This is a genomic window from Leptolyngbya sp. CALU 1928 (genome assembly GCF_056784215.1).
In genome coordinates, this window is record NZ_JBXBCE010000001.1 from 2668395 (window position 1) to 2781720 (window position 113326).

At 48.9% G+C, this 113326-nt stretch carries 114 protein-coding genes, 1 tRNA gene and 2 pseudogenes (1 of these 117 running past the window's edge); 66 read left to right on the forward strand and 51 right to left on the reverse strand.

Features of this window, described 5'->3' with window-relative positions; genetic code table 11:
• Nucleotides 1-125 precede the first annotated feature (125 nt).
• The 4 genes from AC1S5B_RS12385 to AC1S5B_RS12400 all read left to right on the forward strand — a co-directional run bounded on the left by AC1S5B_RS12385 (nucleotide 126) and on the right by AC1S5B_RS12400 (nucleotide 5518).
• Nucleotides 126-1109 carry an RNA polymerase sigma factor, RpoD/SigA family gene (locus AC1S5B_RS12385; protein WP_482035976.1) on the forward strand — a complete coding sequence of 328 codons (984 nt, stop codon included), beginning with the start codon at nucleotides 126-128 and terminating at the stop codon, nucleotides 1107-1109.
• 84 nt (nucleotides 1110-1193) lie between these two features.
• Nucleotides 1194-1823: a ribonuclease H-like domain-containing protein gene (locus AC1S5B_RS12390; protein WP_482035977.1), complete on the forward strand. Its 630-nt coding sequence runs from the start codon at nucleotides 1194-1196 to the stop codon at nucleotides 1821-1823.
• Nucleotides 1824-2024: 201 nt separating this feature from the next.
• Complete coding sequence (locus tag AC1S5B_RS12395) at nucleotides 2025-3230, forward strand: hypothetical protein (RefSeq protein WP_482035978.1); 1206 nt, start codon at nucleotides 2025-2027, stop codon at nucleotides 3228-3230.
• A gap of 158 nt (nucleotides 3231-3388) precedes the next feature.
• Nucleotides 3389-5518 (forward strand): prolyl oligopeptidase family serine peptidase, encoded by a 2130-nt coding sequence (locus AC1S5B_RS12400; protein WP_482035979.1) that lies wholly within the window; start codon nucleotides 3389-3391, stop codon nucleotides 5516-5518.
• A gap of 115 nt (nucleotides 5519-5633) precedes the next feature.
• On the opposite strand, the gene AC1S5B_RS12405 is transcribed toward AC1S5B_RS12400, so the two are convergent.
• The 3 genes from AC1S5B_RS12405 to AC1S5B_RS12415 form a co-directional block, all read right to left on the reverse strand.
• Nucleotides 5634-6242, reverse strand: a complete 609-nt coding sequence (locus AC1S5B_RS12405; RefSeq protein WP_482035980.1) for a hypothetical protein — start codon at nucleotides 6240-6242, stop codon at nucleotides 5634-5636.
• A gap of 176 nt (nucleotides 6243-6418) precedes the next feature.
• The gene (locus tag AC1S5B_RS12410; RefSeq protein ID WP_482035981.1) at nucleotides 6419-6793 is read right to left on the reverse strand and encodes a hypothetical protein; all 375 of its coding nucleotides are present in this window, start codon (nucleotides 6791-6793) and stop codon (nucleotides 6419-6421) included.
• A gap of 59 nt (nucleotides 6794-6852) precedes the next feature.
• Nucleotides 6853-7122 carry a hypothetical protein gene (locus AC1S5B_RS12415; RefSeq protein WP_482035982.1) on the reverse strand — a complete coding sequence of 90 codons (270 nt, stop codon included), beginning with the start codon at nucleotides 7120-7122 and terminating at the stop codon, nucleotides 6853-6855.
• Nucleotides 7123-7440: 318 nt separating this feature from the next.
• On the opposite strand from AC1S5B_RS12415, the gene AC1S5B_RS12420 reads away from it, so the two are divergent.
• Together AC1S5B_RS12420 and AC1S5B_RS12425 are read left to right on the forward strand one after the other, a co-directional pair.
• Nucleotides 7441-7932, forward strand: coding sequence for a DUF4168 domain-containing protein (locus AC1S5B_RS12420; protein ID WP_482035983.1), 492 nt, complete (start codon nucleotides 7441-7443; stop codon nucleotides 7930-7932).
• Between the two features lie 95 nt (nucleotides 7933-8027).
• Nucleotides 8028-9833 carry an alpha/beta hydrolase gene (locus AC1S5B_RS12425; RefSeq protein WP_482035984.1) on the forward strand — a complete coding sequence of 602 codons (1806 nt, stop codon included), beginning with the start codon at nucleotides 8028-8030 and terminating at the stop codon, nucleotides 9831-9833.
• Nucleotides 9834-10008: 175 nt separating this feature from the next.
• Here the strand turns inward: AC1S5B_RS12425 and AC1S5B_RS12430 are convergent, their stop codons facing one another.
• The 3 genes from AC1S5B_RS12430 to rsmH are packed head-to-tail and all read right to left on the reverse strand — an operon-like array spanning nucleotide 10009 to nucleotide 11458.
• Nucleotides 10009-10242: a photosystem II protein, Psb35-related gene (locus AC1S5B_RS12430; protein ID WP_482035985.1), complete on the reverse strand. Its 234-nt coding sequence runs from the start codon at nucleotides 10240-10242 to the stop codon at nucleotides 10009-10011.
• A gap of 24 nt (nucleotides 10243-10266) precedes the next feature.
• Nucleotides 10267-10554 carry a transposase gene (locus tag AC1S5B_RS12435; protein WP_482035986.1) on the reverse strand — a complete coding sequence of 96 codons (288 nt, stop codon included), beginning with the start codon at nucleotides 10552-10554 and terminating at the stop codon, nucleotides 10267-10269.
• A 13-nt stretch (nucleotides 10555-10567) separates the two neighbouring features.
• Nucleotides 10568-11458, reverse strand: a complete 891-nt coding sequence (gene rsmH, locus AC1S5B_RS12440; RefSeq protein WP_482035987.1) for a 16S rRNA (cytosine(1402)-N(4))-methyltransferase RsmH — start codon at nucleotides 11456-11458, stop codon at nucleotides 10568-10570.
• A gap of 364 nt (nucleotides 11459-11822) precedes the next feature.
• Here rsmH and AC1S5B_RS12445 point away from each other — a divergent pair, with 364 nt between their 5' ends.
• From AC1S5B_RS12445 to AC1S5B_RS12455, 3 genes are all read left to right on the forward strand, one after another.
• Nucleotides 11823-12608, forward strand: a complete 786-nt coding sequence (locus tag AC1S5B_RS12445; RefSeq protein ID WP_482035988.1) for a DUF928 domain-containing protein — start codon at nucleotides 11823-11825, stop codon at nucleotides 12606-12608.
• 35 nt (nucleotides 12609-12643) lie between these two features.
• On the forward strand, nucleotides 12644-14863 hold the full coding sequence (locus tag AC1S5B_RS12450) for a CHASE2 domain-containing protein (RefSeq protein ID WP_482035989.1): 2220 nt from the start codon (nucleotides 12644-12646) through the stop codon (nucleotides 14861-14863).
• A gap of 212 nt (nucleotides 14864-15075) precedes the next feature.
• A complete protein-coding gene (locus AC1S5B_RS12455) occupies nucleotides 15076-15714 on the forward strand; it encodes a hypothetical protein (protein ID WP_482035990.1) in 639 nt (212 codons plus the stop codon).
• Between the two features lie 340 nt (nucleotides 15715-16054).
• On the opposite strand, the gene AC1S5B_RS12460 is transcribed toward AC1S5B_RS12455, so the two are convergent.
• The 3 genes from AC1S5B_RS12460 to AC1S5B_RS12470 form a co-directional block, all read right to left on the reverse strand.
• Entirely contained in the window at nucleotides 16055-16258 is a 204-nt protein-coding gene (locus AC1S5B_RS12460; RefSeq protein ID WP_482035991.1) for a hypothetical protein, read from the reverse strand.
• A 335-nt stretch (nucleotides 16259-16593) separates the two neighbouring features.
• Nucleotides 16594-17010 (reverse strand): retropepsin-like aspartic protease, encoded by a 417-nt coding sequence (locus AC1S5B_RS12465; protein ID WP_482035992.1) that lies wholly within the window; start codon nucleotides 17008-17010, stop codon nucleotides 16594-16596.
• Nucleotides 17003-17218 carry a hypothetical protein gene (locus AC1S5B_RS12470; protein WP_482035993.1) on the reverse strand — a complete coding sequence of 72 codons (216 nt, stop codon included), beginning with the start codon at nucleotides 17216-17218 and terminating at the stop codon, nucleotides 17003-17005. The genes AC1S5B_RS12465 and AC1S5B_RS12470 overlap by 8 nt, the downstream gene beginning before the upstream one ends.
• Before the next feature lie 14 nt (nucleotides 17219-17232).
• On the opposite strand from AC1S5B_RS12470, the gene AC1S5B_RS12475 reads away from it, so the two are divergent.
• From AC1S5B_RS12475 to AC1S5B_RS12485, 3 genes and pseudogenes are all read left to right on the forward strand, one after another.
• A complete protein-coding gene (locus AC1S5B_RS12475; RefSeq protein WP_482035994.1) occupies nucleotides 17233-17481 on the forward strand; it encodes a hypothetical protein in 249 nt (82 codons plus the stop codon).
• A 97-nt stretch (nucleotides 17482-17578) separates the two neighbouring features.
• On the forward strand, nucleotides 17579-18991 hold the full coding sequence (locus AC1S5B_RS12480; RefSeq protein ID WP_482035995.1) for a pentapeptide repeat-containing protein: 1413 nt from the start codon (nucleotides 17579-17581) through the stop codon (nucleotides 18989-18991).
• Nucleotides 18992-19041: 50 nt separating this feature from the next.
• Nucleotides 19042-19228, forward strand: a pseudogene (locus tag AC1S5B_RS12485) (IS1 family transposase); the annotation flags it as partial.
• A gap of 28 nt (nucleotides 19229-19256) precedes the next feature.
• Here the strand turns inward: AC1S5B_RS12485 and AC1S5B_RS12490 are convergent.
• Complete coding sequence (locus AC1S5B_RS12490; RefSeq protein ID WP_482036626.1) at nucleotides 19257-19427, reverse strand: hypothetical protein; 171 nt, start codon at nucleotides 19425-19427, stop codon at nucleotides 19257-19259.
• Here AC1S5B_RS12490 and AC1S5B_RS12495 point away from each other — a divergent pair.
• Nucleotides 19397-19621 (forward strand): hypothetical protein, encoded by a 225-nt coding sequence (locus AC1S5B_RS12495; RefSeq protein WP_482035996.1) that lies wholly within the window; start codon nucleotides 19397-19399, stop codon nucleotides 19619-19621. The genes AC1S5B_RS12490 and AC1S5B_RS12495 overlap by 31 nt on opposite strands.
• Before the next feature lie 77 nt (nucleotides 19622-19698).
• Here the strand turns inward: AC1S5B_RS12495 and AC1S5B_RS12500 are convergent, their stop codons facing one another.
• Complete coding sequence (locus AC1S5B_RS12500; RefSeq protein ID WP_482035997.1) at nucleotides 19699-20334, reverse strand: PEP-CTERM sorting domain-containing protein; 636 nt, start codon at nucleotides 20332-20334, stop codon at nucleotides 19699-19701.
• Between the two features lie 612 nt (nucleotides 20335-20946).
• Between AC1S5B_RS12500 and AC1S5B_RS12505 the strand changes: the two genes are divergently transcribed.
• Both AC1S5B_RS12505 and AC1S5B_RS12510 read left to right on the forward strand, forming a co-directional pair.
• Nucleotides 20947-22308, forward strand: a complete 1362-nt coding sequence (locus AC1S5B_RS12505) for a polysaccharide deacetylase family protein (protein WP_482035998.1) — start codon at nucleotides 20947-20949, stop codon at nucleotides 22306-22308.
• A gap of 107 nt (nucleotides 22309-22415) precedes the next feature.
• Nucleotides 22416-23255, forward strand: coding sequence for a M23 family metallopeptidase (locus tag AC1S5B_RS12510; protein ID WP_482035999.1), 840 nt, complete (start codon nucleotides 22416-22418; stop codon nucleotides 23253-23255).
• 58 nt (nucleotides 23256-23313) lie between these two features.
• Here the strand turns inward: AC1S5B_RS12510 and AC1S5B_RS12515 are convergent, their stop codons facing one another.
• Nucleotides 23314-24432, reverse strand: coding sequence for an aspartate carbamoyltransferase catalytic subunit (locus tag AC1S5B_RS12515; RefSeq protein ID WP_482036000.1), 1119 nt, complete (start codon nucleotides 24430-24432; stop codon nucleotides 23314-23316).
• 149 nt (nucleotides 24433-24581) lie between these two features.
• Nucleotides 24582-25133, reverse strand: a complete 552-nt coding sequence (locus tag AC1S5B_RS12520; protein ID WP_482036001.1) for a gluconokinase — start codon at nucleotides 25131-25133, stop codon at nucleotides 24582-24584.
• Nucleotides 25134-25187: 54 nt separating this feature from the next.
• Here AC1S5B_RS12520 and AC1S5B_RS12525 point away from each other — a divergent pair, with 54 nt between their 5' ends.
• A complete protein-coding gene (locus AC1S5B_RS12525) occupies nucleotides 25188-25391 on the forward strand; it encodes a Uma2 family endonuclease (RefSeq protein ID WP_482036002.1) in 204 nt (67 codons plus the stop codon).
• Between the two features lie 64 nt (nucleotides 25392-25455).
• On the forward strand, nucleotides 25456-25770 hold the full coding sequence (locus AC1S5B_RS12530; protein WP_482036620.1) for a Uma2 family endonuclease: 315 nt from the start codon (nucleotides 25456-25458) through the stop codon (nucleotides 25768-25770).
• 11 nt (nucleotides 25771-25781) lie between these two features.
• Here the strand turns inward: AC1S5B_RS12530 and AC1S5B_RS12535 are convergent.
• Nucleotides 25782-26000: pseudogene (locus tag AC1S5B_RS12535) on the reverse strand (DUF2511 domain-containing protein); the annotation flags it as partial.
• Nucleotides 26001-26185: 185 nt separating this feature from the next.
• Nucleotides 26186-28054 carry a DUF3352 domain-containing protein gene (locus AC1S5B_RS12540; RefSeq protein WP_482036003.1) on the reverse strand — a complete coding sequence of 623 codons (1869 nt, stop codon included), beginning with the start codon at nucleotides 28052-28054 and terminating at the stop codon, nucleotides 26186-26188.
• Nucleotides 28055-28206: 152 nt separating this feature from the next.
• On the opposite strand from AC1S5B_RS12540, the gene queC reads away from it, so the two are divergent.
• The 4 genes from queC to AC1S5B_RS12560 all read left to right on the forward strand — a co-directional run bounded on the left by queC (nucleotide 28207) and on the right by AC1S5B_RS12560 (nucleotide 32602).
• A complete protein-coding gene (gene queC, locus AC1S5B_RS12545) occupies nucleotides 28207-28923 on the forward strand; it encodes a 7-cyano-7-deazaguanine synthase QueC (protein WP_482036004.1) in 717 nt (238 codons plus the stop codon).
• 303 nt (nucleotides 28924-29226) lie between these two features.
• A complete protein-coding gene (locus AC1S5B_RS12550; RefSeq protein ID WP_482036005.1) occupies nucleotides 29227-31164 on the forward strand; it encodes a TolC family protein in 1938 nt (645 codons plus the stop codon).
• 141 nt (nucleotides 31165-31305) lie between these two features.
• Nucleotides 31306-32394 carry a M23 family metallopeptidase gene (locus AC1S5B_RS12555; protein WP_482036006.1) on the forward strand — a complete coding sequence of 363 codons (1089 nt, stop codon included), beginning with the start codon at nucleotides 31306-31308 and terminating at the stop codon, nucleotides 32392-32394.
• A complete protein-coding gene (locus AC1S5B_RS12560; protein WP_482036007.1) occupies nucleotides 32378-32602 on the forward strand; it encodes a PCP reductase family protein in 225 nt (74 codons plus the stop codon). Before AC1S5B_RS12555 ends, AC1S5B_RS12560 begins: the two co-directional genes overlap by 17 nt.
• Nucleotides 32603-32711: 109 nt before the next feature.
• Here the strand turns inward: AC1S5B_RS12560 and AC1S5B_RS12565 are convergent, their stop codons facing one another.
• From AC1S5B_RS12565 to AC1S5B_RS12585, 5 genes are all read right to left on the reverse strand, one after another.
• On the reverse strand, nucleotides 32712-34637 hold the full coding sequence (locus tag AC1S5B_RS12565) for a serine/threonine-protein kinase (protein WP_482036008.1): 1926 nt from the start codon (nucleotides 34635-34637) through the stop codon (nucleotides 32712-32714).
• A 32-nt stretch (nucleotides 34638-34669) separates the two neighbouring features.
• Nucleotides 34670-35326, reverse strand: a complete 657-nt coding sequence (locus tag AC1S5B_RS12570; protein WP_482036009.1) for a V4R domain-containing protein — start codon at nucleotides 35324-35326, stop codon at nucleotides 34670-34672.
• 99 nt (nucleotides 35327-35425) lie between these two features.
• Nucleotides 35426-35911 carry a globin family protein gene (locus AC1S5B_RS12575; protein WP_482036010.1) on the reverse strand — a complete coding sequence of 162 codons (486 nt, stop codon included), beginning with the start codon at nucleotides 35909-35911 and terminating at the stop codon, nucleotides 35426-35428.
• Between the two features lie 51 nt (nucleotides 35912-35962).
• Nucleotides 35963-36286 (reverse strand): hypothetical protein, encoded by a 324-nt coding sequence (locus AC1S5B_RS12580; RefSeq protein ID WP_482036011.1) that lies wholly within the window; start codon nucleotides 36284-36286, stop codon nucleotides 35963-35965.
• Complete coding sequence (locus AC1S5B_RS12585) at nucleotides 36283-36966, reverse strand: V4R domain-containing protein (RefSeq protein ID WP_482036012.1); 684 nt, start codon at nucleotides 36964-36966, stop codon at nucleotides 36283-36285. The genes AC1S5B_RS12580 and AC1S5B_RS12585 overlap by 4 nt, the downstream gene beginning before the upstream one ends.
• 296 nt (nucleotides 36967-37262) lie before the next feature.
• Between AC1S5B_RS12585 and AC1S5B_RS12590 the strand changes: the two genes are divergently transcribed.
• Nucleotides 37263-38735 (forward strand): TldD/PmbA family protein, encoded by a 1473-nt coding sequence (locus AC1S5B_RS12590; protein WP_482036013.1) that lies wholly within the window; start codon nucleotides 37263-37265, stop codon nucleotides 38733-38735.
• 187 nt (nucleotides 38736-38922) lie between these two features.
• Nucleotides 38923-40263, forward strand: coding sequence for a TldD/PmbA family protein (locus AC1S5B_RS12595; protein WP_482036014.1), 1341 nt, complete (start codon nucleotides 38923-38925; stop codon nucleotides 40261-40263).
• Nucleotides 40264-40324: 61 nt separating this feature from the next.
• Here AC1S5B_RS12595 and AC1S5B_RS12600 read toward each other — a convergent pair whose 3' ends face one another.
• From AC1S5B_RS12600 to AC1S5B_RS12615, 4 genes are all read right to left on the reverse strand, one after another.
• Nucleotides 40325-40771, reverse strand: coding sequence for a ferritin-like domain-containing protein (locus tag AC1S5B_RS12600; RefSeq protein WP_482036015.1), 447 nt, complete (start codon nucleotides 40769-40771; stop codon nucleotides 40325-40327).
• Nucleotides 40772-40854: 83 nt separating this feature from the next.
• Nucleotides 40855-42138 carry a potassium channel family protein gene (locus tag AC1S5B_RS12605; protein ID WP_482036016.1) on the reverse strand — a complete coding sequence of 428 codons (1284 nt, stop codon included), beginning with the start codon at nucleotides 42136-42138 and terminating at the stop codon, nucleotides 40855-40857.
• The gene (locus tag AC1S5B_RS12610; RefSeq protein WP_482033858.1) at nucleotides 42104-43183 is read right to left on the reverse strand and encodes an ISAs1 family transposase; all 1080 of its coding nucleotides are present in this window, start codon (nucleotides 43181-43183) and stop codon (nucleotides 42104-42106) included. Before AC1S5B_RS12610 ends, AC1S5B_RS12605 begins: the two co-directional genes overlap by 35 nt.
• A gap of 55 nt (nucleotides 43184-43238) precedes the next feature.
• Nucleotides 43239-43739, reverse strand: a complete 501-nt coding sequence (locus AC1S5B_RS12615) for an NAD-binding protein (RefSeq protein WP_482036017.1) — start codon at nucleotides 43737-43739, stop codon at nucleotides 43239-43241.
• A 435-nt stretch (nucleotides 43740-44174) separates the two neighbouring features.
• Here AC1S5B_RS12615 and AC1S5B_RS12620 point away from each other — a divergent pair, with 435 nt between their 5' ends.
• The gene (locus AC1S5B_RS12620) at nucleotides 44175-44912 is read left to right on the forward strand and encodes a slipin family protein (protein WP_482036018.1); all 738 of its coding nucleotides are present in this window, start codon (nucleotides 44175-44177) and stop codon (nucleotides 44910-44912) included.
• A gap of 62 nt (nucleotides 44913-44974) precedes the next feature.
• On the opposite strand, the gene dxs is transcribed toward AC1S5B_RS12620, so the two are convergent.
• From dxs to petJ, 3 genes are all read right to left on the reverse strand, one after another.
• Entirely contained in the window at nucleotides 44975-46882 is a 1908-nt protein-coding gene (gene dxs / locus AC1S5B_RS12625) for a 1-deoxy-D-xylulose-5-phosphate synthase (protein WP_482036019.1), read from the reverse strand.
• Nucleotides 46883-47084: 202 nt separating this feature from the next.
• Nucleotides 47085-47915, reverse strand: a complete 831-nt coding sequence (locus tag AC1S5B_RS12630; RefSeq protein ID WP_482036020.1) for a tetratricopeptide repeat protein — start codon at nucleotides 47913-47915, stop codon at nucleotides 47085-47087.
• A gap of 247 nt (nucleotides 47916-48162) precedes the next feature.
• Nucleotides 48163-48513 carry a cytochrome c6 PetJ gene (gene petJ / locus AC1S5B_RS12635; protein WP_482036021.1) on the reverse strand — a complete coding sequence of 117 codons (351 nt, stop codon included), beginning with the start codon at nucleotides 48511-48513 and terminating at the stop codon, nucleotides 48163-48165.
• A 308-nt stretch (nucleotides 48514-48821) separates the two neighbouring features.
• On the opposite strand from petJ, the gene AC1S5B_RS12640 reads away from it, so the two are divergent.
• From AC1S5B_RS12640 to AC1S5B_RS12650, 3 genes are read left to right on the forward strand one after another with little or no spacing between them, the layout of a single operon-like run.
• Nucleotides 48822-49256: a BlaI/MecI/CopY family transcriptional regulator gene (locus AC1S5B_RS12640; protein WP_482036022.1), complete on the forward strand. Its 435-nt coding sequence runs from the start codon at nucleotides 48822-48824 to the stop codon at nucleotides 49254-49256.
• The gene (locus AC1S5B_RS12645) at nucleotides 49241-50092 is read left to right on the forward strand and encodes a M56 family metallopeptidase (protein WP_482036023.1); all 852 of its coding nucleotides are present in this window, start codon (nucleotides 49241-49243) and stop codon (nucleotides 50090-50092) included. Before AC1S5B_RS12640 ends, AC1S5B_RS12645 begins: the two co-directional genes overlap by 16 nt.
• Nucleotides 50093-50099: 7 nt before the next feature.
• Nucleotides 50100-50777, forward strand: coding sequence for a class I SAM-dependent methyltransferase (locus AC1S5B_RS12650; RefSeq protein ID WP_482036024.1), 678 nt, complete (start codon nucleotides 50100-50102; stop codon nucleotides 50775-50777).
• 56 nt (nucleotides 50778-50833) lie between these two features.
• Here AC1S5B_RS12650 and AC1S5B_RS12655 read toward each other — a convergent pair whose 3' ends face one another.
• The 5 genes from AC1S5B_RS12655 to AC1S5B_RS12675 form a co-directional block, all read right to left on the reverse strand.
• Nucleotides 50834-51130 (reverse strand): hypothetical protein, encoded by a 297-nt coding sequence (locus AC1S5B_RS12655; RefSeq protein WP_482036025.1) that lies wholly within the window; start codon nucleotides 51128-51130, stop codon nucleotides 50834-50836.
• A 40-nt stretch (nucleotides 51131-51170) separates the two neighbouring features.
• The gene (locus tag AC1S5B_RS12660) at nucleotides 51171-51443 is read right to left on the reverse strand and encodes a hypothetical protein (protein ID WP_482036026.1); all 273 of its coding nucleotides are present in this window, start codon (nucleotides 51441-51443) and stop codon (nucleotides 51171-51173) included.
• A gap of 107 nt (nucleotides 51444-51550) precedes the next feature.
• Entirely contained in the window at nucleotides 51551-52363 is an 813-nt protein-coding gene (locus tag AC1S5B_RS12665) for a creatininase family protein (RefSeq protein ID WP_482036027.1), read from the reverse strand.
• A 76-nt stretch (nucleotides 52364-52439) separates the two neighbouring features.
• Nucleotides 52440-52997, reverse strand: a complete 558-nt coding sequence (locus AC1S5B_RS12670) for a peroxiredoxin family protein (RefSeq protein WP_482036028.1) — start codon at nucleotides 52995-52997, stop codon at nucleotides 52440-52442.
• 148 nt (nucleotides 52998-53145) lie between these two features.
• Nucleotides 53146-53742, reverse strand: a complete 597-nt coding sequence (locus AC1S5B_RS12675) for a peroxiredoxin (RefSeq protein WP_482036029.1) — start codon at nucleotides 53740-53742, stop codon at nucleotides 53146-53148.
• Between the two features lie 495 nt (nucleotides 53743-54237).
• Between AC1S5B_RS12675 and AC1S5B_RS12680 the strand changes: the two genes are divergently transcribed.
• Both AC1S5B_RS12680 and prmC read left to right on the forward strand, forming a co-directional pair.
• Nucleotides 54238-55029: a Tic22 family protein gene (locus tag AC1S5B_RS12680; RefSeq protein WP_482036030.1), complete on the forward strand. Its 792-nt coding sequence runs from the start codon at nucleotides 54238-54240 to the stop codon at nucleotides 55027-55029.
• A gap of 59 nt (nucleotides 55030-55088) precedes the next feature.
• Nucleotides 55089-56030 carry a peptide chain release factor N(5)-glutamine methyltransferase gene (gene prmC / locus AC1S5B_RS12685; RefSeq protein ID WP_482036031.1) on the forward strand — a complete coding sequence of 314 codons (942 nt, stop codon included), beginning with the start codon at nucleotides 55089-55091 and terminating at the stop codon, nucleotides 56028-56030.
• 21 nt (nucleotides 56031-56051) lie between these two features.
• Here prmC and AC1S5B_RS12690 read toward each other — a convergent pair whose 3' ends face one another.
• Nucleotides 56052-56831, reverse strand: coding sequence for a class I SAM-dependent methyltransferase (locus tag AC1S5B_RS12690; RefSeq protein WP_482036032.1), 780 nt, complete (start codon nucleotides 56829-56831; stop codon nucleotides 56052-56054).
• Between the two features lie 41 nt (nucleotides 56832-56872).
• Here AC1S5B_RS12690 and AC1S5B_RS12695 point away from each other — a divergent pair, with 41 nt between their 5' ends.
• Entirely contained in the window at nucleotides 56873-57415 is a 543-nt protein-coding gene (locus AC1S5B_RS12695; RefSeq protein ID WP_482036033.1) for a zinc ribbon domain-containing protein, read from the forward strand.
• Nucleotides 57416-57726: 311 nt separating this feature from the next.
• On the forward strand, nucleotides 57727-58356 hold the full coding sequence (locus AC1S5B_RS12700; RefSeq protein WP_482036034.1) for a TMEM165/GDT1 family protein: 630 nt from the start codon (nucleotides 57727-57729) through the stop codon (nucleotides 58354-58356).
• Here AC1S5B_RS12700 and AC1S5B_RS12705 read toward each other — a convergent pair.
• Entirely contained in the window at nucleotides 58349-59245 is an 897-nt protein-coding gene (locus AC1S5B_RS12705) for a tetratricopeptide repeat protein (RefSeq protein WP_482036035.1), read from the reverse strand. The genes AC1S5B_RS12700 and AC1S5B_RS12705 overlap by 8 nt on opposite strands.
• A 419-nt stretch (nucleotides 59246-59664) precedes the next feature.
• Between AC1S5B_RS12705 and AC1S5B_RS12710 the strand changes: the two genes are divergently transcribed.
• The 3 genes from AC1S5B_RS12710 (at nucleotide 59665) to AC1S5B_RS12720 (ending at nucleotide 61852) form a co-directional block, all read left to right on the forward strand.
• A complete protein-coding gene (locus tag AC1S5B_RS12710) occupies nucleotides 59665-60927 on the forward strand; it encodes an HhoA/HhoB/HtrA family serine endopeptidase (RefSeq protein ID WP_482036036.1) in 1263 nt (420 codons plus the stop codon).
• A gap of 229 nt (nucleotides 60928-61156) precedes the next feature.
• Nucleotides 61157-61228: transfer RNA gene (locus AC1S5B_RS12715), tRNA-Gln, on the forward strand.
• 153 nt (nucleotides 61229-61381) lie between these two features.
• Nucleotides 61382-61852 (forward strand): Spy/CpxP family protein refolding chaperone, encoded by a 471-nt coding sequence (locus tag AC1S5B_RS12720; RefSeq protein ID WP_482036037.1) that lies wholly within the window; start codon nucleotides 61382-61384, stop codon nucleotides 61850-61852.
• Nucleotides 61853-61855: 3 nt separating this feature from the next.
• Here the strand turns inward: AC1S5B_RS12720 and AC1S5B_RS12725 are convergent, their stop codons facing one another.
• Complete coding sequence (locus AC1S5B_RS12725; protein WP_482036038.1) at nucleotides 61856-62836, reverse strand: ABC transporter ATP-binding protein; 981 nt, start codon at nucleotides 62834-62836, stop codon at nucleotides 61856-61858.
• A 140-nt stretch (nucleotides 62837-62976) separates the two neighbouring features.
• Between AC1S5B_RS12725 and AC1S5B_RS12730 the strand changes: the two genes are divergently transcribed.
• A complete protein-coding gene (locus AC1S5B_RS12730; protein WP_482036039.1) occupies nucleotides 62977-63114 on the forward strand; it encodes a hypothetical protein in 138 nt (45 codons plus the stop codon).
• On the opposite strand, the gene AC1S5B_RS12735 is transcribed toward AC1S5B_RS12730, so the two are convergent.
• Entirely contained in the window at nucleotides 63115-64875 is a 1761-nt protein-coding gene (locus AC1S5B_RS12735) for a DUF697 domain-containing protein (RefSeq protein ID WP_482036040.1), read from the reverse strand.
• A gap of 325 nt (nucleotides 64876-65200) precedes the next feature.
• Here AC1S5B_RS12735 and ggt point away from each other — a divergent pair, with 325 nt between their 5' ends.
• Nucleotides 65201-66889, forward strand: a complete 1689-nt coding sequence (gene ggt, locus AC1S5B_RS12740) for a gamma-glutamyltransferase (RefSeq protein WP_482036041.1) — start codon at nucleotides 65201-65203, stop codon at nucleotides 66887-66889.
• Between the two features lies 1 nt (nucleotide 66890).
• Here ggt and AC1S5B_RS12745 read toward each other — a convergent pair whose 3' ends face one another.
• Nucleotides 66891-67079 (reverse strand): hypothetical protein, encoded by a 189-nt coding sequence (locus tag AC1S5B_RS12745; RefSeq protein WP_482036042.1) that lies wholly within the window; start codon nucleotides 67077-67079, stop codon nucleotides 66891-66893.
• A 163-nt stretch (nucleotides 67080-67242) separates the two neighbouring features.
• On the opposite strand from AC1S5B_RS12745, the gene AC1S5B_RS12750 reads away from it, so the two are divergent.
• Complete coding sequence (locus AC1S5B_RS12750; RefSeq protein WP_482036043.1) at nucleotides 67243-71052, forward strand: hydantoinase B/oxoprolinase family protein; 3810 nt, start codon at nucleotides 67243-67245, stop codon at nucleotides 71050-71052.
• A gap of 31 nt (nucleotides 71053-71083) precedes the next feature.
• Here the strand turns inward: AC1S5B_RS12750 and cphA are convergent, their stop codons facing one another.
• On the reverse strand, nucleotides 71084-73819 hold the full coding sequence (cphA, locus tag AC1S5B_RS12755; RefSeq protein ID WP_482036044.1) for a cyanophycin synthetase: 2736 nt from the start codon (nucleotides 73817-73819) through the stop codon (nucleotides 71084-71086).
• A 327-nt stretch (nucleotides 73820-74146) separates the two neighbouring features.
• Entirely contained in the window at nucleotides 74147-75088 is a 942-nt protein-coding gene (locus AC1S5B_RS12760) for a cyanophycinase (RefSeq protein ID WP_482036045.1), read from the reverse strand.
• Between the two features lie 365 nt (nucleotides 75089-75453).
• Here AC1S5B_RS12760 and trmD point away from each other — a divergent pair, with 365 nt between their 5' ends.
• The 13 genes from trmD (at nucleotide 75454) to AC1S5B_RS12825 (ending at nucleotide 85396) form a co-directional block, all read left to right on the forward strand.
• A complete protein-coding gene (gene trmD, locus AC1S5B_RS12765) occupies nucleotides 75454-76176 on the forward strand; it encodes a tRNA (guanosine(37)-N1)-methyltransferase TrmD (protein WP_482036046.1) in 723 nt (240 codons plus the stop codon).
• Between the two features lie 141 nt (nucleotides 76177-76317).
• Nucleotides 76318-77358: a DUF1517 domain-containing protein gene (locus AC1S5B_RS12770; protein WP_482036047.1), complete on the forward strand. Its 1041-nt coding sequence runs from the start codon at nucleotides 76318-76320 to the stop codon at nucleotides 77356-77358.
• 88 nt (nucleotides 77359-77446) lie between these two features.
• Complete coding sequence (locus AC1S5B_RS12775) at nucleotides 77447-78049, forward strand: DUF1517 domain-containing protein (protein WP_482036048.1); 603 nt, start codon at nucleotides 77447-77449, stop codon at nucleotides 78047-78049.
• A gap of 69 nt (nucleotides 78050-78118) precedes the next feature.
• Nucleotides 78119-78586 (forward strand): SsrA-binding protein SmpB, encoded by a 468-nt coding sequence (smpB, locus tag AC1S5B_RS12780; protein WP_482036049.1) that lies wholly within the window; start codon nucleotides 78119-78121, stop codon nucleotides 78584-78586.
• 82 nt (nucleotides 78587-78668) lie between these two features.
• Nucleotides 78669-79274 carry an adenylate/guanylate cyclase domain-containing protein gene (locus tag AC1S5B_RS12785; protein WP_482036050.1) on the forward strand — a complete coding sequence of 202 codons (606 nt, stop codon included), beginning with the start codon at nucleotides 78669-78671 and terminating at the stop codon, nucleotides 79272-79274.
• A 108-nt stretch (nucleotides 79275-79382) separates the two neighbouring features.
• Nucleotides 79383-79718 (forward strand): DUF760 domain-containing protein, encoded by a 336-nt coding sequence (locus AC1S5B_RS12790; RefSeq protein ID WP_482036051.1) that lies wholly within the window; start codon nucleotides 79383-79385, stop codon nucleotides 79716-79718.
• A complete protein-coding gene (gene mutY / locus AC1S5B_RS12795) occupies nucleotides 79636-80871 on the forward strand; it encodes an A/G-specific adenine glycosylase (protein ID WP_482036052.1) in 1236 nt (411 codons plus the stop codon). Before AC1S5B_RS12790 ends, mutY begins: the two co-directional genes overlap by 83 nt.
• 193 nt (nucleotides 80872-81064) lie before the next feature.
• Nucleotides 81065-81286, forward strand: coding sequence for a hypothetical protein (locus tag AC1S5B_RS12800; RefSeq protein ID WP_482036053.1), 222 nt, complete (start codon nucleotides 81065-81067; stop codon nucleotides 81284-81286).
• Nucleotides 81283-81756 carry a type II toxin-antitoxin system VapC family toxin gene (locus AC1S5B_RS12805; RefSeq protein ID WP_482036054.1) on the forward strand — a complete coding sequence of 158 codons (474 nt, stop codon included), beginning with the start codon at nucleotides 81283-81285 and terminating at the stop codon, nucleotides 81754-81756. Before AC1S5B_RS12800 ends, AC1S5B_RS12805 begins: the two co-directional genes overlap by 4 nt.
• Nucleotides 81757-81867: 111 nt before the next feature.
• Nucleotides 81868-84654, forward strand: a complete 2787-nt coding sequence (locus AC1S5B_RS12810; RefSeq protein WP_482036055.1) for a DNA methyltransferase — start codon at nucleotides 81868-81870, stop codon at nucleotides 84652-84654.
• Between the two features lie 25 nt (nucleotides 84655-84679).
• Nucleotides 84680-84889 (forward strand): hypothetical protein, encoded by a 210-nt coding sequence (locus AC1S5B_RS12815; protein ID WP_482036056.1) that lies wholly within the window; start codon nucleotides 84680-84682, stop codon nucleotides 84887-84889.
• A complete protein-coding gene (locus AC1S5B_RS12820; RefSeq protein WP_482036057.1) occupies nucleotides 84886-85152 on the forward strand; it encodes a type II toxin-antitoxin system RelE family toxin in 267 nt (88 codons plus the stop codon). The genes AC1S5B_RS12815 and AC1S5B_RS12820 overlap by 4 nt, the downstream gene beginning before the upstream one ends.
• A 37-nt stretch (nucleotides 85153-85189) precedes the next feature.
• On the forward strand, nucleotides 85190-85396 hold the full coding sequence (locus AC1S5B_RS12825) for a DUF2283 domain-containing protein (protein ID WP_482036058.1): 207 nt from the start codon (nucleotides 85190-85192) through the stop codon (nucleotides 85394-85396).
• A 139-nt stretch (nucleotides 85397-85535) separates the two neighbouring features.
• Here AC1S5B_RS12825 and AC1S5B_RS12830 read toward each other — a convergent pair whose 3' ends face one another.
• Nucleotides 85536-87848: a CHASE2 domain-containing protein gene (locus AC1S5B_RS12830; protein WP_482036059.1), complete on the reverse strand. Its 2313-nt coding sequence runs from the start codon at nucleotides 87846-87848 to the stop codon at nucleotides 85536-85538.
• 24 nt (nucleotides 87849-87872) lie between these two features.
• On the reverse strand, nucleotides 87873-88679 hold the full coding sequence (locus AC1S5B_RS12835) for a FecR family protein (RefSeq protein WP_482036060.1): 807 nt from the start codon (nucleotides 88677-88679) through the stop codon (nucleotides 87873-87875).
• A 605-nt stretch (nucleotides 88680-89284) separates the two neighbouring features.
• On the opposite strand from AC1S5B_RS12835, the gene AC1S5B_RS12840 reads away from it, so the two are divergent.
• From AC1S5B_RS12840 to AC1S5B_RS12860, 5 genes are read left to right on the forward strand one after another with little or no spacing between them, the layout of a single operon-like run.
• A complete protein-coding gene (locus AC1S5B_RS12840; protein ID WP_482036061.1) occupies nucleotides 89285-90559 on the forward strand; it encodes a GTP cyclohydrolase II in 1275 nt (424 codons plus the stop codon).
• Nucleotides 90559-91845, forward strand: a complete 1287-nt coding sequence (locus AC1S5B_RS12845) for a URC4/urg3 family protein (RefSeq protein WP_482036062.1) — start codon at nucleotides 90559-90561, stop codon at nucleotides 91843-91845. Before AC1S5B_RS12840 ends, AC1S5B_RS12845 begins: the two co-directional genes overlap by 1 nt.
• A gap of 17 nt (nucleotides 91846-91862) precedes the next feature.
• Nucleotides 91863-92555, forward strand: a complete 693-nt coding sequence (gene upp / locus AC1S5B_RS12850; RefSeq protein ID WP_482036063.1) for a uracil phosphoribosyltransferase — start codon at nucleotides 91863-91865, stop codon at nucleotides 92553-92555.
• Nucleotides 92491-93135 carry an ureidoglycolate lyase gene (locus tag AC1S5B_RS12855; protein WP_482036064.1) on the forward strand — a complete coding sequence of 215 codons (645 nt, stop codon included), beginning with the start codon at nucleotides 92491-92493 and terminating at the stop codon, nucleotides 93133-93135. Before upp ends, AC1S5B_RS12855 begins: the two co-directional genes overlap by 65 nt.
• A 47-nt stretch (nucleotides 93136-93182) precedes the next feature.
• Entirely contained in the window at nucleotides 93183-93428 is a 246-nt protein-coding gene (locus tag AC1S5B_RS12860) for a hypothetical protein (protein WP_482036065.1), read from the forward strand.
• Nucleotides 93429-93440: 12 nt separating this feature from the next.
• On the opposite strand, the gene AC1S5B_RS12865 is transcribed toward AC1S5B_RS12860, so the two are convergent.
• The 7 genes from AC1S5B_RS12865 to aspS all read right to left on the reverse strand — a co-directional run bounded on the left by AC1S5B_RS12865 (nucleotide 93441) and on the right by aspS (nucleotide 99085).
• Complete coding sequence (locus AC1S5B_RS12865; protein ID WP_482036066.1) at nucleotides 93441-94061, reverse strand: Uma2 family endonuclease; 621 nt, start codon at nucleotides 94059-94061, stop codon at nucleotides 93441-93443.
• Nucleotides 94062-94125: 64 nt separating this feature from the next.
• Nucleotides 94126-95049 carry a thylakoid membrane protein ThyD gene (gene thyD / locus AC1S5B_RS12870; RefSeq protein WP_482036067.1) on the reverse strand — a complete coding sequence of 308 codons (924 nt, stop codon included), beginning with the start codon at nucleotides 95047-95049 and terminating at the stop codon, nucleotides 94126-94128.
• A 21-nt stretch (nucleotides 95050-95070) separates the two neighbouring features.
• Nucleotides 95071-95220, reverse strand: coding sequence for a hypothetical protein (locus tag AC1S5B_RS12875; RefSeq protein ID WP_482036068.1), 150 nt, complete (start codon nucleotides 95218-95220; stop codon nucleotides 95071-95073).
• A 210-nt stretch (nucleotides 95221-95430) separates the two neighbouring features.
• Nucleotides 95431-96168, reverse strand: a complete 738-nt coding sequence (locus AC1S5B_RS12880) for a hypothetical protein (protein WP_482036069.1) — start codon at nucleotides 96166-96168, stop codon at nucleotides 95431-95433.
• A 231-nt stretch (nucleotides 96169-96399) separates the two neighbouring features.
• Nucleotides 96400-96792, reverse strand: coding sequence for an Imm30 family immunity protein (locus tag AC1S5B_RS12885; RefSeq protein ID WP_482036070.1), 393 nt, complete (start codon nucleotides 96790-96792; stop codon nucleotides 96400-96402).
• A gap of 11 nt (nucleotides 96793-96803) precedes the next feature.
• A complete protein-coding gene (locus AC1S5B_RS12890) occupies nucleotides 96804-97223 on the reverse strand; it encodes a hypothetical protein (RefSeq protein WP_482036071.1) in 420 nt (139 codons plus the stop codon).
• 71 nt (nucleotides 97224-97294) lie between these two features.
• Complete coding sequence (aspS, locus tag AC1S5B_RS12895) at nucleotides 97295-99085, reverse strand: aspartate--tRNA ligase (RefSeq protein WP_482036072.1); 1791 nt, start codon at nucleotides 99083-99085, stop codon at nucleotides 97295-97297.
• Nucleotides 99086-99362: 277 nt separating this feature from the next.
• On the opposite strand from aspS, the gene AC1S5B_RS12900 reads away from it, so the two are divergent.
• The 6 genes from AC1S5B_RS12900 to gor all read left to right on the forward strand — a co-directional run bounded on the left by AC1S5B_RS12900 (nucleotide 99363) and on the right by gor (nucleotide 106610).
• The gene (locus AC1S5B_RS12900; RefSeq protein ID WP_482036073.1) at nucleotides 99363-99989 is read left to right on the forward strand and encodes a sigma-70 RNA polymerase sigma factor region 4 domain-containing protein; all 627 of its coding nucleotides are present in this window, start codon (nucleotides 99363-99365) and stop codon (nucleotides 99987-99989) included.
• Between the two features lie 24 nt (nucleotides 99990-100013).
• Nucleotides 100014-100925, forward strand: a complete 912-nt coding sequence (locus AC1S5B_RS12905; protein WP_482036074.1) for a DUF1822 family protein — start codon at nucleotides 100014-100016, stop codon at nucleotides 100923-100925.
• Between the two features lie 94 nt (nucleotides 100926-101019).
• A complete protein-coding gene (locus AC1S5B_RS12910; protein WP_482036075.1) occupies nucleotides 101020-103500 on the forward strand; it encodes a CHASE2 domain-containing protein in 2481 nt (826 codons plus the stop codon).
• 50 nt (nucleotides 103501-103550) lie between these two features.
• Nucleotides 103551-104462 carry a DUF928 domain-containing protein gene (locus AC1S5B_RS12915; RefSeq protein WP_482036076.1) on the forward strand — a complete coding sequence of 304 codons (912 nt, stop codon included), beginning with the start codon at nucleotides 103551-103553 and terminating at the stop codon, nucleotides 104460-104462.
• A 138-nt stretch (nucleotides 104463-104600) separates the two neighbouring features.
• Nucleotides 104601-105146 carry a redoxin family protein gene (locus tag AC1S5B_RS12920; protein WP_482036077.1) on the forward strand — a complete coding sequence of 182 codons (546 nt, stop codon included), beginning with the start codon at nucleotides 104601-104603 and terminating at the stop codon, nucleotides 105144-105146.
• A gap of 114 nt (nucleotides 105147-105260) precedes the next feature.
• Nucleotides 105261-106610: a glutathione-disulfide reductase gene (gene gor / locus AC1S5B_RS12925; RefSeq protein ID WP_482036078.1), complete on the forward strand. Its 1350-nt coding sequence runs from the start codon at nucleotides 105261-105263 to the stop codon at nucleotides 106608-106610.
• 39 nt (nucleotides 106611-106649) lie between these two features.
• Here the strand turns inward: gor and AC1S5B_RS12930 are convergent, their stop codons facing one another.
• Both AC1S5B_RS12930 and AC1S5B_RS12935 read right to left on the reverse strand, forming a co-directional pair.
• Nucleotides 106650-107405 carry an Rpn family recombination-promoting nuclease/putative transposase gene (locus AC1S5B_RS12930; protein ID WP_482036079.1) on the reverse strand — a complete coding sequence of 252 codons (756 nt, stop codon included), beginning with the start codon at nucleotides 107403-107405 and terminating at the stop codon, nucleotides 106650-106652.
• 476 nt (nucleotides 107406-107881) lie between these two features.
• Complete coding sequence (locus tag AC1S5B_RS12935) at nucleotides 107882-108007, reverse strand: hypothetical protein (RefSeq protein WP_482036080.1); 126 nt, start codon at nucleotides 108005-108007, stop codon at nucleotides 107882-107884.
• Nucleotides 108008-108268: 261 nt separating this feature from the next.
• On the opposite strand from AC1S5B_RS12935, the gene gmd reads away from it, so the two are divergent.
• A complete protein-coding gene (gmd, locus tag AC1S5B_RS12940; protein ID WP_482036081.1) occupies nucleotides 108269-109339 on the forward strand; it encodes a GDP-mannose 4,6-dehydratase in 1071 nt (356 codons plus the stop codon).
• 51 nt (nucleotides 109340-109390) lie between these two features.
• Nucleotides 109391-110347 (forward strand): GDP-L-fucose synthase family protein, encoded by a 957-nt coding sequence (locus AC1S5B_RS12945; RefSeq protein ID WP_482036082.1) that lies wholly within the window; start codon nucleotides 109391-109393, stop codon nucleotides 110345-110347.
• 43 nt (nucleotides 110348-110390) lie between these two features.
• Here the strand turns inward: AC1S5B_RS12945 and AC1S5B_RS12950 are convergent, their stop codons facing one another.
• Entirely contained in the window at nucleotides 110391-110870 is a 480-nt protein-coding gene (locus AC1S5B_RS12950; protein WP_482036083.1) for a CRR6 family NdhI maturation factor, read from the reverse strand.
• Between the two features lie 64 nt (nucleotides 110871-110934).
• On the opposite strand from AC1S5B_RS12950, the gene nadA reads away from it, so the two are divergent.
• The 3 genes from nadA to AC1S5B_RS12965 form a co-directional block, all read left to right on the forward strand.
• Nucleotides 110935-112071 carry a quinolinate synthase NadA gene (gene nadA, locus AC1S5B_RS12955; protein ID WP_482036084.1) on the forward strand — a complete coding sequence of 379 codons (1137 nt, stop codon included), beginning with the start codon at nucleotides 110935-110937 and terminating at the stop codon, nucleotides 112069-112071.
• A 160-nt stretch (nucleotides 112072-112231) separates the two neighbouring features.
• Nucleotides 112232-113239: a glycosyltransferase family 2 protein gene (locus tag AC1S5B_RS12960; protein ID WP_482036085.1), complete on the forward strand. Its 1008-nt coding sequence runs from the start codon at nucleotides 112232-112234 to the stop codon at nucleotides 113237-113239.
• Between the two features lie 82 nt (nucleotides 113240-113321).
• Nucleotides 113322-113326, forward strand: the 5' portion of a protein-coding gene (locus AC1S5B_RS12965) for a WecB/TagA/CpsF family glycosyltransferase (protein WP_482036086.1). Its footprint extends 787 nt past the window's final position; the window shows 5 of its 792 coding nt (coding positions 1-5); it begins with the start codon at nucleotides 113322-113324; the stop codon falls past the right edge of the window.

Sequence of the window (113326 nt, forward strand, 5' to 3'; positions counted from 1 at the left end):
AAGAATAGTTTTTCACTTTTTCCGAAAAGGCTTGTATTAACGATGTTACTTATCTTCTCTTAAGAGGGTCTTCTCATTCTTCTAAGTGTTTTTCCCGTTTGTTGTTTACGGAGTGTTTGTCACCAATGACCACTGCCACTGCAAAATCTAAGGCTGCAAAGCCCACTTTCACCGCCGATATGGTGCGTACTTATCTACATGAAATCGGTCGGGTTCCTATGTTAACCCACGAGCAAGAAATTATTTTTGGTAAGCAAGTGCAGCAAATGATGGCACTGCAAGACAAAAAAGAGATACTTGCTAAGTCGTTAGACCATGAGCCAACGGATCAAGAGCTAGCGGATCATGCGCTTATGAGCGAAGACGATCTCAAAGATGCGATGCATCGGGGTCGTCGGGCTAAGCAAAAGATGATTGAGGCGAATCTACGGCTAGTAGTGTCGATCGCCAAGAAGTACCAAAAGCGAAATCTAGAGTTTTTGGATCTAATCCAAGAAGGCACGATGGGCTTAGAGCGTGGTGTCGAAAAATTTGATCCCATGCGGGGCTATAAGTTTTCAACTTATGCTTACTGGTGGATTCGTCAAGCAATCACCCGTGCGATCGCTCAACAAGCGCGTACCATTCGATTGCCAATTCACATCACCGAAAAGCTGAACAAAATCAAAAAAACTCAGCGGGAACTTTCCCAACAGCTAGGGCGGGCAGCGACTGCTTCTGAAGTGGCTGAAGCGTTGGAGCTAGAGCCGAGTCAAATCCGTGAGTTTTTGACTTTGGCACGGCAACCCGTTTCCCTAGATTTACGGGTGGGCGACAACCAAGACACCGAACTGCAAGACCTGCTAGAAGATGACGGTCCTTCGCCGGAAACTTACATGGCACAAGAATCCTTACGGCAAGATCTGGCAACCTTAATGGCAGACCTCACCCCGCAACAGCGAGAAGTGATTGCCCTGCGGTTTGGGCTAGAAGATGGTCATGAATTATCGTTGGCGAAAGTCGGCGAACGCATGGGCATTAGTCGTGAAAGAGTCCGTCAGCTAGAGCGACAAGCGTTGGATCACCTGCGTCGTCGTAAAGCGCGGGTGCGTGAGTACTTGGCAAGCTAGGAAGAGGGCAAGCTAGGAAGAGGGGAAGAGGGAGGAGACACACAAACCTGTACCCTAGAACCTATCCCCTATTCCCTTTTTGTTATGGCGCTACAGGATTTTCAGATTTGCGATCTCGATCTTAATGATGAACAACTAACTGAATATTTGCTGGCACAGGCGATCGCGGTGGATACTGAAACCATGGGGTTAAACCCTCAACGCGATCGCCTGTGTTTGGTGCAATTGTGCGATCCGAGCGATCGGGTGACGGTGGTGCGAATTCAGCGCGGGCAAACCTCAGCGCCTAACTTGAAGCGCCTTCTAGAATCTGAAAACGGAGTAAAGATCTTTCACTTTGCCCGCTTTGACATCACTACTTTGCGTCACCATCTTGATATCTATGTTCAGCCGATTTTTTGCACCAAAATTGCTAGTAAGTTAGCCCGTACCTATTCACCTAAGCATGGGCTGAAAGATTTGGTGATGGAGCTAGAAAAAGTAGAACTAGACAAAAGCGCCCAAAGTTCGGATTGGGGCAATGCGGTCAATCTATCAGACGCGCAACTCCGCTACGCAGCAAATGATGTCCGTTATTTGATCAGCGCTCGTGAAAAACTAATCGCCATGCTAGAGCGCGAGGAACGCTGGCAATTGGCGCAAGATTGCTTTCAGTGCTTACCCGCGATCGCGTCTCTCGACTTATTGCAATATCAAAATATTTTTGAACATTAAGCATAAATAGGCATCACCAGCGCTTGAAAACGAGGCTGATTGTGCCGGGTGTCAAAGGCTGAATCGGTTTTGGCAGCTTTCTTGCTACGTTCAGGATTGAGTTAAATTGCTTGATCGAGCCTATCTAGTAAAGAAGAATCTAAATTTCTAAAATCGCTGCAAAGCTGATAACGACTTATTTAGAAGCGATCGCGGTCGTGATTGCGCGTTTCAAATGGTGTACATTTTGTCTTCAGTGCCGCTGTTGCGATTCAACTGCCAGCCTTGTGCGATCGCCTGCCATTTCTTCCCCTCGTTATGACTTCTATCCCTCCAACCCAATCTCAACATCTTATTCCTCCTTTTGAGCGAACTCAATTTACAGGATTATTTGTGCTCGCTACCGGGGTTGGCTGGTTTCTGATTGGATTAATTCTGCGATCAGTGCAAGATCCAACCTTGGTCACCTATTTAGAAGGGAAAGGCTTACTGTCTGCGCTAATCACTGGTTTTGTTTCTGGCATGGTGGTCAGTGCTGCTCAGTGGCTTGTGCTAAGGCGATATCTGCCCGATTGGCTGTGGATTTTGGCAGGTACAACCGGCTATGTCTTACTCACAACCACTTTAGAAGCTTGGTGGGGTTGGCTCGGTTATGGGATGACTCTGCCAGAAGTGGCTGCCCTTGCTGTAAAAGTGCCTCCCCAAACCATGGTCATGCTCACGGGAATGATTCGCACAGTGTTAGCGGCTATTTGCTCACTTTGGTTGGGGTTGGCACAGTGGCTTTTGCTCCGGCAATATACTAACTCAAGCCGCTGGTGGATTGGGGTTCCCTCGATCGCAGTGATTGTTTCAGCGTTATTTACTGCTTTTAGTGCAGGATTAGTGTGGCTGAACATCAATTTTCCATTAGATGCAAATGTTTTAGGGGCAGGCATTTTAGGAATTACGCAGGCGATCGCGCTATGTACATTGCAGCGGCGAACCTATAATAATTTTTTGACCTCACTTACAGCAGCACCAGACGTAGACTATAGCCAAGCAACTCGTCTAGGAAAACGACTGCACCAACATTTAAGCGACGCTTGGACGAGTGAGCATTTAAATCAAGAGTCCCTTCACTATTGGGTAGCCGTCACCGAAACTGGCGCGATCGCAGCCTACAAACCCATTAATCAGGCTGCCATTGACCAAGCGCAACAAACTCCCCTCCCTAAATTAGTCATTCCCGAAGTGTTGCACCCAGAAAATGGCATAGCTCCACCCTTAGCCCAGTTTGATGTCACCTTCCTACCGTCTGGCAAGCTGCAAATCTATCCTTATTCTGGGGTGCCGCTACTGTGGATTACCGTGGGCATGTTAACGGTTATTATTGCCGCTAGTGCGATCGTGGCTCATATCAATCCCGCTTTGATTGATATGAATTAGGATGCTCTGACCCGCTTTTTACCCTCTAACTTTTTTCACCTGAAACCCGAACCCTGAAACCCGAACCCTGATCCCTGCCCTGAATGAAAAACCGAATTATTCTGATGAGTCTCGCGATGCTGCTGGTATTCATCTGGCATAGTGGGAAATATTCTCCTATGACACACGCTATGACGATCGCACAGCCGTTTGTATACCCTACCAGTGCCCAAGTGAATCAGGTCGATGATTACCATGGCACTCAAGTTGCTGATCCCTATCGCTGGTTAGAAAACCCCGATTCTCCTGACAGCCGAGCTTGGATTGAGGCGCAAAATAAACTGACGATGGGCTTTTTGGCAGAGATTCCAGCACGCGATCGCCTGAAAGCTCGCCTAACAAAACTATGGAACTACGAAAAATACGGCATTCCCTTCAAACAAGGCTGCCAGGAACAAAACGACTCGACCCAACGCTATTTTTATTTTAAAAACAACGGCTTGCAGAACCAAAGCGTCCTTTATACCCTCAACGCTTTGACCGATGAGCCAAGGCTACTGCTCGATCCCAATACCCTTTCTGCCGATGGCACCGTGGCGCTGGGGGGATTATCCGTCAGCGAAAATGGGAGCTTGCTTGCCTATGGCTTATCTACCTCTGGTTCGGACTGGCAAACCTGGAAAGTTCGCAATGTGGAAACCGGAAAAGACTTGCCCGATGAAATCAACTGGGTCAAATTTTCCGGCGCATCTTGGAGCCACGATCACACGGGCTTTTTCTATTCCCGCTATGACGAACCCAACAGCAAAACCCAACTGGAAGATGTTAACTACTTCCAAAAGCTGTACTACCACCGTTTAGGCACATCCCAGTCGGATGATGTGCTGATCTACGATCGCCCGGATCATAAAGAATGGGGCTTTAGCGGCAGCGTCACTGAAGATGGGCGCTATTTGCTGATTTCCGTCTGGCTAGGCACTGACCCGCGCAATTTGGTGTTTTATAAAGATCTGACCGCCCCAAATGCGCCCGTAGTCGAACTGATCAATACCTTTGAAGCGGAATATTCGTTGGTCGATAACGACGGCAACACGTTTTGGTTTCGCACCGATTTAGAGGCTCCTCGCGGTCGGGTAATTGCGATCGACGTGGAGAAATCCGCCAAAGAGCATTGGCAAGAAATCATTCCCGAATCGGCGGAAACCCTTAAAGGCGTGGGGTTGTTAAACAATCAATTCGTCGCATCCTACCTAAAAGATGCCCGCAGCCAAATCCGGCTCTATGATTTGCAGGGTCAGCGAGTCCGAGAAGTAGAACTACCTGGAATTGGCTCTGCTGGTGGTTTTGGCGGCAAACGTTACGACACCGAAACCTTTTATAGCTTTACGAGCTTTACCACGCCACCCACCATCTATCGCTACAACCTGATCACCGGTAAAAGCACGATTTTTCGCCAGCCCACGGTAGATTTTAACCCACAAGATTACGAAACCCGCCAAGTGTTCTATCCCAGCAAAGATGGCACCTCAGTGCCCATGTTTATCGTTCACAAAAAAGGACTAAAGCTGGATGGCACCAATCCCACTTATTTATATGGTTATGGTGGCTTTGGCGTGTCTCTTACCCCAAGCTTTTCTGTGAGTTTGCTAACCTGGATGGAAATGGGCGGCGTGTATGCAGTGCCGAATTTGCGCGGCGGCGGTGAATATGGCGAAGAGTGGCACCAAGCGGGTATGAAGCTGAAAAAGCAAACGGTGTTTGATGATTTTATTGCAGCGGCGGAATGGTTGATTGCCAATCAGTATACGAGTTCATCCAAACTGGCGATCGCGGGGGGCAGTAATGGCGGGTTGCTTGTGGGTGCTTGCATGACCCAGCGCCCGGAGCTATTTGGAGCAGCGCTCCCGGCAGTGGGCGTAATGGATATGCTGCGTTTTCATAAATTCACCATTGGCTGGGCGTGGATTTCGGAATATGGCTCTCCCGATGATCCCAAAAAGCCGGAGGAATTCAAAGCTCTGTATGCCTACTCTCCGCTACATAATCTCAAACCGGGTACTGCCTATCCGGCAACACTCATTACCACTGCCGACCACGACGATCGCGTAGTGCCTGCCCACAGTTTCAAGTTTGCTGCTGCTCTACAAGCTGCCCATAAAGGAACTGCCCCCGTGCTGATTCGGATTGAAACCAAAGCCGGACATGGAGCCGGAAAACCTACTACTAAAATTATTGAAGAAGCCAGCGATCGCTGGGCTTTTTTAGTGAAAATTTTGAATATGGCGATCGACGATCTGCCGCTACCTTAGTCCGGTTTGAGTCCGGCTTGTAGCCTATCTCTTTTTAGTAGCTGGAATAAAAAAGGGCAGTTTTCCAAAACTGCCCCTACTACTGTTCATTTAGAGTGATATGAAGTGGAAGAGACTACATGTTTTTGTTGGGCAAATCCTTGGAACCACCCATAATCAAGTCTTTACCTGCGCCCTTAGCATTTTGTTGTGCTTGGTCAACCACTTGAGAAGCCGCATCGCTTGCCCGTTCTAGATTTTGCTTAATGTTATTCACACCCTGCTCGGTTCCTTTGGCAAAGTCTTTTTGTACTTTTTCAGCACCTTGTTGGACATTCTTAGCTGATTCTTGTAGCTTGTCACCCAGAGGGTTTTCCCGACGCAGATTGTCTACAGCTTCTTGAGGAGAATCTACCCGATTTTTTAAGTTCCCTTGGGCACGCTCAACATACTTTTTAGTCTGCATCTGAGTTTTATTAGAATCATACTTTGCATCATCGTTGTAGTTATTCATCCCACCCGCAGGACGCTGCACCGCATCATACATTTCCTTCTGCATTTTGCCCTGACCAGCGTAAGGATTTGGGTCGCTAACGGCTTTGGTGGCATCAGCAACGTTGGAACTACAAGCAGTATTAAACATTAACAAAAAGCCAGCAAGCATCACGATCGCAGCTTGCTTTAATTGAAGTTTCTTTAAGCTAGAAACAATATTCGCTGTTAGGTTAGAAATTAAACCTCTCATACTTTTCTCCATTTAAATTGTTTAGTATGACTGCATAGTAGCGGCTTACCAAATTAATTTTCATCTAACCAAAGAGATAATCTTGCCATCAGAAAGAAGTTAGGACTCTTTCTTTAGAAGGAGCGTTTGTCAACCATAGTCTGCATATTTAACTGCCTCTCTAAGCAACCATATTGCTATAGCCCTACTAATTCTCTTGCTTCTAACCCAATCAACTTTTGCGCGATCTCAAGTCTAGTTTCCAACTTTGCGACGCTAAACTCATTTCGCAGATGTTCCAAGCGGGCTACAGCGTGAGCTTTCTCCGTATTAAGTCGATTAATTGCATCACAGGCATGACGATATTCATGATTTGCCTGCAAGATTTCAAATCGTCTTGCTCTGCGCTGATTATCGTTTTTCAAGTTAGCTTCAAATGCAGAAATTTTGTCGGCGCCTCCTTCGAGTCGGGCAAGATGTAATCGCATTTCTGCAAGCTGATGTTCAACCTCATTCACCGTTTGGGAAGCTTGCGCGATCGCGCTAGGATATTGGCTCAAATTAAGTTTCATTGCAACCTCCATAGAACTACCGTTCAACACTCAAAACTAGTCATTTGCCATCCATAAAGCTAGGCAACCAGTTCTACTAATTGCGGCATTGGAACCCGGTTGGGAACTTCCGCCATGGGAGCTAGCGATTTTGGTGCGATCGCTGCCTCTTCTAGTACATTGACTTCAATATTGATCGCCACCAAATAAGAGCCAGCCCGTTCGCCTACTGCTCGTGCCACTAGGTCTGCCAAAGCAGGATGTTCAGCAGTAATTGGATCTCGAAGGGTGCATCGATCCCACTCATACTTTGCCGCCGGGTCTAAGTTAAGAATGTAGTGCTTAGTCATAGTAAAGCTTGTTTTGGTTCTTATGTACTATTCTAATAGAACAAAAAGAGACCTGCAATAAACTTGATGACGAACTGCAAATGAGAAGAGATCAGAATATTTGAAACATTAGGGATTGATCAGAAGTCTAAAATTAAGGTAGCTAATGATTCCAAGCAGCAAGTCTAGGCATAATTCTCTTGGGACTATAGAAGCACACCGCTCTATGTTTGTTTTTGCTAGCGCGTCTTGGAGTATCAAACGACTAAGTTTCACCTGAAAATTGGAGTCTTCTACCTCGACTGTTTGTTTTCTCTTTCCATTCAAGGAATTTTAACGATGAAGTATTTACTGGCAACATGTTCGCTGATGGTAATGTTAGGCACGGGTCACAGTTTGCCAGCCTTAGCCCAAAACCCAACCTCTGCGCCTGCGCCTTCTAACCCTGTGATCTCGGATGCAGACCTGAAGAAATTTGTGATTGTGGCAAAAAAACTAGAAACTATTTCTAGAGATAGAAACACTCAAGTAACCCAAGCCTTGGCAGAAGAAAAGTTACCAGTTGAGCGGTTCAAAGAGATTTTTCTAGCCCAAAAAGATCCGCAATCTCAAACCAATAATCAGATCTCCAGCGACGAAAAACAAAAGTATGATCGCGCGATCGTTAAACTCAACCAAATTCAGAAAGATACCCAAACCAAAATGGGAGTCGCTGTACAGGAAGAAAACGGCTTTGAAGTTCCTCGCTTTTTGCAAATTTTAGATGCCATTCAAAAAAATCCTGACTTGCAAAAGAAAGTAGAGCAAATGCTGAAAGCCGCTGGCACATAGGCAAAGGGTTTGTCAGAAGATAACTATCCAGTTTGATTAGCGGTCAGCTATCAGCCTTTTGCTCACGGCTGACCGCCATAGGGTGTTTCTCCTCCATGTATTTATCTACCAATTTAGTCATCACTTCTCGTTTGCTTTCTAGATGGATCAGGATTGCAGCGATAGGCATTGGCAGCGCGATCGCCCTAGGAATCGCGAGTCCAGGTTATACCGCTGAGCGTATTTTTGTTACCTACAACATTTTAGAGCGGTCTATTTCTGTTAAAGCCCTGGAAGATTACGCCAACACGGGCGTGATGGATGAGGACTTGGCTGTTTATGCTCAATATGCCGCCCCAAAAGTTCTGCAAGATCTTCGCAGCGCCTTAGTTGCCAAAGCCGATTTGAGTTCGGTAACCCTTGCACAATTTCTTTATTCGCCCCAAGGGGATGCTGCCGTGAAGCGTCTGGGACAGGTGATTCAGCCAGAGTCGCGTTTGTCAGGATCTAAAGCAATTCGGGCAGCATTGATCCTAGCGGCAGCGGAGCCAGATGGCTTGACCCTGCTCAATTTTCTGCGGCAATTTCCAACTCGCGGTATTCGGATTGATGTAGAACGCAGTTTGCAGGTAGTGGGTGAACTGAACCGATTGATTAGCCAATCTCAAAAAGCGACTGAAGCGGTGACTCAGCAAGCTTTAGCAGAAAATGCTTCTGATTCAGCGATCGCCTCAGAGTTATCGCTCGATTTGCGTCAGCCCGGAACTTACAAGTTTGAGAAACAAACAATCACACTGAATGACCCAAGTCGAACGACCGTGTTTGCGTTGCCTGAGGTTTCCGGTATTCAACCTGCGATTCGTGAAGCTATCCCTTCAGAAACTGCCCCAATTGCGCGATCGGGAGCCGATTTATTGAAAGGGCGAATTTATCCGGTTGATCTTTACCTGCCTGCCCCTAGTCGCGCGACAGCACCCAATTCTGTACCTGTGATTGTTATTTCTCATGGATTGGGTTCCGATCTCACCAGTTTTGCTTATCTTGCCCAGCACCTGGCTTCCCACGGGTTTGCGGTGTTGGTGCCAGAACATCCGGGAAGCAATCGTAGTCAAATAGAAGCACTACTGGCTGGGATAGCTAGTGAAATCGCCGAACCAACGGAGTTTGTTAATCGCCCGCTCGATGTGACCTATTTGCTGAACTATTTGGAACAGCAATCCCCCACCAATCCGACCTACCAAGCCCTTAATCTTAAGCAGGTTGGGATTGTTGGGCAATCTTTTGGAGGCTATACTGCCCTGGCGCTGGCGGGTGCGCCGATTAATTTTAGGGAACTCGATCGCACCTGTCGTAATCTAGAAAATACATTTAATGTTTCTTTGCTGTTGCAATGTCGGGCGCAGCAGCTTGAAGTAGGCACACCCTTGAAAACCGAATTTCGTGATCCTCGAATTGCCGCAGCGATCGCCCTTAACCCAATCGCCAGCGCTGTCTTGGGGCAAGATAGCATCAGCAAAATTACGGTTCCAACCCTGATTCTTGCAGGCAGCGCAGATACGGTTGCCCCAGCTTTATTTGAGCAAATACAACCCTTTACCTGGTTAACCACAACTGATAAATATTTAGTGCAGCTAATCTCTGGCACTCACTTTTCTGTGATTGGTGAAGGAGCAAATGGCAGTGATGCGGTTGCTTTTCCACCCGAAGTGATTGGTTCCAATCCCGAAATTGCACAGCGATACACTAGAGCAGTTTCCCTCGCCTTTTTTCAGACTTATATCGCGAATCAATCTGCCTATCGCATTTATCTTAGCGATGTCTATATGCGATCGCTAACAGAAGCGCCGATTCCGATTGATTTAATCCGCTCCTTACCAGCCAGCAGTCTCAACCTCAGAGAGCAGACCGAGAGCAGCCAGTGAACCACGCGATCGCCTTAAGTAAATCATTACAGCGAAAACTGGCTAAGACTATCTAAATCAGGCAGGTCAGGATAAAAGATACAACGCAAATCTGAGGTATCCCAACCTTTTTAGCCCTAAAATCTGATACCCGACCTCTAACACCTGATACATCAAAGCTTTTGCTGTAATTTGATTATGCGTCGGGTAAAAGGCTGCTGGAATAAGCATCTAAGTTGCTATAAGCCGGTACACGAGTGGTGAAATCAATCTTCGTGCCTGTTACCGCTTCAGATAGCTGCTCAAAAGACTCAGAACGCCAGTTACGCTCATGGATAGGCTTAGACTGCTCGCCGCGAAAGTAGGTCATAGTTCCTAAAACTGCTACCGCCACCCAGCCGACTACAAACAAGCCAATTAAGATAGTCATTTTGAATCCTTGTAAAATTATGTTTCAATCTGTAAATAAATGTAACAGGTTGAAGCGGAAATGGCAAGTTGACCCGGTTGGCTGGAGAAATGGAAATTGAGGACTTGTCGAAATGCCACAGGACTTAATCAACCCGACAATAATTGACGAGGATGTGTAGACTGTTTGCCGTGCTGGGAAATCGGTAGATAAAGACTGCCAGTGAGTGCCTTCAAGCAAACCATAGAAAACGCCATTGAGAAGCTCCCGCATAGCTACTGTTTGCCGACGATCGCCCGACTTCGCCCCATCGTCAATCACTGAGCAATTCATCGCGATCGCAGTTTTAAAAAATACGCTCTGCAATTCTTAGCTTGGCTGATCGTGCCCTGACGTTTGCCTGAATTTCCTCATCCTTGGCAATCATTGGCTTTTTGGTCAACACTTTAAGCAGAGGCGATTCTTTTAGCCGATGTTTGACAATGCGATCTTCCAAACTGTGAAAACTGATCACCACTAATCTGCCACCCTCGTTTAGCCAAGTAGGCGCAGTTTGCACTAATGTTTCCAACACGTCTAGTTCTCGGTTAACAGCAATCCGCAGCGCTTGAAAGGTGCGTGTGGCGGGATGAATGCGTCCATGGCGATAGGAAGGGGGAACGGAGTAAAAAATCGCATCTGTCAGTTCTTTCGTGGTTGTAAATGGGCGCTTTTCGACAATCCGATGGGCAATTTTACGCGACAGGCGTTCTTCGCCGTAGGTATAAATCAGATTTGCCAGGTCGGTTTCAGTCCAATAGTTGACAATCTCAGCAGCGGTGAGTTCTTGGGTTTGATCCATCCGCATATCGAGTGGTGCTTCTTGCCGAAAGCTGAAGCCGCGATCGCTCACATCTAACTGGGCAGAACTTACGCCTAAATCTGCCAAAATCCCGTCAAATTTAGTATCCCCAGGGGTGAAACTAGCGAAGTTAATATGGTGAAACTGAACGAGATCGCCATACTCAGCCAGATTTAGTTTTGCCGCTGCGATCGCCCGTTCATCCTGATCCAATGCCGTTACTTTCACCTCTGCGGCAGCGCTCAAAACTAGGCGACTGTGCCCTCCCCCTCCCACCGTGGCATCGAGGTAATGTCCTCCCGATTGCACATTTAACCCTTCCACCACTTCCTGTTGCAATACTGGAATGTGAACAAAATCCGGGAATTGTTTGGTACTTGGAAATTCAGCGCTCACATCATCACCCAACGTTCATCCACACAGCCATCTACTTAGTGTATCTGGGATACTGTGAAGCATCTCGAACTTGTGCAACTCGTTCTAAAATAATATTCCTTGGCAAGGTTAATAAAGCATAGATAAAGCTACCCGTGATATGCGCTCAAACATACAAATATTTGCGTCAAATCATACAGTCTTGCCAAATTCAAGGGAATACTGGAGATAAGAAAATCAGAAGAACAGTACCGGAATAATAATTTTAGTGCCGGAATAATTGTTCTGATTCTTGTAGTAACCTCGGTGCATCGACAGGCTAAACGGCGAACCACTTTGTTATCTATGCAACTCCACCGAGCGATATAGCAGTATGACTAGAAATATGACACAACACTGGGTAATGCGTTTTGGCACCGCGATCGCCCTAGGGCTAGCTTTAGCCCCCCTTTCGGTTGATACTGTTTCTGCCTCCCAACCAAAGCCAAACTCAACATTCCAAAATCGCGGCACCTTTCGGATTGGTCAAAGCTTTAAGCCACCCAATCGAGGCACTCCACCCCCAACGGCTGGCGGCGCAACTCGTGGCAATTCTTGTGTTCCCAACAAGAAGAAACCAATTTCCCTGATTCCCAAAGATCGATTAGGGCTGACCTTCAGCGCCAATCCTACTTTCTATTGGCATGTCCCTACCTCTCCTGCAAAATCCGCTAGGTTCTTGATCCTAACTGGCGATGATGTAGATGTTTTGTATGAAGCCACTATTCCACTGCCTGGGAAATCGGGAATCATTAGCTATGCTTTGCCTAAAAATGCGCCACCGCTAGAAATTGGCAAACGCTATCACTGGTTTTTGACCTTGGACTGCAACCCTAACGATCCAGGCACTAACCCGATCACCGAAGGCTGGACAGAACGCATTTCTCCGGATGCTGCGCTGCTGAAGCAGGTAGAAAAAGCAGACTTGAAAACTCGCGCGTCTCTTTATGCTGGCAGTGGAATTTGGCATGAAGCCGTAACCACGATTGCTGCCCTGCGGCGTACTAATCCCAACGATGCCGGCGCGGTCGAGGGTTGGAACGAATTGCTGAAATCAGTGGGTTTAAGCGCGATCGCTACAGAACCTCTGTTGGATGTAACCGTAAGTCAAAATCCAGTGAAAAATAATTAGGATCAGCGCACGATAGCCAAAAATTGATCCCACCCATGTTAGCCGCACTCAAACAACATCTCTGGCGATGGCGAGGAGTCTTGATTGCAGTACCCACTGTTGCAGGTGCAGTAGTGCTGCTGCGTCTTGCTGGATTATTGCAGATGCTAGAGTTAGCATCGTTGGATCAGTTGTTTCTTTTGCGCCCCCAAGAAGCAGTAGACTCTCGGATTCTGATTGTCACCATTGATGAAGCCGACATCCAAAAATTGAAGCAGTATCCGATAACGGATGCAGTGCTGGCGCGGCTACTCAACAATTTGAAGCGGCATAATCCCACGGCGATCGGTCTAGATATTTACCGCGATCTGCCTCAGCCACCGGGGCATGAAGGGCTGCTCAAAATTTTTAACACTACGCCTAACCTGATTGGGGTGCAAAAAATTGGCTCCACTGCGGATAGTTCACCTGTTGCACCGCCACTCGCATTACAGAAACGCGATCAAGCAGGAGCAAACGATCTGCCGTTGGATATTGATGGCAAGGTGAGACGGGGACTTTTATCTGCTAATACTCAGACAGGCGATTCTGTCTTCAGCTTTGGCTTCAAACTAGCCTATCTGTACTTGCAGCGCCAAGGTGTGGATAGTAACTTGACTGCCGACGGTCATATCTATGCCGGATCGGTCATATTCCAACCGTTTGAAGAAAATGACGGAGGCTATGTGCGGGCAGGAGCGGGGGGGTATCAAGTTTTGATTAACTATCGGGGTGGCATTAATCGCTTTCAACGAGTTGGCGTTATGGATGTGCTGGAAAACCGGGTTGCACCAGAGTTAGTGCGCGATCGCGTTGTGCTAATTGGCAATATAGCTGAAAGCTATAAAGACTTGTTTTATACCCCTTTTAGCGGGCGGCTGGGCACTCCTGAACGCACCCCCGGAGTCGCAATTCATGCCAATTTGATTAGCCATATTTTAGGTGCAGCGTTGGATCAGCGGCGTTTGATTCAACCGTTGCCAGATGAAGCAGAATACTTGTGGATTTTTGGCTGGACGGCGATCGGGGGCGTGCTTTGTTGGCAGCAACGCCTAACGAGTAGCAGCACCCACTTCTTGCTTTTGAAACGATTTCGGCTATTGGTAGCTGGGGGAGTGCTGCTGCTCAGTGGGTATGGTGCGTTTCTGCTGGGCTGGTGGATTCCACTGGTGCCGGCTTTGATGGGGTTTGCCGGGGCAGCGGTTTCTGTGATCGGCTACCTTGCTCATAGTGCTGGAGAAATGCGAAAAACCTTTGGGCGCTATCTCACTGATGAAGTCGTATCTAACCTGCTTGAAACCCCATCTGGCTTACAGTTGGGCGGTGAGCGGCGCAAGGTCACGATATTGATGTCTGACCTGCGAGGATTTTCTGCCGTCTCGGAATGGCTGCCGCCTGAAAAGGTCGTGACCCTGCTAAACCTTTATTTGGGAGCGATGGCAGAAGTCGTAGACGGATACAAGGGCACAATCAATGAGTTTATTGGGGATGGCATTTTTATTATGTTTGGTGCGCCGATAAGTCGTGTGGATGATGCTCAACGGGCGATCGCCTGTGCCGTGGCAATGCAGTGTGCAATGAATATGGTGAATGAGCAAAATCAGCAGATTGGGCTACCCGCGATCGAAATGGGAATTGGCATTAACACCGGAGAAATGGTTGTCGGCAATGTTGGCTCTCAAAAACGTGCTAAGTATACCGTCATTGGCAGCCATGTCAATCTAGCTGCTCGGATTGAGTCTTATACAGTAGGTGGACAAGTTTTGATTTCTGAGGACACGCTCAACGATGCCAACTGCGATGTATTGATCAACGGACAACTTCAAGTAGAACCTAAAGGGATTCGCGCTCCAATCACGTTGTATGAAGTGGGCGGCATTGGCGAGCCCTATAATCTTGAGCTTCCTGTAGAAGCAGGTATTCTGTTGCCGCTTGAGCCAAAAGTCTTTCTAGACTATACGATCCTAGAAGGAAAGCACGCCGTCGGCAATCTATTTCAAGGCGTTCTGACGCACCTGTCTATTTCTAGTGCTGAGTTGCAAACAGACCATGCGCTAGATTTACTGAGTAATCTAAAACTACATTTACCCGTTGGAGGCGATCGCGTCCCTGTTGCGGGAGATTTATATGCCAAAGTTCTGAAAAAAGTGACGAATAAAGAGGATCATTTTCTAATTCGCTTTACGTCTGTCCCTCCAGAAATCGCCATCGTTTTAGCATCGCTTCTTGCCAGATAGCAAGCACCCGATGCTGAATCTCAAGGCTATATATTGATTTGAACTCTACGCTCTAGACCTATCAAAAGACATAGATAGTGTGGTCTAGAAAACATAGATATAGAGAGATCTGAAACTTAAATCTTCACTCTTTTAGAAGAGGCGTTTAAGAACGAACTCAACCTAGAGTGGAGGAATATTGATGTTGAATTAATTGCAAAGGGGATACCTCCATGAGTAGTGATAAAAAGAATTTTGATGATAATCGTGATGCAAATCTCGACCCAATTACAGGCGAACCGGGTGCCCATCCTGTAGGGACTGGTGTAGGTGCGGCGGGTGCGGGTGCCATTGGTACGGCAGTTGGCGCGGCGGTAGGTGGACCTATTGGCGCAGCGGTCGGTGCTGTGGTCGGTTCTGTTGTAGGTGGATTGGCTGGCAAAAATGCGGCTGAACACATCAATCCAACGGTTGAAGATGAATATTGGCGCAACAATCATACATCTCAGCCCTACTTTGATGAAGCCCACGACTACAACGACTATCAGCCTGCCTATCGGACTGGATATGAAGGATACAATCGCTATGGAAGTACTGGTAGAACCTACGATGATGCAGAGCCAGATCTGAGAAGCGACTATGAAAAGGATAGAGGTGGCGCAGGCTTACCTTGGGATAAAGCTAAACTTGCAGCGAAGGATGCTTGGCATCGAGTTGAGAATGCGATTCCCGATGGCGATCGCAATAATGCCACAGCCGATACTCAAACTCAGAGAATGCAAGGCGATCGCCTCGACAATATAGTCATCGATCCATCGAGTCCTGTAACCGATACCCAAACTCAAAGAATGCAACGCGATCGCACTGATTAAGTTCAGCATCTTATCGTAGTTGATCAAAAGTTGATCAAAAGGGGAAGACCGCTATACTTTTGTCTTTCCCCTTTTGATGTTTATGTCTAATCCATAAGAATCATCCCGATGATAGGTTTTTAACTTCCTTTGTAATCAGTATTTTGAGAGCGTAGACATTACTCAAAATGTATGGTTGAGGGCGGCGCTTTGTACCTGGGTAATAGTCGATGTGAGGACTAAACCTATAGATAATTCAAGTTGCTAGTTAGAAGCGGCAGCAGGCAGAAAACAAATAAAATCTCTCCAAGATCTTGTAACACTTAGAGAGAATAAAAATGATTACCGAAATTATAGCGATTTACGCCATCACCGATGACCTGCTTAAGGCGATCGCTCCTTCCTGACCGCTAGCATTCGCGCAGGGCGACAGCACCACTGAGATTCTTACTTGGGTGCGATCGTCCCCCAGTTGTCGGCGTAGTTCCTTAACTACGGGATGTACCCACGTTGCCAATTCTCCAGGACCATTCGACAAAATCAAAATATCAACAGGCTGACTCACAAAAAACTCCTGATATGTTTGGAAGCTCCTCACTTCAGCGCTGAGAGGCAAACCGGGTGTTGCTGAATAGCGCGATGAATTGCAAAATCTGCCCACTCTCCGAGAAGTAAGCTACACTCTAGCCCTCTTCATGATTGTCTAAGTATGCCGGAATAGAACGCTTTTTAGCGGAAAAGAACAGGCAAAACTAAACGCGATCGCAGCCGAAACAGCGGCTAAAGCCAAAGCGAAACGCAAAAAGCTAAACAAACCGCGAAAACCTGATGGTAGAGTGCAAGGTATGGAGATCGCCTCATCGGATGCAGGGTGCGATCGTACGGTGTGCAAGTGAATTGTTATGAGTTAGGACGAACTTCAAACACAAGTTGTGAACGATAGAGACAGACATCAAATTCCAAGAAAAAGTTCATCCGACCCAATAGCAAAGGCACATCATTAGACAAGCTCCACGCAAAAACTAACCGCACTGGGTCAAAATCACCAATCTGGGCAGAAACCAGTAAGCCCCGTGCCTCGACCGAAGCCAAATTTCCAGCCAGAATCACAGAGGTTGTCTGCTCCTCCCAAGTCGCACCAAGCTGAATTCCAACACGATAGGGGAGGACATTGACACTTGCGCCTGTATCCAGCAACGCTAAAACTTCTACCGATGAACCTCGATAGGTCAGGGATAACGGCAATTGAGGCAATGCATCAGGAACACCGAAGGTATCAAGACCCTCTGTAAAGTTAAATCGCTGGGCGTTACGCATTTTGCGCTGTCTGATCCGATTCCAAGAGTTGGCTGAGCTTGTGAGCCGCTTCGTGTGAATTGAGAGGTGACCAGAGTGAGTAAGTTGCTCCAGCTTGTAAGGTTAGCTCTTCTTCTTTCGCTAATTCGGCAATCAGAAATTGCATGACTCTCAACTTATCTGCGCGAGGCAAGCTCTTTAAAATTGGAAATAGCTCTACGGTTGGCATAAGACTAAGAAAATATGCGGCTTCTCTATTCTCTCATAGCCAACCATAATCGCTATTTCATCTCTCAAGTCGCCAACAAAATCGTGGACATTCACGAAGGACAACTACGCCTATTCCGTGGCGATTATCATTACTACCTGGATAAAGTGGCAGCGGAAAAAGAGCAGGCAAAATTAGAAGCGATCGAAGCTGAAAAAGTTGCAAAGGCTGAAGCGAAACGCAATAAGCAAAAGGAAAAATCTAAAAAAGCGGCGAAAACCTAACCCGTTCAAACAACCCGCATTCTGCTTAGTCCTGATGGTTTTCAGAAATGCTGTCTTGGGATGCTGTAATTGGTGGTGGTAAATAACTCTAGGGACTATGCACCAGCTTGCAAGCAAAGTAAAAGTTTCACAGAAGGTATTTACACCAATCGCGATCGCAGCAGTAGGAGTTCTAATTTTAGGTGGCTTGGGCTACCGTTTATATGGGCAGCAGCAAACCCTTGGAAACCTTCAGCAACAAATTCAATCGCTACCATCCACCGTTCCGCCAGAAAAAAGGGTTGAACTAGAAAAAGACCGAATCACTCTAGAAAATACGCTTTTTGGCACCTTGGTTCAAACGGTGGGAGGTCTGCTCTTATTCATTACCGCCTATGTGTCATACCAAAACTTAAAAGCAACTCAGAAAAATGTTGTTGTTGCGGAAGAAAAGCAGGTCACTGAGCGATTCACCCAAGCAATTAACCAACTCGGAAGTGAGAAAATCGAAGTTCGATTGGGCGGAATCTATGCACTGGAGCGAATCGCTAAAGATTCCTCTAAAGACCACTGGACGATCATGGAAGTTTTAACCGCGTTTGTGCGAGAGCGATCGCCTGTTTCAATCCTGCAAAATAGCAATCCAAAACAAACTCTTCTGACTGATTTTCTGCCTCAGTCTCAGCCCAGTGAAGACAGCACACACCCTCAAATCGCTACTGATGTTCAAGCGGCGTTAACTGTGATTAAACGGCGCGATCGGAAAAAGGAAGAACTTTATCAGCGTATTAATTTAAGTCAGACATACCTTAGCGGTATTGACCTCAGCGTTACTTATCTCAGCTATGCCAACTTCACAGGTACCAACCTTAGCGGTGCCAAACTCAAACTTGTCGACCTCAGCAGTGCCTTCCTTGAGAATACTAATCTCAATGGTGCTAAACTTATCGGTGCCAACCTCAGCAGTGCCTATCTTAACGATGCTGATATTAGGAGTGCCAACTTCAGAGGTGCGGATCTCAGCGGTGCTCACCTCGGCGATGCCAACCTCAGCAATGCCTCCCTTCACCGTGCCAATCTCAGCAGTGCCGACCTCAGCGGTGCTATTCTCACCAGCGCTGATTTCAGTGGTGCCAATCTTAGTAGTGCTGTTCTTGCCATTGCCAACCTCAGTAACGCCAAGTTTAGCGGTGCCAACCTCACCGATGCGAAACTCATCTTTGCCCATATCAGTGGTGCCTATTTCAGCAGAACCAACCTCACCAGTGCTGACTTTAACAATGCTGATCTTAGCAATGCCTATTTTAGCGATGCCAATTTTAGTGATGCTAACCTCACAGAGGCTAATCTCACAGAAGCTAATCTCACAGAAGCTAAGAACTGGACTGAAAAACAACTTGCCGCAGCCAAACTTTGTAGGACTACATTACCAGAAGGGTGCAACTTGAATCCAGATCGAGACTGTGAAGCTTTGAGCACCTCGATTAATCCAAATTTAAATTTCTTTACTATAAGGCTGGTAGTGAATTAGACGTTTGGAAATGAGAGAAACTCAAAGATTTGTTGACATGGCATTTTGAGATGGTGCTTGAACCTGTTCTTCGCCCAACCTTTAGTAATAATGATGTCGTTAAGCATGGTCAATTAAGGGAAGGCAAACAACGCTACAAATGTCGCACTGATGGGTGTTCCCGCTGCACCTTCATTTGGGGAATATGCATACCGAGGGTATCAGCCCGAAGTGAAGCAACAAATTGCAGATATGGCGAAGCACGTTTGGCAGAGCTTAAACCGACTCAAGCGATCGCTTCTTCTGCCAAAGCTTCTAACTTGCCGTTCGCTACATCTTGCTCTAGCTGCTCATCCCACTGTTGATAATCCAAATCAAAAAACCACTGCCTGAGTCGCTGAAATTCATCTGATGGCAGTGTAAGAATTGCTGCTTCAATTTGCTCAAGGGTTGACATGGTTTGACCTCATTGCGCCTCCACTCCGCATTTTAGCTTGGTGGAGCGATCGCTATTTCATTTCTCAAGTCGCCAACAAAATCGTGGACATTCACAAAGGACAACTACGCCTATTTCGTGGCGATTATCATTACTACCTGGATAAAGTGGCAGCGGAAAAAGAACAGGCAAAACTAGAAGCGATCGCTGTTTGAGTTTCCTCTTGCAGCGATCGCTTTCACTATTTTGAATCTGATGAATTATGGAGCCGGAGACAGTAGCGTACTTCAGTCTAAACTTTGACCGCAGCACGACGACGGCGATAAGCTGCTAAGCCTGCGCCAGCTAGCGCCAAGCCTGCCATTGTGCTAGGTTCAGGAGCCGCCTCAGAACTTCCGCCCGTGGAACCCGTAGAACCGCCTTCTGTGAAGTAAACACTGATGTGAGAGACATCTTTGGTATTGCGGACATCAAAGAGGAGCTTTTCAAACGGTGAAGTCCAAGTGCCAGAGGTTACTCCTTTATCTAGTTGATAGCCAACTAACGAAGTGCCTGCTCCACTCTTGAAGACTAGCATCGCGTTTTGCCAAGTTGGCTGAAAAACTTGAGCGATATTCCAGATGCCCTGTTGCCCGGAACCTCCACCACCATAACCAGCAGTTTCACCAATCTTGCCGCCAAAATTCCAATTGGTGAGTCCGAAAAATCCTTCTTCGTTGACGGTAAGCGGCTTGTTTGGGGAAACAGAGTCCTGATTTGCCGTGTTGCTATATTGGCAACCAGACGATCCAGATACATTATCAGCAGTGCCAGCGGGACAACTAAAGGTTGCCGCGTGAACGGGAGCGGTGGCAACCATGCTAGCAGCGATCGCAGAGCCAACAGCAGCGAAAGCAGTTGCAGAGGAAGTAGACAAAGTGCGTTTCATAGTTAGCCTTGAGGATGTGATGAGGGTAAAAACTTTAGTAGATATAATCTTGCTTATGGGTAGATCTAACCTTTCTTGTGACCTACACTACCAAATCCCTTTTTAAGATGCCTATAGAAACTTCACGGATTCGAGGACTCTTTATCAATTCTGCTTGTTTTTGAAGGGATGGAAAACTACTGCCTGCAAAGAGAGTTTCATTACTTCTAGAGATATTCCTACGTAGAAGGCTCAATGTAATTACTGAATACCTCTGCATGATGAGGACTCTATGAGGTCACAAATATCTAAAAGCCTAAAGAATTTGCCTGCCTAAAGAATTTACTTAAAGGTTTGACCTTGGTTGATTGAAGATGAGAAAGAAATGCGCTCTTAAGATTCGTTGCGAATTTAATGGGCGTTCCTAGAAAAATGCGCCGTTTTAGAAAGCATCGGCTACGCTAGTCTGCGTGAATCCATGCAACATTTGAGTCGCGAAAGCAATGCAGTATTCTGTAAATAATCTCTTCGATGTACTGGGCGATCGCCGCTCAAAGCTCAGTTCTGCCTAAGTTAAGGCTGGTTTCAATTTTTTCATTAGTTTGCGGTTGCACATCGGGTTGTTGAGGCGAAATGGCATATTCAACGTATTCATCTGCGGATTCACCAGGCAAGTCTTTACCAGATACCTATCAGCCGAGTCAGTATCAGCCTTCGGTTTTGGAGTTGGCTCAGGGGGGAAACGTTCGGGCGATCGCCCACTGGCTCAACAGCATTCTCGTATCCCAAGGCATTCATATTCAGGCAGAAGCGCCCCGTGCCGGACACCTCAAAATCATGGTCAATCTTCAGCAAAGCAGCCGCTCGGCGCGATCGCCCAAAGCCCGCAAGCGGTTAGTCCGACATATTTGCTATCGATTGTGGACGTTGAACTCCCCTGAAATCCGAGAAGTTCGCATTCTGGGACGCATGGCGGGACAGCGAGATATTTTGTGGCGGCAATCCGTGCGACTGAGCGCAATTACAACTCCCGGAATCAATCGGCTACGAAAACCTAGGCAAGCAAAAACTGCTGCCCAGAAACGATTTCAGCTTTTGCGATCGTTTTTTGTGAATCGCTTTGCGCTAGCAGGATTCATCTTTTGCTACTGGCTGATGTATTTGGATGCGACTGGGCATCAGACGGAGCAACCGACGATCGCCGCCACCCCAACCACAACAGATATGCCATCGGCTCAACCCGCGATCGCGGTGGCACCTGCAAAGCCCCAAACTCTCGATTTTGCAGTGCCGCGCCAATTTAGTGGACAAATTATTCACGAAGCCACTCCACCCGCAGGCGCAGAAAAAGTGATTGCGTTGACCTTTGATGATGGTCCCTGGGAAAATACCACCGAACAAGTTTTGAGTATCCTCAAGCAGAACGATATCAAAGCCACCTTTTATATGGTCGGTCAAGCAGTGCAAGCTCATCCAGAGATTGCCAAAAAAGTTGTCGAAGCTGGACACGCGATCGGCAACCACACTTGGCGACACCCGATGGACGACATGGATGAGTTGACCGCTGCGGAGGAAATGGGCAATGCAGCCCGCTTAATTTACCAAACAACTGGAGTGCGAACAGCGCTGATGCGTCCACCGGGCGGCAACCTCACCGGATCGCTCGTGCCCTATTCTCAGAAAAAAGGCTACTCGATTAATTTGTGGTCTGCGGATTCTAGCGACTATTACGTCTCCACCCCGCTGATTATTGATAATGTGCTGTCGAACGCGAAACCGGGCGGGATTGTGCTGATGCATGATGGCGGCGGCGATCGCAGCCAAACCGTCGCTGCGCTACCCCAAATTATTTCTAGTCTGCAAAAACAGGGCTATAAATTTGTCACTGTACCAGAACTGATGCAGCTTCAGGCAAAATGGCAGGCAATGCCAACCCCAACGCCGATCAAAGAAGTGCCTGTAACACCTGTGCCGATCTCAACTCCCTCGCCTTAAGCCATTCGCTTCGCTTTTTGGTTCGTTTGTACTATACTTGCAGAGCGTCTAGTCGCTGCTTTTTAAGGGCGAGATCGGCGTGATGTCATGCTTACCAAGCTGAACCTATGAAGTTCAAGTATCTACTGTTGGGGATCGGTGCCCTGTTGATGATCCTGATCGGCTCACACTGGAGCGTCAGCAGCCAACCTCAAAATTGGATGTGGCAACTAGCGCCCAAAATTGCCAATTACAAGCCAGATCCCAACGACACCCACTTTTACTATCCCTTGCCAGAAGTGGTGGAAGTGACCAGTCCATTTGGTTGGCGCACCCATCCTATCTACGGAGATCGCCGCCTTCATGCTGGCGAAGACTTGGGCGCACCCGAAGGAATGCCCGTTTTGTCCGCCCACTCTGGCTATGTCCGCTATGCCGATTGGGGCTACGGCTACGGCAACATGGTCATTGTTGAATATGCAGACGGCAAATACCAAACCCTGTATGCCCACCTATCCGAAATTTTGGTTCAAGATGGTGAAGCAGTTCGGGCGCGCCAAGTGATCGGCAAAGTAGGCGCAACGGGCGGGGTCACCGGTGCCCATCTCCATTTTGAGCTACTCAAGAAAGCCAGTGGTGACTTTGAAGCGATCGATCCAGGCGCACAAATTAAAGCAGTAGAAGCCTACGTTGCCGTTAAACCTAACGAGCTTGGGCAAAATCCTAATGATGCGGCTCAAACTCAAGCAGCCCTGCCATCGCCTCCATCAGAAAATGCTGAACCCCCGATCGCCCCTTCTAACGACACTATAGATCCCACTCAAACAACCACTCCATCCAACCCACCTGTCTATGAAGCACCCGGTCTGCAAGCAAACACCACTGCATCTAGCCTGCCTGAAGACAGCAACCCCGTTGCGAATACTACTGATGTCATCAGCTTTGATCCCCCTGTGTTTAAGCAGTAAAAAGGCAGTCAGGGAATTCAAGGAATCCCAACTCAAAACTCTGAAACCTGAAACCTAATTAGGTTCGGCTCATGCCCATGAGATACAGTAGCGCCATTCTTACAGAAACCCCACTGGTGACCTGTTGAGAAATCAGGCTGAATTGAGGATCATCCATCAGGTCAGAGCTAATTTCTACGCCGCGATTCACAGGACCAGGATGCAGTACTTTTACATCAGGATGGCAGAGCTTCAGGCGCTCGCGCGTGATGCCAAATTGATGATGATATTCTCGCAGGCTTGGCAAAAGATGATTCGTCATTCGTTCTTTTTGTAGTCGTAGCGTCATCACAAAATCGGCATCTTGTAGGGCAGGCTCTAACGACCAGTGCAAAAACAGTTTGCGAGACAAAGGGATGGCTGATGAGCAGTGAGGATCGAGGGGCAAGGAGCGATCGCTTCCATCGGTTGTCACAAAGTCGGCAAATATCTTGGGTAGCAGGGTTGGCGGTCCTGCCAAGTGGACTTCGGCTCCACTAGCGGTGAGGCTCCAAATGTTAGACCGGGCAACGCGAGAATGTAGAATATCCCCCACGATCGCGATCTTCTTACCTTCAAGCAACGATAAGCGCGGTTTTTCAGGGTCGAGCAGCGTGCAGATCGTAAACAGATCCAGCAGCCCTTGAGATGGATGTTCATGTAGCCCATCACCCGCATTCAGAACGCTGACTTTCACATCCAATCGATCCATTTCAGCCGCGATCGCTTGGGGCACTCCTGCCTCTTTATGGCGAATCACCATCATATCGGTGCCCATTGCCAGATAGGTCTTTGCCGTATCCAAAATGGTTTCGCCCTTCGTCAGAGAAGAACTACCCGACGCAAAGTTCAAAATATCCGCCGACAGGCGCTTTGCTGCCAGTTCAAAACTGCTGCGGGTGCGGGTAGACGGTTCAAAAAAAAGATTTGTGACAACCTGCCCTTGCAGAGTCGGCACTTTTTTGGTGCGCCGCGATAATACTTCCTGAAAACTGACCGCCGTTTGCAGCACCGTATCGTATTCTAACGGTGTGAAATCAGCCAGGGAAAGGATATGACGACGATCCCAGGTACTACTAACCATGCCAAAGGATGAAAAGGGAACGCCTTCAGCGTACATGAATTGGTTCGTCGCAGACGGATTTTCATCGAGCAGCATACACACCTGTTCACGGAAATAGGAAGAATATCCTTCATCCTTCGCGCCGATCCGTCAATTTCAGGAATATGTTGAAAGCCGCAAATTAATTTAGCTTGCGGTAAATTTTGAGCCTTCAAGGAAATCAGGGCAAAGATTGGGCTAAGCGCTTATTCATAGCAGCGCTGCCACCAAGATTTTTTTAGGCTAGGAAACAGTCGAGTCGCCGTGTTCAGCAAGTCAGTTACAACCTCAACAGGTGGCAGCAGACCATCGACGATAATGGCATTTTCTTCTGGCTGGATCGGTTCAAATACTGCAATTTGGCTGCGAAGCATTTCAAGCTTCATGTAGTGGTTGGCTCGTTGGCTGAGTCGGCGCTCCAATTCTGCCTGGGGCACATTCAGCCAGATGAGTTGAACTCGTTCGGGTGCGGCGAGTTGTTGTCGGTAAGCCAGTTTGAGCGCAGAGCAGGTGAGAACAGTTTCTCGGTTAAGCGAGATCGCCCGTTGAATGTCAGCCTGCATTTCTAAAAGCCACGATTGGCGATCGCGATCTTCTAGGGGGATATGTGCCGCCATTTTGAGGATATTTGGCAGCGGATGACGGCGATCGCCCTCCAAAAAATCGCACTCTAGCTGCTGAGCCAGCAACCGACCGATCACCGTCTTACCTGACCCGGCGACCCCAATCACAATCCACACGAACGGACATGGGTTCATTCATCTTTTCCTTTGCTGTGGAGTACCATAGCATTACCGATTGGTAGAAATCCCATGACGATCGCTGCTGGCTCGCAAATCACCTTTGAGCAATATCTTACCTATGACGATGGCCCGGACAACCAATATGAATGGATCGATGGAACGTTAATTGAAATGCCTCCAGAATCTGGCTTCAATTCCCACATTGCTTTTATGCTACGGCTCTATCTGAATCAATGCAGGGTTAGTTCAGCCTTCACTCACTCAGCAATATAACTGCGAAATTGAAGTTCCGGTTTTACAGCCCAAACAGCCTCGCAATCGATTTCCCGATTTAGTCATTCTGCGCCCAGAACACATCGAACTGACCCAAAAGCGTTTAACCATTCGCTTGGAGATGCCGCCGCCAGATTTAGTTGTGGAAGTCGTCAGCCCTGGTTTAATCAGTCACAAGCGTGATTATGAAGACAAGCGCATTCAATATCAAGCAACGGGCATTCCAGAATATTGGCTGATCGATCCAGAGCGCCAGACGATAATGGTGCTAACGCTAAGGCAGGAATATCAAGCAGCCATTTTTAGGGGGACAGAGGCGATCGCGTCCTGCTTTTTGCCTGAGCTATCGATTACCGCAGAACAAATATTAAATCCTTAAGCGTGAAGAGTTCACTGGCAAAGTTTAAGCCCTTCGTCAATCACGCCGCTTAAATTCATTTTGGCTCCCAGCGTTTTGAGGCTGTCTTTCCAAATTTCTGATATCGGCGCGGCGATTGCTTTATACTTATTTTTGGCTGCCCCATTTACGGCATAGAGTTTACCGTTTGCCTTAAATATTACAGCGCTTGGAGACTCGCACTCTAGTGAACCGCTGACGGTGAATGGATACCCTTCACCCCATTTTTCCTATGAGAGGTTTTGAGATTTAGAGCAACTAATTAAAGTGAGCGCTATTGCTGCTGTCCATGCAATTCTTCTGACTTTGTTTATCATATTGTCACCTTGAGTTGTTTCTTCTTGAGTTTCCAGAATCAAAAGCATTTTTGACCAGATGGATAAACGGGCGATCGCGCCTACTCTAGCCTTAGAAAAATGCCGCTGTGCTTAACTCCCGATTCCATGCCGTAACTGCTGAGGCTAAGGGATTGGAGATGGTTGAATAAGGGTTTTCCAGCCAGTTCAATGATCCTCAAAATCGGAAATTGACGTTTTAAAATTGCTTCCCCTTCGATCCAATCGAGATAAACAGAGCCATTGTTCGGTTTCAGCAGGGGCGCGATCGCCTGGTTAAAGCGATCGCTGGTTTTCAAAGAACTCCCGACCGTTTGAAGTGCCCGATCCATTGCCTCAATTGACGTGGTGAACAGTTCATAGTTGCCGACGGTTGCATGAACGCCCTGCACATCTGCCTGCAAAGTTTTTGCCTGATTTTTGCCGCTAGTGGGGCTAAGCCGAGTCCAGGCAGAAACGGTTTGATCCCCCAAAGGCAATGAACCGACGCTCAAGCCTTGGGTTTTGGCAAGGTCGTCTAAATGGGCGATCGCCTGATTTGCAGCTTCAGTTGAGCGCTGAGCAACAAAAATCCAATCATTCTGAAGCGCTTTTGGAGTTAGGCGTAACTCCCTCGGAGACGCTACGCGAACGGCGGATGGTTTTCCCCTTTTTGGTTTGGGAGTGCCAACGGTGGAATCGGGCAGTAATCCTAGGGCATACTCACCTTTAACCCAGCTAAACACGTCTTTTTCGAGGTCAAGCTGCCAACGCGATCTCACTGTATCTAAAGGTTGATTGAGCAGTTTAGAGAGTACCGGGTAGCCTGCCACATCGCTGCTTAGACGGCTCCAAGTGCGATCTAGATGGGTGCCTGATAAAGCAAATGGACTCATGGCAGGCAAATATTGCAGCGCTGCTATGGGTTGGGTCAAAGAAGGCGTACTAGAGGTGACTTTGCCATCCGCTGTTAACAGGGCGGTATCTGCCATCAAGCCGAGGGGGTGAAGTCCTAGGGCGATCGCCATCGTTTGATACTTTTGCTCAATGGCTTCCTGTTTAACAGTCAAAGCTTGGGATTTTCCTGTTCCGTCAACCGCTGATTCAGCAGACGCTCCTTCTAGCCAAGCGGTTAGTTGGGGCAAGTTGACCACCGTTAAACCAATTCGAGGCTGCGCTAAGGTATCCAGAGCTTGAGCATAGGGTTTGGCATTGCTCAAATTTAGATCCACAGCCTGCACGTTGGTAATCGCATCGCGCAGCACTTTAGGATGGTTGGCAAACAGAACAAACTGATCGCCGACGACCGCGCTAGCAAGAGCAGGGATCGGAAATAGAGAATCAGGAATCGCGTTAGAGTCCTTTCGTTTCGCTTTGGATAGCGCTTCTGGATCTTTTTCTCCCGTTGGCACCACAGCATAGATCAGCTTCACGCCTTGGTATTGTTCAAAGCTGAGGTCACTCCCCGCGATCGCTCGTTTCTGCCAAAACAACTGCAAAAATTCCCGCGATCTCTCTGGGTCTTTGGTGGCGATCGCTATCAGATAGCCCGGTTGTTTGCCGTTCAACGGGTCGCGATCGAAATCTAAGGTGGTCAGGGCGATCGTGATTTCATCACCAAGCCACGGCTGCACATCCCGCTCATACTCCAGCCCGGTGTTTGCCAGTAGGCTTTGCTTAAACTGGGTGATCTCTTGCCGCGATCGCCGTCGATCTTGAGGACAAGTTGCCACCTGCCGAAACTGCTCCAGATTATCTGGGTTGACCAACAGCGACACCATGGCAGGCGCTTGCTTGGGCACAAAGATAGCAGCACTGGGAGTCGTCTCCGCGCCCTGACTCAGCAATCCCAGCGGACTTTGCGCCGCAATCCAATAAAATCCACCTGCGCCCAGCAGCAACAGTGCCACCACGGCAATAATCAGACCCGAAAAAAAAGAACGAAGCTTCATAGCAATGGTGCCGCCCGACACTCCGCAACAACAGTCCAGCCTCAATTATTCCAGCACAGGGCACGTTGAATCCATTAATGATGATGAAGTGCGTTGTGCGGGAAGATGATACACACAGTGTTTGAGTCCTTCAATTTCAGGTATTTCGCACTATGAAACCAAAAGCGGTTGTATTGCTATCAGGCGGGTTAGATTCAGCGACTTCGGCAGCCCAAGCGATCGCCGATGGCTACGAGATCATTGCCCTGTCCTTGCGGTACGGACAGCAACACGAGCGCGAGATTTTGGCAGCGCAACAAGTAGCGGCACACCTGCACATTCAAGACCATTTCATCTTGAGCGTAGATCTGTCGCAGTGGGGCGGTTCGGCGCTGACAGACTCCGCGATCGCGGTTCCCCAAGCCGGGATTGAATTAGGGGCAATTCCCATTACCTATGTGCCGGGGCGCAATACGGTGTTTATTGCGATCGCCCTTTCCTTAGCAGAAGCCAAAGGTGCCACTGCAATTTATTTAGGCATTAACGCGGTGGATTATTCTGGCTATCCCGACTGTCGCCCCGCCTATCTGAATGCCTTTCAGCAACTGGCTACGCTATCATCGAAGGCAGGCTTAGAAGGCACCGCGCCCACTTTAGTTGCACCTTTGGTAATGGACTCCAAAGTTAACATTGTGCGTAGAGCCTTAACGTTTGGCATTCCCATTGAACTCACCTGGTCTTGCTATCAAGGGGATGCAGAACCGTGTGGACTGTGTGATTCCTGCCGAATTCGAGACAAAGCTTTAATCGAAGCCGGACGCGCTGATTTGGCAACGCCTATGGGAGTCGAATTTTGGTCTGCACTCATTTCAGAAAAAGCAAAATCCTAAAAAGCCTGCTTTCAACTTTGGCTAGAGCGCTCATAGATAAACAATAAATAGACATTAGGGTGAAGTCGATTGGTGAGCGCCTATGCTTTCATCTATAAAAATGCGTTCTGAGGACACTTTTTAATGATGTGCTCTAGGAAATATGATGTACATTTACTGTGACCTGGATTTCATTCCCTGAGATGGCAAGGAAAATTCAAAAAATTTTGCTAGTTATCCAACAACCCGGTATCCTGCTATAGGTTGTTCTCTAGCAGTCGATATTTGTTTCGAGAAGTCTTTTTGATTAGGTAGTAGGTACGCATGGGATCATCTCATCCATTAGTTGCTGTAGGTGTGGGAGTTCTAGTCGCTTTATCCCACACAACTGCGGGATATTCCCAAGAAGATAATTTAACTGCGATCGCGGCTGCGAATCCACAATTTTTATCAGAAGCAGACTCCGAAAAAGTGGATCAGTTGTTATTGAATAAGAGCGCGATACCATTGAACCTTGAGATCGCGCCTGCATCCCAATCCAATCCATTGGCGCGATCGCAGCCATCGGCTAAGATGGTCAAAAATTCTAAGCCCAGTAATTTGAGCGTTCAGAAAAAGGCTAGACAATCTACAGACTCCAAGCCATCCACTAAAACGCGATCAAATCAAATAGCTCAAGTAGATCCAGCCGTCCCTCTTCAGACTACCGATCCCACTCCAGCGTCAGGCACCACTCCAGCGTCAGTGATTCCAACCCTGCCAATTACTCCAAGCATTCCAGCCTTGCCGTTTCAAAATCTACCCATTGGTTCAGCAAAGTCGGGGATGCCGCCGGAATATCTTAACCCCAACCCCAATCCGCTTAGTTTTCCTACTCGTCCTGAAGAAGTAAGGTTGAGAGGAATTCAGCCAATTACTTTACAGCAGGCGCTAGAGTTGGCGAAACGCAACAATCGTGATTTGCAGCTAGCCACCGAAGTATTGCAGCGAGAGCGGGCATCTTTACGCCAAGCACAGGCAGCCCGTTATCCAACCATTGGCGCAAATGGACAAATTACCCAAAGTCGATCCGCCTCTGGGCAATTGTCTCAATCAGCGCAAACACAGGCACAGCAATCTTTACCCCCTGCTCTACGGCAAGAGGCTAACGGCGATCAGCAATCCACGGCGTTGAATGGCACGGTGCAGGTGGGATATGCCATTTATACGTCGGGTCGTCGTCCTGCCCAAATTCGCGCGGCAGAACAGCAAGTGCGATCGCAAGAACTTCAGGTTGAAGTGACCCTACAACAGTTGCAGTTAGACACTTCCAATGCTTATTACGAACTTCAACGTGCCGATGAATCGGTTCGCATTCAACAATCTGCCGTCCGAAATGCAGAGGCAATTTTGCGGGATGTCGTCGCCCAAGAAAGAGCCGGAATCGGTACTCGCCTAGATGTACTTCAACAGCAAGTTCAGCTAGCACGTAGTCAGCAAACCTTAGTAACAGCGTTAGGGACTCAGCAAATTCGTCGCCGTGAGCTTGCCCAAATCTTGGCAGTGCCGCCTTATATTAATCTTGCTGCTGCTGACCCGGTGCAGGTTGCAGGAGTATGGGATATGTCTTTGGAGCAGTCTATTGTCACCGCGTTCAAGAATCGGGCTGAATTGGAACGCTTCCTTGCCCAACGATCATCCGCCGAGCAACAGAAAAAAGCAGCTTTGGCATCCTTGGGTCCAACCGTTGCGTTTAATTTTCAATACAACATTTTGAATAATTTGAGAGATCAACTGGGGTTTGCTGATGGCTTCAGCACCTCGCTTGGGTTTCAGTGGAATTTCTTTGATGGTGGGGCGGCACGGGCGCAGGCAAGCCAACAAGATGCCAATATTGCTCAAGCGGAAACAAGCTTTGCCAATACTCGCGAGACTATTCAGCTTCAAGTTGAAACCGCTTATACCAATTTGGGCACTAACTTTTTGAACATTGGCACGAACAGGCAGGCGATCGAGCAGGCAAGAGAAGCATTGCGATTGGCTCGGCTGCGTTTTCAAGCAGGCGTAGGCACTCAAACTGAGGTAATCAATACCCAGAATGCGCTGACCCAAGCGGAAGGTGATTTTATCACTGCAATTATTGACTATAACCGTGCATTGGCTTCGCTGACTCGCTTTGTGACCAATCTACCGATTCCTGCGGGATCAACCACTCCAACCCTGCCTAGAACCGTGACGAATTCTACGATTCCTGGAGGCGATCCCGCTCCGTCGCCCCGATAATTGCCCAAATAGTTAGTATGAGATGGCTAGACGCAATCAATTTGGTTTCTTAAAACATTTGGTTTCTTAAAACATGAGGATGGGATGATGAATCGACGGACTCAACCTCTGAGGGGGGTATTGCCAAGCTGGTCACGAGTCGTGAAACGATCCCTACGGGAGTCGCTAATCGTATCAGGGCTTAGTCTCGCAGGTGTTTTAGGCATCTTAAGCAGTACTTTACAAGCTCAAACCTCGGCTGAATCAGGCGATGCGATCGCGCCCCTAGATGCACCGATTTTGCCAGAACCCCAGATGGCTCCAGTGGAACCCGCGCCCTTGGTTCCGGCTCCTGCTGCGATCGAATCGGCGGCTCCTGCGAACGAATCCTACATCGACTCGACAGGCTATGACATTGGCGCAACAGAGCGCACTAGCCCCGTGGTAGCCTCGCCTGGAATCCCCCAGATTCGCCTACCCAACGCCCTAGGCTCCGTGCAAGCGTCACCACTCAGCATCGGCAGCGATGGAATTGGGGTTGGAGTGGGTACGACGGCTTCGCTTAAAGATTTCTATCAGCGCACTTTCCGTCCGCCGGGTCGTTTAGGCAATGGTAATAACATCCGGCTAGTGTTTCCCCTGTCCCTTCCGGCTCCAATCACTTCAGCCTTTGGCTGGCGGATTCATCCCCTATTCGGGTCATCGCGATTTCACTCTGGCACCGATTTAGGCGCGCCCATGGGAACGCCTGTCTTGGCCGCCTATGCCGGACAGGTTGCCCTAGCAGACTTCTTAGGTGGCTATGGGTTGGCTGTGGCGTTAAACCATAACAAAGGCACTCAGCAGTCGCTCTATGGACACCTTTCAGAAATTTTTGTCAAACAGGGAGAAGTGGTTAAGCAAGGTGAAGTGATTGGGCGCGTGGGAAGTACGGGGAATTCTACCGGACCGCATTTGCATTTTGAGTTTCGTCAGTTGACCCCAGAAGGCTGGGTTGCCTTGGATGCAGGTGACCAATTGGAATATGCTTTAGCCTCATTGGTCAAAGCGCTAGATATTGCTCAGAAGGGAATTGCTGCCGCTAGCGACCTAAAACTCTCCTATCGGGGGTTGGCGGGCGTTTCAGGTGAAATTGATTGGCAGGCAAAAACCAAAACTGCATCAAGTCAGGTGACCTCAGCGATTGTTTTACCGCCATCCCTGAAACAACCCAGCGATTCCCGTGGGGATTCTGATGGGAAGCTTCGCTAATGTTTTACGAATCGCGCCGAGTAACGTGAATATTATGAGCGATGCCATTCAGTGGACACCAGCGGCAGAAGCACGATTAAAGGAGATTCCTTTTTTCGTTCGTCCGGCTGCCCGTAAGAAAATTGAAAAATTTGCCAGTGAGCGGGAAATCACTGAGATTACGGTTGAGGTTTATGAGCAGGCGAAGCAAAAGTTTGGCGAAAAGTAGGAGGCGATCGCGACCATAGGTTTTGACGATTGGCGCAGGGTTTGGCGATCACTTAGCTAATTGGCGATCGTTATTGCTAAAGCTGAATCAGCATGGAGAAAGAGAAACTTCAAAACACGATGTCTAGATCTAAGTGACGCAAATCCACGATCGCCAGGGTGCCTTCAGTCCCATTCCAGGTGGCGATCGCGACTTGGTAAGCATTTAGAAATACCATTGCTGTGGGGTTTCTTAGTCCCTCAATCTGCCCAATCTCTTGCCCCATTCGGTTGATCAACACGATTTGTCCGGTTGCATCCATTACTAAGTAGCCCCAATTGGTAGAAGCCAAAAATTTGGGAGATAAGCTTAAGCCAATCCGCTCAATTCTTAAGGGCTTCAAATCCAGCAACACTAGTGAGTTTGGATAGCCTGGTTCTAATGCCAGCAAGCGGTAGGGGGTTTGGGTGAGGGAGAGATGCCGCAGCGGGATCGGTAAACTGATGCAGCCAACCCTAGTGCCGCGCCGAGTAAACAGTTCAATTTGGGTGCCGATAATACACGCATTCGCGCTGGAGTCGGTGATAGGTGAAAGCGCTGCTCCATGGCGAGAATCAAGCGCCAAGAGTTGGAAGCATGGATCGATCGCTAGAGCGATCGCGGGTTTAAAGGGCTGAACATTTTGGAGATTCCAAATATTTAATTGGCTCTGGGTTTTATTCAATGATGGCGTTGCTGTCGCCATCCAGTGTCCGCTTGCATCCACGGTTAACACGGTATCTTGTTTGAGTGTGGCAATTAATTGAGGAGCGGACTGCTGAGAGATGGAAGCATTTAAGTTTTGCTGCTGCACAATATCCGATTGCGGGATTGCCACCGCCACTCGATACACTGCCTGCTGGGTTGCCACAAAACACACTTGAGCGCAGAGTTGCATCTGTAAGATAGGCTCCGGCAACCGAATTGTTGTAATGGGGCTTGAGGATTCAGAATAACTTTTGGGTTCAAAGCCTTGACTAACAGCCGTTTTGCTAAAAATTTTAGCCTCGCTAAACCATTGACAACCAATCTGATTGCCAAATACTTGATAAAGCGATTGACTATCGATAGTTGCATTACTTTGTAAGGCGGCTAATTGTTTCACCGGAGCCTGCAATCTTTCTTGATAATCATGCCTTAACGGGACGATCGCCCGTTTTACTGATGAACGCTGCAACCGATTGGGCTGCCATTCCGGCATCGAATTTTCAGACTGGGCGATCGCGTTCTGTAAAGCATTTCCCATCTCTGCCGCTGACCGAAATCGCCGAGCCGGTAATTTTTGCAGTGCGGTGCGAATAATCGGACGAATGGACTCTGGAATGCTATCGGGTATCATTAACACCTGATTTAAGTGTGCCGCCATTAAATCTCCTGGAAGTCCAGAAAAAGGACGATATCCCGTTAGCACTTCAAACAGCAAAATTCCCACAGCATAGAGATCAGATGCGGGAGAATGCTGTCCATAAAAGCGTTCGGGTGCCATGTAAGCCGGTGACCCAGTATTGCCAAATCCGTCCGTTGAAAGCTCTTGGCTGAGGCGGGCAATCCCAAAATCAGTGATTCTCGCCGTCCAGCCTGTAGCCGTGGCTACTAGCAAAATGTTTTCTGGCTTAATGTCGCAATGCACAATTTCTCGCTGATGGGCATGATCAAGCCCTGCCAAAATTTGGGCAATCAAATTTAGCCCCTGTAACGGATGAAGCTGCATCTCATCGCTTAACAGATCTCGCAGTGTGCCGCCTTCGCAGTAATCCATCACTAAGCAACGCCCGGTCGCGGTATGCTCTAACGCCTGACAGGTGACGATATTAGGATGCTGCAAACTCAGCAAAAATCGCAGTTCACGCAGAAAATTACGAGTAGAAAAGCGATCGCGGTTTAGTTCTTTAAGCGCCACCAATTGCCCTGTCTTACGGTGACTGGCACAATAGACACGCCCAAATTGCCCTTGTCCAACTAGCCCCAGCAGACGATAGTTGGAATGGTAAAGCAGATTGGTCAGCAGGTTAGACACAATAGATTAGACATAGCAGATTAGATACAGCCCTAAGCACAGAGTGTTTTCATAATTGCAGTATGAGGCATTTGCTGCTCAATCAGCGATTCGGCAGGCTGGAGCCGTTTTTCTAGCCCTACCACAAAGTAGTTGCACTCAGCCCCCAACGACTCGCAAGCGGTTTGAATGCAGTGAAGTTCTTTGCCAGTGAGTTGACTAAAAAAGGAACTGAGAATTCCTGCTTCAAAAAAGCAAATGGGGCGATCGCTTTTGGGTGCTTGGCTCGCAAAGGGAGAATTGGCGGTTTCAATCACCAAGAATCCTCGATTGTGGTGAGTTGAATCCAATTTCAACCTGCCCCAACCGTGAGTAATCCAGCACTGTTCAAAACACTGCAAAAATTCCGCCATTGTCATATCTGCGAGGGCTTGCCCATAATAATCTGTTAGCTCTTCGCGAAAGCGGGTGTAGAAATTTTTGCCCCACCAACGACCGCAGTTAAACAATACTAATCGAGTCGCCTGCCCAGTTTCTCGATCAAGCCCGGAGTAGATGGCTTGAATTAATGTTTCGGGTAACGCCAGTAAGCGATCGCCCCGACGGTTTTCTAGCAGTCCCAATTCTAAATCGCTCCGCACGTAAGCATCGGTAGTGAAGTAGTTGCCAGGAATCCGATTATTGGTTAATAAATCAGCAACGGAAATCATAATTTTTTAGGGAATGGGAAGTAGGGAGTAGAGAAGGACTTTCTAACATTTCCGGTTCCCTCTCCTATTGGGGGAGGGATCTAGGGTAAGAGCGGTCTATTACTGCGGACTAGTCGTTTCAAGCGATTGTTCACGGATTAACGTTTCTGCTGAGGTTAGATAAGGAGTCAACAAATTCATTTCTGGAGGGCTTAATACCTGCGAAAGGTGCTGTTGCATCAAGCGGTAAAGGATGAGGTTGATGGATTGAATGTTGTGCAAGCGCATAGTGCCGCCTAGCCAACTAATTAACCGATCTTGAGCAAAAGATTGATCGTTGAGCAACAGCCCCATAGCGCAGTAGCGTAAGGTCAGCATGGCGGTTTTGAGGGCGCGCTCCAACTTCTCAATTTTTTCGTTTGGCAACTGAGCTTGAAGTTGGTCGGCAACCGGTTGCATTATTTCTAGTTCGCGATCGCGTAAGTTGCGGTAAGCACTCAGCCGCATCGGTAGTGAATCTACATATTGACTGAGCAACTGAAGCTCATCTGGCTTTAGGTAGCGACTTTCCGCATCGTCAAAAATTGCTTCAAGGTGTGGATGCATGGGAATAAGGGAGTAGAGAATAGGGAATGAACGGCGAGGGCGTAATTCGGGTTAGCCAAACAAGTCTGAAAAATCATCTAGGGTGAAACTGGCGGCTGAAGTGGATGGAGTTGGGGCTGAAACTGAAGCCGCGATCGCGGCTCCTTCCCAATTGATGGCATCAAAAAATCTGCTAACGCTCAGTTTTAGGCTGAGGGGCGCATCGGAATATTGGGGCGTGACCTCGCCTATCTGCTGAATAATGGGTGGCAGGTCTTCCCAATTTAGGGCGCTAAAAAACTCTTGAACTGAGGATTGCAGCCAACTGTTTGAATTGAGCCAATTGTTTGAATGTTTGAGAGCAGACCCATTTGCGATCGCGATTGGGGTGTTCATCGTAATATTGCCCCCTCTTTCAAGCGTTTTTCAATATCTTTTGCGGTGGCTCCTTCATTCATCCAAAAAGAGGCGGCATCAATCCGATCTTGGCTACCCAGCAAAAATTTACAGTAGGTTTCGCCCATGGAATAGCATTGGATCTCGATGCAGCTTAGTTGCTTTCGCACCATTTCAGTAAAAAAGCCTGCAAATAATCCGGCATAGAGGTAGCAAACAGGCTTACCAACATCGCCTAAGGTTCGAGCTACAGCAGAATCAAACACGTTGATGAACATGAAGCCCTGCTTGCGATCGCCCATGTCTACTTCCCATCTGCCCCAGCCTTGAGAGGTGAATGGCCACCACCAGGTTTCTAGCAAAAAGAGTAGATTGGTTTGGCGAATATTGCGATCGAATTCTTTTTCAAACCATTTTTCAAAAAAGAAGGCATCTTTCTGACCCCATTCACAGCCAATGGTATACATGATGGCGGCTGAAGCGTCTCCCACTTCTTCCTCCAACCCTTGCACCAAGCCAATAATAAAATCTTCAGTGGTCAGAACATTCAAACTGCCATTCCAGTCGGTAATGGTGCCCTTATCGGTGTCGAATTGGAAAAAGTCGCGAAAGCCATAATGATTATGCTTTTTAGGATTCTTGGAATGAGCAGAATGGGGGTAGGAAGTTGCAGTCACCATAATGTCTTTAATAGCTTAGGAAACGGCTAGTTACGGGTTAGATCAAATTTGGCGATAGAATCACAGCACCGTCTCTATCAAAGGTTTTGGATGAGTTTGAATGCAGCGATCGCGGTAAAGCAAAATGGCTTGATCAAAGCCTTACTTAATATTCCCTCTGTCTGATAGATCTAACTCAGAAAAAGACTGCTAGAGTGCAGAGTTTTGTTAAGGCAGAATATAGTAAAGGAATTAGATGAGCGAAAAGTTAACCCTTTTGCTTATTGCTCATCCACGCTCCGCCGCCGAGGATTCTTATGCTTGCCACTTCCCTACTTCGCTCCAGAGAAATTCCTACACTCAAATATGCTTCTGCCCTTGATCGCTTTGACGAAAGCTGGGCATCTCCCCTATCCACCCTCTTAGGACTAGGACGAGCCTCTGGCGCAGACTTCATCGAATTTTTTCTAGAGCGAGTCAACTACATTAGCTGCACTGCTGAAAACGATGCCATTACCAACATTGCCCCCGCTCTCACCACCGGAGCCGGAGTGCGCGTCTTTCGGGGACTGACCGATTGCTACGTCAGCACCAATGATGTTACTTTTACGGGTTTGAAATCTGCCTTAGAAAAAGCGATCGACATTTTAGGCTTAAAGCTACCTGCTCCCGGTGCCTTCATTCCCGAAACAAACCTGGAACCCCTGCGGGACTATGGCACCTTACGCGAGAAAGATAAATGGATGGGCGAATCTAGCTCCATGCGGGAAATGGGCGATGTCTTGTTAGCCGCCAACTCTCGCTTAAAACAAAAAGCAACCCATGTGCAATCGCGTCGCGCCGATTATTTTCGCAACTGGCAAGAAGTGCTAGTTGCGGGCAGTGACGGCACCTTTGCGCGAGATGTGCGCTTAACTCAATCCGTGGGTTTTAGCCTGCTTTGTGCCGATGGTGAAAACCGTTCGTCAATTAGCGAGCGAATGGGCGATACCAGCAACCCCGGTTTCCTTCGCGCTTGGGATTATGAAACCACAGCGGAAAACGTGGCAGAATCGGCTGGCAAAATGCTCTATGCCGACTATGTAGAATCGGGTTCCTATCCCATTGTGATGGCGAACAAGTTTGGCGGCGTAATTTTCCATGAAGCCTGCGGTCATTTGTTGGAAACAACTCAGATCGAAAAACGCACCACGCCGTTTCTGGATAAAAAAGGCGAAAAAATCGCTCATGAAAATGTCACGGCTTGGGATGAAGGACTTAGTTCAAATGCCTTTGGCACGATCGCCATGGACGATGAAGGCATGCCCGCTCAACGCACTCTGCTGATTGAAAATGGTATTTTGAAGAATTTCATCAGCGATCGCGCTGGCTTCATGCGAACTGGGCATCCCCGGACTGGCAGCGGTCGTCGCCAAAACTATGCCTTCTCTGCCGCCTCTCGGATGCGGAACACTTACATTGCTCCCGGTGAATATTCCGTGGATGATCTACTTTCCTCGGTCGATCGCGGGATTTACTGCAAAAAAATGGGCGGCGGCAGTGTTGGAGCTGTCGGTCAATTCAACTTTGCCGTGGATGAAGCCTACCTGATTGAAAACGGCAAACTGACCAAACCGTTAAAAGGGGCAACCCTGATTGGCGATGCTACCGAAATTATGACCAAAATTTCCATGTGCGCCAACGATATTGACCTAGCAGCCGGATTCTGCGGTTCCGTCAGCGGCACCGTTTACACCACCGTTGGGCAACCTCATATTAAGGTGGATTCCATTACGGTAGGTGGACGATAGAAGAAGGTATCAGGTGTCAGGGGTCGGGTGTCAGGGAATTGGGAACAGGGAATAGAAATTACCAAGCTCCTAGAACTCAAAACTCAAAACTTTGATCTCTGCACCCCACACTCTTATTTCCAACTCAAAATTCAAAATATTTCCTACGGAAACGCTACGCGAACAAAACTCAAAACTCAAAGAACTTATGCCAACCATTCAGGAACTTGCAACAGACGCGAAGGCGGCGGCTAGCCGTTTAGGAATTCATAAATTTGACATGGCAGGCTCGATTATTGATGAGTCGAGCGTCAAAGTGGATCAAGGGAAACCGGATCAGGTCAAAGCTTCTAATCGCTGCACCGTGGCGGTGCGGGTGTGGAATGACCAGGGTTCGGTAGGAATCACGTCCACTACAAATGTTGATCCGGTGGGGCTGGAACTGGCGCTAAAAACGGCTTCGGAAGCCAGCTTTTTTGGCGCAACGGAAAATGTGCCGGATTTTAGTCCAGAATTTGCCGCTCCTTTAGCCAAAGAATTTCACGAAAAGGCTGCGACGGCTGGAGTCTCAGAGTTATTAGAAAAGCTGCTAGGGGCGGAAAAAAACTTAAAGGAAGCTCATGCCGCGATCGCGTCGGTGCCTTACAACAGTATTGGTCAACGGGAAAGCGATCGCTTCTACCTCAACAGCGAGGGAGCAATGCGAACAGAATCCGCCTCCACTGCGTCGATGTATCTCTATACCAAAACGGAAGAGGAGGGGAAAAAACCCCGCAGCGCTGGAGCCTTTCGAGTTAGCCGAGGGGTAGAGAATCTAGATGTGGAAGGGTGTGTCAAGGAAGCGGCAGAAAAAACCATTAGCCATTTGAACTACGAAAAAATTACCACGGGCAAGTACACCGTCGTCTTTTCACCAGAAGCGTTTTTGGATTTGCTCAGAGCTTTTTCTAACCTGTTCAATGCCCAAAACATTTTGGATAAGCAAAGTTTGTCTATGCCGGAGTCGTTGGGAAGCGCGATCGCCTCCCCGTTAATGTCTCTGGCTGACGATGCCCTCCATCCTGCCAACATTGGAGTCACCACATTTGATGGTGAAGGCACCCCAACCCGCCGCACGTCTTTAATCACCGATGGTGTGTTAACCGGGTTTCTTCACAGTTCCGGCACGGCTAAACGTCTGAACGCCAATCCCACTGGAAACGCCAATATGGGTGCAAAAGTCACCGTTAGCCCCCACTTTTATCATGTGTTTTCCAGCACACCAGGGAAGCCAGATTTGGATCTCAATATCGCCGAAAACGTGGTGCTAGTGGATGACCTGCAAGCTCTGCACGCTGGCGTAAAAGCGCTCCAAGGTTCTTTTTCGTTGCCGTTTGATGGCTGGCTGCTTAAAGACGGCAAGCGGACTAGCATAGAATCTGCAACGGTTGCCGGAAACTTCCTCTCCCTGCTGAAATCCATCACTTACCTCGGCAAAGAGGAACACCTTACTCCTTCTGGGGTATGTCCTTATGTCTGGGTTGAGGAACTGTCGATTACGGGTGAATAAGAAGAGAAAGAATCGAACTATCGTTGCAGGTTTTCAGATTCGGATAAACCTGCAACTTTTTTTAGGCTCCTACAGGGCTAAAATCACGCAGCATTTTTCTCACCTCCATTCCGTGGAGTTCTTCCTGCCCAATCATAGTACGGGCGTATTCTTCAAGATAGACGCTGGCATCTTCAACTGTTTCTAGAAGGGTTTTATATAAATTGAGCGCTGTCTTTTCATGGTTTAGAGTTTCTTGCAGAATGTCGAAAACAGAATGCTTAAAAGTTTCTTCCATGGGTGCAACCCGCAGGGTGGGGTGCCCTTCTAGCCCCGTTAAGATTTCTCCCGCTTGCTGAGCATGGAGTAACGATTCGGTGGCTTGCGCTTTAAAGAAACCCACAATTGGAATTCGGTTGGGTCCTGTCACCATTAGGGAGTAGTGGGTATAGCGAACCACTCCTGCTAGTTCAAACTCCATGATGGAATTGAGTATGCCAATTGTTCCTTGAAGGTCTAACTCTTTCATTTGAAAAATTTTCTCAATTAGTCGGAACTCATTGTATCGTGTGTCGAGGTTTGCGAAAAGGATCTCTTTCGTTAATAACAGTTCTACGCTGCGCTCGATCGCATGAACTGAGAAGGCGTTGATTGCCACAGTTGCTCTAAGCGATTGGCTGGCATGGTCAGATACAGCACATCTCCTGCACTGAGGCAAACTTTCAGTAAATCCCAGCCGTGAACCGTTTGAGACTGGGTTTCCATGTAGAGCGGCACAAAATCTGCGGTCACTGCCATCTCCTGTACAGACTTGCCACAAAAGGGATGCGCGGGCGTAATCAAGGTCGCCAATGCCACCCACAGGCTGTCGGCGGTCATGCCATTGCCCAAGACTCGCCCCCCCAAAGCCGCCGCCGCAAACGCGGGAGCTACCAGTTCCGCTGGACTCAGCACCGCGTCAAACTCGAACACAAGCTGCGCCATCCAAGCAAACTCTGGATCGTGATAGCGGACGATGACGGGCACTTTGGGGCTGAGGCTTTTAGCGTTGAGGGCAGTTTCTAGATTGACAGTATCGTTGCTGGTGACGGTGATCAGCGCCTGAGCCGTGGCAAAGTTAGCAGCTTTAAGCGTGGTGGGCAGGGTGGTATCGCCTTGGATAACGGGAATTTTCAGCGATCGCACCGTGCTAAGAAAGCGACAGTTGGGATCTTTTTCTACCACGACAACTTCATGACCACACTTGTGCAAATGGGTGACAATTTGTACCCCCACACTGCCCAACCCACAGACAATAAAATGCTGTTTTTGCGGAATCCGTGCCGCTTCCCAAAAGCGACTGAACCGAGTGCCCAAAACAAAATCGTTCAGCAGTGCATAAGACAACCCAATAATGGCAGCACCAATCAACATCGTAAAAATGGTAAACAGCTTCAGGCTGTCAGGTGGATTGCCCACGGTAACCAAACTATCTCCTGCGCCCGTAATCATGCTGACAGAGAAATAAAGCGCATCCACAGGCGATGTTTTGAGAATGGAAGAGACGTACACCAGTGTGGAGATAAAAATCATCACCAACAGCAGCAAAAAGCTCGCTAAAAGCCCTTGGCTATGTTGTCGTAGGTATTTTAAGCCCGTAAATAACTTGTTGAGCCGTTGAGATAACGATCTCTGCTGAGCCGCGTGGACTGTCGGTTTTGTGCCCATGATCAGGCGATCGCCCACTTGCAGCGAATGTCCTTCTACCACTGCCGACACAAGATCCAGCCGTGTCTGGGCGGGGATGTAATAAATTAACATGCGATCGCGATCGTCCCAAAGCTCACTCAGCTTGCGTCCCCGCCAAGGATGCAGGGCTGATTCATTGGCAGAAGGAAAATAGGCGAGGGATATCATGAGCAACCTGTCGAATCGCCTGAGTCAAAGAGTCAAACCCATGCTGCCGGAAGAGATTAAGGGCAAAGGTTCGCACAATTGCCATATTAATCAAAGCGTGACCCTCACACAGTGGAGTCGTATCTTCTTGAAAGACCACATCTTTACACCAGTGGAGGCGATTCTCAATGTGCCAATGCTGCCGGATACGACGGGCAAACTCGGCGGCATCGGTTGCCAGCGAACTGATATAAAACACCGTCTGTGAAACGGGTATGCCTGCTCTTAGTCCGGTGCGTTCGACCCGAATCACTCGTTTAAGAGCGACCCAACTTGGGTCAATGGTGGCACTTGGCTCCAATACACACACACGGCGTTGGGTTGAGCGATTGCGCGTCCGCTCTGAGTCCACGTGACAACTGAGGGGAGACGAGTGTTCAAACTGCTGCTGGATTTGGGCTAATAATTTGGGTTGATTCCCTTTGATGGCAATTAAGTAGTGGTTCTGACTGGCTATAATTTGCTGAACTGTTTTTTTTTTGGCGTGCAGGGCATCAAAACTAAAACACACCCCTTGCAACTGAAGGTGCTCCAACAAGGTTTGTACCGTTACAATTTCACTACTCGTTTTGTTGTGCATGGATTGCACCCCAACGACCAGTCCCAGTCGAGTGCTGACCACCGACACCACACTGACAAAATCTTGATACGCCTGGTCGTAATCTCTCAGACTGACTCGGATGCTCTTGCCGTCAACGGCACAAGCGGCTTGCTCTTCCAGCTCAACCGTTTCCTGTGCCCATTGATTGAAAACCTCGGTTAACGCCTCAAAGTCCACTCGCACCAAAGCGCGGCGAATCGTCGAGTAGCAGGGTAACCGCTCATAGGGCACTTCGAGTACCCCTAACAATTGGGTTTGATGGCGCTCCACAAAGCACGCGATCGCTCGATACCCCACACACCCGCTCATCGTTGCCATCAGTACCAGCAACAAAATCACCCACAATGGATACTGGGGTTGGGTTCGATAGTCTCGTACTTGTTTGAGAGCATCAATCAGGCTCATGGCTAGCTAGGGGTGAAAGAGCATCACCCATTATCATTTTTCTACCACTGATGAACTAGCCCTGCCGCCAAGGATGGGACTCATCAACATACACTTGATGAATGGGCCAGGTTTGGTTAAACAGCCTCAACTGACCAATTGCCGCACTGCCCAACGCCGAAAATGCAAAAATCGGCGCACAAAGCGAGGCAACGCTCATGGTGATGTGGTCAGGCAGAGTGCTATCCAATCGCTCTCCTAAACTGGTGTTAAACAAGCGATTCACAATCCGAATCCGGGGGTTAAGCACCCGTGCCTGCATTAAAACACCCAGATTCGTGCCATCTTCACTGTCTGTCAAAACCAAGGTTTGAGCATCACGAATTCCTGCTTCCAGAAGCGTTTGTGCCGCTTGCAAATCGCCAATGATTACGTCATCTCCTTCACCAGGCAATGGGCGATCGTGGATGCCAACAACGGCAATCCCTTGGTGCTTCAGCAATCGGAAGATTTTGTATCCGGTGGCATCCAATCCACACACAATAATCCTGGGTTTAGTATCTGCAAAAGAGATCATTGCTTTGCCACTCGTTACGCTACTAGAGCCGCCGTCCACCGTCAATTCAAACAGAGACTCTTAAGTGAATCAGATGGCTTTAACCCATAATTTTCTAATAGAGAGAGTTTATGAACTGTAGCAAGGGGCACCTGCTGATTTCTGATTGATAATGAGTGTTCACAAATAATGCTTGCTATATTGGACACAACCGCCACCTGTAGCATTTTGGGAATTGCCACTTTACAGGGTATTGCGGAGGCAATCTCCCACCATTGGTTTCATAACCAAACCCGCTTTTGTAGCGCTTAGACTCTCGGAAGAACTGTGCTTTGCACGACTGAGTAGTGATTTGCAAGCGTTGAGGATGCCGTCAAGGTGAGTTCATTTTGACTGAATCAACGCTCCTCACTGCTCAGTGTTCTTCCTTAAGAAATTGCATTTAGTTTCATCAAAATGGTATTCAAAAGAATTTCAGTTAAGCCAAATCACCAGGGATATTTATATCGAAAAAATCGACTTGATAAAGTGCTTGAGCCTGGAATTTATCGGTTTTTTGACCTGAATTCGGAAGTCGATGTGGTGATGCTGCCGACTACTACCAAGCTGCTTAGCATTTTGAACCAAGAGGTGTTAACGAGTGACAATATTGCCCTCCGGTTCTCTTACATTGTTGAGTACAAAATTAATGACGGGCAGAAGTTTTTATCCAGTTTTGATGTGTTTCAAAGTAGCTACTTTTTGTATGAAGCAGAACAAGTCATCCATAATGTGACGCAAGTTCACTTGAGGCAGGCGATCGCCACCATCAACAGCGAAGACCTCAACAATCAGCGTCATGAAATTCTTTCCACTGTGCCGATTGAACTGCGCGATCGCCTAAACAATTCTGGCATTGAAATTCAGCAGTTGGTTCTGCGAGATATTACCTTTCCTAAAATGATTCAAGACCTGTTTGCAAAACAGCTTGAAGCCAAAATTAGGGCAAAATCCGATTTGGAAAATGCCCGTACTGCCGTTGCCACTGCACGAACTTTAAAGAATGCGGCGGATTTAGTCAAAGACAACGACAACATCAAATTCTTTCAATACCTAGAAACTCTGGCAAAAATTGCTTCCACTGGAAAGCATACTTTTGTGATTGGAGATCTCAACACCCAAGGATCGGCTCAACCAAACGGGTTGAAAAATTAGCGCATCAAAAAGGGTGGACAATTTACCCACCCCCCTGATAACACTCTTGCCCGCCCAGACTTTTAAACGCTGACGGGTGAGGGCTGCTTGCTAAACAGCTTTAAGATCCGGTCTGCCATTTGAGGAGGCGTTAACCCCAACTCTGCCTTGGATTGATCGGGTGAGGCGTGATCCACCAGCTTATCGGGAATGCCAATCCGAGTCAGCGGCACGGCAATCTCGGCATCCACCAACGCTTCTGCGATCGCCGAGCCAAAACCACCGGGGAGACAGCCTTCTTCCAGCGTCACCACCCGCCCAATTTGCTGGGCTAACGGTAAGATGAGTTCCGTATCCAGCGGCTTGGCAAATCGGGCATTGATCACCGTGGCTTCGATGCTGTGCTCACTCAGTATCTCCGCCACCTGCATCGATGGATAAACCATGGAACCATAGGCAACCAGCAACACATCATCCCCTTGGCGCAAAATTTCGCCTTTCCCAATGGGCAGTGGTTCCCAGCCTTCTTCCATCAAGGGCACTCCGTAGCCATTGCCTCTGGGATACCGCATGGCGATCGGTCCATCCAAATGGTTAATGCCTGTCACAATCATCCGCTGTAGCTCAGCCTCATCCTTAGGAGCCATCATCACCATGTTAGGAATGCAGCGCATATAGGCAATGTCATACATCCCTTGGTGCGTGGGTCCATCTGCACCCACGATTCCGGCTCTGTCTAAACAGAAGAAGACTGGCAGATTCTGAATGCAGACATCATGCACTATTTGGTCAAAGGCGCGTTGTAAAAACGTGGAGTAAATCACCGGAACCGGGCGCATTCCTTCGCAGGCAAGCCCCGCCGCCAAGGTGATTGCGTGCTGCTCGGCAATTCCCACATCGATAAATTGCTCAGGCAGATGCTTTTGCAAAATATCCAGCCTAGTTCCGGTAGACATTGCCGCCGTGATGCCCACCACTTTGGGATTCGTCTCAGCAATTTTGGTCAGCGTTTCGCCAAAGACCTTAGAGTAGCTAGGCGGCTTGGGTTTGCTAGAGGGAATCCCCTTACCCGTCGCCAAATTAAATGGGCTTTGAGCGTGATAGCCCACTTGATCCTTTTCGGCAACTTCATAGCCTTTGCCCTTAGTTGTGGCAACATGCACCAGAACGGGACCGGTGTGCTTGTGTGCTTGCTGGAAGGTGGCGATTAGCTCTTCCAAGTTGTGCCCGTCGATCGGACCCATGTAGGTAAAGCCTAGTTCTTCAAAGACGGCTCCAACCTTGGGCACCGCTAGCCGCTTCATACCTTCTTTAATCCGCGCCAGATCAGGGGAAATGGTGTCTCCCACAAACGGCAGATGCTTGATTTGTTCTTCCAGATTCTCGGAGATGAACTGCACGGGTGGACTCAACCGCATTTTGTTGAGATAGCGGGGAATGGCTCCCACGTTGGGCGAAATGGACATTTCGTTATCGTTAAGCACCACGAGCAGGTTCGTTTTGGGTAAATGTCCAGCGTGGTTGATGGCTTCAAGTGCCATACCACCCGTCAAAGCGCCATCACCAATGACTGCTACCACCTTATAGTTGTCACCCTGTAAATCACGGGCGATCGCCATTCCTAGGGCGGCGGAAATGCTGGTGGACGCATGACCCGCGCCAAAATGGTCAAATTTGCTTTCGCAGCGCTTCAAATATCCAGCAATGCCGTCTTTTTGGCGCAGGGTGTTGAAACGGGCATAGCGTCCGGTCAACATTTTGTGGGGATAGGCTTGATGCCCCACATCCCAAATCACTTTGTCGCGATCGAGATCCAAAGTTTGATACAGAGCAACCGTCAGTTCTACCACCCCTAAACCAGGACCCAGGTGTCCACCAATTGCAGCAACGGTTTCCAGATGCTTCTCGCGAATCTGGCGGGCAATTTGCTGAAGTTGATAAACAGACAAACCGTGTAACTGGTTAGGGTGGCTAAGCTCACTCAAATGCATACGGGCTATCCTCTCGGCAGATCAGTGAATTCATCATCCACCTTTCTTACTGTAGTAGATCAATCGGCATGAAATTAGGCTGCGTAGAGGCTTTTTAGTATCAGTTATGCAGCAAAAGTTAGAATTTCTTCATGTACTCAGAGAAAAGAAACGCGATCGCTGTAAACAGTGAGGCTGTCTAGAGGCTTTTGGAAATAATGCGTCAAACAACAGACGATAACGCCGATCGCCGAATCTGCTCTATTAGGCTTAAGACGCGCTGATAGGAAGGGTCGTTGCCTTGTTGCTGAAAGTCCTCGGCAGCTTGGTGTAAATCCGTGAGTGCCCGGTCAGAATCGCCCAAATTGTAATAGGCGATCGCCCGATCCAAGTAGGCTTCGGGCAAATGAGAATTGAGTTTCAAAGCGCGATCAAAATCCTGAATGGCTGCTAGGTAATTGTCTTGCTGTCCATGAAAGCAGCCCCGGCTAAAGTATGCGCGATCGCTGTTGGCATTGATCTGAATTGCTTTTGTAAACTGGGCGATCGCCCGGTCAAAGTCCTTTAGGGCACCATAAGAGAGTCCCTGATCAATGTAAATATCTGACAGTGCTGTTGGATCAAGCACAGATGATTGGTTCAACGCGGCGGCGTAATCGGCGATCGCTGCTTCATGCTGGCTCAGTGCTGCGTTCGCTAACCCCCGATTAGCATAGGCTCTCGCATCGTCAGGCTGAAGCTGAATCAGGCGAGTGTTATCTGCGATGGCGGCAGCATATTGTCCTAAGCGATAGTGCGCCAAGCCCCGATTCAGGTAAGCCTCTAGGTTTTTAGGGGATTGGTTTAAAGCAACGGTGCAATCGCTCACGGCGGCTTCATACTGCTGAAGTTGAATCTCGACCAGGCAGCGATTGGCATAGGCGGCAGTGGGACGATCATTCACCGCGATCGCCTGTGTAAATGCTTGCAGCGCCGCTGGAAAGTTTCCTGTTTGAGTTGCAGCGATGCCTTGGTCGAAAAAGCTAACCATTGCTATGGGCGAAGAGAACACCATGGGTGAAGCAATGACGGTTTTTGGGAACTCCCCTAGGGAAACTATCAGGGTGAAAGCTAACAGTACTAGGCTCCAGACGTTGATCATTTGCCTTTCTCAAAAGATCTATTTCAAAAAACTCAATAAACAATAGGGATGCAATTTGGCGATCGCAGAATCAAAGACCCACGCTCAACAAACTCCATCCCCATCACGCTGACTTAACTAACTGGCTTGACTACAGTGGCTTGATTAATCGAGTCAGCCCCTAAGCCTTCCAGTCTCTTGCAGATTTGTCTAGCACATAAGCAGCCACAGCCTGGATTTGCTCATCATTCAGCTTTGCTTTGAAGGAAGGCATGGCGTTCTTGCCGTTGATCACCTGGGTAATGATCGCTTCAGCAGAATCCATTCCATACTCTTTTAATGCCGCAGATTTCAGATTCTTATTCGCTGAAATCACATTGTTGCCGTTCATATGGCAAGCGGCACAATTGGCACTAAATATTTTGGCACCTTGGGCGAGGGTTTCGGTGGACGCATCTGCCAACGCAGGAGGGGCGATCGCCAACGTGAATACACTAATTGCTACAAACAGGATCGATAAAAGTTTTCTCATCACTCTTCTCAAAGTTCGGCTCGTCAATGGATCTCACACAACAGGCTACCTCACCCACCCAAACAAAGATCCTGACAGAGAGGGTAAAAACTTCTCTCCATCAGGGTCAAATGGTACGTATGTAGACAGCAATGCTGTAGATTTCTTGTTTTTATTGTGCGGAAGCAGGCGATCGCTGTCAAAAGACAGCCTGTCAAACATGACAATTGATTCAGTAGGGAGCTATCAAAAGACCTGTAATTATTCAGAAAATAGCCGTAAAATTTGACTTATCCTGAAGACAGTTGCGCAACCTTTATTTTCAGTGCATGGCTGCATTACCAAATCACCGACCCAAACAATTGTCTCTTGGTCCTTTAGAGGCTGAGATTCTGAACATCATTTGGGACTTAGAAACCGCCACTGTGAAGGAGGTTCACGATCGCATTCTCACCGATCCCAGTCGAGAGTTGGCGTACACCTCCGTGACGACGGTTCTCAATCGGCTGGTTAAAAAAGGATGGTTAGCCTGCGATAAGCAAGAACGCAGCTTTACCTGGAGGGCACTGGTGTCTCGGCAACAGGCAAAAGCGCTGCACTCTTACGAGCAGTTGAATCAGTTTTTAGCCGTGAGCAATCCCGATGTCGTGGCAGCCTTTGCCGATAGTTTGGATCAAACCAGCGTCGAGCAGCTAGAGGCGATCGCTGAAAAACTTCGTGCCGTCCGCAAAGCTAGAGGGTCAGACGAATGCATTTCCTCATGATGATGACGGGGTTAAGTGTGGCGTGGCTGCTGCGATTATGCTGGACGGATTTGCCTGGTCGCTGGACAGAGCGCTGGCAGCGATCGCTGATTGCCTTCCTATTTCCGCCCCTGCTATTGGTGATGACGGCGATCGCGATTTTGTGGATGGGACCCACTGGGCAAATGGTGCTGCGCTGGGAAGGCTGGCTCAGTTATGGACTGGCGATCGCCTTTCTGATCATTAGTAATGTTCTAGGCTTGAAACTAGTGTGGGAAGGGTTTTGTACCCTGCAAACAATTCGCCAAAATCCTGTAATTGACGTGCATGGGAACCCTGCCCGACTGCTCAACCTCTCCACGCCTTACAGCGCGCGAGTTGGCTTTTGGCATCCTGAATTGGTGGTCAGCCAAGGTTTACTCGACACGCTAGATGCCGACCACTTAGAAGCAGTCCTTGTTCACGAACAAGCTCATGCGACCTATCACGATACCTTTTGGTTCTTTTGGCTGGGCTGGATTCGGCGCGCCACGCTCTGGCTGCCCCAAACCGAAGCCCTCTGGCAAGAATTGCTAATGCTGCGAGAACTCCGAGCCGATCGCATCGCTGCCCAACAGGTCGATCCATTAGTGCTAGCGGAGTCGTTGCTGATAGTGGTGAGTGCCCCGCTGATGCAGGCTGAGCTACAGTCCGATATTTGCGCTGCATTTAGCTGGGCCGTCTCCCGCGATCGATTTATGGAGCGCATCGATTTGCTGTTGGCTCCAGAGCAAAGCCCTGCTGTGAACGTCTGGTCATTTAGCTGGCTGCTGCTGGCCTGCCTGCCCTTGGCGACCATTCCATTCCATGCGGGGTAACACTAAGATGTCCAACAAATCTTTGGCAATGGGCGATCGCCTCTATGCCTACTTGCAATCAGTTTCGGTACGTGAGCCGGAGATTTTAACTGAACTGCGCCACGAAACGGCAAAGCACCCGATGGCGGGAATGCAGATTTCGCCAGAGCAGGGGCAATTGATGGCGCTATTGGTGCAGTTGATGGGCGCAACCAAAACCTTGGAAGTAGGCGTATTTACGGGATACAGTTCGCTCGTTGTGGCGCTTGCACTGCCGCCCGATGGCAAGATCATCGCCTGCGACGTGAGAGAAGACTATACCGCGATCGCCCGTCGCTATTGGCAAAAAGCTGGAGTTGCCGACAAAATTGATTTGCGAATTGCACCCGCCCTAGAAACCCTTGATCGCCTCTTGTCAGACGGACAGGCAAACACCTTCGATTTCGCCTTTATTGATGCCGATAAAAGTAGCTACGATGATTACTACGAACGCGCCCTGCAACTAGTTCGAGCGGGGGGATTAATCGCGATCGATAATGTCCTTTGGTCAGGTGCAGTCGCCGATCCATCGATTACAAACAACAGCACCGAAAAAATTCGCGCCCTTAACCAAAAACTTCACCAAGACGATCGCATCACCCTCAGCCTAATCCCGATCGCAGATGGGTTAACACTGGCACTAAAGCGCCCTAGCACAAACCCATAAAAGCAGACCAGTATCGCTCATACTCTAATGCTACTAACTCTTAAACAAGTTGTAAATTAGTGATGCAAAACATGAGCTATCCCTTGAAGAGTGTTGCTTGCCACGGTAAAGCTCGATTCACACATAACAGATGAAGCTTCTCCAGTCACCTCTGTACTGTCACAAGTCTGTTCAAAGATGCCATTACTACCATCGCCCAACGCTTCTAAAACGCCACTGTAATCTAGCGAATTATCTTTATTATTTGATAATTGCGCAGGCTGAGAAGTGAACCAGCGACTCAAATCTCGCAGACAGATTGCGAGTCCGCCGAAAGAAACCAACGAGATCGCGCCGCCAAGCAATCCATGCATGATTAATCCACACTAACAACTACGGTGATCTACGCCAATTCTAGCAAATCAAACAACAGTTCAAGAATAGTACGCGCGGCGGGATAACCGATCCGATTCGGTTGCCGCTTGCCAAAAGAAAAGGGAAGCGATTTGCCTCCCCATTTTTGTTCTTCTGATTGTTGTTGTCTTGCCTGTCCGTTTGTTCCTTCAGCTTTTTTCGCAGCGCTTGAAACTGCTTTTTTCGCTGACGTTGGCGGGCAGATCCACCTCGTCCTTTGTCGTTTCGTCCTTCTTTTCGAGGCGACTCCCACCGTTTAAGCTGTCGTGCCATTGAACTTTCTATGTAAAAGTAGACTTCTGAGTAAAGCTACAGAGCGCTTGGAGCCTGTTACGGAAAAATAGAGAGCGGCTCAAAGGCTTTTGTTAGAATTTAAATTCTTACTCCTTCCAGATTTGCGGTTGCTGAAACCGATGGACATCAGTAATCACTTGTGCCCAGCCCTCTGCAAGAGATTCGAGAATGCGATCGCCTTTTTCAGCGGTGGCAGGGGTTGGATCACCAATGACACCACTGCGGCTAATGTCGCGCGTCATCCAGGGAATGGGCAGATTGTGTTCTAGGGTAAGTAAGCTATCTGGCGGTAGACCGTGGGGATATTCCGCTTTGGCGCAATCCATCTTGACCTGATCGGGCAAAATCGACAGCAGCAGGCTAGTTTCGGCATCTCCTGCATGAATGCCCAATTCTGCCTCCTTTTCGGTCAATAGCTGCTTGGTAATATTGGGCGCTCTCCAGACAAAAAATGGGAACACCTCAAAATCGTCATGAATTTGGTGCAAATCTCGCGCCACAATCTCCATAATTTGCGGCTGCCCTCCATGAGCATTGAGCAAAACGAACTTCCGAAATCCAGCCCGATAAATACTTTCGCCTACTTCCATCAGGAGCGCAATTAGGGTTTGCGCGGTCAATGTGACGGTGCCCGGAAAATGCCAGTGTTCGTTCGATTTACCGTAATACAACGAAGGCAAGGCATAGGCTGGAATCGCTGGATCGAGTTGCTCCAAGGCTCTGCCTAAAACAGCTTGGGCGATCGCGCTATCGACTATCAGCGGCAAATGAGGTCCATGCTGCTCGATCGCCCCAATCGGCTGAATAATCACGACGCGATCTTTGTGGGGCATTGCCTGGATATCAGTCCAGGATAAATAGGCAAAGAACCGCTCAGGGGAAATGAAGCCGTGCATCATGGGAAGACTGTAGGATTAGGGGATTTCAGTCAGGCTTAGTCTGCTATTGCTGCTTGAGTCCTGAATCCCACCTCTTTTAAGGGTGGGAATGGATCACTGCTTTTTCTGCCACCTGCAAAAGTGTATCTACACTGGCATTGTGGTTCAAAAATGAGAATAGGTGCTTATGGCGGAGCCGCCCTTGCTGATCAAGCACAAATTGGGCTGGCAGGGGGGCACCCAGTGCTTGCCCAGTTTGGTACGCTCGAAAAACTTCACAGTCGGGGTTGCTCAGCAAAGGCATTTTTAAGCCTAGATCTTGCACCACAATTTTGCTTTGACGGAGGTCGGTGCTGGTGATCATCAGAAGTTCGATGTTGCGATCGCTAAACTCCTGATAGCGATCATTCAGTGCCTTAATGTGAGGAAAACAAAACGGGCAATATTGATTTTCTGTAAAGATTCGCGTAAAGGCTAAAATCACCGACTTTTGCAGGCGAAAACTGGATAGCTGGATCTCTTGATCATGAGTCACCTCCGGCAACACAAAATCGGGCGTGAGCATTCCATAATTCAAGTCATTGCTGGCAGGAATGGGCAAAAAGTTTTTGAAAAAGCGATCGCTCAGCAATCCGCTAAAGTCAGTACTCAACATGAGAATAAAAGGAGTCAGAGGTCAGGAATTAGGCTTCTATTTTTTGTGGGCAGCGATCGCGTTGCAATAAACGAAAAGAGGGTAGACAGTGCCTATCCTCTTTTTTATTAGTTTACTGCGGTTGAGCTAATGGTATAGCTCTGCGTTCTTAGACAGCGGCAAAAAATTCTTTGGACTTCACCGGATCAGGATTCATGGTGGCATCACCAGGCTTCCAACCAGCAGGGCACACTTCATCGGGGTGAGACTGCACATGCTGAAGTGCTTGCAGGGTGCGGAGAGTTTCATCCACACTGCGACCAAACGCAAGATTGTTGATAGTGGAGTGTTGAACTACACCGTCTTTATCGATGATAAATAGACCGCGCAGGGCAATTCCTTCATCAGTCAACACATTGTAAGCCGCACTGATTTCTTTTTTGATGTCAGCAACGAGGGGATAGTTCAAATCGCCAACGCCACCAGACTTGCGATCGCTCTGAATCCAAGCGAGGTGAGAAAATTCGCTATCGACCGATGTGCCCAGCACTTCAGTGTTGATGGCTTTAAATTCGTCGTAGCGATCGCTAAAGGCTGTAATTTCAGTTGGGCACACAAAGGTGAAATCCAACGGGTAAAAGAACAAGACTACATACTTACCGCGATAGTCAGACAATTTAATTGTCTTGAACTCTTGGTCAACGACCGCTGTTGCGGTGAAATCAGGAGCAGATTGCCCAACTCGCAAGCATCCTTCTTGAGTCATGAGAGGTAGTCTCCTTGAGAGTGCGTTATTAATTTTGACTAGTCCATAAAACAAACAGTCAAGCGTAGATGCAGTATCCACAAGCTTTATGATCGTTTATTACGAACTGCTACGAGTATATCATAGTCATAACGATTTTGAGTAAGAGCGATTTGGTTAATGTTGAGGAGGATGGAAGCCCAGGGAACTTCAATAGAAATACTCAAGTCCTTAACCAAAAGCCTTGATCTAGCTTAATAAGCAGTCTTTAGATATGTTGCTGGCTAACAGCAGGATATTATGAAGGGAGAGTATTAATACTTGCTCATGGCTCTATAATGTTGCGATGAATTTAGAAGTACCATTGACTATCGAGGAGTCAGCTATTAAGATTCTTGATTTGGAAAAGTTCACCTGTGCCATTGCTGTGCCTGATAGCGCTAAGCCCTATTCGACAAGCCTTTAGATAGATCTCGCTTTGTTTACAACCCTTTAATTTTGATGCTAGGAGCAGTCATGAAGTCATTAATTCGCTGGAGCGCGACTGTGGGTCTCGTGGGTAGCACTCTAGCTGGGTCGCTGCTAATGGGCACCTTGCAAGTGCTGGCATTGACGCAGGAACAAATAGTCCAAAAACTGCGCCCAGTCCCTGTTTTTACCATTGCTAATGCGGATGGCGCTCCCTTAGTGGCAGCTCCACCTTCTGGGCAGAAAGGCAACCCTGTCGCAGGCGTTTTCATCAATCAGCAGGATGCTCAAGCCTTTTTAGATGGGCTAAAAACCCGTAGCCCTGAAGTTGCCAAGAATGTCCGCGTTGTGCCCGTGTCCTTGGCAGAAGTCTACCAACTGAATCAAGTTAATAAAGAAAAGAAAGAAAAGCTTGATTTTGCCTTTGTGCCATCACGTCAACAGGTGACTACGGCTCAAACATTAGTGAAGCAAAGTGATAAGAAAGATCAGCAATTTACAGGCACTCCACTGTTTGTGGCGCGGGGTGGTGCTGAGAAAGGTTACCTGACGATTCAACAGGGGAATAAGGCGGTGATTCCGATGTTTTTCAAAAAAGAAGAGCTTCAAGCCTTAATGGATCGCTTTAAGCAGCAAGATCCTAAAGTTGCCTCCACTTTAGAAGTTCAAGTGTTGAATTTGGAAGGAGTGATTGAGGTATTACGAACCAAAAATGATCCTCAATTGGAGCAAATTGTGCTGATTCCACCCCGTGAGTCGATGGAATATGTGCAAACCTTGCTGAACAACAAGAATCCTGGGGCAACTCCTGCTGCTAAGCCTGTAGCCCCCAAAAAGTAGCGCTAAAAATAGAAAGAAGCAGTGTAGTATGATTCAGCTTGCTGCGCTTTGGCTTTTTTATGTCTGATGTTGATCGAAATAATCAATCCTCGCTTTTTACTCAGAAGCGAGGATTTTTTGCGTCTGGGCAAGCGGTTTGGCAGTGGTGGCAGGAGGCAAAACAAGCCACGATCGCCGCCAATATTTCCCCCGATGAAGCCACTTGGCTCTTACAACAATCATCGGCGTTATCGCACCTGGATATGCAGCTGGAACGCTTCAAAGATCAGCCCCAAATTGAATTAGTGATGCCTTTAGAGGATCTGGGTCATTGCTGGCAACAACGCATTCAGCAACACACGCCTGTGCAATATTTAGCAGGCACTACTCCCTGGCGAAACTTCCAGCTTAAAGTGTCTAGCGCCGTCTTAATTCCACGCCCCGAAACAGAGTTACTGGTTGATCTCGCCCTTCGTCTCTTACCCCTTGCCTCTTGCCCCTCGCCCTGCCATTTGACCGATCTTGGTACGGGCAGTGGCGCGATCGCCCTTGGATTGGCAACCGCCTTTCCCCATGCCACGATTCATGCCGTGGATTGCAGCAGTGAGGCATTGGCGATCGCCCAGTTCAATGCAGCAGCGTATAACCTGACAGAGCACATTCAGTTTTATCGTGGGGTTTGGTTTGAGCCATTAGCTCACCTAAAAGGCTGTCTTGACGGCATGGTTTCAAATCCGCCTTATATTCCCAGCCAAATGGTATTGGAACTAGAGCCAGAAGTGACTCAGCATGAACCCCATCTGGCTTTAGATGGGGGCAACGATGGATTAGACTGCATTCGTCATTTAGTGACAGCCGCACCGGACTATTTGCGATCGGGTGGCATCTGGCTAACTGAGCTAATGATGGGGCAAGCAGCTAGCGTAGTTGACTTACTTCGGGAAAATGGAAGTTACCACGATGTTCAAATCCACCAAGATTTAGCAGGCATTGAACGCTTTGTATCCGCACTCCGCACTTAGCACGCTGCACTTCCCACTCCATCAAGCTTTTTTGCCAAAAATCATCACATGCTGCTGGGGCAAGAAGTCTTTGGTTTCTAGCCAAGTTAAGCCCACGGATGCCAATTCCTTGCGGGCTTGACGCTGGGTCATTTTGTGTAGCGGCTTGATTAGCACTAAAGGATTTTCGCCGCGATACTCCACCAGCACCACGCGCCCATTAGGTTTAAGAGCCTGGGCGATCGCGGTCATCATTTCGCGGGGATGGTCAAATTCATGATAGGCATCGACCATAATTGCCAAATCAACGCTAGCAGGAGGCAGATTTGGATTCGTAATGCTGCCTAACACAGGCTGCACGTTCTCAATGTGCTTCTCTTGTTTCAACCCATTCAAAATCTCTATCATTTCCGGTTGCACATCCACCGCCAGCACCTTACCTTTTGGCACTAAGGTCGCCATCCGAAAGCTAAAATAGCCCGTGCCTGCGCCGATATCTGCGACCACATCCGTGGGTTGCAAAGTCAGGGCATTAATCAACTGCTGGGGGCGTTCTTCTCGTTCGCGACTAGGACGTTCTAGCCAACCTGCACCTAAATGTCCCATCACCTGAGCAATTTCTCGTCCCATGTAAAATTTGCCAATGCCGTCGGGGCTGTGGTTTGCTCGCTGCTCGTAGGACGTGTTGGTCGGGTTAGCCGTGGTGAAGGCGATCGCGTCTAAAATTTTGCTGCCAATGGGCGAGAAAGTCAGTCCGAGAGCTACAACTAAGGCAATCAACAACAGTCTTCTTAAGGTTTTATTTACAGTCATCTCAGTCATAGGGTTTGTACACTGGAACGATCAGGCATAGGAAAAAGCTCATGGCATACGTTTGTGACTTAGGCGGTGGACAGCAACTTTCTCTGGACGGTCAAGGAGCGCAAACCATTGTCGCAATCTCCAGTCATAGCGCCGGACAACAGCAGCAAGCAACGAGCAGTCTGCAAATAGGCACATGGACTTCTCTTCCTGAAGTCTATCGAACTTCCGAGGGGGTTGTGGTCAAGCTGGAAACTGTCAATGGAAACCAGTTCATCCAAATTCAGGGTAGTCATATGAGTCTATCCACGATTGCTCCGTCTCTTCTAAATGCGGTGCAACTGGCGACACAGCAAACCCATGTTCCTGCTTCCACCATGCAGCCGATGCAGCCGATGAAACCGATGAAACCGATGAAAATGGGCACCATGCAGATGAATCCAAAGCCGATGGAAATGAAAATGGGCGACATGGAAATGCGGATGGGGTCAGGTTCTGTAAATGCTGCAACGCCTGCTCCTACGCGGCAATTTTGTACTCAGTGTGGAACCTCGGTTAAACCGAGCGATCGCTTTTGTGCTAGTTGCGGTCATCCAATCACATAAATGCTGATATAATTAGAGGGTTTTGAAGGGGAGTAGCTGCTGGTTCTGCCAGCCCATCTGAATCAACATACTGGTGTAAAAGCCTGGTTCAGATGACAAATTAGGATAGTTTGCAACGAATTTTTAGCGATCGCTGATTGCGGTTCAAATTTTTTGCAGTTAACGGTTCGTTAACCTTAAAGGTGTTGACTCCGTAAAGCCTTTTTGCAAGCGAGACCTTCACTAAGTTCACTGTTGAGTGAGCTTGGTGGAGTCTCATGTCTCTAATCAAGCTCACGCTGCACTTGCACGTTTGATTAGGATCTTGAGACATGTTTGCTGCTTTCACATCTGGATTTTTGTTAGTTGGAATATCTGAATTAGGCGACAAGACCTTTTTTATCGCGATGTTGCTGGCAATGCGGCATTCCCGTCGTTTAGTTTTTCTAGGCGCGGTGGCGGCACTGGCACTCATGACCATTCTGTCAGTTTTGCTGGGACAAGCCATTTCCCTATTGCCCAAGTATCCGATTTTTCTGGCGGAAGTCAGTTTATTTATTGGTTTTGGGCTGAAACTGCTCTATGATGCGTGGCGAATGTCTCCTAAGGTAGACTGCGACGAGGTTGCCGAAGCTGAAGCCGCGATCGCAGACTCCAAACTTAAAGCAAAAGCTAGCACCGCTTGGGGAGTTGTCTTAGAGGCATTCATTCTCACATTTGTGGCAGAGTGGGGCGATCGCACCCAGTTTGCCACGATCGCCTTAGCTGCGTCCTACAATCCTTGGGGAGTGGCGATAGGTGCCATTGCCGGACATACCGTTTGTGCCGCGATCGCGGTGGTGGGAGGGCGACTCGTTGCCGGACGCATCTCCGAACGAACCATCACGGCATTAGGGGGCGGTCTATTTATTATTTTTGGTATCGTTGCTGCGTTGGAAGGAGTACCAAAAGGAATTACTTAGGGGCAGGAATGGGCGCGATCGTTGGCTTCATCGTCGGGGCGGCGGGAACTCCAGGAGCTGCGCCATTGGGTGCGACGGGTGTACCTGCTGCCTGCTGATTAATTTGATCTTTGTATTTTGCCGGAGCCAGTTCAGCCGCTTTGCTAAACAGCGGTTTTGCTTCAGCAACTTTGCCCTGCTCTTTCAAGACCGCAGCTTTGCCATAGACTGGGCGAAAGTCTTGCTTACTGGTTTTAGCGGCTTCGTCGTAGATGGCGATCGCTTCGTCATACCGCTTACCGCTGGCATATACGCCACCCAACAGCACCTGAACGGAGGTCACATCCACCGCACCGGGCTGCACTTGATTTGCTTGTGTTGCAGTCTTCAGAGTGTCTTGCAATAAACTGACGGCGGCTTCAGGGCGCTTTTGCTCTACTAGCAAGCCCACTAGCCCTTGCAATGCCATGATTTCCCCAGGCTTAGCGGTCAAAATAGTGCGGTAGGTTTGGGCGGCTCCTTCAGCATCGCCCGTTTGTTGTTTCGCCTGTGCCAGCAACACCGCATAATACGTCTCATTCGGGTTGAGCTTCGCTAATTTTTCTAACGGCGAGATCGCCCCCTTTACATCGCCTAAGGTTAACTGTGTTTCGAGCAATCCTCTCAAAGCGGTGGGGTTTTCTGGCTCTCGCTGCAACACCGCCTCGTAGCCCTTCGCCTGTAACTCCAATTCTTCCTTTTTCGCCGCTGGGCTTGCCGTCGCACCCGGAGTGGGCGAACTCGCAGCCGGGGCAGCTTGATTACTCGGAAACAATCCACTTAACAGCGGCGCGACCGAAATCCCCAAAAAAGCCAGCAGCGCCAGCCCCATCACAATACTAACGAGCCAACGATTGCTTCGTCCAGTCACAGCATTAACCCTCGAACTCCAACGCCAATCATTATGAACGAGAAATAGAATTTAGTGGGAAAATACCGCTTTTCTTTGCATCTGACACCGGGATAAAAAACACCCGTAAAGATGGGAGACTTGGACGGATGCAAATTCAGATTGACTTAAATTCGGGTTGAGGAGGCAAGGCTTCAGAGGTTTATCCCTCATTGGTCACTTTAAGCAGAGGAAAAGATAAGGGGAAGGTTGAACAACTGTCGTCTCAATTATTGCCGGATTAATAAGCCCGTGTGAGGAGCAAAAAGGGCGTTTCTCCGTCTAGCAATAAATGCTATGAATCATCACCTCTCTGTGACGAGAACGTTACCCAAACGTCATCTTCCTTCGCTACAGTTTGAATTAACTCAGTATTCAATTCAATCCAAAATAGGACTCCGATGAACACTTCACCTAGTCAACCTGAATCTCAAAAATTTTCGTGGAAAAAGTCTGCTATTTATTTAACTCTGCCGCTGTTTGGTCTTGGGGTGAGCGTGCTGGGCGATCGCGTGATTTCCTCCAGCGCATCCGCCCAGCAACCCATAGCACCTTCTAAGATCGCGATCGCCCCAGCAAAACCGATGGAAATTGCTCAAGCGCCTAGTCGTAGCAGTGGCATTCTTTCCGGCGGTGACACCAACTTTGTGGTCAATGCAGTGGATCGGGTCGGTGCGGCAGTCGTGCGGATCGATTCATCCCGAACGGTGAGAAGTCGTACCCCTGCAATCTTTAACGACCCCGCTTTCCGCCAATTTTTTGGTTCGCAAGTGCCATCCCCTTCAAATCGGGTAGAGCGGGGGCAAGGATCGGGGTTCATTATTCGCTCGAATGGGTTGATTGTGACCAACGCCCATGTGGTAAGTGGAGCCGATACGGTGACGGTGACGATGAAAGATGGACGGGAGTTGAAAGGGAGAGTGCTAGGCGCAGATTCTCTGACAGATGTGGCGGTGATCAAAGTGGAGGCGACCAACTTGCCCACGGTGACTTTAGGAAATTCGGAGCGGTTGAGACCGGGTGAGTGGGCGATCGCGATTGGCAATCCCCTAGGCTTGGATAATACCGTCACCGTGGGCATCATTAGTGCCACTGGACGCAGTAGTTCTGAGGTGCGGGTTCCTGATAAGCGCGTTAACTTCATTCAAACCGATGCGGCGATTAACCCAGGTAATTCTGGTGGACCATTGCTCAACCAGCGCGGCGAAGTGATTGGAGTGAACACGGCAATTATTGGTGGTGCCCAAGGTTTAGGCTTTGCCATTCCAATTAACACGGCTCAAAACATTGCCGAACAGTTGATTGCCAAAGGCAAGGTTGATCATGCCTACTTAGGAATTCGCATGGCAACCCTGACCCCTGCCCTGCGTCAACAAATTAACAGTGACCCCGAAACAAACCTGAAGATCTCGGACGATCGCGGTGTCGTTGTCGTCGGCATTATGCGAAATTCTCCGGCTGCTAGAAGTGGGCTACAGCTAGGCGACATCATCCAGAAAATTAATGGTGCCGCGATTGCAACGTCTGATCAAGTGCAGCAAGCAGTGGAAAAAAACGCAGTCGGCGGCACCCTTCAGATGGAAGTGAAACGCAGTGGGCGATCGCTCAACCTAGCAGTTCGTTTAGGCACCTTCCCCACTCAAACTGCCCAACTGAGAGAATAGAAGAAACGGTTCAATAGACTCTACTAGCAGTGTTTTGCCTTGACAGAATCTCTATGCCTGCTCAGCGCATGGAGTAATCCACTGGCTGCTAATCATCCTCATGCCCAGCACCCTAGCAGGATAGTTAGCAGTCACTGTGCCAAACATTGCTCTAAATTTTGACTAGACTTGACACTCTTCTGCCACAAACTGTTATAGTAACCATTGTGCGCTGTTTCAGTATGCATGTTGGGGCGTCGCCAAGTGGTAAGGCAGCGGGTTTTGGTCTCGCCATTCCTAGGTTCGAATCCTAGCGCCCCAGTTTTTTCATCAGTCTCTATCAAAGTAGCGATGCTCAAATATTAATTGTCTTGCCCAAACGTTAAAACCTTTCTATGGCTTACGTAACGCATAGGTTAAGTTTTGAGCTACAAAGTAGTGGCATGACTAAACCGAACCCAAGGAGCTTGATTCCATGACGATTCACATTCCCCGACCTGCATCACTCATTGCTGGGATGGTGCTGTTAGGGATGCCAATGGCAATACAAGCGACCCAGATGGATTTTGCGATTCTCCAATGGAGAGGCTACGCCAACGCCCAAGCACCCGCCGCCACAAAGCAAGCCACCAAAGCCGGGTCTTTGATTGAGCAGTTGAAGTTAACCCCTGCTCAAAAACAGAAAATTGCTACCTTTCGGAAAAATCGAATGATTGAGATGAATAAGGTGTTGACTTCCGACCAAAAAGCCAAGTTTGAAGCGGCTCGGAAGGCTGGCAAGAATACTTCGGAAACCATGGCTGCTTTAGGGCTAAAGCCTGATCAAAAAAAGAAAATGGTGGAAATTGCTAAAAATTCTGCGGGGGACATCATGAGTGTGCTAAACCCACAGCAAAAGAAACAGGTCATCACTTATTTGAAACAACAGCGGGGAGGTTTGGAATAGCGTCTAACTGCTATACCGAATTCCTTGCTCGTGGAGTTGGCGAACAAAAAATTCTTCCAGCGAAGGGCGAGCCAGATGCATATCAATCAACTGAGCGCCCATGAGAGTAAGACTGGCAAGAAAATCTTGAGAACTGCCAAGCACTTGTCCTTGCCAGCAGCCATCCTTAAACTCCAAGTTGGCAAGGCGGTTTTTTAGCACATCGGGATTGCCGCCTTTGACTTTGGCATGATAAGCCTCAGGAGTGCCCAGAAGCTCGTCTAAAGACCCCATACAGATCAAGTTCCCTTCAGCAAGAATTGCTACGCGATCGCAAATTAGCTCCACATCCGACAGAATATGGCTGTTAAAAAAGATGGTTTTTCCTTGCGACTTCAACGATAGGATAATCTCACGGATTTGAAAGCGCCCCATGGGATCAAGCCCAGACATGGGTTCATCCAAAAACACTAAGTCTGGCTCATTGATCAACGCTTGCGCCATGCCAATCCGTTGCAGCATCCCTTTTGAATAGTGACGCAACTGTTTACGTTTTGCCGCAGACTGTGCCAATCCCACTAAATCTAACAGTTCGGGAATCCTCTGCCGTTGGATGGAAGCCGGAATGCCAAACAATCCTGCGGTAAATTGCAGCATTTCCCAGCCAGTTAGGTAGTCATAAAAGTAAGCGTTTTCGGGCAAGTAACCGACTCGTTGTTTGGTGGCGCGATCGCCAATCGGGTTTCCCAGCAATAAGCCTTTTCCACCAGTCGGACGCACAATTCCCAGCAGAGTTTTCAGCAAAGTCGTTTTTCCGGCTCCATTGGGTCCGAGCAGCCCAAACGTCTCCCCTTGAACCACTCTCAGCGTGCAGCTTTTAAGGGATTCAACCTTTTGATTCAGCCAAAACCCCGTCCGATAGGCTTTGCGTAACTCATAGGTTTCTACAACGGCTGGACGCTCAATGATGGCTAATTCAGCCCGCGAGTCAACGACAGACACCATAACGCCTTACTTCCTCAAACTCCCAATTCCAGAGTGTACCTTGTTTTGTATTTTTTACCGATTACGAGAAAATTTTGTCAATGGTGCCGCATTGATCAGGGTGTAAACTTTAGAAATACGGGCATTGAGGAAGTTAAGCGATGGATCGATCAAAGTTTGTGGCGATTACGACTGGAGCGATCGCGATCGCGTTGAGCGTTGGCTACTTGCTGCTGGTGCAACTCCTCGATTCTCGCGGCATGACGGCACCTGCCCCCATGGGTTGGCTAGGATTTTAGTTATTCATAATCTTCTTCATAATCCTCCCAACTGTCTGATTTACGCGATCGCGGCTCCCAATCATCATCCAGTTCGGCATAGAGTTTCAAAGGTTTTAGATCGGTTGTGGAGGGGGCAAGTTCAACCAGATCAAATTCACGATTATTAGCGCGATCGCGTCCCTCACGTTGAATCAGAGGCGCAAGTCTTACTTGCTTCACTTCCTTCGGATAGCTAGGTTCTTCCATCTCGGCTTCTGTCGAATCTGACCATAGTTCATCTAGATGCAAGGGTTTGACAACGCGAGTAATGGCTTCTTGGACAAAGGATTTGATGAATTCATCTTTGCGGTTGAGTTGAAATTGACGCTGGACCACTTCTGTAATGCCGCCGTCGCCCCAATCTTGATCATGGCGGAAGTATTCAATAAAGCTTTTGCCAGCGATGCGAGTCAAGTATGCAGCGGTAACCGCTTGAATGGCGCGTCCGACAATAATGCCCCCAATGCTAAGTTGTAAGGCTGTGGTTACCAGGGTGATCGCACCTTTGACAATGCCCAAACCTGTCAAGGTTTTTGCGAGGGACAGCGCCAATTCCCGTCCCCGCTCCATGTTGATATCGCAGCCATAAACGCGCCCGATTTCGACCACCATCTGAGCATTGACGGCAGCAGTTGCCAGCATATCCACCACTGGTAGAGGGGTAGCGGCGACGACTCCAGCGCCAATCCACTGAAAGCGATCGACGATTTTGTCGGCTTGGCGGCGGCGTTGAGCATCAATCAACTGACGGGCTTTGTCGGCGAGTCGTTGAGATTGCAGCAGGATGTTATCGGCTAACAGATCTTCGCCTTCAGCACGCAGCACGGCAACCATCCGTCTAATCAGCGGCATAATGTCGGGATCTGGGGTGAGCATGTTCCCATCTTCTAGCCGCACTGATTGAGGATTGGCAGAAACCGCGATCACATCGGTCGGGGAAATAATGCCCCGGACTCGTTCTCGCAGACGCGCCAAAATCAGTTCGCGATCGCTGTCTAAATACAAGTCGGATTTATTCAAAATCACCAGCGATCGCTTGCCAATTTCCGCCAGCATTTTCAAAGGATCATATTCCGACTTTCGTAGGTCATTATCTAGAACAAACAGCAGCAAATCCGCTTCCGTCGCCAGTTGCCGCGCCAGTTTTTCCCGTTCTGTGCCAGCTACGCCTGCCTCCAAAATTCCGGGCGTGTCCGTAATCACAATCTCCCGATTCATCCCTTTCAGTTCCAGCACATAGGTTTCGCCCACTTCTGTGGTGCCCATGGGTGCGCCCACTTGCCCCACCATTCGCCCGATCAGCGCATTGACCAGAGAAGTTTTGCCCGCCGACCCAGTGCCAAACACCACAACCTGTAAATTGCCTTGGGAAAGGGTATGCTCAATTTCCCGCGATCGCGTCAAAAGTTCTTGTCGCGCCACTTCATCTTGAATCTGCGATACCTGTTTTCGCACCGCCTTCAAGTTTTCTTCTGCCGCTTCCGCTTTCGCTGCCGGCACTTTAGGATCAACTCGCCGCCGTTTTTTCTGCTGGGTATTAGGCAGATAAAATAAGTAGTAGATCAACGCCGCAACAAGTGTGCCAATTAGGGCAACCACCACAAAAATCAACAACTGTCCCAGCAAAGGATAGTAGCCCACTTGCCAAAATAGGCGTTGCAGCGATTCAATCAACCAGATCATCATGCCAAAGATGATGAGCAGACCAATAATTAAGGTGACCAGACGGGGCAAACGCATAAGCGTGAGAAATACTTCGGTGCCAGCTATTTGCTCCATTCTAGAGCGATGAGCAGTTTTACAAACTCAAGTTGCTAGTGAGAAGCGGCATCAGGCGAAAAACAAATAAGATCTCTCCAAAGTCCTGTAGCCCTCTGAACGGCTTTTGCCTCAGCAGTGATAGGTTTCTCACTACTTCAGGTTGAAGCATTCAGCATATTTATAGTCATCACCAGTAGCGCAATGGCGTAAGTTGGATAGAGGATTTGTTGAGCAACGCAGTGTAGTGGTGGTTATGCGGCTTATTCCAGTTTTTTCAGTGGTTTCAGCAGTTTTAATTGGCTCCATGCCCTCCGTTGGGCCGGCGCAAACGCCTTTGGCGCTCAACCGAGCCAAGCAAGGAATGATCGTGTCGGCTAATCCTTTGGCAAGTCAAGCTGGATTAGCGATGTTGCAGCAAGGCGGCAATGCAGTGGATGCGGCGGTGGCGACGACTTTTGCCATTTCGGTAATAGAGCCATACTCCGCCGGAATTGGTGGCGGCGGTTTTTTGCTGCTGCGGGTGGGCAAAACGGGTGAGGTTAAAGCGCTTGATTTTCGGGAACGGGCACCCTTGGCGGCGACTGCAAAAATGTATTTAGATGCCTCTGGAAAGGTACGCCCCCAAGCCAGTACGGAAGGCTACCTCGCAGTGGGGGTTCCGGGAACGGTGGCAGGATTGGCGGAAGTGCATCGTCAGTATGGGAAGCTGCCCTGGAAAACGGTGGTGCAACCCGCGATCGCCCTAGCAAAAAAGGGCTTTGTGGTCACGCCCAAACTATCAGCCGCAATTGCTCGTAGTCCTACCTTACAAACCAATCCAGCAATTCGGCAAATCTTTCTGCCCCAAGGAAAACCGCCTGAGATTGGCGAGACGCTGATTCAAACCGATTTGGCAAAGACCTTAAGCGCGATCGCCCAAGATCCACGCAGTTTCTATATCGGTAGCATTGCCAGCGCGATCGCCCAGGATATGGCAACCAATGGCGGCATCATCACCCAACAAGATTTACAGCAATATCGCCCAATTTGGCGTGATCCTGTTTGCGGCAATTTTCAAGTTGCAACTCGTACCGCGCGGGTCTGTTCTATGCCGCCGCCGTCGTCTGGTGGAGTGCATCTGTTGCAAATGCTGAATCTGCTTAGTGGCAGTATTGGGGGTGCTACTCTCAAAACTCTGGGCTGGCATCATCCCGATGGGCTGCACTGGATGGTCGAAAGTATGCGGATCGCCTATGCTGATCGCGCTCAGTATCTAGGTGATCCAGATTTTGTTAAAGTGCCTGTTGCGGCTCTGATCAGTCCTGCTTATGCCGAGAAACGCCGCGTAGAAATCGACCTAGGCAAAGCGCGACCATCGAGCGAAGTGAAACCTGCCGATCCCGCGTTACTCAAACAACTGGCTGGCAAGGAATCGGCCGACACCAGCCATTTGAGCGTTGTCGATCAAGCAGGTAACGCCGTCAGTCTGACTTTTACAGTGAACCTCGGCTTTGGCGCACAGGTGGTTGCAGCAGGCACCGGCATTGTCTTGAACAACGAAATGGATGATTTTGCGATCGCGCCCAACACCCCCAACGCCTTCGGATTAGTCGGCGGCACGGCAAACGCGATCGCCCCCCGCAAAACGCCCCTTTCCAGCATGACTCCCACAATCGTTACGGAAAATGGACAGATTCGACTGGTGGCAGGGGCACCAGGCGGCAGCACGATTATCACCACTGTTTTGCAAATTGCGCTGAATGTGTTGGTATACGATATGGATGCTCGTGGTGCAGTGACGGCTCCTCGGCTGCATCATCAATGGCTACCGGACAAAATGATGGTGGAAAAAAATGGGTTTGATCCGTTGACGTTGGCAGAATTACGCCGTCGTGGACACACTATTGAAGAGCGATCGGGCTGGGGCAATGCCACTGTTATTCTTCGCACGAGTGACGGTTGGCTAGAGGGAGCCGCCGATCCACGGGGGGAAGGCGCAGCGGCTGGCTTTTAGATTAATCGACAACCTTGAGTAAGCCCATCCGCAGGCGATCGAACACTCGATTAATCAATAGTTTTTCTTGAGCGTTCAAATGACTCAATGCCAATAGCGAGTACTGATCCACACGGGTGATTTGACGCGTCGCTAAAATCCGTTCGACAATCTTTTCAAGGGGCATTGCGTTGAAAGTGGGGGCGTTCATGACAATTACTCAACGAGGAACTTCAACACCTCCGAGTATCCCCTGATCTCACTCTCTGGCAGGTGATAAACACCCTTGCGGAGGTGTGATTATTTTTGCTTTTCCAAGTGATTACAATCACGCGACTTAGTTCTTGACTCTGAAGCATTACTCCAATCAGACTATGACTGCTGAAACCTTGAAGCGCTGGCAATTTTGGATCGATCGCGGCGGCACTTTTACCGACATTGTGGCGCAGCATCCCGACGGGTCGCTCTCGGTTCACAAACTGCTGTCCGATAATCCACGCTACCCGGATGCCGCGATTCAGGGCATTCGCGAGATTTTGGGCATCTCTGCGAATGCATCGATTCCGGCAGAGCAGATTGAAGCGATTAAAATGGGCACAACCGTGGCGACGAATGCGCTGCTGGAACGCAAGGGCGATCGCGTCCTATTCATCACCACAAAAGGCTTTCGGGATGTGCTGCGGATTGGCTACCAACATCGCCCTAATATTTTCGCCTTGCAGATTATTTTGCCTGAAATGCTCTATGAACAGGTGCTTGAGGTGGAGGAACGTCACAGCGCTCAGGGTGAAGAATTAGTTTCAATTACGTCTGAAACGGAGACGCAGTTGATCACATCCCTGCAAGTTGCCTATGACAGTGGGATTCATTCCTGCGCGATCGCGTTTTTGCATGGCTACCGCTATCCTGCTCATGAGCAACAAGTCGCAGAACTTGCCCGTGCGATCGGCTTTACCCAAATTTCTGTGTCTCATCAAGTCAGCCCCCTAATGAAACTTGTGAGTCGCGGCGATACTACCGTTGTGGATGCTTACCTATCGCCCATTTTGCGACGCTACGTTGAGCAAGTGGCGGCAGAGTTAGGCGAAGGGCAATCAGAACCTCTCTCGCCTCTTGCCTCTCACCTCTCACCTTGTCTTTTTTTCATGCAATCCAACGGTGGCTTGACCGATGCCCAATCTTTTCAGGGCAAGGACAGCATTTTGTCGGGTCCGGCAGGCGGAATGGTGGGCGCGGTACAAACCTGCAAACAGGCAGGGCTGGAAAAAATTATCACCTTTGACATGGGCGGCACTTCAACGGATGTGGCGCACTATGCCGGGGACTATGAACGCACCTTTGAGACGGAAGTGGCGGGGGTGCGGCTGAGGGCACCGATGATGTCAATCCATACGGTGGCAGCGGGGGGCGGTTCTATCCTGAAATTTGATGGGGCGCGGTATCGGGTGGGTCCAGAATCAGCCGGGGCAAATCCGGGTCCGGCTTGCTATCGCCAAAATGGATCGCTGACGGTGACGGATTGCAATGTGATGTTGGGGCGAGTACAGCCAGACTTTTTCCCAGCAGTATTTGGAGCGGAGGGCAATTTGCCGCTGGATGGGGGAGTGGTGCAGCGCCAGTTTGCAGAATTGACGGTGGAGATTCACCAGGCAACCGGCGACCCACGATCGCCCGAACAGGTGGCGGAAGGTTTTTTGGCGATCGCTGTGGAAAAAATGGCAAATGCCATCAAAAAAATCTCGGTGCAGCGTGGCTATGACATTACTGAATACACACTGTGCTGTTTCGGCGGTGCCGGGGGACAACATGCCTGCGCGATCGCCCAAACCTTGGGCATTCAGCAAATTTTCATTCATCCCTATGCTGGAGTTTTGTCTGCCTATGGCATGGGTTTGGCAAACCAAAGCGTCATCCGCGAACAATCCCTGGAACTCCTGTTAACCGACGCGGCGCTGCCTGATTTGGAATCCGCGATCGCCCAACTCACCGCTGCCGCTACCACCGAACTGATCCGCCAAAACTCCACCCTTGAAACCTCCCTGACCGCTTCAGCTAAAGCCCATCTGCGCTATGAAGGGACTGATTCTGCCTTAATTGTGGAATCTGGCAGTGTGGCTGAAATGACTGCCCGGTTTGAAAAGGTGCATCGTCAGCGCTACGGCTTCATTGCCCCAGGCAAACCCTTGATCGTCGAAGCCCTTTCCGTCGAAGTGGTGGGCAGTATGGCAAAGTTAAACGAAGCAACGCCTAAACCATCTCGCGTGGAGCCTTTGCAGTCAATCGCTACCCGTCCCATGTACGTCTCCGGCAAGTGGCAACCCGTGCCCCTGTATCAGCGCGATCGCTTGAGTCCCGGCGACACCATTCCCGCCCCCGCTCTCATCCTAGAAGCTACAGGCACCGATGTCATCGAACCGGGCTGGCAAGCAGAAGTGATGGATCAAGGTGAATTAATCTTGACCCGCAACTCGTCACTCGTCACTCGCCATAACTCCTTCGGAGACACTACGCGATCGCCATTCGCCCTATCTCCCACGGAGACGCTACGAGATCGCCATTCAAAGCCCGATCCCATTTTGCTGGAGATTTTCAATCATTTGTTTATGGCGATCGCCGAGCAGATGGGCGTGACCCTGCAAAACACCAGTTATTCCGTCAACATTAAAGAGCGGCTTGATTTCTCCTGCGCTGTGTTTGATCAGCAGGGACACTTGATCGCCAACGCGCCTCACATTCCGGTTCATCTCGGTTCCATGGGCGAAAGTGTGCAAAGCCTGATGCGCTGCATTGATGCTTTCTATCCCGGCGATGTCTACATATTGAACAATCCCTACAACGGCGGCACTCACCTCCCTGACATCACGGTCATTACTCCCGTCTTTTTAGAGGGATCGCCACAAGCCAATAATCTTGCCTCTCACCTCTCACCTCTCGCCCCAACTCCTGCGGAGACGCTACGCGAACGCCCCCTCTTCTTCGTCGCCTCCCGTGGACACCATGCTGACATTGGCGGCATCACGCCGGGTTCCATGCCGCCCAATAGCGTTTCAATTGACCAGGAAGGGGTGCTGATTGATCATTTCAAGCTAATCGATCAGGGGGATTTTCGAGAAGCAGAACTGCTAGAACTGCTGACGGCTGGCGAGTATCCAGTTCGCAATCCCGCCCAAAATCTGGCAGATCTGAAAGCGCAGGTCGCTGCCAATGCCAAAGGCGTACAGGAATTGCAGGCAATGGTGCAGCATTTTGGCTTAGAAACAGTGCAGGCATACATGCAGCATGTGCAAGACAACGCTGAATCTGCGGTGCGGCAGGTAATTGATGCTTTAGGGAAAGATGGGAAGAACCACGCGTTTACCCAAGCGATGGATAACGGGTGTGAGGTTCGAGTGGCGATCGCGATCGACCCAAATTCTTGCAGTGCCACAATCGATTTCACAGGCACCTCGCCCCAACAGCCGAATAACTTCAATGCACCGCTAGCAGTCTGCAAAGCCGCTGTCCTTTACGTTTTCCGCACCCTGGTTGAAGATGATATTCCTCTAAATGCTGGATGCCTGAAGCCCTTAGAAATCATTGTCCCCGAAGGCTGTCTGCTCAATCCGCGCTACCCGGCGGCGGTCGTTGCAGGTAATGTGGAAACCTCCCAAATAGTGACCAATGCACTGTATGGAGCGCTGGGTGTAATGGCAGCAGCCCAAGGCACAATGAACAATTTCACCTTTGGCAATCAGCGCTATCAATACTACGAGACCATTTGCGGCGGATCGGGTGCCGGCGCGTCCTTTGATGGCGCTGATGCCGTGCAAACTCACATGACAAACTCCCGCCTCACTGATCCCGAAGTGCTGGAGTGGCGGTTTCCGGTGCTGCTAGAAGAATTTTCCATTCGTCTCCACAGTGGCGGCGACGGAAACTATCACGGCGGTGATGGCGTAGTGCGACGGCTCAAATTTCGAGAACCGATGACGGCAGCGATTCTATCGGGACATCGCGTCGTGCCACCCTTTGGGCTAAGCGGCGGTGAACCAGGGAGTGCTGGACGCAATTGGATTCAGCACCACGACGGCAGGATTGAACCCTTGGGTAGCACAGCATCAACCCAAATGCAGGCAGGTGATGTATTTGTGATTGAAACTCCTGGTGGCGGTGGCTATGGATCTAAAGAAGATCGGATTTCCTGATGCTCAAGTGATTTCTGCCAAACTGTCAGCCCTACTCGGTTCGTTGGGTACTGAAGGATGCTTGAGCTTGAACTTCGGTACTTTTCACGTCAGCTTGCTCAGAATCCACTGGGGAAGCCGAGGTTTCAATCGTGCTGGTTGCCAACTCTGGTTCAATAATGGGTTTGCGGGCTTCAATCATTTGAATGACCCGATTGACACTTTCCGGCAGGATGACCACCAAGCTGTTCAAAGGAGCGTTATCTAGAGCAGTTTCAATAGCAGTGATCTCGTCCAGAACCGTTTCATAGCGGCAATCGGGCTTTGCTTGCTGTAATCCTCGTGCGATCCAACGGGCAGCATCGCCACGGGGTCGCCCACGGGTATCATCATCTTCTTTAATGATGATGCGATCGAACATTTCAGCCGACAGAGTACCCAAGGTGACAAAATCTTCATCCCGGCGATCGCCCGGACCTCCGACTACGCCAATCCGCTCACCAGGCCAATTCCGAACGAAGCCTCCCAGCGCCTCATAACTGTGAGCATTGTGAGCGTAATCCACTAGGGCATGATAAGTACCCAAATTGAATAAATTCATGCGACCCGGTGTCTGTGCCGCAGAAGCCCGGAAAGTCAGCAGCGCTGCTCGAATGTCTTTAATGTCTACACCTTGGGCAAATGCTGCCAAACTGGCTGCCAGGGCATTGGCAATCATGAATGGTGCCCGTCCAGCTAGGGTTAAGGGCACATTTTCAGCGGGTTCAATCCGCAGCGTCCAGTCGCCCTTTAGAATCGATAAATAGCCATTTTCATACACGGCTGCCAAGCCGCCTTTTTGAGTGTGGGCTTTAATTAGCTCATTATCAGGATTCATCGAGAAATAGGCGACCTGAGCGTTAACCCGGCGTGCCATCTCGGATACGAGGGGATCATCGGCATTGAGGACTGCGTAGCCATTAGGCATCACAGTTTCAGCCACAACGCTTTTCACCCGCGCCATTTGATCAATGGTGTTAATATCGCCCAAACCCAAATGATCTGCTGCAACGTTTAAGACTACGCCCACATCACAGGCGCTAAACCCTAGACCAGAGCGCAGTATGCCCCCGCGCGCACTTTCCAAAACTGCCACTTCTACCGTGGGATCTTGTAAGATCAATTGAGCGCTTTGCGGCCCAGTGTTATCGCCCGGTTCTGCCATGTAGTCGCCGATGTAAGTGCCGTCTGTCGTTGTATAACCGACCACTTGCCCTGTTTGCCGGAAAATATGGGCAACCAAGCGTGTGGTGGTGGTTTTACCGTTAGTTCCGGTGAGGGCGATAATGGGGACACGGCTGGGGGTACCCGGTGGAAAGAGCATTTCTAGAACAGGGGCTGCCACATTGCGGGGAATGCCTTCGCTGGGGCAAACATGCATCCGAAAACCAGGAGCCGCATTAATTTCGACGATCACCCCATCGACTTCGCGCAAGGGTTGGGTAATGTCTTGTGTAACTATATCAATCCCTGCGATATCTAAACCGATGGTTTTGGCAGCCCGTTTGGCAATCCACAGGTTTTCGGGATGAATATCGTCAGTGCGATCTACGGAGGTGCCGCCCGTGCTGAGATTCGCGGTCGCCCGCAGGTAAAATATCTCGCCTTTTTGCAAGATCGTTTCAACGGTATAGCCTTGTTTCTCTAACAACTGCCAACTGGTGCGATCGAGTTCGATTTTGGTCAGCACATTATCGTGACCTTCGCCCCGGCGGGGATCGCTGTTGGTTTCCTCAATCAATTCTTCAATGGTATGAATGCCATCTCCCACAACATGAGCCGGAATCCGCTCCGCTACGGCGACCACATTGCCATCTACGACCAAAACACGATGATCCCGCCCAGCATAAAAACGTTCGACAATCACCGATCGCGAGACTTCTTTGGCGACATCATAGGCTTCGATCGCCGCTTCCCAAACATTAATATCAATCGTAATGCCGCGCCCGTGATTACCATCTAGGGGTTTAATCACAATCGGATAGCCGCCCACATACTCAATCGCTTCCTCTAGCTCATCAAAAAAGTTGATGACGGTTCCGCGCGGTACCGGAATCCCGGCGTTTCGTAGGACACTTTTCGTGCCCTCTTTATCACTGGCAAGCTCTACACCCAAAATACTGGTGTAGTTACTCAACGTTGCCTGCATCCGTTTTTGATGAACCCCATACCCTAGCTGGATTAGGTGGCGGGCACCCAACTCAAACCAAGGAATGCCCCGCGCTTCGGCTTCCTTAACGATCGCCTCAGTGCTAGGTCCCAAAGAAACATCCGCCGCTAACTGACGCAGATCATTCAAATCTTTCTCTAATTCTTCTGAGGAGTAGACCCCTTGATCAATAATGCCCTGGCAAAGGCGCACCGCCGCTCGCGCTGCATATCGCCCTGCCTGCTCATGGACATATTCGATCACCACCTGATAGGTGCCCAGATTTGCCGTTTCGCGGGTGCGCCCAAAGCCCACGATCATACCAGCCAGTTCTTGTAACTCCAGCGCTACATGCTCCACAATGTGCCCCATCATGGTGCCTTCTTGGACGCGCTTCAAGAAGCCACCACGGCAGCCTGGAGAACAATAGTGCTCAATTAAGCTAGGAAGCGTCTGAGTTAGCCCTTCATAGAAACCCGGAATTACGTTAGAAGGCTGATCAGCTAGTTCTTCTAGATCCAGACGCATCACCACCAGTTTTTGGCGGCGAATGCTCCAGTAGTTAGGACCGCGTAATGTCTGGATTTTGAGTATTTTCATAGCACTATCCGGGAAAATTAAGCTGTGGTGCTGTAAACGTTGGCATGGTTCATCAAGTGATGGGACATCTAATGATGGGACATCTAGTGATGAAGTGTGCGGTTGCTGACTCATGCAAGCATTTGTTCAGTTTCTTTTGCGGCAGGGGGTCTAAACTGTTCATCCTGAACGATTTAATCCCTAAAACCTCAAGTTTGATCAGTCATTTACAAATCAATCGTGAATTGCTTCATTTAATTCGTGACCGTTCCTTTGTTCCACATCGTACTACTTGTTCCCGCCAATAAGCTCCACTGCCAGTAGCGCTCTCACTTTAAGTGAGATCAATTAGGTGGGATCAAAGTGAGCATGAATTGGAATACGTTTATGCAGGCTAAAGCGATCGCCATGAACCAAAATGTGAATTCGTAAGTTACCAATGCTGAGGGGGTCAGTTGCTCCAATATGAGACCAATTCGTGTGAGACAGTTCTTTTGGGTCAATGATTGTTACCGTCCCTTTTCCCATCACTTGTAGCAGCCCATCTCCTTCAAACAAGGAGCAGGTGTCTTCATCAATGCCAATCGCAAAGCGATCAGGATGCCCTGCGATCGCGCTCATCAGCCGCGCCATCCGGTTGCGATTATGAAAATGCTGATCGACCAATAGTTCGGGAATAATGCCCAGCCCCGTGGTAATGTCTACCAGCGATCGATTGGGCGATTCGCCGCTGCCCCCACCAGCAATCATGTAATGCCCCATAACCGCTGCCCCCGCACTCGTGCCAGCCAGGGTGATTTCCCCCCGCTGCGCCCGCTGACGAACCACCTCCATTAAAGGCGTATCTGCCAGCAATCCACACAATCGAAGCTGATCGCCTCCCGTCATAAACACGCCCGTGCAGCTTTCAGCATAGCTCTGCAAAATGGGGTCTTCACACTGAGCGCGGTCTTGAATATCTAAAATTTCGATACCCTTTGCGCCCATCTCCGTAAAAATTTCGCGGTATCGTTCACCAATGACCGCAGGTTCACGAGAAGCAGACGGGATAATCGCGATTTGGGCATCCGTTGCGCCAGAACGAACAAAAAAGCTGTGCAAAATTTCCCGCCCATGAACTTTATCCTCGGCTCCGCCGATGATCATAATTGCGGTTTTTGTAGATTGGGGCATTTCCTCTCCAAGGGACTGATACTGTAGCCGAGGTGAAGCATTGATCCCCGGCACCGGATAAAACAAGCGCTCCAACAGCTTTGTAACTGCCGTAAAGACACTACTCTTACTCATCATGCGTTCCCTGATCCTATTAAGGGAGTACCATAATTGAGGTAATGCTGATGCTCTCATCTACACAATATTGCTAAGTGAGCGGGTAAATCTGACTTAACGGTTCGATGCATTCACAACTGCACTGGCTTTTTGACCAAAGGCTTTATTGCCCAGGGCTTTACTGCCCAGATTTATTTATAAATGATCAGCATCATGACAGATCATTAAGAGTTTAGTTTAAATCAATTCAAAACATTTCTTTGCCTCAGTTTCTTTGCCTCAGTTTCTTTGCCTCGATCAAAGCTTTGCCTCAATCAAAGCTTTATTTGAAGTTACAGCGCTTCATCAACCGCCCCTCATCATAAGCTAAGTGTGGATTCGCAGCTATGCGCTTTGATATTGTGACTTTGTTTCCTGATTTTTTTGATTCTCCTTTAAGTTCAGGGCTGTTAGGAAAAGCTCTTGCTAGGCACATTGCTGAAGTTCATCTCACGAATCCGCGTGACTTTACAACCGACAAACATCATCGGGTCGATGACGAGCCTTATGGCGGCGGTGTGGGGATGCTGATGAAGCCAGAACCGATTTTTGCGGCGGTTGAATCGCTGCCCATATTGCCTCAGCGGCAGGTGTTGATGATGACTCCCCAAGGGGAAACGATGCATCAAGGCATGTTCCGAGATTTTGCAGCAAATTGGGATCAGTTAGTCATTATTTGTGGACATTATGAGGGAGTTGATGAGCGGGTGTTGAATTTGGCGACGCGGGAGGTTTCTTTAGGCGACTTTGTGCTGACCTGCGGAGAAATTCCAGCATTAACTTTGCTGAATGGTGTGATTCGGCTGTTGCCCGGAACCGTGGGCAAGGAAGAGTCGCTGAAGCTAGAAAGTTTTGAGGATGGGTTGTTGGATTATCCGCAGTATACGCGTCCGCCTGTGTTTCGAGAGTGGGCGGTGCCGGAAGTGCTGCGATCGGGAAATCATCAGGCGATCGCTCAGTGGCGCAAAGAGCAACAGCAGCAACGAACCCGCGATCGCCGCCCGGATTTGTATGAAAAATGGGAAGCGGCGATCGGGAACAGGGAAGTGGGAAGAAAAATTGACAATTAGCGATTGTCGTGGGGTATTGGGGAATCATCAATAATCGTTAGGTTTAGAGCGCCGTCAAATTTCGGTGTCTAAAATTAAGGTAGAGGTCTTTAAGTCAAAGTGTTTTTAAGTTAGAGCCAGGATCGCCCTCTCAGGTGTTTTATGAAGTATTTAGCTGTTCAACGGGTTTGTTTAACTGTAGTGGGATGTTTTTTAGCCAATGCGATCGCGATCGACCTGTCTGGCGCTTCTCCTGAAATACTTGTGAGCGTTGATATGGAGGCTCAAGCACGAAGCAGTGGCGGTCGTAGTGGCGGCGGTTCCTTTCGGTCTAGCCCATCTCGCCCATCTAGTCCCAGTCGTCCTTCTAGCCCGTCCTATTCCAACCCTAGTTCTGGCGGCTACCAGTCTGCCCCTTATGGCAATCGTGGCGGCGGTACAGTGATTGTTCCGGTGCCTGGAAACTCTAGTTATGGAGGCACTACAGCATATGGCTCCTCCTCCAATAGTGGCGTGTTCATATTGGGATTACTATTGATGGGCGGTGCGGGATTTGCCCTGTTACTTGCCTATCTAGCAATAAACGCGAAGAGTGGCGGCTCAGGGTTTGGGGCAGCGGGCATTGGCGGCGAACTTGACAACAACACCGTGACCGTCAGCAAAATTCAAGTAGCACTATTGGCACAGGCACGAGAAATTCAGACTGATTTGACGAAGTTCAGCTTGGAAGTAGACACCGAAACGGAGGAAGGGCTGTATCAACTGATGCAAGAGTCTGTCTTAGCGCTCTTGCGTAGCCCAGAAAATTGGAGCCATGTTTTAGCCAGTTCAGAGACGGTAAAAAGTCGGGGAGCGGCAGAAGCGCTATTTAATCAAATTTCTGTGGCAGAGCGCAGCAAATTTAGCGTAGAAACTTTAAGTAACGTGGGCGGCAAGGTTCACCGAAGAGATTTCAAGCCCGATCTTGAAGAAGATCCCGCTGCTTATATTGTGGTTACGCTGGTTGCGGGAACGGCTCACGATCGCCCCCTGTTTGACAAAATCCAAACAGAAACCGCCCTGAAGGAATCCCTGCATAAACTAGCCGCAATTCCACCTGATTACTTAATGGTGTTTGAGCTATTGTGGAGTCCCCAAGATGCCCAAGACAGCCTCACCTATGAGGAATTGCTAACTGAATATACAGAGATGGCGCAAATTTAGCTTTCATGTAAACACGCATGAAAATAGGGTGTATTTGAACTAAGTATCCAGATCAACGGGCGCATACAAAAGAAGGTAGAAAGGGGTTATGGTGCAATTAGAAGGAGCAAATGAGGCAGAGTTAACTAACGATATTGTGACCGTTAGCTTATTGCAAATCGCATTACGAGCAGACGCACGTAGACTACAAACCCTGCTAAACGAATGGGGCGAAACCGCAGACACCGGAACCCCAGAAGGACGATTTTCACTGCTACAACAGGTCGCACAAGGGCTATTAGATTATTCTCGATATTGGACTCATGTATTAGCAAGCTCACACACCGTTAACGCTTATGAAGAAGCGGAAGAGCTATTTAACGCTTGGTCATTACGAGAACGCAGCAAATTTAGCGAAACTTTGACGAATGTGGATGGAGTGATCACCCACCGATCGCCGGTTCCTCCCAGCATTGATGACACTCCCGCTTATATTGTGGTAACGCTAATTTTAGGTACAGAAGGCGATCGCCCCTTATTTGGCGAAATTTACTCAGCTTCAGCCCTGCGCGATGTGTTAGATGATATTCGACTGATGCAGCCTCGCTATCTGGTCGTCTTTGAAATGCTATGGAGTCCTCAAGCGCTTGACGATAGCCTCACCGAAGCGGAGCTTGCGACGGAATATGCAGAGATGGCAGCGATCGCCTAGCAATCTCTAAATATCAAAGAAATCAATAGAAAAACTCATTAATCAAACGTGTCAGCCTAGAATAAAACCATGAGTGAAAAGGACGACAGCTACAAACTTATTAGCGATAACCGCTACGCACGCTTTCAATTCGAGATTTTGGAAACCTACGAAGCTGGAATTCAGCTAGTGGGAACCGAAGTGAAATCGATTCGGGCAGGCAAGGTCAATCTCAAGGATGGATTTGCCCTAATTCGAGATGGAGAGGCGTTTTTAATGAACGTCCACATTTCGCCCCACGACACAACCCGTCAAACCTATAACCACGATCCTCGCCGTAACCGTAAATTGTTGCTTCATCGAGATCAGCTTCGCAGTCTGACTGGAAAGGTTGAGCAGCAGGGTTTAACCTTGGTTCCTCTCAAAATGTATATGAAGCGCGGCTGGGTCAAAATTGTAATCGGGCTGGCGCGGGGTAAAAAACTGCACGACAAGCGAGAAGACATTAAACGGCGGGATGATCAGCGCGATATGCAACGGGCAATGAAAAACCAGTAACAAAGGCTGGCTGAGGAGAGGGGTGCATGAGTGAATGGATGAATGGTTTTCTGATGTCTCATGTCTCACCTCCTGCAATCTTATGACTGATAACACGCGATCGCGACTGCACCAACTCCTGCAAGAACGGATTGAACATCCAGAGCGGGAAAGTGAAATAGACACGCTCATCCATCAAACTTTTGATCATGACTGTGCCATTTTGGTACTGGATTTATCTGGTTTTTCGCGCCTGACAATTCGTCACGGCATTATTCACTTTTTGACAATGGTGCATCGGATGAGCGCGATCGCGGAGCCGATTGTTGCCTATCACCAAGGACGGGTGATTAAACAAGAAGCCGATAATTTATTTGCGGTGTTTTCAGAAGTCACTGCAGCAGTCAATGCAGCCGTGGATATTTTGAAAGGATTTGCCGCCGTGAACACAGGATTGCCGGATGATAAAGATCTTTATGCCAGCATTGGAATTGGATATGGCACCACTTTACTGATTGGCGACAGTGACCTTTATGGCAGCGAAATGAATCTGGCAAGCAAACTGGGCGAAGATATGGCGCGTCAAAATGAAATTATGTTGACCGATAATGCATTTCAGCAACTATCTAATGCATCGGATCGATTCTGGGAACCGCTAAACTTTTCTATTTCTGGCTTATCATTGGTGGCTCACACTTTGAGAAATTAAGCAGGATTTCCCTGCTCTTTTGGTTCGGTTCTACTCACTGTGGTACAACTAACGCAGTTGTTAGAGTGTTTTGTAGAAAGATAACGCAGCTTGATTGAGGGTTTGATTGTGAATAACCAAGAACGTTTGCCAGAATTTATCACCGACGACATTGAGAAAGGCAATTCACTGCTGCAATATGTGCAGTCGATGCCTGCTGAAACGATCGCTCAGTTGTCCAGACCTGCTTCTGCGGAAGTGTTTCAAGTTGTGGAACGCAATATTATTGGGTTGCTTGGGGCACTTCCAAGCGATGGTTTTGATGTCCAGGTTTCTACGACACGCGAAGATTTGGGTCGGTTGTTGGCTTCGGCAGTGATGAGTGGATATTTCCTCCGTAACGCTGAACAACGGATGGCGTTTGAAAAATCCTTTGCGATCGCATCCGATGCGGCAGCAGAATAAGCAGGCTGATCTGCGCGAACTTGCAGGCAGGGAATTGATAGCCAAAGACTCGGTGAGCGATCGCTTGCCGAGTTCTGTCATTTTAAATCTGCGGTCTACTTTATTAAATTGGTATAGCCAACAGGGTCGTGATTTACCCTGGCGACGCAGCCGTGATCCCTATGCCATTTGGGTATCAGAGATTATGCTGCAACAAACCCAAGTAAAAACAGTGATTCCCTATTACGATCGCTGGCTTACCCAATTTCCCACGATTCAAACCCTGGCATCTGCGGATCAGCAGCAGGTGTTAAAAGTCTGGCAAGGCTTGGGATATTACGCCCGTGCCCGTAACTTGCATCGCGCTGCCCAAGACATTGTGAGTCAGCACAACGGCACGTTTCCAACCGATTTGCAAACGGTGCTGACCTTACCCGGAATTGGACGCACCACAGCAGGCGGAATTTTGAGTGCCGCATTTGACCAGCCAACCCCCATTTTGGATGGTAATGTGAAACGGGTACTGGCACGACTGGTTGCCCTACCCGTGCCGACCTCTAAGGCGATCGCCCAACTTTGGCAGCTATCGGCAGCATTGCTCGATCCAGCCCATCCCCGCGACTTTAACCAAGCTTGGATGGATTTGGGCGCGACAGTTTGTTTACCCCATAATCCCCTCTGCGATCGCTGTCCCTGGCAACCCCACTGTTGTGCTTACACTCAAGGCATTCAAACTAAACTTCCCATGACTGAAACTCGTCCCCCGATTCCTCGCAAAATCATTGGTGTTGCCGTCATCTGGAACGATGCTGGACAAATCCTCATCGATCGCCGCAAACCCGACGGACTACTGGGCGGCATGTGGGAGTTTCCTGGCGGCAAAGTGGAACCGGGCGAAACGATTCCAGACTGCATTCAGCGCGAAATTCGAGAAGAACTGGGGATTGAGATTGAAGTGGGCGATCGCCTGATCGTGGTAGACCATACCTACAGCCATTTTCATGTCACCCTTAACGTGCATCACTGTAAACACCTGAGCGGCGAACCCCAAGCGATCGAATGCGATGAAATCCGCTGGGTCGAACTTGCGGATTTAGACAACTATCCATTTCCCAAAGCTAACCTGCAAATTATTGAAGCGTTGAAGAAAAAAGCACGAGGAAATAGGGAATAGGGAAGTACGAATCAAAAATGCCATCTTCTCCTGTCCTAATTCTTAGAAAAGCATGGGTTTTATGAGGTTAGAGCGATCGCCCCCTCAGATCGTGTCTTCCGACCCCTCATCCCAAGTTCCCGATTACTATAGACTCAAGCAAAGCTCCTTTTAGAAATGCGTAGAAAAATATAAAACACTCAGTTGTATCGATATGGGACGGCTGATAATGGATGCGACACCCGTAATAACACTTGACCAGCTTGCAGGAATCTCAATTGAGGAATTTCTGGGTAGGGCACTGCAAGAAGGCACCCTCACTGTGCAGTTTCCAGATGGGGAAGCGGTGACCATACAGCCCAAGCTGAAATTGCAACCCCTGCCTGTACTAGAAGGTTATGTGCCAAAAGGGTGGAAAGATGAGATTTACCCATGAGTACAACAGATTGGGTATTTCTAGATGCAGGACTTTTCATAGGTGCGTTGCTGAGTGGCGATTCACGTCATACTGAAGTCCGACCCATTGTGGAGGCGGCTCGGCGAGGAGAGTTTGCTGCCTGCACATCGGTAGGCGTGTTGGCTGAAGTTTATGCCGCATTGACCTGGATTGGCGCTCAACCCACTCAAACACCAGAAGTGGCAAGCCATGCCGTAAACTTGTTGGTGACAAACCCGTCCAAGATTCGAGTATTGGAGACAGGCGTGGATGCTGGCAAGAAAATGTTGGAGCTTGCTGCAAATTATCGATTAACGGCTCGGCGGATACATGACGCAAGACATGCTGCAACTGCATTAGTTGCCGGGGTTCGACAAGTTTATACCTATGACATTGACGATTGGCAAGTCTTCCAATCTGATGGAATTGTTGTCATAGATCCAAAGTCTAGGACTTCCAGCAGTGTATGATTGCCGTCAAAAAACTGCCGCGATCGCTCCCCAGCGCTTAAACTGGCGGAATCGTGAAGTGTCTCTGTAGCTTCTGACCGCAGGGTAAGAGAACTGCTCCCTACTGCTTGAATGCGGTTAATGAGAGCGATCGCCCTTTACATTAGCCTCCAAATTAAAAGCCCCATGACATCCACTCCTGCAAGCCTACAAAAATTTGTCCAGTATTGCCAGCAGCATCTCAAAGGGGATGAGAAAGGGGAATCGCAGAATTTTCTGGATCGCTTTTTTCAGGCGTTTGGGCATGAAGGGGCGATCGAAGCGGGGGCAACCCTGGAAGCACGGGTAAAAAAGGGCAGCAAAAAAGGGAATATGGGCTTTGCGGATCTGGCATGGAAGCCCCATTTGCTGATTGAGATGAAGAAGCGGGGCGAAGACCTCAACAAACATTACGCCCAAGCGGTGACGTACTGGATGCAGTTGCAGTGTCCTAGCTATGTGATGCTGTGCAACTTTGATGAGTTTTGGATCTACGACTTTCGCAAGCAGTCCGAGGAGCCGATCGAGAAAATTCCCCTAGAGCGCTTGCCCGATCGCGCGGGGGCATTCACCTTCATGAATCCAGAGTTGGATCGTGCGCCTGTTTTCAACAACAATCTGGTGTCGGTGACGGAGAAAGCAGCGGGACGCATGGGCGAATTGCTAACGATGCTGACTCAGCGATCGCGGGATGCGGTTGATCCAAAGATTGCTCAGCGGTTTGTGCTGCAATGTGTGTTGGCAATGTTTGCGGAAGATCGAGATCTACTGCCAAAAGATCTGTTTATTGGCATTGTGCGCGATTGTTTGGAGCGATCGCGCCAGGGCAAACCCTCCAACACCTACGATCTTTTGGGCAACCTGTTTCAGGAGATGAATCGACCGGGGATTACGCCCGCCGGACGCTATCAAGGGGTGGACTATTTCAACGGTGGCTTGTTTCGGGAGGTGCAACCGCTGGAATTGACCGAGAAAGAACTGGAGCTGTTGGAAGCCGCCGCATCACAGGACTGGAAAGCCGTGCGCCCATCGATTTTTGGCAACATTTTTGAGTCAGCGATCGGCAAAAGCGACAGCAAAGAACGCCACGCCCACGGCATCCACTTCACCTCGGAGGAAGACATTCTCAAGATTGTGCGCCCCACCATTACGCGCTATTGGGAAGAGAAGATCGCCAATGCCAACGTTTTAGCGGAACTCTACATCTTGCAAGCAGAGTTGCGCGACTACAAGGTGCTTGATCCGGCGTGTGGGTCGGGGAATTTTCTTTACATGGCGTATCTGGAGCTAAAACGGCTGGAGCGAGTGCTGCAAGACAAGATTGATGCTCGTCGCAAGTCGGAAAGTGGGCAGGGGCAGATGAGCATTGGCTTTGTCACCGCCCAGCAGTTTTATGGCATGGATACGAATGCCTTTGCGGTGGAGTTGGCGCGAGTGACGCTGATGATTGCTCGTAAGGTGGCGATCGACCTGTGCGATATCCACGATCAACCTGCCCTACCGTTGGATACGCTGGATGAAAATATTGTCTGCAAAGATGCGCTGTTTACGGAGTGGGTGAAAGCAGACGCGATTATCGGCAATCCGCCGTTTTTGGGTGGAAAACATATGCGGATGAATCTCAGTGATGAGTATATTGATCGTGTGTTTGCCCGTTTCCCCGATGTCAAAGATTCGGTTGATTTTTGTGCCTATTGGTTTCGGCTAGCACATGACCAAATTGGCGAAAAAGGTCGAGCGGGATTGGTTGGCACAAATTCAATTAGTCAAGGCAAAAGCCGAACGGCTGCACTAGATTACATCACACAAAACGATGGGTATATCCATGAAGCAATTTCGTCTCAAGTCTGGTCAGGGGAAGCAAACGTCCATGTAAGTATTGCGAATTGGAGCCGAGTAAAACCTGAAAAATACTTTTTAGACAATGTAGAAGTCTCTCAAATCAATTCATCCTTAAAATCGAACACCGACGTTTCCCAAGCCACCCGGTTAAAGGCAAATCTCAATTGGTGTTTTCAAGGTGTGATTCCCGTTGGCAAAGGGTTCATTATTGATGAACAGCAAGTCAATCAGTGGATCAAAGCTGATTCAAGAAACAGGGATGTACTCAAACTATTCTCAATGGGCGCAAATCTTGCGGGTAATCCTAATGGCTTGCCCGATCGCTGGATTATTGATTTCAACGATAGGTCTGTTGAAGATGCTAGCGACTATACCCAACCTTTCGATCACGTTAAATCGACAGTCAAGCCAGAACGTGATCAAAATCGTAGAGAAGTAACTAAGCTCAACTGGTGGAAATATGGGGAGAAAAGACCCGCAATGAGAAAAGCATTAACCCCGCTTGACTATTGCTTCGCAATACCCAGAGTTTCTAAATGGGCAATCTTTATCCCTTTTCCGTCTAATTGGATGGCTGGTGATAAATCAGTGGTTGTCGCTTCAGACGATTTCTACGTTTTCGGCATCCTTACATCCAACGTTCATCGCACCTGGATGCACGCCCAAAAATCTACACTCAAAGCTGATATTGCCTACACTCACAACACCTGTTTTGAAACCTTCCCCTTTCCTCAAACCCCAGCCCCCAACCTGATCACCAACCTCCGCGCCACCGCCCAAGAACTCCACGACTATCGATCGCAGCAAATGGAGCGCAAACAGTGGGGCATCACTAAACTCTACAACGAATACTTCCACGAACCCACCAGCCAACTCTACAAGCTCCATGCCAAACTCGATGCGATCGTCCTGCAAGCCTATGGCTTCAACCCAGACGATGATCTACTCGAAAAACTGCTGGCGTTAAACTTAGAATTGGCAGACAAAGAAAAGCGGGGAGAAGCGATCGTCGGTCCCTGGGCACCAATAAAACCATAATGTAGAACTATCTCATGGAGGCAACATGTCTGAAATGACGCTTAACCCAGAGCAACTCAAAGAACTCTTGAAAAGCGCGATCGTTGAACTACTGCGAGACAACCGCGAAGAATTTTCTGAGCTACTGACAGAAGTTATTGAAGATATGGCAATGGAACGCGCGATCGCTGAAGGCAACACCACTGAGTTTGTTAGCCGCGACACCATCTTTCAACTTTTGGAGCCAAAAGCGTGATCGTCACGTTTAGAAAGAGCTTTGAAAAAGACCTTTCTAAACTCCGTGATGCCGACTTGCTACGAAAAGTCCAAGCAGTCATTGAAGAGGTAGAAGCAGCAGTCAATTTAGCCGATCTAAACAACCTCAAAAAACTTAAAGCTGATGGAAACTACTATCGCATTCGCGTAGGCAACTACCGTATAGGTTTAGTCTTAGACGAAACTGAAATCGTTTTTTTGAGAATCCTGCATCGCAAGGAAATGTACCGTTACTTTCCCTAAATGACAAAAAGCGACAGCAGCGAGGTGACGAACCCCAATGAAAATCCAGTATTTTCCTGAAACAGATACTCTAGCGATCGAGCTAACCACAAAACCAGTTGCGTTAACCGATACCATCACTGATGATTTAATTCTGGACTATGACAGTGATGGCAAGGTGGTTGCTATTACCTTAGATAACTATTCTCGCAACGTAGAGACGATTGATCTACAAGCATTAGGAGTGCCTCTTTTAGCTGCGTAATCTCCTTAATTCAGACAAAAAGGAAAAGCGGGGAAAGGCGATCGTCGTCCCTGGGCACCCCAATAGAGTATCCACAGCTTACTTCGTGACGTTGTTAGATGGGAGTGAAGAGTGCGATCGCGCTCATCGAACTCACTCTTCACGGGTCAGCATTCAAGGGAAACCGAACGGTAAAGGTGGTTTGACCAGAGCCACTGGTGACCTGGATACTGCCGCCTAAACTCTCAACCAATTTTTTCACCAAAGCCAGCCCTAATCCGGTGCCACCTCGTTTCCAAGGATCGGCGTGGGGAACCCGATAAAATTTTTCAAAGATTCGGGGTAATTCCGCTTCTGGAATTTCCACTCCTGAATTGCAAATGGCGAATTGGAGATGGGAAGCTGTGGAGTCTGCGGTGACTTGGATACGCCCATCCGCTGGGGTATATTTGCAGGCATTATTCACCAGTTCTGCCAGTACACGCTCCAAGCTGGGCTGATCGGAAACGAGCGGGGGTAACTGGGGTGCTATTTCAAGTTGGAGGGTTTGGTTGTGGGTCTCCGCCCGTTGATAAAATGGCTCCATCACTGGGGGAAGCCACTGTTCCAAAACGATCGCTTCTAGCGAAAAGTTTTGAGAACCCGCTTCTAGCCGTTGCAGATCCAGCAGGTCGTTAATCAAATCCACTTCCCGCTTACATTCGGTTTGCAAGATGGTGAGATAGTGGGCAGAAGATTGGGGAGATTTGGAAATTTTTAAGAGTTCGATCGCCATCTTAATATTGGTCATGGGCGATCGCAATTCATGGGAAACGGTACTCAGAAAATCGTCTTTCAGTTGACTGAGCCGATGGAGTTCTTGCACTTGTTGCGCCAGGGCTTCCTCTGCCTGCTTTTGAGTGGTGATATCTAACAAAATCACTAAAAAGCCTTCCAAATCGGGGTCAGAAGATTGATCCGATTTCCTGGTTAAGTAAGGGGTCAAGGGTTCTAGCTTCAACTCAAACCAGCGATCGTCTCGCTGTAAAACTTTAGAAGACGACTCGCTTTTTGGGTGTTGTAGGCGTTGAAACTCCGCATCCAACTCTGCTTGGCTCAACCAATCGGGCACCAACGTTGCGCTTAAATTATCCCCAATCCCAATCTTCAGCCATTCCGATGCCACTGGATTGCAAAACCAAACCTGTCCCTTCATATTGGATGCCAACAGCCCAACTGGCAGGCTCTTGGCGATCGCTGCCTGAGTCGATTGAGAGCGTCCAAACTGCTCTGCCAAGACTGCCAACTGTGCCACGCTAGGGGGATAGTTCCCCCGCTCATCTTTTGGTAAAAGAGATTGGATCGTCTGCGAACTATGAACAATATCTTGTTGATGGATGTTCCAAAGGTGCTGCACTTTTCTCCGTAACAGCGCATCGCTTCGGAGTCGTTCGGTGAGCGAGGTTGCCAGAGCGGTGAGAGTCATTAGCGTTACTGGCATGACCACAGGCACCCAGATCGCGGCTTGAAACATCCGCAGGCTAAAACCTCCCCAGCCCATAGTCACCACCAGCCAAAGCAGAATCCATTTTTTTTGGCTTTGGGCGCTAAACAGCCACCCCAGACCGGGTCCCACCACAAAAAGTAGGACGGGGAACCAATAGGGATGCAGGGGCTTCAGTTCATTTTGCTGAAGTAGATTATCGATAACAGCGGCATGGAGATGAATGCCGCTAGCAGGTGGATTGCGATCGTAGGGTGTGATCAGGGGATCGAATCCACTTGCCGTCACCCCCACTAAGACAATCTTGTTGCGAAATTTTTGGGCTGAAATCCGTCCTTGAACCACGTCACTAAAAGAATATTGTGGAATTTCCCGAACCGAACCTGCCCAATTAATCCAAAGCGGTTGGTTGAGATTAGGCGGAGGGGTGGTTTCTCGGATTAAGGTGTAGGACTGGACAACGGCAAGCCCGAACGCGGGAGAATCCTGAATAATCAGTGGGATGGATCGGGTGACTCCATCCATATCGGTTGAATGCAAAATATGCCCAATGGCGATCGCGGCATCACGCAGTTGGGGCACTGGCTGCAAAAGTTCTGCCTTGGCAGAAGCTTGAGGCAACACCACACGACCATCCTCCATCATGGCTTGTGCCAATGCAGCATCGTCTGGGCTTGGCTCTGAAAACAATAAATCCATGGCAACGATGCTAGCCTCTGCTTGCTTTAAACTATTCAACAGTTGGGTGTAGTAGCGTCGGCTCCAAGGAAACCGTCCAATCTGCTGAAGGCTGGTGTCGTCGATCGTAACCATGACCAGGCGATTGTCCCAGGACTGCTTGCCACGCAGGGCAAATAGAGTGTTGTAGGCAATTTGCTCTAGTGGGGCAAAAAAACCAATTTGCAACAGAATAGCGCCACCCAAAGCGATCGCACTGCCTGGAAGCAGCCGCCAGCTATAGTCTTGGATACGCCGAATCGGAAATTTCATTGCTTTGGGGCATATCGCTGAAGATTATCGGAACGCTAACGAGTAGCTTTGCTGTTTTCCCAAGGGAGTCGTGACCACAACTTGAAAGGATAGAGACGTAGGTAAGGCTTGTGCATTTGTAGTGAACTTGCCAGAGCGATCGGTCATTTGAGGGCTGCCATTGACCAGGACATTATTGACGGGATCGACCTGACCTCGGAGCTTTATCTTGCGAATTCCCCCTTCAATGATTCGCTCAAAGTCATAGCTCAAGCGAGTATCGTTTCTTAAGGGTACGGGAGCGGATGGCGGTTCTCCAGGCAGGGTGACATTCTGAAATCCACCCGTTACCGAAGTTCCTTGCCCCTGGGCAGCACTCACAACGGCCCCCTGAAGCACCGCCAATCCGGTTTTACCATTAGGCTGCACTGCTAAGCCAAATTCAGTGCCCCGTACCCCGCTCAGGCTAGCAGGAGTCTTAATTTCTAACTGAGAACCCCGATGAGTAAAACGGCGCACTCGCAAGCGAGCCTGTCCTTTGGTTAAGCTTAACCGAGTAATTCGCCCATTGTCTGGAGCCAAGGATAATCCTGTAATGCGAAGATCAGCGCTCTCTGAAACATCTACAACACCAATGCCAGTATCTACAAATAGGATCGCTTTAGAACGGGGGCCGGTCGCAACCCCATCCCCCACTTTCCGCAAGGTATCCCCTACCTGGGCTTGACGAGAAGAGGTATGACTTAAATAAGAGACTCGTCCAACGATGCTTCGGATTTCTAAAACGCGATCAACTCGCACTCGCACGGATTGCTGGGTATTCCCATAACTATGAAAAAAACACCCAATCATGCCTAGAGTGAGTGCGCTTATAAGGATTGTCCTTTGTTTCATAACCCTGATGTGAGTGTATTGGGAATGACGCAACCAGTGTAGATATTATCCCTTAGTATAATAAGTAAATACATACTGAGATTTAATGAAACAAAAAATACTTAAATACTCTTAACTCACGTAGGCATTTCAGTGGGACATCCCAACAGTCCACTTTTGCCCCAACCTCTAGGACGACATTCTCATAATCCCAGATACTCGTGTTTCTACGTAGAGAGTCGTAAAGTTAGCGTTGTTTCATGAAGGTATGAATTTGAACTTGTCATGCTAGATCGAGTAGGGCGAAGTGGAGTATTTATCGACATTCGACGAGTTATGTTGAAAATACCTCAGTGTCTAGCAGCACCCTTTATTGTGCCTCAAACCGATTCATTTGATCCTGATGCTGCCGTGTTAGAGCGCAGGACTCTGCGGAAACCTTGCCATTCGTCATTCGCCATTTCTTCACTTCTGCCGTCTGCATCACTCTCCTAGCAAACGTTTGCTGCTAGGATGAGAGGCTTAATTCATCTACGTCGATCGCATACTCCATTCAGTTCGCTTTTCCGCAACAGGGGGCATCTATGGCGCTTGAAAAAAATGGCAATGGCACTACAAAATCGAAGCATATTGTTCTGACCTCTCATCCAACCCGGTTTGGACCCAAGCCCATTCCAATTCACTGGGGAGCCGCTGATCCTTTGAAGCGAGGGGCGATCATTGGCACGTTGACCAATTCTGCTCAGCGAAATGTGATTGGTTCTCATTCGGGAGCCTATGGCATCTATCGGGCGCTAGCGGTTGCCAGTGGGCAATTACAGGCAGATCATCGCGCTGATTTAACCAATACGGCTCCCGCTGATTTGGTTGGACCTCATGCCGCCTGGTTTGACCCCCAAAAAATTGTCTCGCTTGATCCCTTTGGCGCATTAGTTGGAGAACTCTATGCCTCGCTGTATGAAGCTGGATACGATATTCGCCCGACGATCGCAGTCACTCAAGCTCACATCAATATGCCCGAACTGGTGGAGGCGATCGCCAAAGGACGTTTGCAGGTAGACGGCAAGATTATGAAGGCGGGCGGCGATCTGGTGGTGACGAAGGCGGCGATCGAACCCGTCTGGTATCTACCCGGAATTGCTCAGCGGCTTGGGGTGACGGAATCCGATTTGCGACGGGCACTGTTTGAACAAACGGGCGGCATGTTTCCAGAATTGGTTACCCGTCCTGATTTGCATGTGTTTTTACCGCCGATTGGGGGTGCAACGGTCTATGTGGTGGGCGATCCGGCTGCCATTACCGACCCCACTAAACCCTTAGCCGTGCGGGTTCATGATGAATGCAATGGCTCGGATGTGTTCGGCTCGGATATTTGCACCTGTCGCCCCTACTTGGTTCACGGCATCGAAGCCTGTGTGCAAACTGCACAAGAAGGTGGAGCCGGGGTCATTGTCTACTGGCGAAAGGAAGGACGGGCGCTGGGAGAAGTGACCAAGTTTTTGGTATACAACGCTCGCAAGCGGCAAGAGGGGGGCGATCGCGCCGATGCCTACTTTGCCCGTACCGAATGCGTGGCGGGTGTCCAGGATATGCGCTTCCAAGAACTGATGCCCGATGTGTTGCACTGGCTAGGCATTACCCGCATCGATCGCTTCATTTCAATGAGCAACATGAAATACGATGCTGTGGTTCAATCAGGCATCGAAATTGTGGAGCGTGTCCCCATTCCCCAGGATCTGATTCCCTTAGATGCTCAGGTGGAGATTGAAGCGAAGAAAGCCGCTGGCTACTACACCGATGGAGCGGTGCTATCAGCCTTGGGACTGGCAGATATAAAAGGACGGGATCTGGCTGAATAATGCTGAGTGAATCCGATATTTTAACCGAGCCGCTAGATCAGGTTGCCTATCTGCGATCGCCTCATGCCATTCGAGAACGCTGCACTCAGCTATTTGAACTGGCATTGAGCGATCGCCTAGCTCATTTTTGCTGTGATCTAACCCAGTTAGAACCTACTGCCGACTATGTTCTGCGCGTCATGCGACAGGAATATCCTAGTCTAGATATCCCCTTTCATAGCCGCTGGCGACATTTTGAAGTAGGTAATCTCAGCCGCTTAATCTACTTAGAGCAATTACTAAGCGGGTTAACGCCGATTGAAAAAGCTCGTGCCAAGTTTGATTTGGCGATCGTCAGCGTCTTGCTGGATGCCGGAGCCGGAGCCGCATGGCACTACACCGAAGCCAGTACCAGTCAAACATTCAGCCGCTCGGAAGGATTAGCGATCGCCAGCTTTTGGATGGTCTGTCAAGGGATTTTCTCTAGCGATCGCGCTCACCCACTCCAAGTGGATGCCCAAGCGCTGCAAGCACTCACCGAAGAGTCCCTAGCGACGGGCTTTCAAGTATCGGCTGTAAATCCGCTTGTGGGTTTATCCGGTCGCACCCAATTGTTGCAGCAACTTGGACATACCTTGCCCCGCCATCCACACCTATTTGGCACCCAATCTCCCCGCCCTGGAATGCTAGTCGATTACTTACTAGCGCGATCTCACAACGGCACCCTTGCCGCTGCCCAAGTCTTCAGCGCTGTTTTAGAAGGCTTCAGCGACATTTGGTCAGGGCGACTCACCCTCGCCAGAATGAACCTCGGTGACGTGTGGACTCACTCCGCTCTGTTCCCTACTCCCGTTCGGCTGAGCGCTCACGTCGAAGCCTATTCCCTATTCCCTTCCCTCATCCCTTTCCATAAACTCTCCCAATGGCTCACCTATTCCCTGCTCGAACCCCTACAAGAACTTGGCTTAGAAATTACTGGACTGGACGAGTTAACTGGCTTGCCCGAATACCGTAACGGCGGTTTATGCATTGACCTAGGGCTGCTACAAGTGAAAGATTTAACTATTCTGGAACAACCGCAGCTTGTTAGCTCTGAAGCGATCGTCGAATGGCGTGCCCTCACCGTGATTTTGCTTGATCGCATCGCCGCTACCATCCGCCAAAAACTCGGCATGACCGCGATCGACCTACCCCTCGTCAAAATTCTCCAAGGCGGCACCTGGACAGCCGGACGACAAATTGCCGCACACCTTCGATCCAACGGCACCCCCCCCATTCAAATCACCAGTGACGGCACAGTCTTTTAAAAAATGCCGAATGCTGAATGCCAAGTTCTAACATCCCTCCACCTGAAACCCTACCCCTGATACCTACTCCTCCCATGCCTGCCAAAGTAACCGTCATCGACCATCCCTTAATTCAGCACAAGTTAACCCTCATGCGGCGGCAGGAGACAAGTACGGCGAAGTTCCGATCGCTACTCACCGAGATTAGTATGCTGCTGGCGTATGAGGTGACCCGTGATTTGCCGCTGAAATATGAGGTGATTCAAACTCCGTTGGCAGAGATGAAAGCGCCCGTGCTGGCTCCTGAAAAAAAGCTAGTGATTGTCTCGATTATGCGGGCAGGGCAGGGCATTTTGGATGGCATGTTGCAGTTGATGCCATCGGCGCGGGTGGGGCATATTGGGCTATACCGTGACCCCCATACGCTGACCCCGGTGGAATATTATTTCAAAGTGCCCCACGATATTGAAGAGCGCGACATGATTGTGGTAGACCCGATGGTTGCAACGGGAAATTCGGCGATCGCGGCGGTGGATCGGCTCAAAGAAACCAATCCTAAATCGCTGAAGCTAGTTTGCCTGTTAGCAGCACCAGAGGGGATCACCAATTTTCATGATCACCATCCTGATGTGCCGATCTACACGGCGGCGATTGATGATTGCTTGGATGAACACGGCTACATTATTCCGGGCTTGGGTGATGCCGGCGATCGCCTATTTGGTACAAAATGAATCTGCGGAACGAGGGTATTTAAGCCTGAATCTACTCTCCTTGAACCATCTTCACCGAACCGTTATGGAAACTTATCTGCTGGTGAAACTGCATCCTCAAGTGATTACCCCAGAGGCATTTCTACCCTTTGGACAAGTAATTTTTGCCTGCCCAGATGATCAGCCCTATAGCGATCGCGATGCCCAACTTCAGCTTCAAAACGGCATCCCGCGCCTTTACATCATGCGTCAACACAATCGCGGACTTAAATTCAACCACATTACTCGACACCAACGCTGCACTCAATGCTTAGGCGCATTAGAAGGGAAAGAATGGTTGATGGCAGTAGCAGCATCCACTGAAGCGGCTATTCCAGAGTGGGAAAGTATCACCGCCTTTCGGATTCCAGGCAACTGTTTTATTAAGCTGCATGGGGGAACTTGGCACGCAGGACCCTATTTTGAGCAAGCAACCATCGACTTTTATAGTTTGGAACTAAGCGATACCAATGAAGTAGATCATCACACTTGCAACTTGCTCGAAACCTATGGAGTAGATTTTGAAATTGTGCCGGATTCTAGCCGGGGTAGTGTTTGCTGAGTAAATCGCTGTAAGCTAAACCTCAGAGAGTTTTGGAAAGTAAACCCATGAAAGACAAACTGCTGGACTGGCTGAATCTGGCGTTGATGGCAAATTTGTTTTTTGTGTTGTTCTGTTTTGGCTGGTTAGCGATCGCGGTTGTTGGACGTTCCACGGGCGTTTCGCTCGGCTTGGATACTTGGTACAAGCTCTGGCAACCTGTGGTGCAGCCTGCCCTGGGGATTTTGATGACCGGCGCGATCGTCAGCGGCGTTTCAGGTTGGATAGCAAACAAGTTTGATCGGGCTAGCTAAAGTCGAAAAAGTCTAAATACGCTCTTCTGTCGGAGGTTGACGCAATCCTTCGCGAAATTCCATGACGGCATCAAATTGATCGAGGGGGCGAATGTGCCGAGACAACACCGCAATATCCAGATTGGGTAACAGGTTGCTGCTTGGGATCAACTCATAGCCCTGCGATCGCAAGTAATAAATTGCAAACTGATTGTTCTCCCAAAACCAGACTTCCGCCACGCCTAAGCCGCGATAAATTTCCAGCTTATCAACAGTGCCACTGCTGAGAATCACCTCAATCGCTATATCGGGTATGTCCTTTTTCTGTCCCAAACAATAGCACTCATCAGGTTCCAAACCCCGTTGTTGCGCTGCCTTGCGAAAAGTAGCAGACCCAATGCCATGAAACCGCGTCCGAGTTTCTTGGAAGTAAGCCTCCATCAGCATTGCAATCATTTTTTTCAACTCTTCATGCTCTGGCGATGTCGTCATAATTTCCAGTGTGCCTTCCAGGTAGCTCAACCGTAGAGTAGGGAAGTCGTCTCCCAAGGTTGCCAGCAATCCCTCATACTGTTGCCAACGGATGCCTTCTAGTACGACCCGCTGCTCAGCGATCGCGGGTGATTGTGATGGCTCTATCAGTTGAGAAGTCATGGATCACGCCTACCAGAACAAGTCCAAAAATTCTAACAAATCGCACATCCCCATGGGCAGGGGATCACTCGTGGGCTAACACTTCTTCCAATGCTGGCTTCAAATTAGCGTATTGATATTGAAATCCGGTAGTCTGGGTGCGTTGGGGTAACACTTGCTGACCTTGCAAAACCACGATCGCGCCATCCCCCAGCAATGCCTCGATCGCAAATGCAGGCACAGGCAACCAAGAAGGGCGATTCATTACCTGTCCCAACGTGTTACAAAATTCCGCCATGCGAACCGGGTTTGGAGCGGTTGCATTAAAAACTCCTTCCATGCTGGGCTGGGTTAAAGCCTGTAAAATTAAGTTGACTACATCCTCACGATGAATCCAGGAAAACCACTGTTTGCCCGTGCCAATCGGTCCGCCAGCAAATAGTTTAAATGGGGTCAACATTTTGGCGATCGCACCGCCCATGCCCAAGACAACGCCAAGCCGCAAAATCACCAGCCGTACACCCGCATCCTTCACCTTTTGGGCTTCTGCCTCCCAAAGCTTGCAGACTTCCGCTAAAAAGTCATTCCCTGCCGTGCTGGTTTCATCAAAGGTTGCCGTTTCGCTGGTGCCATAAAACCCGATCGCCGAGGCGCTGACCAATACTTGGGGCTTCGGATTTGCTTGGGCGATCGCCTCCACCAGTTTTTGCGTTCCCCCTTGCCGACTTTCCACAATACTTTGCTTATGATCTGCTGTCCACCGCTCCGAAATCGGTTCTCCTGCCAAATTCACCACGCCATCGCAGTTCGATAAACTCTGCTGCCATTCACCCGACTGTAATGGAGTGTATGCCATCACCTCCACCGCCGGAAAAGCTGCCGTGGGAAACATCCGCGTTGCCCGTTCTGGGTTTCTTGCCAGCACTAATACTTGATGCCCCTCTGCTTGCAGGCGCTCCACTAAACGGCTACCCACAAACCCTGTTGCCCCTGTCACTGCCACTCTCATGAAAACCTCTAAATCAATAGTTTAATCGTTGTTGGCTTCTATCTGGTTGCCTTCAACTCCTCGCTTTCTCCCGCCCTTCAGTTTAAGCCATTGAGGTTTTTTGCTTGACTTCAAAGAGAGTTGCTTGCGATCGCCCTTGCATTTCAGCGATCGCTCACCCATTTGATTCATTTACTGAAACAAAACTCAGTTAGAAGTTGTTTGCACCAACTTACACTTACCCATTCTGAAAAATGGCAATACTCGCATACATATTTCAACTGGGACTGACTGACAACCAAGCGATCTAACGGTTCAAATCACCGGACACAGATAGCTTTTTAAACTCGCCAACCGCTTGAGTTTGTTTCGGGGTATTGGGATTGTTAGCTCTGTCATCAGTCACGCATCTAGTGAGTTGGCAAGAAACAAAGTTCCAAAAAGAATAGGATGCATATACGTTGTTTTCTCAACAGGAATAACAACTTTGTCATACGCAGGCTGGATGGCAACGCCAGGTTGAATTTTCCATTTTTTAAACTCTTCAACGAACCTACTCTTTTCCTCTTGGGTATGTCTGTTTATAGGAATAAACAGATAAAACCAAAACGACTTTATAGCAATAAGACGGATCTGAAATTTATTAGTTTGAGTTCCAGTGAATGAAATCTTGGCGCATCGCATTGCATCATGGCTAAATTGATCATCAATAACCTCCCCCTCCTCAGTGGTTGCTATTGAAGGAGTCACAATTTGAAGCCGAATCGAAAATCCTTTTGGTCTTTTACTTTCCCCTAATATGTATCCCTTAGCCTTCTGATGAGCAGCAATTGCTCTCTTATCATCCCCTACAGCACGACATGAGTTAAATGATGTTTTTAATAGAGAACGAAGGAGCAAATCATATGAGTATGTAAATACAACACCATTGCCTCTTTGTATGTGATCCTTTAATTGAGTGTCATACACTTCAGCCAAATACTGGTCTAGTTGGCTCAAGCGCCCATTATTACAGTTTGCACAAACGTCTTTGATAACTGGTTCACCTGTGTAGAACCTTCCTGTTTTTGCGCTGTAAGTCTTTAATTCAGATTCCCATCGCTCAATTAGTGCTCTAGACCAAATGTGCTCTTTTGTCATAGCTCCTTCAACATCGCAATACGCGCAGGCTCTAGACATGAAGTAAGACCTTCCAAGTTAAATTCGGTTATGGCTAACAGCTTAATATAATGAAAATTTTCGTATAGGTTTCCATTTTGAGCAATTATCTAAAAGATTTCTGAATAATTTACTTTTGAGGGTAGTTATCCACAAAATTTCCGTGGCTAGCAGCATGACCAGGCGATCGCCTCTTCAACCACTAAAGATTTTCTAAGGTAAGACAAAAAAGCTAGTGTGAATGGCGAATGAAAGGTGGTGCGATCGCACCCTTTCCTCAAAAAACGCGTGTGCAACTTCATCATTCATCATCCGAGAATGTAAAATCTCTGTCCATTCCGCCGCTCGTTTGACCAAAGCAGGCATCACTTGGATAAACGCTTGCACTTGTGCTTGCACATCAAATGATTCCAAGAAATGCACCAGGCTAAACATCACTTCGGGCTGCTGGCAGGCGTCATCCAGAATCAAGTGTAGGCTCGGCAAATCCTCAGGGTCAGGCTTTTGGGCGAGTTTTGCTAAGGTTTGTTCAAAGATGGCGACTTCATCGGGCGATCGCATCAATCGATTGGCTTCTAGCACTTCAATCAGCGAATTTTGAGTCATACAGTGCGCTCCTACTTCTCAAAAACACCAGACCAAACCGATTGGTTCATTTGGATGACTGATCGTAAACTGCTTCTGATCGTTTCTGTATAAACGCTTTGCTGTTGGTAGAGCGATCGCAAATCTTGAGTTTCTCTAGCAAGAACCTGTCTGGGCAGGAGACTCAAATTTGGAGATTGCCCATAGGAAAGTGTTTGTCTATGGCGACCGCCTGCACCCGGTATTGGATGCTCCATCATGATAGCAATTCCCAAATTGCGCGCATAGTTTGACACCTTAGCTGCCATGTATGCATTGGATGGGACATGATGCGGAGTCAAATTATCGCCTCTGCGCCCAAGTTTTAGTAAGTCTCCATATCGCCCAACCGTTCCTTCACCCTCCAATAGCTCAGAAATACTGCCTTCCTCCAACACATCATTGACTCGCAAATGTCCCTAATCTAAAGCGATCGCGCCGTGTCAAAAAATCATATTCAGGGCAGCGCAATTTGAAAATTGAATTACCCTTCTTTTTTAGGTTTGTAAGTCGAGGCGACGTGCAGTTCCTTGAGTTGCTTGTCATCCACGGGGGAAGGAGCAGTGGTCAGCAGGCAGCGGGCTTGCTGAGTTTTTGGGAAGCTGATGACATCGCGGATGGAGTCTTCTCCTGCTAGCAGCATCACCAGCCGATCAACTCCGTAGGCAATGCCACCGTGGGGAGGTGCGCCGTATTCAAACGCTTCTAGCAAAAAGCCAAACTTTTCGTGAGCGTCTTCCGTGGAAAGTCCGATGGTTTCAAACACCTGCTGCTGCACGTCGGGCTGATAGATCCGCAGACTGCCGCCGCCGACTTCAAAGCCATTGAAGACGATATCGTAGGCTTGGGCACGAGCGGTTTTGAGGTCATGCAGATCTTCGGGGAAGGGTGCGGTGAAGGGATGGTGCAATGCCTCCAACCGTTTTTCGTCGGCATTCCACTCAAACATGGGGAAGTCGGTGATCCAGAGCAGGTTGATTTTGTCAGGATCGATCAGGTTCTGTTCACGGGCGATCGCTTGACGCAGGCGATCGAGGGTTTTGTTCACCGTTGCTGTATCTCCAGCCGCAAACAGCAGTAAGTGTCCAGACTGAGCGCCCGTTCGGGTAAGAATTTCCTGCTTCTGCTCGTCGCTGAGGTTGTCTTTAATCGCGCCGATCGTGTCAATTTCGCCATCGCGGACGCGGATATAGGCGAGTCCCCGTGCTCCAGCGGTTTCCGCTTCTTTAAACAGATCGCCGCCCGGTTTAATCCGCACATTGGAGATCGCATCATTGCCACCGGGAATCGGCAAAATTTTGACGATGCCGCCCTTAGACACTGCATCTGCAAAGACTTTGAAGCCGCAGCCTGTGACCACATCCGACACATCCACCAGTTCCAGCCCATAGCGGGTATCGGGCTTGTCGCAGCCGTAGCGATCCATTGCTTCGGCATAGGTAAGGCGCGGGAAAGGCAGCGGCAAATCGATATTTTTGATCACCTTAAACAGATGCGCCATCAGCTTTTCGTTCAGTTCCAGCAGGGCTTCTTGATCCAAAAAGCTCATTTCCATGTCTAGCTGGGTAAATTCGGGCTGGCGATCGGCGCGTAGATCTTCATCGCGAAAGCAACGAGCGATTTGATAGTAGCGATCGCAGCCTGCCACCATCAACAACTGCTTAAACAACTGCGGCGATTGGGGCAATGCATACCACTCATTCGGATTCACCCGCGACGGCACCAAATAATCCCGCGCTCCTTCTGGCGTGGATTTCGTCAGAATCGGCGTTTCCACCTCCATGAAGCCCTGCTCATCTTCCAGATAGCGACGCAGGGTTTTGATCACCTCATGCCGCAGCCGTAGATTTCGGCTCATGCGCTCTCGCCGAATATCCAAATAGCGATATTTCAAGCGCAACTCTTCCCGCACAGTCTCGTTTTCCGCGCTGGAGATTTGGAACGGCAGCGGCTTCCGCACCGCGTTGAGAATCTGAATATCATCGGCATAAATTTCAATTTCGCCAGTGCCCAACTTGGGATTAAGCGAGTCTTCCGGGCGTTGGGTTACACGACCCGTAATTTGCACCACGTCTTCATTTCTTAGATCACCTGCTTGGTTATAAGAAGCCGGAGTGCGAACGGGATCGCTGACAATTTGAACAATGCCCTCGCGATCGCGCAAGTCAATAAAAATCACGCCCCCATGATCCCGGCGACGATCCACCCAGCCGCAAAGGGTGACAGTCTCTCCAATATGTTCGGCGCGGATTTGACCGCAGTAATGGGTTCGCATGGCTGTTGAACGTAAGTGGTGATTATGGTTCAGTCTAACGCCCAAGCAGGGCATTGCAGTTTACCGGGCTACCTGAGCGTTAAAGCAAACTTCATTATGCCTGATAGGGGCACTTGGCAATAGAATTTGGGCTTTGGCGAAACCTCTGCTAATGGAGGATTGCGCTCACTAAATGCAAAGTAACCGTGAAAAGTTGGCAAAACAAGAACGGCGGCTGAAAATAGAACGGTAAGATAAAAATGCCAGCTTTTCCCCCTTTATTCGTGATCAAACCAGCATGAGCGAACTAGATCAACAACTCCGCGAGTTGGTCATCGAAGCCTGCAAGCATCCGCCAGGAAGCACTCCCCGGCAGCGCAACCTAACGCGGGTGATTCGCTTGGTATCGCCCAAACTGTGGCGGGAGAGCGTGCCCTACTATCAAGATGCCGTGCAGCAAACTTGGGTTTACTTTTGCAAACACATCTGCGGCAGCTACGATCCTGAACTAGGCAGCGTGCCCACTTGGTTAAATGCTTATCTAAAATTTCGCCTGCGAGACTTCAGCACTGATTCACAAAAGCGACGAGTCACAGAAATTCCTTCCCAAATAGAGCGAGATGGCGAGGTGCTTAATCGGATTGAAACGATCCCCGCTAAGCCTGAAGCAGAGCCATTGTTGGAAATTGTGGAAGCGTGGGTAAGGGCAGATACAAAGGACGAACTGAAAAGTCTGCATATTAAAGGACACCCAGAAGTCAATGCTCAGATGTTGATTTTGCGGCAACTTTCAGAAACGAAGTGGAAAGACTTAGCTGATGAGTTTGGAGTCAGCATTTCAACCCTCAGCAGTTTTTATCAACGACAATGTTTGCCCCGCTTGCGTAACTTTGGTGAGTCCGAGGGATATATCGATAGTCATTAAAGATTTTGCCTTGGAGAAACCAACATGATTCAATCAATCGATCAATTTGCTCTACCTTTGCCGATTACTCAGGCAACCCGCCAAACGGCACAAGAGTTTGCCAATCAGTACTCCAATCCTCACAAATCAGAACAAGTGAGGCTAAATACGCTAGCGGTGCTGGTGGTGAATGACTATCTTCAGCTTATGGAGATTCCTACCAATTTGACGGCAAGCGATAGCTGGAATCAGGTGTTGCGTCTGTGTGCCGATGCAGCGGATTTGCAGGTGACTGGACTGGGACGATTGGAATGTCGCCCGGTATTGCCTAATCAGACCTTTTGCCCAGTGCCGCCCGAAACTTGGGGCGATCGCATTGGCTATGTGGTGGTGGAACTGGATGAAGCAGCAGAATCGGCGCAATTGTTGGGGTTTGTGCCCAGAGCCACTACGGAAGAATTGCCCCTGAGCCAGTTGCGATCGCCCGAAGAATTGCTCGATCATCTGGCAGCGTTGCGTCATCCCCAACCGAGCGTTTTAGTGAACCTGAGCCAGTGGATGCAAGGCGCGATCGACGAAGGCTGGCAAACCCTGGAAGCCCTTTTGAATCCGGCTCAACTTAGCCCCGCGATCGCCTTTCGGGGTCGTCTAGGGTCACAAGCCCCCGCAAAACGGATCAACCTCAATGGCGTAACGGCTGTATTAGCAGTGGATGCGCGTCCTCTAGTCGATGAATCAACGGATATTTGCCTCCAACTGCACCCGCCGATTGATGGCTTTCTGCCGATTGGCACCCGATTTTCTGTCCTCAATGAAGTCGGTGAAGTGGAATTAGAAACCACTGCCACAGGCACGGAAGATTTTTTGGAGTGGCAGATTGGATGTACCTCTGGCGATCGCTTCAGCGTCCAAGTCGCCCTCAACGAAGTCTATATCACCCAAGACTTTGTAATTTGATCCGAAAATCTCTACCCCTAACCCTTTCTAACCCATCCGAATCCATTCAAATCCATCCGAATCAATACTCTGTATCTCGCCCTTTGCCCTTCCCATGGCTAAATTAGTCATCCTAAAAATTATCGACGGCAGTTTTGAGCAAGGCTTTACCGTTATGCAGGAAATTGGGGAAGACAATCAGCGCCCCTCCAGCACCACCCTAGGAAAACTGCCGCCCTTGCCCGAAATGCCCTTGTACTATAGCCGCTGGAAAGAAAGTTACTGGCGGCTAGAATCACGCTATCGGATTACCGTCAAAAAAGGGCAAAAACCAAACGTATCCGTGCTGGATGACTGCCACAATGCCTCAAGAATGCTTAAGGCACGGCTCAACACCTGGTTTTTGGCGGAAGGCTATCGCAGTATTCGAGAGAAATGGCTTCAGCAGCTATCGCCTGAAGACGAGATTCGAGTTCTCATTCAGACTGAAGATAGCCAGATGCGCGCCTTGCCGTGGAATTTGCTGGAATTTTTAGAAGGCTACTCCAACGCCGAAATTGCCATCAGTGCGTTGAACCTGGAAGCGCCCCCCCAGCGCCACGTTTTGCCAAAACCCCGCGTGAATATCCTTTCGATTGTGGGCAACAGCGATGGGATTAATACTGGCATTGATCAAGGATTGCTCGATCGCCTGCCTCAAACCTATATTGAGCGGTTAATTGCCCCCGATCGCAAAACCTTGACCGACCAGCTTTGGAATACCCCTTGGGATATTCTCTTTTTTGCCGGACACAGCACCAGTCAGGATGGCAAAGGGCGCATTTTCCACAACAAAACCGATAGCTTGACCATGGGCGAACTCAAATATGCCCTGCAAAGATCGGTTGCCAATGGCTTACAGCTTGCCATCTTCAACTCCTGCGATGGCTTGGATATTGCGCGAGAACTGGCAGAACTCAACATTCCCCAAATTATCGTCATGCGGGAACCCGTGCCTGATTTGGTTGCCCAAGAGTTTCTGGCATACTTTTTGAATGAATATACTCAGGGCAAACCCCTTTATCTAGCAGTACGGGCGGCAAGAGAACGCTTGCAGGGCATGGAAGATCGCTTTCCTTGCGCGACTTGGCTGCCGCTGATTTGCCAAAACCCCACCGTATCGCCGCCTCTGTGGCAAGACTTTTTGCAGCCAGAACCCGTTCCAGAACTAGCGCTAGCGTCTACAACGATGCCTGTTCGTCGGAGTTTGGCGATCGCCCTATTCACCAGCTTTACCGCCGCCGTTTTAGTCGGAGCCGTGCGCTTTTTGGGACTGTTGCAGCCTGTGGAACTTGCAGCCTTCGACCACCTAATGCGGCTGCGCCCTCCAGAACCCCCCGACTCCCGCCTGCTGGTAGTGGCGATCGATGATGAAGACCTGCAACAACAAAGGCGCACAGAAGACCTGAAAGGCACCTCCATTTCAGACCGCAACTTGGCTAAGCTGCTAAATTTGTTAATGAAGTATAAACCCCGCGCGATCGGGCTAGACATAAACCGCGATCGCACACAACTTCCTGACCTGGCTGCCCAATTTCGCACCAACGAAGCCCTGCTCAGCGTTTGCAAAGTAGGCGACAACCAAGCTAATCCCTACGGTATCGCGCCCCAACCTGACATTCCGCTTGACAGCTTTCGGGTTGGGTTTAGCGACTTTGTGGTAGACGTGGCGAATGGTGAAGTCGTCCGCCGCCATTTGCTCGGCATGAATTCTAAACATCAGCAAGAATCACGCTGTCAGGTTTCCATGGCTTTCAGCGTTGAACTAGTCCTGCGGTATCTCCAATTCGATCTAGACCCGGCGGAAACTGGACTTTTCCCACCGGCTGGCAACGAAACCTTCAAAATTCGGCTGATGCGATCGCCCAAAGACTTGATCCAAGTTCCCCATGGCTACGCATCCTTGCCCAAGCCTGCAACTGAAGCCATTTTTCCCTCGTTACCATCGCGACTGGGTGGCTATCAAGGACAAGACCTAGATGGGAAGAGCAGTCAGATTTTGCTAAACTATCGCGCTGGGAATGACTTGCGGGATATTGCCGTGCGAAAATCCCTGAGCTGGTTGCTTTCTCAAGAAAATCCTCCGTCGCCCCAAGAGTTAGATCAACTGATTCGAGACAAAGTGGTGTTAATCGGCGTAACGGCACGAGAAAAGGAGGATTATCATAAAACACCCTATGGCAAGACCTTTGACGATCGCACTCCTGGCATCTTTATCCATGCTCACATGCTGAGTCAATTGCTCAGCGCAGTGTTGGATGGGCGACCGATTCTGTGGGCATGGTCACCCTGGGGCGATTGGGGTTGGATTGTCGGCTGGTCTACCTTGGGCGGACTGCTGACATGGGGAGTCTATATCCGCCTTGGATCACGCCGGGTGATGGGTTTCCAGATTGCCTTGGTGCTGGGAGTGACTACGGGAGTTCTCTATGCAGTCTGCGCGGGCGGTTTGATTGTGTGGGCTGGCTGGCTACCCCTAATTCCGGCTGCTCTGGGGCTGTGGCTTGGAGGGGGCGGAGTCGCTTTAGCGCTTAGCCGTCATTCCCATAAACCATGAATGATTTTAATCAGATTTCAATTCAATATTTCAACTAAATTAGGAGGGCAATGATGAGGGGCATTCAACTAGGATTTGCAGGATGGAGTTTTGGCATTGCGATCGCGATCGCCAGTAGCCTAACCAATAGCGTCGTAATTCAGGCAACAGAAACAATTCAGCCCCAAGCAACTTCAGCATCTTTTGTCATAGCTCAAGGGCAATCGGCTCCAATGTACCTTGCCCGATCGGGGGGCAATCTTCGCTTAGCAAAAATTAGACGCAGCCCCCAAGGACCTGCAACAGGCGGGCGCATTCGGACTGGCTCTTCTCGGACTATCGCAAACAAGGCTGAACCCAGTATTTGCCCCAAAGTTGCACCTCCCCTGACTGCGTTAGTGTCGTTTGAAGAACAACCACGACCCGATAAACCTCCAAAAGTGAATGTGTGGGGCTACACGACCACCGCGCAGCCTACCCTATGGTTTTATATGCCCTACACCAAGACCCAAGCAATCCCGGCTGATTTGACGGTAGTAGATGACCAGTCGTTTGCGATCGCCATTCCTCCAATCCCGGTTCAATTGCCCAATAAACCCGGCATTATGGCGGTTCGCATTCCTTCCTCAGCCCCAGCCCTAGAAATTGGCAAACGCTATCGTTGGGCGCTGACCTTAAATTGTGCTTCTAGTGCCAATACGAGCGACAAAATGCAAGTTGAGGGCGTGATCGTGCGGGAAATGCCCAGCAAAGCGGCGATCGCAGAATTGGCAACTGCCCAAGGAGTTCAAAAAGCGGTAATATACGCAGAAAACGGCTTTTGGCATGATGCCCTGACCACCTTGGCAGAACTTCGCCAAAAAGACTTTGCCGACCCTAGCTTAAAAAGCGATTGGCAAAGTTTATTAGACAGTATGATGCTGTCGGGTTCGTCGCAAGAGTTCAACCCAAAAGAGGTTGTAGACCAGCCATTTGTCAATTAGAAAATTAAAGGCAAATTCCATAAGGGATCTGCTTTACTGCATGAATCCTCGAAACTAGGTCGGAATGTAATATTGCCGCGTCTTAGCCAGCTTGTGTTTAACTATTAACCAGAAACTATTCAAATTAAAGAGGTCATTATGGCGGCGATCGATCAAAAAGTCCCCAATGTTACATTCAAAACCCGTGTTCGCGATGAGTCAATCGAGGGTCCCAATCCATTCCGTTGGCAAGACACCACAACACAGGATCTTTTTAGCGGTAAACGAGTGATTGTGTTCTCTTTACCCGGTGCCTTCACGCCTACCTGTTCCACAAGTCATTTGCCCCGCTATGAAGAACTCTATGACGAGTTTCGAGCACAGGGCATTGATAGCATTATTTGTATTTCTGTGAATGATGCGTTTGTTATGTTTCAGTGGGGCAAAAACATGGGCGCTGAGCGTGTGTTTTTGCTGCCGGATGGCAATGGCGAATTTACCCGCAAAATGGGGATGTTGGTTGACAAAGCAAATCTGGGCTTTGGGATGCGTTCTTGGCGCTATTCCATGCTGGTAAATGATGGCGTGATCGAAAAGATGTTCGTTGAGCCAGATTTTGGCGATAACTGCCCGATCGACCCGTTTGAGGTCTCTGATGCAGATACGATGATGAACTATTTGAAGAGCGCTAAAGTTCCTGCATAGGCGATCGCGTTACCTTGGACATCGCAGTCGCGTTACTTTGTAACAATGGCGTTTCGTGAATTTCCATAAGGTGACTTTGCGAAACGCCCAACCTAATATTATTTCGAGGAAACTATGAGCTACGACTTTGATCTATTTGTAATTGGAGCGGGTTCTGGTGGAATCGCTACCGCTCGACGGGCAGCCGGGTATGGCGCAAAGGTCGGCATTGCTGAGTACGATCGCTTGGGTGGAACCTGCGTGAATCGGGGTTGCGTCCCCAAAAAATTGATGGTGTATGCCTCCCACTTTCCTCATGTATTTGAAGAAGCAAAAGGGTATGGATGGAGTGAGGTGAAAAGTTCCCTCAATTGGGACACCATGATTACGGCGGTGAACGATGAGGTCACGCGGTTGAATGGGATCTATCAACGCATGTTAGATGGTTCCAAAGTAGAACTGTTTCATGGGCGTGCGAGCTTTGTTGCTTCCCGCACGATCGCGATCGGTGACCAACAAATCACTGCGGACAAAATTCTAATTGCAGTAGGTGGTCAGCCTTATAGACCCAACATTTTAGGCATTGAACACGCCATCGTCTCGGATGACATTTTTAATCTCAAAGAACAACCCAAACGCATCGTCATTATAGGCGGTGGATATATTGGCTGTGAGTTTGCTTGCATCTTAAATGGAATGGGTACAGAAGTTATCCAAATCATTCGCGGCAACAAGATTTTACGTGGCTTTGATGATGACATTAGAACTGAAATTCAACAGGGAATGATCAACCATGGCATTCAGCTTTATACAGATGCCCAACTGATTGCAATTGAAAAAGATAACAATGGCGTTGCAGTTTCAGTCGGCAAAGGAGACACTGCCGAAACCGTTTACGCCGATGCTGTGAGCTTGGCAGCAGTGGGACGGAAACCCAATTTGCACAATCTAGGTTTGGAAAATACTGGGGTGAAATTGCACGATGGCGCGATCGCGGTTGACAAGTATAGTCACACCGCAGAAAAGCATATTTTTGCCTTGGGCGATTGCACTAACAATATCAATCTGACCCCGGTGGCAATCAATGAAGGTCGCGCTTTGGCAGATACCGTTTTTGGTGGTCAGTCGCGCTTCATGACCTACGAAAATATTCCGACTGCTGTGTTTACCTACCCTGAAGCGGCAACCGTTGGATTGACGGAAGCCGAAGCCCGTGAACAATACGGCGACTCGATAAAAATCTATCGCTCCAAGTTTCGCCCAATGTATTATACGTTGGCAGGCAAAGACGAAAAGACCTTGATGAAGCTAATTGTGGATGAGAAAACTGATAAGGTGCTAGGCGCTCATATGGTGGGCGATCATGCTGCTGAGATTATTCAAGGGGTGGCGATCGCTCTCAAGATGGGCGCAACGAAAGCTAACTTTGATGCCACTGTTGGCATTCATCCTAGTTCTGCCGAAGAGTTTGTCACCATGCGGTAATTTGTCGAGATGACCAAAAGGGTAGAAAGGGAGATCGCTCTACTCAAATGCCTCCAACCAAGCTTCAAGATCTGCGATCTCCCCAAAATCTAACAAAGCTTCACCGAAGTTTTCTAGCTGCTCGATAGAAAGGGTATTGATGCGCGGTCTTAAACCGTCTGGCAACTCTCCTAACTGTCGAGTAAGCTGACGGACTATCAGCGATCGTCCTGCCTCTTGCCTGCCCTCTTGCTTGCCTTCTTGCCTGCCTTCTTGCCTGCCTTCTTGCCTGCCTTCTTCTAAAATCTCTTGCACAATCACAGATTCACGCATCATGCCCTCTCGAAATATTTGCTGAATTAGGCTTCTTTCAAATCTTAACCCAGCCAAGATTTTTGCGTAGTCTAAAACTTCTTGACGGCGGCTATCTTCTAACTGGTTGACTCGTCGGGCAACGGATTCTAATAGGGGTTCGGGTGCTGTGGCTGCCGCCAATGTTGCCAAGGGTAATAAGGCGGGATCATTGAGCAAGACCGCCGGATCTTCTTCCCACAGGCGAATGACTCGGTAGCTATGACGAGTTTCACCCATCACAAAGGTTGTTTCAATCACTGTCTCTTCTGACGGCGGCAGCAACAGCACTACTACTTGAGCGATTGGTAATCGGTATAGTCGATAGAGCCGCACCCAATAATCCAACATCCGTAGCGGCATGGGTGGGTTCGAGTCCCACCGAGTCTGAAACTCTAAATGTAGAATTTGTCCTTGCAGTTGCAGGAGCGTCACATAGTCTGCGCGAATTGGCTCAATGCTCAACTCTGTTTTGAGGACTTCTACCGCGGGTTATGGTGTGCCTAAAACCCAACTGGCAAAACGGTCAGGATACTTTTCTGACAAGAGTTCGCAGATATTATCAAACGACCTGCACGGTGGGAATTAAATCTTGTTTATCCTAACCATCAGCGGTGTTTCTCAAAATGACAGCATAGTTCAACGATTTCTGTGGTAATTTGTCGTAGCCTGTGATTCTCGACGATGGTAAAAATGCAGGCAATAATAGCATCAGCTTGTTCTGCCAATGGTTGAAAGTTCCTATGCCTGCTCCTCTTCTGTTGAGTCCTATAATGCGGCGAGTGTTTCGCCTTAGCCTGTGTGTGGTGTTGGGAATTTTGCTCGTGAGTGCCCAGGTAAGTGCTGCGTCTTCTTGATTAATCCACCTCATCGCTGATGGTAGATGTTTACCAAGCATTGGCGCGATCGACCACCATCAGAGCCGAAGCCCTATGCCAACCTTAGCTTAACCTGCTGCAACGCCCCAAATTTCGCCATCCATTCTTTTGGGCATTCCATATCTTAGTCGGCAATTGGCTGTAGTGCTTGGTTAGTTCACCGCGATCGCCCGTTCCAACCACCACCACAAATCACCCAGCAATAACAATTCAGTTGCTAACTTTTGCCATACCGTCTGGCATAGTTTTTGCCCATTCAGCCTCCTTTAAGCAATCGTCAAGTATTTTCAGCCTCCTTTCATTGCTTAGGCTGCTTGAACAACTGTCGTCTCAATTATTGCCGGGTTAACAACTGGGATGCACTCTTTAGCACGCTTGTCTGATGATTTAATTAAAGTGGTATGAGCCTTGAAGCTTTCAGAAAAATTTTTGGACATCATTAGAAAAAAAATGATACAACGAAAACGAGCGCTAATCACCGGCATTACAGGTCAGGATGGTTCCTATCTCAGTGAATTTCTATTGGAAAAGGGCTACGAAGTTCATGGGATTATTCGACGCACATCGACTTTTAATACCGATCGCATCGATCACATTTATGAAGATCCTCATACCGTAGATGCCAAGTTATTTTTGCACTATGGCGACCTCACCGATGCCACAACGCTTCGACGTATTTTAGAGGAAGTTCAACCTACGGAAGTTTATAACCTAGGCGCGCAATCTCACGTTCGAGTGAGCTTTGATTCTCCCGCTTATACTGTTGATTCGGTTGCAATGGGCACCCTTCATCTGTTAGAGGCAATTCGAGACTATCAACATCGAACCGATGTGCAGGTTCGATTCTATCAGGCGGGTTCGTCTGAAATGTTTGGGAAAGTCCAAGAAATTCCCCAAAAAGAAACGACTCCTTTCTATCCTCGCAGTCCCTATGCCTGTGCAAAATTATATGCTCACTGGCAAACGATCAACTATCGAGAAGCCTACAATTTATTTGCCTGCAATGGCATTTTGTTTAATCACGAATCGCCTCGTCGTGGTGAAACCTTTGTCACCCGCAAAATTACCCGAGCGATCGCCCGAATTGTGGCAGGACAACAAAAAAAGCTTTATCTAGGAAATGTTGATACCAAGCGAGACTGGGGGTATGCCAAGGATTATGTTAAGGCAATGTGGCTAATGCTCCAGCAGGATTCCCCCGATGATTATGTGGTAGCAACGGGTGAAACTCACTCAGTGAAAGAGTTTTTAGACATCGCCTTTGCCCATGTAAATTTGGATTGGCATGAGTATGTGGCATTTGATGAGCGATATCTCCGTCCCGCAGAGGTGGACTTATTGATTGGAGATCCGACCAAGGCAAAACAACGGCTGGGCTGGGAACCTTCCGTCAGCTTTGAAGCGCTGGTTCACTTAATGGTAGAGGCAGATTTGAAAGGATTGGGATTGATTCCGTTGAATGGTCATACGGCACAATTGATCACAGACACAGCCACCATTCGTCAAACCATGCCAACGTAATCGACAGGAGTCGCAGAGAACAGCCGGGAACAAGTTGAGGAACTTTTAGCGATGACAACAGAGTTTGATCTGCAAGGAAAGCGGGTATTAGTGACGGGCGGAGGAGGGTTTCTAGGATATCAAGTCATTCACTACCTCGATAAGATTGGAGTTGATATCAATAAGGTCACAATCCCGCGATCGCAAGATTGTGACCTGCGTATGATGGAAAACTGTCAGCGTGCGGTTGAACAACAAGATGTAGTGATTCATCTCGCTGCCCATGTTGGCGGAATTGGCTTAAACCGTGAGAAGCCAGCCGAATTGTTCTATGACAATTTGATCATGGGCACTCAACTAATCCACGCCGCTTATCAAGCCGGGGTGCAAAAATTCGTCTGCGTTGGCACCATCTGCGCCTATCCAAAGTTTACGCCCGTTCCATTCCAAGAAGATGATCTTTGGAATGGCTATCCTGAAGAAACAAACGCGCCCTATGGGATTGCCAAAAAAGCTCTGCTAGTGCAACTTCAGGCTTATCGTCAACAATATGGGTTTGATGGTATTTATCTATTGCCAGTGAACCTTTATGGTCCCAAAGATAATTTTGATCCCCGTAGTTCCCATGTGATTCCAGCGCTGATTCGCAAAGTGCATGAAGCCCAACAACAGGGCGATCGCCCAATCTCTGTTTGGGGAGATGGAACTCCCACCCGCGAATTTCTCTACTCTGAGGATGCAGCACGGGGAATTGTCATGGGAACTCAGTTCTATAGCAATCCGGAGCCAGTCAATCTAGGTACGGGCACCGAAATTTCGATTAAGGATTTGATTCATCTCATTTGTGAACTGATGGAATTTGATGGGGAGATTGTCTGGGAAATAGACCAACCCAATGGACAACCCCGCCGTTGTTTGGATACGTCACGGGCGCAGGAAGCATTTGGCTTTACGGCTCAAGTTGGGTTTCGTCAAGGGCTAGCAAGAACCATTGAGTGGTATCGAAACCAGGTAGGTTTATTGCCTTAAGCAACATCGCGATCGCCCTGCCTCTCTAGCGAACAAACAACTATCAGGTTGAAAGCAGTTCAAATAAACCATCATCTAACTCATACCCAAACATTTGCGCCATTGCTTTTAAACTAGAGCGCCCGTCTATCCCTTGGGCTTTCATCCAACGAGTCAGAACAAATATCTTATGCATTACAAAGATTTCTAGAGCTTCTGGGTTATATTGAATGCCATTTTTAGGATGAAACTGATGGGGGACAAGCATCGCTGCATAGCGCGCCAGTTCCCCAGCTTTCCAGTCGAGTAGGTAAGGAAGCCAAGGATAGAGCGCATCTAGCCGGACAAACCATAGGCGGATTTCAGGGATTTCAGAGAGTTCGCGAGGATCTTGAGGATCACGAGGAAAGGTGATTTGAAACGAAAGCTGCTGTTCATAGTCGGAAAAAGAACCTGTTGTGATCAACGGGTCAAGCGCAGACTGAGCCAAGCTGAGATCAAGGGCGTTGATTTGGTTGGCGTTGAGGGCAATCACGAGAGACATAAATAGCGGTTATCCAGAAGGTCTTTTTATTTTCCTCTGAATTGAGCATTCAAGCGGTCTGCAAATGCTCGAACCGGAAGATCTCGCCCTTCCCGAAACTCTCAGACCCCGATTGCCAAAATCCCTTCAGCCGATCCAACCTGTTCACAAAAAATTGTCCAATCCGCCCCTGGTTTTGGTAGAAAATACTATAATTAAAAGAATCTTGCCGATAGGTGCCATTGCTGTGTTTACAACTACCCGACTCAACTTCAACGCTCAGGCAACGGATTCTTTGCCCCGTGACCTGTTTGCTGCAATTGCCGACCTAAAGCAGGAACTCAACGCTGTCATTTTGGCGCACTACTATCAAGACCCCGATATTCAAGATATTGCCGACTATATTGGCGATTCTCTGGGTCTTTCACGGCAAGCCGCCGACACCGATGCAGCGGTGATCGTGTTTGCTGGGGTTCATTTTATGGCAGAAACTGCAAAAATTTTGAATCCACATAAGTTAGTATTGCTGCCCGATTTGGATGCGGGCTGTTCCCTAGCGGATAGCTGCCCACCCGCAGAATTTGCCCAGTTTAAAGCGGCTCATCCCGGACATTTGGTAATTTCTTACATAAATTGCACCGCAGAGATTAAAGCCCTAAGCGACATTATCTGCACCAGTTCCAATGCTGTATCCATTGTTCGTCAACTGCCCAAAGACCAGCCGATTATCTTTGCGCCCGATCGCAACTTGGGTAAATATGTAATGGAGCAAACGGGACGGGAGATGGTGCTGTGGCAAGGAAGTTGTATGGTGCATGAAACCTTTTCGGAGAAAAAGATGGTGCAGTTAAAGATGCAATATCCCACCGCTGAAGCGATCGCCCACCCCGAATGCGAACCTGCGGTGCTGCGCCATGCCAGCTACATTGGCTCCACGACGGCTTTACTTAACTATGTGCAGCAAAGTTCTAGCACAGAATTTATTGTGGCAACGGAGCCGGGAATTATTCACCAGATGCAAAAAGTTGAACCTGCTAAAAAATTTATTCCAGCACCGCCCATTAACAACTGCGCCTGCAATGAATGCCCTCATATGCGGTTAAATACCCTAGAAAAACTCTATCTGTGTATGAAAAATCGCACTCCTGAAATCACTCTTCCGCAGGAAATTCAAACGGCTGCACTGGAACCTATTCAGCGAATGCTGGAGATGAGCATTTAGAACTTTCAATTTCTGACTTTGTAGCAAGCCAGAATCCAGCCTTTAGCTTGATGGAAGCTTCATCAATTCATTAAAAACTCGAACTAAATTTAAAAAGTCTTGTACTCTAACAAAAAACGGGGGAATACTGGAAATAACGTTTTCTCAAGGGAGGTCGAGCTTGAGCCAGATTGGATTGGTTGCCATTGGACGTAATGAGGGCGATCGCCTGCGTCAGTGTTTACAGTCAGTTTTGGGTAGCGTCGCTCAGATGGTCTATGTCGATTCGGGTTCCACGGATGGCAGCGTTGAAATGGCGCGATCGCTGGGAGTTGAAGTGGTCGAACTCAATCTATCCATTCCGTTTACGGCGGCTCGTGCCCGTAATGCTGGATTCGCACGGTTGATGGAACTTGACCCTCATATCCAATATGTTCAATTTGTAGATGGCGACTGCGAAATTGTTCCACTGTGGCTCAGTCACGCCCAACAAGTTTTAGATACTCATCCAGAAGTAGTCGTTGTTTGTGGACGGCGACGGGAACGGTTTCCTAACGCCTCTATTTATAACCGCCTCTGTGATATTGAATGGGATACACCGATTGGGGAAGCCAAAGCCTGCGGTGGGGATGCTCTCATGCGGGTTTCGGCACTGCAAGCAGTGGGAGGATATAATCCCAATCTGATTGCAGGCGAAGAACCCGAACTGTGTGTTCGCTTACGGCAAAATGGCGGCAAAATCTTACGGATTGATCATGAAATGACGCTGCATGATGCCCAAATGACCCGGTTTGATCAATGGTGGAAGCGGTCTGTGAGAGCAGGGCATGCTTATGCAGAAGGGGCATGGCTCCATGGCGCACCGCCCGAAAAACACTGGGTCAAAGAAACCCGCAGTATTAAACTTTGGGGAATCGGCGTTCCACTGGTGATTTTGTCAACCGCTTGGCTGGCAAAAGGGTTGAGTTTGATATTGTTAGGCGGCTATGGATTAATGGCTTATCGAGTTTACCAGTATGCTCGTCAGTCGGGATACTCTCAACCTGATGCGCGCTTGTTTGCCCTGTCTTGCACCTTGGCAAAGTTCCCCCAAGCTCAAGGATTAATTCGATTCTATTGGGGTAAAGTGTTCAAAAAACCATCCCGATTGATTGAATACAATGCATCAGGGTCTAGTACTCCAGCTTGATGAATTTCCCCCTAAGTCATTCGTTATGACTGCTACCACAATGTGAGTCACCCTGCGATCGCCACAAACCACACAAACCGCTATGTC

Excerpts from the sequence above, each read along its gene's own strand:
- nadA (WP_482036084.1), top strand. The coding sequence starts at position 110,935 with ATGCTCGAACCGGAAGATCTCGCCCTTCCCGAAACTCTCAGACCCCGA.
- AC1S5B_RS12695 (WP_482036033.1), top strand. The coding sequence starts at position 56,873 with ATGGCATACGTTTGTGACTTAGGCGGTGGACAGCAACTTTCTCTGGAC.
- AC1S5B_RS12455 (WP_482035990.1), top strand. The coding sequence starts at position 15,076 with ATGAGTAGTGATAAAAAGAATTTTGATGATAATCGTGATGCAAATCTC.
- AC1S5B_RS12910 (WP_482036075.1), top strand. The coding sequence starts at position 101,020 with ATGGCTAAATTAGTCATCCTAAAAATTATCGACGGCAGTTTTGAGCAA.
- AC1S5B_RS12600 (WP_482036015.1), bottom strand. The coding sequence starts at position 40,771 with ATGAAAGAGTTAGACCTTCAAGGAACAATTGGCATACTCAATTCCATC.
- AC1S5B_RS12560 (WP_482036007.1), top strand. The coding sequence starts at position 32,378 with ATGGGAAGCTTCGCTAATGTTTTACGAATCGCGCCGAGTAACGTGAAT.
- AC1S5B_RS12615 (WP_482036017.1), bottom strand. The coding sequence starts at position 43,739 with ATGATCTCTTTTGCAGATACTAAACCCAGGATTATTGTGTGTGGATTG.
- AC1S5B_RS12770 (WP_482036047.1), top strand. The coding sequence starts at position 76,318 with ATGAAGTATTTAGCTGTTCAACGGGTTTGTTTAACTGTAGTGGGATGT.
- trmD (WP_482036046.1), top strand. The coding sequence starts at position 75,454 with ATGCGCTTTGATATTGTGACTTTGTTTCCTGATTTTTTTGATTCTCCT.
- AC1S5B_RS12505 (WP_482035998.1), top strand. The coding sequence starts at position 20,947 with ATGGCATATTCAACGTATTCATCTGCGGATTCACCAGGCAAGTCTTTA.
- AC1S5B_RS12525 (WP_482036002.1), top strand. The coding sequence starts at position 25,188 with ATGACGATCGCTGCTGGCTCGCAAATCACCTTTGAGCAATATCTTACC.
- AC1S5B_RS12750 (WP_482036043.1), top strand. The coding sequence starts at position 67,243 with ATGACTGCTGAAACCTTGAAGCGCTGGCAATTTTGGATCGATCGCGGC.
- gmd (WP_482036081.1), top strand. The coding sequence starts at position 108,269 with ATGATACAACGAAAACGAGCGCTAATCACCGGCATTACAGGTCAGGAT.
- prmC (WP_482036031.1), top strand. The coding sequence starts at position 55,089 with ATGTCTGATGTTGATCGAAATAATCAATCCTCGCTTTTTACTCAGAAG.
- AC1S5B_RS12540 (WP_482036003.1), bottom strand. The coding sequence starts at position 28,054 with ATGAAGCTTCGTTCTTTTTTTTCGGGTCTGATTATTGCCGTGGTGGCA.
- AC1S5B_RS12480 (WP_482035995.1), top strand. The coding sequence starts at position 17,579 with ATGCACCAGCTTGCAAGCAAAGTAAAAGTTTCACAGAAGGTATTTACA.
- AC1S5B_RS12520 (WP_482036001.1), bottom strand. The coding sequence starts at position 25,133 with ATGAACCCATGTCCGTTCGTGTGGATTGTGATTGGGGTCGCCGGGTCA.
- gor (WP_482036078.1), top strand. The coding sequence starts at position 105,261 with ATGAGCTACGACTTTGATCTATTTGTAATTGGAGCGGGTTCTGGTGGA.
- AC1S5B_RS12800 (WP_482036053.1), top strand. The coding sequence starts at position 81,065 with ATGGGACGGCTGATAATGGATGCGACACCCGTAATAACACTTGACCAG.
- AC1S5B_RS12785 (WP_482036050.1), top strand. The coding sequence starts at position 78,669 with ATGACTGATAACACGCGATCGCGACTGCACCAACTCCTGCAAGAACGG.
- AC1S5B_RS12885 (WP_482036070.1), bottom strand. The coding sequence starts at position 96,792 with ATGACTCAAAATTCGCTGATTGAAGTGCTAGAAGCCAATCGATTGATG.
- AC1S5B_RS12465 (WP_482035992.1), bottom strand. The coding sequence starts at position 17,010 with ATGCGTAACGCCCAGCGATTTAACTTTACAGAGGGTCTTGATACCTTC.
- AC1S5B_RS12900 (WP_482036073.1), top strand. The coding sequence starts at position 99,363 with ATGAGCGAACTAGATCAACAACTCCGCGAGTTGGTCATCGAAGCCTGC.
- AC1S5B_RS12515 (WP_482036000.1), bottom strand. The coding sequence starts at position 24,432 with ATGCTGCTCGATGAAAATCCGTCTGCGACGAACCAATTCATGTACGCT.
- AC1S5B_RS12775 (WP_482036048.1), top strand. The coding sequence starts at position 77,447 with ATGGTGCAATTAGAAGGAGCAAATGAGGCAGAGTTAACTAACGATATT.
- AC1S5B_RS12830 (WP_482036059.1), bottom strand. The coding sequence starts at position 87,848 with ATGAAATTTCCGATTCGGCGTATCCAAGACTATAGCTGGCGGCTGCTT.
- AC1S5B_RS12580 (WP_482036011.1), bottom strand. The coding sequence starts at position 36,286 with ATGAACACCCCAATCGCGATCGCAAATGGGTCTGCTCTCAAACATTCA.
- AC1S5B_RS12725 (WP_482036038.1), bottom strand. The coding sequence starts at position 62,836 with ATGGTGTCTGTCGTTGACTCGCGGGCTGAATTAGCCATCATTGAGCGT.
- AC1S5B_RS12605 (WP_482036016.1), bottom strand. The coding sequence starts at position 42,138 with ATGATATCCCTCGCCTATTTTCCTTCTGCCAATGAATCAGCCCTGCAT.
- AC1S5B_RS12385 (WP_482035976.1), top strand. The coding sequence starts at position 126 with ATGACCACTGCCACTGCAAAATCTAAGGCTGCAAAGCCCACTTTCACC.
- AC1S5B_RS12640 (WP_482036022.1), top strand. The coding sequence starts at position 48,822 with ATGGCTGCATTACCAAATCACCGACCCAAACAATTGTCTCTTGGTCCT.
- petJ (WP_482036021.1), bottom strand. The coding sequence starts at position 48,513 with ATGAGAAAACTTTTATCGATCCTGTTTGTAGCAATTAGTGTATTCACG.
- AC1S5B_RS12735 (WP_482036040.1), bottom strand. The coding sequence starts at position 64,875 with ATGCGTTTGCCCCGTCTGGTCACCTTAATTATTGGTCTGCTCATCATC.
- AC1S5B_RS12915 (WP_482036076.1), top strand. The coding sequence starts at position 103,551 with ATGATGAGGGGCATTCAACTAGGATTTGCAGGATGGAGTTTTGGCATT.
- AC1S5B_RS12660 (WP_482036026.1), bottom strand. The coding sequence starts at position 51,443 with ATGGCACGACAGCTTAAACGGTGGGAGTCGCCTCGAAAAGAAGGACGA.
- AC1S5B_RS12675 (WP_482036029.1), bottom strand. The coding sequence starts at position 53,742 with ATGACTCAAGAAGGATGCTTGCGAGTTGGGCAATCTGCTCCTGATTTC.
- queC (WP_482036004.1), top strand. The coding sequence starts at position 28,207 with ATGAAACCAAAAGCGGTTGTATTGCTATCAGGCGGGTTAGATTCAGCG.
- AC1S5B_RS12510 (WP_482035999.1), top strand. The coding sequence starts at position 22,416 with ATGAAGTTCAAGTATCTACTGTTGGGGATCGGTGCCCTGTTGATGATC.
- AC1S5B_RS12410 (WP_482035981.1), bottom strand. The coding sequence starts at position 6,793 with ATGAAACTTAATTTGAGCCAATATCCTAGCGCGATCGCGCAAGCTTCC.
- AC1S5B_RS12805 (WP_482036054.1), top strand. The coding sequence starts at position 81,283 with ATGAGTACAACAGATTGGGTATTTCTAGATGCAGGACTTTTCATAGGT.
- AC1S5B_RS12390 (WP_482035977.1), top strand. The coding sequence starts at position 1,194 with ATGGCGCTACAGGATTTTCAGATTTGCGATCTCGATCTTAATGATGAA.
- AC1S5B_RS12490 (WP_482036626.1), bottom strand. The coding sequence starts at position 19,427 with ATGTCAACCCTTGAGCAAATTGAAGCAGCAATTCTTACACTGCCATCA.
- AC1S5B_RS12680 (WP_482036030.1), top strand. The coding sequence starts at position 54,238 with ATGAAGTCATTAATTCGCTGGAGCGCGACTGTGGGTCTCGTGGGTAGC.
- AC1S5B_RS12585 (WP_482036012.1), bottom strand. The coding sequence starts at position 36,966 with ATGGTGACTGCAACTTCCTACCCCCATTCTGCTCATTCCAAGAATCCT.
- dxs (WP_482036019.1), bottom strand. The coding sequence starts at position 46,882 with ATGCATTTGAGTGAGCTTAGCCACCCTAACCAGTTACACGGTTTGTCT.
- AC1S5B_RS12875 (WP_482036068.1), bottom strand. The coding sequence starts at position 95,220 with ATGAATCAAATGGGTGAGCGATCGCTGAAATGCAAGGGCGATCGCAAG.
- AC1S5B_RS12470 (WP_482035993.1), bottom strand. The coding sequence starts at position 17,218 with ATGCCAACCGTAGAGCTATTTCCAATTTTAAAGAGCTTGCCTCGCGCA.
- AC1S5B_RS12730 (WP_482036039.1), top strand. The coding sequence starts at position 62,977 with ATGGATCGATCAAAGTTTGTGGCGATTACGACTGGAGCGATCGCGATC.
- AC1S5B_RS12670 (WP_482036028.1), bottom strand. The coding sequence starts at position 52,997 with ATGTTGAGTACTGACTTTAGCGGATTGCTGAGCGATCGCTTTTTCAAA.
- AC1S5B_RS12905 (WP_482036074.1), top strand. The coding sequence starts at position 100,014 with ATGATTCAATCAATCGATCAATTTGCTCTACCTTTGCCGATTACTCAG.
- AC1S5B_RS12405 (WP_482035980.1), bottom strand. The coding sequence starts at position 6,242 with ATGAGAGGTTTAATTTCTAACCTAACAGCGAATATTGTTTCTAGCTTA.
- AC1S5B_RS12630 (WP_482036020.1), bottom strand. The coding sequence starts at position 47,915 with ATGGTGTTCTCTTCGCCCATAGCAATGGTTAGCTTTTTCGACCAAGGC.
- AC1S5B_RS12645 (WP_482036023.1), top strand. The coding sequence starts at position 49,241 with ATGCATTTCCTCATGATGATGACGGGGTTAAGTGTGGCGTGGCTGCTG.
- AC1S5B_RS12700 (WP_482036034.1), top strand. The coding sequence starts at position 57,727 with ATGTTTGCTGCTTTCACATCTGGATTTTTGTTAGTTGGAATATCTGAA.
- AC1S5B_RS12570 (WP_482036009.1), bottom strand. The coding sequence starts at position 35,326 with ATGATTTCCGTTGCTGATTTATTAACCAATAATCGGATTCCTGGCAAC.
- AC1S5B_RS12595 (WP_482036014.1), top strand. The coding sequence starts at position 38,923 with ATGCCAACCATTCAGGAACTTGCAACAGACGCGAAGGCGGCGGCTAGC.
- thyD (WP_482036067.1), bottom strand. The coding sequence starts at position 95,049 with ATGAGAGTGGCAGTGACAGGGGCAACAGGGTTTGTGGGTAGCCGTTTA.
- AC1S5B_RS12575 (WP_482036010.1), bottom strand. The coding sequence starts at position 35,911 with ATGCATCCACACCTTGAAGCAATTTTTGACGATGCGGAAAGTCGCTAC.
- AC1S5B_RS12590 (WP_482036013.1), top strand. The coding sequence starts at position 37,263 with ATGCTTGCCACTTCCCTACTTCGCTCCAGAGAAATTCCTACACTCAAA.
- AC1S5B_RS12920 (WP_482036077.1), top strand. The coding sequence starts at position 104,601 with ATGGCGGCGATCGATCAAAAAGTCCCCAATGTTACATTCAAAACCCGT.
- upp (WP_482036063.1), top strand. The coding sequence starts at position 91,863 with ATGCCAAGTTCTAACATCCCTCCACCTGAAACCCTACCCCTGATACCT.
- AC1S5B_RS12415 (WP_482035982.1), bottom strand. The coding sequence starts at position 7,122 with ATGACTAAGCACTACATTCTTAACTTAGACCCGGCGGCAAAGTATGAG.
- AC1S5B_RS12425 (WP_482035984.1), top strand. The coding sequence starts at position 8,028 with ATGTATTTATCTACCAATTTAGTCATCACTTCTCGTTTGCTTTCTAGA.
- AC1S5B_RS12620 (WP_482036018.1), top strand. The coding sequence starts at position 44,175 with ATGGTATTCAAAAGAATTTCAGTTAAGCCAAATCACCAGGGATATTTA.
- AC1S5B_RS12945 (WP_482036082.1), top strand. The coding sequence starts at position 109,391 with ATGACAACAGAGTTTGATCTGCAAGGAAAGCGGGTATTAGTGACGGGC.
- AC1S5B_RS12720 (WP_482036037.1), top strand. The coding sequence starts at position 61,382 with ATGACGATTCACATTCCCCGACCTGCATCACTCATTGCTGGGATGGTG.
- AC1S5B_RS12880 (WP_482036069.1), bottom strand. The coding sequence starts at position 96,168 with ATGACAAAAGAGCACATTTGGTCTAGAGCACTAATTGAGCGATGGGAA.
- AC1S5B_RS12475 (WP_482035994.1), top strand. The coding sequence starts at position 17,233 with ATGCGGCTTCTCTATTCTCTCATAGCCAACCATAATCGCTATTTCATC.
- AC1S5B_RS12825 (WP_482036058.1), top strand. The coding sequence starts at position 85,190 with ATGAAAATCCAGTATTTTCCTGAAACAGATACTCTAGCGATCGAGCTA.
- smpB (WP_482036049.1), top strand. The coding sequence starts at position 78,119 with ATGAGTGAAAAGGACGACAGCTACAAACTTATTAGCGATAACCGCTAC.
- AC1S5B_RS12855 (WP_482036064.1), top strand. The coding sequence starts at position 92,491 with ATGAACACGGCTACATTATTCCGGGCTTGGGTGATGCCGGCGATCGCC.
- AC1S5B_RS12865 (WP_482036066.1), bottom strand. The coding sequence starts at position 94,061 with ATGACTTCTCAACTGATAGAGCCATCACAATCACCCGCGATCGCTGAG.
- AC1S5B_RS12835 (WP_482036060.1), bottom strand. The coding sequence starts at position 88,679 with ATGATTGGGTGTTTTTTTCATAGTTATGGGAATACCCAGCAATCCGTG.
- AC1S5B_RS12860 (WP_482036065.1), top strand. The coding sequence starts at position 93,183 with ATGAAAGACAAACTGCTGGACTGGCTGAATCTGGCGTTGATGGCAAAT.
- AC1S5B_RS12810 (WP_482036055.1), top strand. The coding sequence starts at position 81,868 with ATGCGGTTAATGAGAGCGATCGCCCTTTACATTAGCCTCCAAATTAAA.
- AC1S5B_RS12445 (WP_482035988.1), top strand. The coding sequence starts at position 11,823 with ATGACACAACACTGGGTAATGCGTTTTGGCACCGCGATCGCCCTAGGG.
- AC1S5B_RS12500 (WP_482035997.1), bottom strand. The coding sequence starts at position 20,334 with ATGAAACGCACTTTGTCTACTTCCTCTGCAACTGCTTTCGCTGCTGTT.
- AC1S5B_RS12690 (WP_482036032.1), bottom strand. The coding sequence starts at position 56,831 with ATGACTGAGATGACTGTAAATAAAACCTTAAGAAGACTGTTGTTGATT.
- AC1S5B_RS12815 (WP_482036056.1), top strand. The coding sequence starts at position 84,680 with ATGTCTGAAATGACGCTTAACCCAGAGCAACTCAAAGAACTCTTGAAA.
- AC1S5B_RS12420 (WP_482035983.1), top strand. The coding sequence starts at position 7,441 with ATGAAGTATTTACTGGCAACATGTTCGCTGATGGTAATGTTAGGCACG.
- AC1S5B_RS12950 (WP_482036083.1), bottom strand. The coding sequence starts at position 110,870 with ATGTCTCTCGTGATTGCCCTCAACGCCAACCAAATCAACGCCCTTGAT.
- AC1S5B_RS12435 (WP_482035986.1), bottom strand. The coding sequence starts at position 10,554 with ATGAATTGCTCAGTGATTGACGATGGGGCGAAGTCGGGCGATCGTCGG.
- AC1S5B_RS12655 (WP_482036025.1), bottom strand. The coding sequence starts at position 51,130 with ATGCATGGATTGCTTGGCGGCGCGATCTCGTTGGTTTCTTTCGGCGGA.
- ggt (WP_482036041.1), top strand. The coding sequence starts at position 65,201 with ATGCCCTCCGTTGGGCCGGCGCAAACGCCTTTGGCGCTCAACCGAGCC.
- AC1S5B_RS12400 (WP_482035979.1), top strand. The coding sequence starts at position 3,389 with ATGACACACGCTATGACGATCGCACAGCCGTTTGTATACCCTACCAGT.
- AC1S5B_RS12450 (WP_482035989.1), top strand. The coding sequence starts at position 12,644 with ATGTTAGCCGCACTCAAACAACATCTCTGGCGATGGCGAGGAGTCTTG.
- AC1S5B_RS12840 (WP_482036061.1), top strand. The coding sequence starts at position 89,285 with ATGGCGCTTGAAAAAAATGGCAATGGCACTACAAAATCGAAGCATATT.
- AC1S5B_RS12845 (WP_482036062.1), top strand. The coding sequence starts at position 90,559 with ATGCTGAGTGAATCCGATATTTTAACCGAGCCGCTAGATCAGGTTGCC.
- AC1S5B_RS12710 (WP_482036036.1), top strand. The coding sequence starts at position 59,665 with ATGAACACTTCACCTAGTCAACCTGAATCTCAAAAATTTTCGTGGAAA.
- AC1S5B_RS12760 (WP_482036045.1), bottom strand. The coding sequence starts at position 75,088 with ATGATGAGTAAGAGTAGTGTCTTTACGGCAGTTACAAAGCTGTTGGAG.
- AC1S5B_RS12430 (WP_482035985.1), bottom strand. The coding sequence starts at position 10,242 with ATGACTATCTTAATTGGCTTGTTTGTAGTCGGCTGGGTGGCGGTAGCA.
- AC1S5B_RS12665 (WP_482036027.1), bottom strand. The coding sequence starts at position 52,363 with ATGATGCACGGCTTCATTTCCCCTGAGCGGTTCTTTGCCTATTTATCC.
- AC1S5B_RS12610 (WP_482033858.1), bottom strand. The coding sequence starts at position 43,183 with ATGAGCCTGATTGATGCTCTCAAACAAGTACGAGACTATCGAACCCAA.
- aspS (WP_482036072.1), bottom strand. The coding sequence starts at position 99,085 with ATGCGAACCCATTACTGCGGTCAAATCCGCGCCGAACATATTGGAGAG.
- AC1S5B_RS12745 (WP_482036042.1), bottom strand. The coding sequence starts at position 67,079 with ATGAACGCCCCCACTTTCAACGCAATGCCCCTTGAAAAGATTGTCGAA.
- cphA (WP_482036044.1), bottom strand. The coding sequence starts at position 73,819 with ATGAAAATACTCAAAATCCAGACATTACGCGGTCCTAACTACTGGAGC.
- AC1S5B_RS12550 (WP_482036005.1), top strand. The coding sequence starts at position 29,227 with ATGGGATCATCTCATCCATTAGTTGCTGTAGGTGTGGGAGTTCTAGTC.
- AC1S5B_RS12650 (WP_482036024.1), top strand. The coding sequence starts at position 50,100 with ATGTCCAACAAATCTTTGGCAATGGGCGATCGCCTCTATGCCTACTTG.